This is a genomic window from Corynebacterium sp. HMSC08D02 (assembly GCF_001807505.1).
GTDB lineage: Bacteria > Actinomycetota > Actinomycetes > Mycobacteriales > Mycobacteriaceae > Corynebacterium > Corynebacterium pseudogenitalium.
Genome location: NZ_KV789259.1, coordinates 55,370 through 157,633, shown reverse-complemented (window position 1 = coordinate 157,633; position 102,264 = coordinate 55,370). Strand labels below are relative to the sequence as shown.

Below are 102,264 nucleotides of genomic sequence, written 5' to 3'. Positions count from 1 at the left end.
AAGTTTATGCACCGCAACTATACATGGCCAATCCGCCCACAACGCCCCAACCAAACAGGCAAAAACACGCCTACAAAACCCGGATTGTTCAACACATCTAGCCCTACAACCTGCACACATAGCTTAAAAAACACTCAGAAACCATCGCAGCAAACCCAACATGTTCAACAAACCCACCGACACCTGTCGATGGGTGTTCAACAATCAACCCACCCGTATATTATGCGCATATATGCAAGGGTTGGTAAGAGATTGCTAAGCAAATCGGGATTACCAGGCACGACATGTGTCATTCGACACGTGTCGCCGATACTATTAATACACAACCTTTTTATACCAAAAACCTTTCGTGGTCGGGTGTAGCCAAACTTAGGCCCTATGGATGCGTTAGGCAGACCTTTTCGTGATCGTTGAACAGTTGCCACCCCCGTGTTTTACCCCCGTTGGGTTGGGTCGAAAGTATGAAAGGCCCGAACCAGCATGATGCTTGTACTGGTTCGGGCCCGGCAAACAACGCCAACACATCGACGTTAACTCGCCCACTATCGCGTGAGATCTACATGTTCCCCGCCGCTCGCGCCTTCGCAACTACATCAGCGATGTTCTGGACAAAGTAGTCGACGTCCTCACGTGTGTTCGTTCGCCCCAGCGAAATTCGTAGCGCGCCCAAGCCGAGCACTTCCTCCACGCCCATCGCCTCAAGCACATGACTCATTCGGGTCACACCACTGGCGCACGTAGACCCGGTTGATACAGCGATGCCCAACGAGTCGAGCAGCATCAGCATCGCGTCCCCGTGGGCACCGCGGAACATGAAGTGGGCATGCCCCTCCACAGCTGGCTCCTGGGTTGTTACCACTACGTCCGGGACCTCACGCTGTACACCTGCCACGAGTGCATCGCGAAGTTCCTTCACACGTTCGCGTTCACGTTCCATCTCGGAGCATGCTTCCGCCAGTGCTGCAGCTGTTGCAGCGGCAGAGGCCACGTCTACCGTGCCTGGACGCAGTCCACGTTCCTGGCCGCCACCGTGAATCGATGCGGTCGGCGCCGGCGAGCGTTTCGCTAGCAGCAGGCCGGTTCCGCGTGGCCCACCAAACTTATGTGCGCTCGCTGCCAATGTGGTGGCACCGAGGTCGTGGAAGTGAACGGGGACCTTGCCAACGGCCTGCACAGCATCCACATGAACAGGAGTGTTCTGAAGCGCAGCTCTGCGAACAACCTCCTTCACTGGTTGGAGTGCGCCAGTCTCATTGTTTGCCCACATCACTGCGGCCACAGCTGCCGGAGTGTCAAGCGCATCGAGGTCCGACAGGTGGCCGTCGTCACCTACCGGGAGCCAATCCACGTGCTGTGCTCCTAGTGCTTTGGCAGTCTCGAGCACTGCCGAGTGCTCAACCGGTGAACACACCACCCGCTCCCCTTGCTTGCCACGCATGGCTTCGTAGAGACCGCGGACCGCGATGTTGTCTGCCTCGGTGCCCGAGCCTGTGAAAATCACTTCAACCGGGTCCGCGCCAAGCAACTCCGCGACTTGTTCTCTTGCATCGGCAAGCACCGCGTTGGCTTGGCGTCCCGCTGCGTGTTGCGCACCGGGATTCAACGCACCTGCGTGTTCAACCCAGGCATCGATTGCTACCTGACGCATCGGAGTAGTTGCAGCGTGATCGAGATACTTCATGCGCACTACCCTACGCGCTGATGCTCCCTTGCCTCGCAAATGTATGCAGTCGGGCTGTTGCCTGTTCGCGCAATAAGTACCGCCATCTGTCGGTGCCCTTTCAGCTTCATCTTCTTCCGAAGCTGGTCCGGGTTGACGTCTACCCCGCGTACGAGGATCTCAAGCGCCCCCGGTTGGTAGTTGGCCAGTGCTGCCTTAAGTCGCTTGAACGGCACAGCCTCCAAGAAACGGAAGCCACTCGTTGCTGCGGGAAGCTCATCACCCGTAAGAAATGCGATGTGCGGATCCACCATCCACAGCTTGTGCCGGTGCGCCCAGTGGCGAACTAGCCCGGCGCGGATGATCGCTCCGTCGGGCTCGATCATCCAAGTACCTGGTTCGGCGACAGTGGTGTCGTCAGGCTCGTCCGACCTCACTATCTCTCGCGAACCGTCCGCGCGCAGCACCACCGCTTCGCGAATGCCAGATCTGAAACCTTCTGTGTACAGGCAGGTTTCTTTGACGCCGCCATCGAGAGAGACGACGCTGACGAGCCCGCTCCACTCGCTGTAGTCGATTCCGGGTGCACACTTTACTGCGAGTTCTCTGCCACGATGTGCTTCCACGAGGTCTGGCAGGGGTGGTAGGAGTTTTGCTGGGTCGGTGATTCGTCGGCCGTTGGCGCGTCGTGCTGGGTCAGCCACGATGACATCGGCGCTGCTAATGGGTTGCAGTGCATCGGCTTGGCAGAGGAGCACGTTGGCGTCGGCAAGGTTTGCTTGAGCCATCGCAAGCCGTACGCGATCAAGATCGGAGCCTATCCAAGAGAGCTGTTGTTTTCTTATCGACGCCCCTTCGCTTCCCACTGAACAGGTCACGTCGTGGACCGTGGCTGCCCCGAAATCCTTGATCAGCTGCGCTCTGTATTCGGCAACGAGCTGTGGCGTTGCTTGTTGCGCGGCGTCGCTATCGGTAAGCCAATGTTCGGGCATCTTCCCACGGGCGCTGCGCTGCGCAGCGAGTAACTCCGAAACGACACGGGCATGATCGCCGAATTCCTTTTCCAGTACGGCTCTGTCGCGAATTAGCGTACTTGGAATGAGTTCGAGGTCCGGTCCAAGCGCCAGAATCTTTTGCAGGTTGTCCCGTAGGAACCCAACCTCGTCCAAAGTAAAACTCATTTGGGCGTCCCGATCCTATCTGTCGGGTGCTGGTGGAAAAACTCGTGGTAGCGCGGATCATCGGCGGGGTCTCCGATGATCGGGCGCATGTCGGCGTTGCGTGCAAGTTTGACCGCATCCTCGAAGGTGTCGCAGGAGCACAGCTGTTGGAGTTGCCCCCATGTTGATGGCACGAAGCGAACGAGCCCGGCGCGCCATCCTTCCATGAGTAGCTTCGGGGAGAACCAGTTTGCGTCGTCTGCCTCGCCGGTTTCCGCGTCTGGTTCTTGTCCGATGGGTGCTTTTGCGAGGAAGCTGAAGGTGTCGAACCAGTTACCTCGGTGCGAGCAACCTACCCAGCGTGCAAACGGGATGAGGAGGTCGCTGCAGACGTTGAGTTCATTGGCCTGCAGCATGTCCGTAAGTGAGATCTCGTGCGAGACGAGTTTGAGCCGTTGGTCGTGGAAAGGACGTGCGTCGCCGAGTAGGGTTCCTTCGTCGTCAACGGCGAGCAGTGTTCCGGTTTCTTCGAACAATTCGCGAACAGCGGCAAACAGCAGGGCATGTGCCTTGTATTTGGTGACGCCGAGCCTTCGTGCAACAGAGACTGCCGACTTGCCAATCCACAGGTCTCCGTCATTCCAGGCGCGGGGTGGGAAGTCGCGACTATCGACGCCACCTCCGGGAAAAACTGTCATGCCTGGGTAGTTTTTCATGCTCATGACTCGTTCTTGCATCCACACCTTGATTCCGTCGGGAGTGTCGCGGATGAGGATGACGGTGGCAGACAGGCGTGACCCGTTGAACCCACTGGTTTCTGTTGCGTCGACGGCGTCTGTTGCGTCGACAGAAAATGCGCCGGTTTTGCGGTACACGGTGCTCCACCTCCTCGCGTGGTGTTATGCGCGGTGCGCACCACTTCGTGCGCTTCGTGCGCGGCGTGCATAGAACCGGCCGTCGTCGTGCTGCACTTCGATTGGCTGGTGATACGCCTTAGAGACGTTTTCACTGGTCAATACGTCTTCGATAAGACCTTGGGCGATCACTGTTCCTTCGTCGAGCAGCAAGGCATGTGTAAAACCATATGGGATTTCTTCCAGATGGTGGGTGATCATCACCATAGCTGGCGCATCGGGGTCGAGTGCGAGGTCGCCGAGGTATGCGATGAGGTCCTCGCGTCCGCCGAGATCCATACCTGCCGCCGGTTCGTCCATGATGAGCAGTTCTGGGTCGATCATGACCGCGCGGGCGATGAGGACGCGCTTCTTTTCTCCATCCGAGAGCGTTCCCCACGTGCGGTCGATAAGGTGCATAGCCCCGACCTGTTCCAGGACTTCGAGTGCTTGCTCGTAGTCGACGTCCTCGTACTGTTCGCGCCAACGCCCGACGACCGCGTAGCCTGCGGAGACGACGACGTCACCTACTTTTTCACTTGGCGGAATCATCGAAGCAATCGCTGAGGACGTCAATCCGATTGCCGCGCGAAGGTCACGCATATCTGTTTTACCGATGCGCTCTCCGAGTACGAATGCGACGCCGCGCGATGGGAACTCTTGGGCAGCCGCCATTCGGATCAGTGTGGTCTTGCCGGCGCCATTTGGGCCGACGATGACCCAACGTTCGTCGAGCTCCACCTGCCAGTCGATAGGGCCAACAAGCGTGTTGCCTCCGCGAATAAACTCGACTCCTCGGAAGTCGATAAGCAGATCTGGATCAGTGGTTGGTTCGTTCACGGCTACCATTCTGGCTTCTTTCTACTTCGGCGTCTTGGTGGATAGAAAAACAAGCGACTGAGTTCTCAGTGTAACCATATCGTTGTATGAGAATCGCCACGGATGAAAGCGAACCCTTATGTCGATATTTAACGCGAGAGTTAGCTAGTCTGAGAGAAGAAAGAGCACACCTATAGGTGTGTCCGACTTCCATCGGCCACATGTGAGGACAAAAACGACATGGTTGCACGCTTTGGTATCGACGACGTACGCCCTCAAGTTTCCGGGCGAACTCTTCCGGCAAAGGCGGTGGTAGGTGAGGTTGTGCCAGTCTCTGCCCTGGTGTGGAGAGAAGGCCACGACGCTATCGCTGCAAGCTTGGTTATTACGGATCCGAATGGAGAACAGTACTCCATTCACATGCAGCAAGAACCGTACCGCCCGGACTACACCCATGCGGTGTTTGTCCCCGATGCTCAGGGGCTGTGGCGCTACCGCGTTGATGCGTGGAGTGACGTCATGGCGACGTGGCGCAACGCCGTCACAAAGAAGCTGGAGGCCGGGCAGACTACCGAAGAAATGGCGAACGACATCGCCCACGGCATCCACCTTTTTGAAGCCGCAATTGCGCAGACTCCGGCCCCAGACCGCGAGGTGCTCGAACGGGCCGCTGCGGCGCTTGATAATCCCGCGCTGCCACTGGCTGAACGAATTCTCGCCGGCATTTCTGACGAAGCACTCGAAGTACTCAATGCTTTTCCGCTTCGGGAGCTCGTCACCCATGGGCCTATTTGCGATATCTACGTAGAACGACGCGATGCGCTGGTGAACTCGTGGTACGAGCTCTTCCCGCGTTCCACCGGCGGTTGGGACGATGAAGGCAACCCGGTTCACGGTACCTGGGCCACCACTGCGAAGGCGCTCGATCGCGTTGCTGCAATGGGCTTTGACACGGTCTACTTCCCTCCTATCCACCCAATCGGTGAGATCAACCGGAAGGGCAAAGACAACACACTTGTCGCCGAGGAGGGTGATGTCGGCTCCCCGTGGGCGATCGGTTCACGAGACGGTGGGCACGATGCCTTCCACCCGCAGCTCGGTGGTGAGAAAGAGTTTTGCGCGATGCTTGACCATGCGCACGAACTCGGATTGGAGGTAGCGCTGGATTTGGCCTTGCAGGCTGCGCCGGATCACCCTTGGGCGAGCGAGCACCCCGACTTCTTCACCATCTTGGAAGACGGCACGATTGCTTACGCCGAGAACCCGCCGAAGAAGTACCAGGATATCTACCCGATCAACTTCGATAACAACCCGGAGAAGGTCTACGAGGAGATTTACCGGGTTGTCATGTACTGGGTAGACCTGGGCATCCGAACGTTCCGTGTGGACAATCCGCACACGAAGCCGGTGAACTTCTGGCACTGGTTGATCACCCGCGTCCACGAGACGCACCCCGACGTCATCTTCTTGGCCGAAGCGTTTACCCGCCCACCAGTGATGTACGGGCTGTCGAAGGCAGGGTTCTCCCAGTCCTACACTCACTTCACCTGGAAAGTATCTAAGGGTGACCTCATCGACTTCGCTGAGCACATGGTCGACGTCGCGGATGTCTCGCGCCCGAACCTCTTCGTGAACACGCCTGACATCTTGCACGCCTCGCTGCAGTACGGAGGTCCAGCCGCGTTCGCAATTCGCGCCACGCTTGCCGCCACAATGAGCCCATTGTGGGGCGTATATTCCGGCTTTGAGCTCTTCGAAGGCGAAGCCGTCGCAGAAGGTAGCGAAGAGTACAACCACTCCGAGAAGTATGAACTGCGCCCACGCGACTTCCAGACAGCCCTCGATAACGGGCAGTCTCTAGAGCCTTACATCACTTCGCTGAACCGCTTCCGCAAGGCGCAGCCTGCGCTGCAGCAGCTACGTCAGATTCGCTTCCATCACGTGGACAACGACCAGATCCTCGCGTACTCGAAGGTCGATGCGATCTCTGGCAACGCGGTCCTCGTCGTCGTTAATCTTGACCCATGGAACGCGCAGGAAGGCACGCTGTACCTCGACGCGCCGGCAGTTGGTCTCGAATATGGTGCGCAGTTTGCCGTCCATGACTTGGTAACTGACGCGTACTACGACTGGGGATCAGAAAACTACGTGCGCCTCGCACCGGAAGTCAACGTCGCTCACATTCTGAAGCTGCCTGATGTTGCGCCACAGAAGCGAGAAGCGCTCGCTTTCCGACAAATTTCAGATCACGACTACCGCCCATAACAACCGCGACCAAACAGACGCTAGAAAGATCATTATGTCTGCAAATTCAGTCAACCCAGCACTGCTGATCCCAGCACACGACCGGCACCGCCTCCTCGAATGCAAGCACCACGCACCGCACGACTTCTACGGATGGCACGCAGCACCCGAGGGCTCCCTCATTCGCACCCGATTCCTCGGCGCAACGAACGTCGAGTTACTCATCCACGATGAGATCCGGCAAATGCAGTCCCTTGGCGACGATATTTGGGCGATCGGCTTGACCGACACCACTGCGCCCGACTATCGCTTCAAGGTTCACTACCCCGAGGGCGACCCGGTGACCGTCGCCGACGCATATCACTTTCTGCCTACACTCGGCACGCTCGACCTGCACCTGATTAGCGAAGGCCGCCACGAGCGTCTCTGGGAGGTGCTCGGCGCCAACGTCCGTACCTACGAGACGACGCTCGGCACCGTCACTGGTACCTCGTTCGCTGTGTGGGCACCGAATGCACAGGGCGTGGCCGTCGTCGGTGACTTCTGTGCATGGAACCCAAACCAGTACCCGATGCGCGTCCTCGGTTCGACTGGAGTGTGGGAGATCTTCATCCCGGGCATTGAGGCAGGCACCACGTACAAATTTGCAGTACAGACGTCCGACGGCCGTCGCATCGACAAGGCCGACCCTCTGGCGAAGCAAACGCTGACACCTCCAGAGACCGTCTCCGTGGTTGCCGCCCCTTCCGAGTTCGAGTGGACAGATGAGGATTGGGCGCAAAAGCGCTGCGAAGCAGACCCGACCAACTCCCCAATGAGCGTCTACGAGTGCCACGTCGGCTCATGGAAGAAGGGCGCAACCTTCCAGACGATGCGCGACGAGCTCGTACCGTACCTCATGGAAAACGGCTTCACCCATGTCGAGTTCCTCCCGGTAGCCGAGCATCCATTCGGTGGCTCTTGGGGCTACCAGGTCACGGGGTACTACGCTCCAACCGCCCGTTGGGGAACTCCAGATGATTTCCGCGCACTCGTCAACGACCTACACGCAGCAGGCATCGGGGTCATCGTCGACTGGGTGCCAGCCCACTTCCCGAAGGATGACTGGGCACTCGCCCGCTTCGACGGCACCGCCCTCTACGAGCACCCCGACTGGCGCCGTGGCGAGCAAAAAGACTGGGGCACCTACGTGTTCGACTTCGGGCGCAACGAAGTTCGCAACTTCCTGGTCGCTAACGCCCTGTACTGGTGCGAAGAGTTCCACATCGATGGCCTCCGCGTCGACGCCGTCGCGTCAATGCTCTACCTTGACTACTCCCGCCAACCCGGCGAATGGCTTCCAAATCAGTTCGGTGGGCGCGAGAACTGGGACGCTGTCCAGTTCCTGCAAGAGATGAACGCAACGGTTCACCGCAACCACCCAGGCATCGTGACCATCGCGGAGGAGTCTACTGCTTGGCCAGGCGTGACCGCTATGACGGAAAACGACGGCCTCGGTTTCTCCCTGAAGTGGAACATGGGCTGGATGAATGACACACTCGAGTACTTCTCCCTCGACCCGATTCACCGCTCATACCACCACAACGAAATCACGTTCTCCCTCGTGTACGCGTTTTCCGAGCAATATGTCCTGCCGTTTAGCCACGACGAAGTAGTCCACGGCAAGGGCTCGCTTTGGCAGCGCATGCCAGGCGACGACTGGAACAAGGCCGCCGGCCTTCGCACGCTCTTCGGCTATATGTTCTCCCACCCAGGCAAGCAGCTCCTCTTCATGGGCTGTGACTGGGGCCAGACCACCGAGTGGGACGAAGCGAACTCAATCAACTGGGACAATATTTCTGACGGCTGGGGCCACGAGTACCACCGCGGTATCCAGCAACTAGTTCGCGACCTCAACCGAGTGTACGTCGACACCCCTGCGTTGTACGCGCAGGACAACGTGCCTGCCGGATTCCAGTGGGTCAAGGGCGACGACTCACAGCACAACATCCTCGCCTACCTCCGGTGGGATACCGAGGGCAACCCTGTGCTGGCCGTCATCAACATGTCCGGAACTTCCCAGCCAAATTACCGGATCGGCCTGCCGGTCGCCGGTGAGTGGGAGCTACTCATCAACACGGACGCAGGCGTCTACGGCGGTGCCAACAACGACCTGCCACACACTGTGCACAGCGACGATGTTCAGTGGGATCACTTCCCTCACTCGATCGAGCTGCACGTACCAGCAATGAGCGCACAGCTGTACAAGCTGAGCCGCTAGAACGCTAGAGCCCGGGCCTCAGGAGTTCCTGCAGGTCCGGGCTTTTGCATGTCACGCTAGAACAGCGCACTCGCAAGCTTCGTACGAGCGGCGAGCACACGCGGGTCGCCGGCGTCGAAAAGCCCGAAGAGCTCGAGCAGTCGCTCCTTCGCCTCTGGAGACTGCTTGACCAAGCCCAACAGACGGTCGAATGCTTTCTCAGGCGCACCGGACACGAGCTCAGCATCAGCAGCCACCATCTGTTTCGCGACATCGTCAGGGTGCTCCGCAGCATCAGCAATAGGATCAACCGACAAGTTCGCAGGGTCAAGCCGCTTGACGACGGCCACCGTCGCCTTCGCCTGCGCAACCTCCTTGTTACCAGGCTCCTCGCTCAGCATCGCATCGTAGATAGCCGTAGCCTGATCGAAATCACCTGCCTGCATCGCACGAGCTGCCTCTTCCAAACGCGGGTCCTCTGCTGGGGCAGCATCCTCAACGGGCTCCTCGTCTAGGCCCTGCAACTGCCTGCCAACGTTGCTCACCAATGCCTCGAGCCAAGGCTTCAATTCTTCCTCCGACTGATCCCCCTCGAAGCTCGTCAGTGGGCGCCCAGCAGCGAGCGCGAGCGTGGTCGGAACAATCCGTACACCAAGCGCCTGCGCGATCTGCGGAGTGGCATCAGCATCAACGTATGCGTACGCGAATCCTCGCTGACCGGTAGCCAACTTGGTCAACGTCGCCCGTAGCGACTCGGAATCAGCTGAACGCGCACTACCGACATGAACGACAACCGGAATCTGCATTGAGCGCTGCAGTACTTTGGCTTCGAGATCCGCCTCGGAGACGGTAAACACAGGCACAAACCCCTCGCGCTGCATTTCTTCGCGCGCTTCCGCCTGCTTTGCTACCTGAGCTAAATCAACAGCTCCTGCCGTAAATTGTGGTCCTGTCACGTCTTAGTTCTCCTCGAGATGCTTGTTCAGGGACTCCATCTTCTGGTGGAGCATATCTGTAAACCCACGACGGATATCCGCTTTAATCACCAACGAAACGCGCGGAGAAACCTCCTCCACAGCCTGCGTCGCACGCTTAATGGTGTCCATCACCTCGTCCCACTCACCCTCGATGGTGGTGAACATGGCGGTCGTTTCGTTCGGCAGCCCCGATTCGCGAACCACCTTCACGGCGCGGGCCACAGCCTGCGACATTTCAGCGTTCGGTGTATCAGTGACGGCTGGTGCTACTGAAAATGCTGCAATCATGCCTCCTACCCTACCGCCTGGACCAACAATGTTTATGCCAGTGTCTCCGGTCATCCGCGCCGCGCCCCACTTCCTTTGGCCACGCAACTACGTGAGCTACGCCGGGCGGGATGTTCTGGTTACAGCCGGGGCACACATAGAACTTTCGGGCTGCGGCAGAGCCAATCTGGCGTACCTTGTAAATCTCGCCCTGTGTCCACCCGGGCCCCTCCATTTCTTGGGTCCCAATGAAAGTAGAACCATCTCGTGGCAGCACGTAGCTCGGCTGGATATTTCGACGCCGATTTCTCCGCGGCACTGCTACATCGCTCCTCTAAAACAGGCGCAGCTCGTCTGATTCGATTCCACGCAGGTCGTCATAGTCCAGCACAATACAGCGAAAACCACGATCTTCCGCGAGCGTGCGGGCCTGAGGCTTAATCTCCTGCGCAGCGAACACACCCTGTACTGGACGAAGTACGCTATCGCGGTTAAGCAGTTCAACATACCTGCTGAGCTGCTCGACGCCGTCGATCCCTCCCCGGCGTTTCACCTCAACGGCAACTGTCTTGCCGTCTGCGTCCTTGGCGAGCAGATCGACTGGGCCAATCGCCGTCGGATACTCACGGCGGACGAGCGTAAACCCATCGCCGAGCGTAGAAATATGCTCAGCCAACAGCTCCTGTAGGTGCGCTTCCACCCCGTCCTTCACAAGACCTGGATCTTCACCGAGCTCCACGTTGGTATCAGACACGATCTCCTCGACCGTTATGCGAAGCTGTTCGCCTTTTGGGTTCTCCACGATCCACAACTCGTCCCCCGTGTCTTCCCCATCAATATCCACGACGGCTTGTTCACGTATCGTGCACGGCGGTGTCATCCAATTCAGTGGTTTATAAGCACGGTCGTCTGCGTGGATCGACACAGACCCGTCAGCTTTCATCAAAATAAGGCGAAGCGCAGACGGCAAATGCGCATCGAGACGACCAACATAATCTACTGAACAGCGAGCAATGACAAGACGCATGGATACTAGGCTACCGGTCGTGTCATTCTGTACGGAATTATCCCGCTAGTTGCGCTGATCGCGGCCGCGGTCACGCAGCGCACGCCGACGCAGCGCCTCGTAATCAACCTTTTCCTGCCGCTCATCAGGTGCAGACTCAATCCATGAAATCAACGCCATCTGCGCGCGCTTCTGGCCCGCGAATTCAATATCGCCATCGGCACCGTGCAGCAGTACGGCTTCCTTAATCCCTGGCATGAACGACTGCTCTTCTTGACTCAGCGCTCGCATTCCCTCGAAGCTGGTCTGGGTGCGCTCAATGCACATGTCGTACTGGAATGACAAGGACCGCAGTTTATAAAAACGGAGCTCCTCCGCGTGATAGATCAGCACACCGTGGCGCCAACCGTGGACCCCGGTGGCCGGGAGTTGTCGGAACAGGCCTATCGCGCCGGAGTTGCGGAACATTAAAAAGCGCCACACGCACACAGTAATAACAAAGAACACAAAGAACAATGCCACGTACAGTAAAACGATCACATTGCACCTCTGCTTCGTTCAAACCGACCTTGATGAAAGTATGCGCTTCATTTTAGCGACCTTCGCTGCCAGTGCAAGCAACGAAGAAACGGAAAGCCCCGCTGCTAAAACAGCGGGGCTTTACAAGGTTGAGCGTGGCGCTCTACCTTCCTCCTACGCGGTGACCGCGTTAGCGAGATTCACTGCGACGGACGGCAGCAAGCTCGGCCTCTGCACGAGACTTCGCGAGTGCGTCATCAATGTTCTGAAGCTCTGCCTGAGCTTCATCACGATTCACTTCGTGGGCGAAGATGGCGTAATCCGCAAGAATGGTCACTTTGTCACCTTGCACGGAAAGGAACCCACCCTGGACGGCGGCGACGATGCGCTCGCCGTCGATTGGGCGGATGGTCACGACACCATTGTCCTTGAGCTGACCAAGGATGGGTTCGTGGCCAGGCAGAATGCCGATCTCACCTTCGGTAGTCTGAGCAGTCACGATGCTTGCTGGACCCTTCCAGAGCAAACGGTCTACCGAGACTAATTGAGCGGTAAGTTCAGCCATTATTGCCTCCTAGCCCTGCAGCTTCTTGTAGGCAGCCTCAACGTCATCCAAGCCACCCAGGCCGTTGAATGCCTGCTCTGGGTATGCATCGAATTCACCGTTGCACAGCTTCTCGAAGGCGTCGATAGTCTCCTCGAGAGGTACGTAGGAGCCCTCGTCGCCGGTGAACTTCTTAGCGACGAAGAAGTTCTGGCCCAGGAAGCGCTCGATCTTACGAGCACGCATAACCGTGACCTTATCCTCTTCGGAAAGCTCGTCCATACCGAGAATTGCGATGATGTCCTGCAGTTCCTTGTTCTTCTGCAGAATACCGATAACTCGCTGTGCAACCTCGTAGTGACGCTCGCCAACGATACCTGGCTCAAGGATGCGCGAGGTCGAGGTCAGCGGATCCACTGCTGGGTAGATACCCTTGGAAGCAATGGAACGCGAAAGCTCGGTCGTCGCGTCCAGGTGAGCGAAGGTCGTGGCCGGAGCCGGGTCGGTGTAGTCGTCAGCCGGAACATAAACTGCCTGCAGCGACGTAATCGAACGGCCCTTGGTCGAGGTAATGCGTTCCTGGAGAACACCCATCTCGTCTGCCAGCGTTGGCTGGTAGCCCACGGCCGATGGCATACGACCCAGCAGGGTCGAAACCTCAGAACCAGCCTGGGTGAAACGGAAGATGTTATCGATGAACAGGAGCACGTCCTGGTTCTGAACATCGCGGAAGTACTCCGCCATGGTCAGGCCGGACAGCGCGACACGCATACGAACCCCTGGCGGCTCATCCATCTGGCCGAAAACAAGGGCCGTATCTGGAAGAACGCCCATGTCCTCCATCTCGAGGAAGAGGTCCGTACCCTCACGGGTACGTTCGCCGACGCCGGCGAACACGGAGGTACCGGAGAACTCGCGTGCAATACGCGTAATCATCTCCTGGATGAGAACTGTCTTACCGACACCAGCACCACCGAAGAGGCCAATCTTGCCACCCTTCACGTAAGGGGTAAGCAGGTCGATGACCTTAATGCCGGTCTCAAGGATCTCGGTCTTACCTTCCAAGTCCTTGAACGCTGGTGGCTCGCGGTGGATGCCCCATCGCTCACCACCGACGCCGACCGATGGGTCGTCCAAGCACTGACCAAGCGCGTTAAACACGTGGCCCTTGACCTGGTCGCCAACCGGAACGGAGATCGGATTGCCGGAGTCGCGTACCTGTGCGCCACGAACCAGACCGTCGGTTGGTGCCATGGCGATCGTGCGGACGAGGCTGTCACCCAAGAACTGGGCCACCTCAAGCACGATGGTGCGGGACATTTCGCCGAGGTCGATGTCAACCTCAAGCGCGTTGTACAAAGCGGGCAGCTCGCCACGCGGGAACTCCACGTCGACGACTGCGCCGATGACGCGCACGACGCGGCCATTCTCAGACCCTGCCGGGTTCTGAGCGAAATCGGACTCATTCTGAGCCTGACCCGTTGGCTCCTCGCCGAGCTCGTCGTAAGAGTGAGCAGTAGTCATGATTTAGTCACTTTCTCCACTACCAGACAGCGCGCCAGCGCCGCCGATAATCTCGGTGATTTCCTGGGTAATTTTTGCCTGACGGGCTTGGTTAGCCTCACGGGACAAGTTGTTCGCCAATTCGGTCGCATTGTCCGTAGCGTTCTTCATCGCCGTACGACGTGAAGCGGACTCCGCTGCAGATGCCTCCAAGAAAATCGAGTACAGCGAGCGAGAAACATACGCCGGAAGCAGTTCGTCCATCAGCGTATCCGCATCAGGTTCGAAATCCATGTCCGGTTGCACATCCCCGCTTGTGGTGAGCATGTCTTCCTGCTCGTACTCGTAATCCTCAAGCACCGGCTCAATTGGGAGCAACTGGTGCACCCTGGCTTCTTGTGTCAACATCGACACAAATTCTGTGTACACCACGTGTACCTGGTCGAAGCCACGAACCTCCTGACCCTCAGGGCCGTGCAGGCCCTCGCGCCACTTAGCGGTCCCTTCAGAGCTCGCCATGAAGCCGTCGATCAGGTGGCGACGAACGTCGTGGGTCGCTTCCCACGAAGGCTTCTGGGACCAACCGGTCCAAGAGCCTTCGACCTCCATATCGCGGAAACGGTAGTGGGTTACACCCTTACCGCCCGTGATGTAGCGGACGACTTCGTAGCCAGCTTCCTCAAGCATGCGCTCGAGCTCTGCTGCCTTCTTCAACACGTTGTGGTTATACCCGCCGGCCATACCGCGGTCTGATGTGACCACGAGGACTGCTGCGACTCGACCATTCTCACGCTCACGGAGCATGGGGTGATCGAGGGAGCTCGCAGCTGCGAGGCGTTCCATGACGTCTTTCAACTCGTCGGCATACGGCTTTGCCGCTTCGACGCGCTGCTGTGCCTTGGTGATCTGCGAAGTCGCGATCAGCTCCTGGGCTTTAGTGATTTTCTTCGTGGAGTTTACGGACCTAATACGGTCACGTAGTTCGCGAAGTGTTGCCATGGTTTACTCTCCTCCCTTCCTATATGTAGACGTTTACGTCTTGTTCCAAGAATTACTTCTTGGGACGGCCGACGTTAAGGGTATTTTTCTTGACCTCACGCTTGTCCAGCGGATCCGCCTCTGGCTCGCGCACGATGTGCTCACCGGTGGAGGACTGGAACGAGCGAGCGAAGTCATCATTGACGCGCAGCAGCGTCTGCTTGCTCGTATCGTCGAGCGCAGCGCCACCGGAGATCTGTTCGTAGACTTCCGGAGCGACGGAGCGAATGTGCTCCTGCAGCTCGAACTCGTAGCGACGCACGTCTTCGACGGGAACGACGTCAAAGGCGCCTTCGTTTGCAAGCCAGATAGATACGATCTGGAACTCAACAGGCTGCGGAGCGTTCTCCGACTGCTTGAGGAGCTCTACGAGACGCTGACCGCGCTCGAGCTGGCGCTTCGAAGCTGCATCGAGGTCGGACGCGAACGCAGCGAACGCTTCCAGGTCACGGTATGCAGCAAGGTCGAGACGCAGGTTACCTGCAACCTTCTTCATACCCTTAGTCTGCGCAGCGCCACCGACACGGGACACGGAGATACCCACGTCAATAGCCGGGCGAACACCCTGGTTGAAGAGGTCGGACTGGAGGAAGACCTGGCCGTCTGTAATCGAGATGACGTTGGTAGGAATGAACGCACCCACGTCGTTAGCCTTCGTCTCGATGATCGGCAGTGCGGTCAACGAGCCTGCACCCAGCTCATCGTTGAGCTTCGCAGCACGCTCCAGCAGACGAGAGTGCAGGTAGAACACGTCACCTGGGTATGCCTCGCGGCCTGGTGGACGACGCAGCAGCAACGAGATGGCACGGTATGCCTCTGCCTGCTTGGTCAGGTCATCGTAAATCACCAGCACGTGCTTGCCCTGGTACATCCAGTGCTGGCCCAGCGCTGCACCAGAGAATGGTGCGAGCCACTTGAAGCCTGCGGAGTCGGATGCAGGTGCAGCCACAATCGTGGTGTACTCAAGCGCGCCGTGCTGCTCGAGGGTTGCACGAACGCCAGCGATCGTGGAGCCCTTCTGGCCCACCGCGACGTAGATGCAACGAACCTGCTTCGACGGATCTCCGGTCTCCCAGAAGTGCTTCTGGTTCAGGATCGTGTCGATGCAGACTGCAGTCTTACCAGTCTTACGGTCACCAATGACGAGCTGACGCTGACCACGACCGATTGGGGTCATGGCGTCAATAGCCTTGATACCGGTCTGCATTGGTTCCTCAACCGGCTGGCGGTCGAGAACGCCTGCAGCCTGCAGCTCAAGCGCGCGCTCTTCGTTGGATTCAATTGGACCAAGGCCGTCAATTGGCTGGCCCAGTGGGTTAATAACGCGGCCGAGGAATTCCTCCCCAACCGGGATGGACAGAACTTCGCCTGTCCGCTTTACTTGGTCGCCCTCGGTGAGGGTCTCGAAATTACCCAGAACCACGACACCGATCGAATCGGTCTCAAGGTTCTGTGCGACGCCAATGACGCCGTTCGGAAACTCGAGCAGCTCATTCGTCATGCATCCTGGCAGCCCGGAAACCTGGGCAATACCATCTGCAGCCGAAGTCACCACGCCGACCTCCTCACGGGAGGCCTCCGCGGAGTAGCTCGAGGTGTAGTTCGCTATCGCGCTACGGATCTCATCGGAGGAGATCGTCAGCTCCGCCATGTTCTTCCTGCTCTCGGTAGTTTGTTCCAGCATTATCTCTTACTAAAGGGTCGCGTTGGCGAGAAGGTCGGTGCGCATGCGGTTCAACTTACCGCGCGTCGACCCGTCAATCAGTTCATCGCCGACTCGGATGGTCAGTCCACCGAGGAGGCTGGGGTCAACCTCAGAATGGATCGCCATCTCACGACCGTAAATGTTCTCAAGTTTCTGTGCCAGTGCATCGCGCTGCGCATCAGAGAGCGCCTGTGCGGTGACCACACGTGCCACGGCCTTCCCACGCAACGCGGCGACGTCAGCTGCCAGAGCAGCGAGATCGTCTACCGGGTGGTGTTCTGGACGGCCAATGACCTGCAAAGCTAGCGCTTCAGTAACCGTGGTGACCTTGCCGTAAATGACATTCGCAAGCAGACCGCGCTTCTGTGCGGCTGTAGCGGTTCGGTCGGAGAGAAGCTGAGTAAGCTTCCGCTCCTTCTCAAGCAAGGTGGAGAGTTGGTACAGCTCGTTTTCGACCTGCTCCAACTGCCCTTGAGCCTCCGCGCCCTTCATCAGCGCGCGTCGACCTAGGTTGATCAGGCCTGCGCGGAACTCGCGCGGGTTTGACCACTCCTCGGAAGCTGCTGCAGCAAGGATCTGTGCCGTAGGCTCTGCCACCTTGGCACCGAAAACATCGTTGATGATCCCGCGACGCTGCGCGGCATCAAGCGAGTTATCAGCGACAGCGATGCGCAGTGCACGCTCGGCGTCCAGCTGATCCACGGTCAGGAACAGTTCCGTACCAAGCTGCAATGCAACAGCAACGGTGTCCCCTGCCCCTTGAATCAGCTGATCAAGCTGCTCAGAAACTTTTGTTTGTGCTTCGCGACTAGCTGCCTTCATTTCGCCTACTTCCTCGTAGAAACGTTGTCGAGTTCGGCGAGGAAAGCATCAATCGTGTTCGAGCGGCGGGTATCATCCGAAAGCTCGGTACCCAGCAGACGCTCTGCCAGACTGATGGAGTTCTGACCCATCTCGTTGCGCAGTTCAGCGACGACCTGCTCGCGGGAAGCCAGAAGCTGCTTTTCGCCTGCTTCAACAATTCGACGAGACTCTTCCTCAGCGCGCTCACGAAGTTCTGCCTGAATCTCCTTGCCCTTTGCCCGGGCAGCTTCACGGATCTCAGCAGCTTCGGCACGTGCCTCAGCGAGTTCAGCGTTGTTCTTTTCTAGAGCAGCCTTAGCCTCGGCCTGGGCAACCTGAGCACGCTCAATGCCGCCCTTGATTCGGTCTTCGCGCTCCGCCAGTACTTCCTGGAACTTCGGAAGGACAAACTTCCAGAAGAGCAAGAACACGATGACGAAGACAACGGTCGACCAAACCACGTCGTACATGGCAGGCAGGAGAATGGACGGCTCCGTCTCAAGCGGAAGCTTCTCTCCCTCTGCCAACACGAAAATATCGTTGACGTTAGTCATTGGTTGCTCCTGATCTAAAAAGTGTACGTGGAATTCGTGAGTTCTTTTTAGAACAGGAAGCCTGCAACGAGGCCAATCAGGGCAAGTGCCTCAACGAAGGCGATACCCAGGAACATGGTGGTACGCAGCTGGCCGGCCATCTCTGGCTGACGTGCCATACCCTCAACGGTCTTACCGACCAGCATGCCGATGCCGATACCAGGGCCGATGGTAGCGAGGCCGTAGCCGATGGTGCCGAGACCGGTGTATTCGGTAGCGGCTGCTGCCTGAGCAAGAATGATGTCGTTCATGTGAAAGTCGTTCCCTTTCTTGGTGTTTGCTTGCAACGCTTCCTGCAAACAAACGAGTGACAATTTGTATGGGGTTTATTCAGTTTGACCAGTAGGTTGCGCTTTGTTAGTGCGCGTCTGCATGCAGCGACAGTTCGATGTACACCGCAGTCAACAGAGCGAAGATGTACGCCTGCAGGAAGATAATGATTAACTCATACAGGGTGAACAGCAACGCCGCGATCAGGGTCAGCCCTGACACACTCGTCCAGGCCGAGATCTGCCAGAAGAAGAAGTTCGTAGCAGAGTACAGCAGAACGAGAATGATGTGGCCAGCCAGGAAGTTCGCCATAAGACGAAGTGCCAGCGTGACCGGACGCAGAATGAACGTCGAGAAGAACTCGATCGGCACAACAAGGAAGTGCAGAGCGAACGGCAACCCAGGAATCACGGTCGAGTGCTTGAAGAAGGCAACGCCGTAGCGCTGCACGCCCGCGTAGATCATCGCGATGTAGGCGACAACGGCCAACACAATCGGCATACCGATACGTGCGTTTGGCGAGATGTTGAGGCCAGGGATGATCGTGGCGACATTCATGAACAGGATCGTGAAGAAGATTGTCGCGATTACCGGCAAGAAGCGCCGGCCCTCTTTCTTCCCCAGCGTGTCTTCGGCGATGTGGATGCGGACGAAATCCACGCCCAACTCACCGATATTCTGCAGACCCTTAGGAACCAGTTTTGGCTTCCTAAAAGCAATAACAAAGAGGACCACCAGTACTGCCGCCATGAACAGGCGAACCAGCATGATACGGTCCAGCGCGAACCAGCCATTGGCGAAATCTTCACCAATAAACTGGTCGAACGTGTGCCCCGGGAAAAATTCTGGACCCAATTGGGGTGCGTGGAATGTACCCTTCATGGCCAAAGTTGTAACGCTCAGCGTTCTCTCCCGTTCTCGGGCCGCACTTAATGTGCGGTGCGATGGACGTCTCCAACAAGCTGTCTCCGTGGCGGACTCCGTCGCACATCTTCTACCACGGGACAGGGGATGTATTTTCGTGCTTCTTCCAGCGAAAAATAAGGAAGCAGCAAACCTTAACTAACCCGCCCGATACTTTAACAGGTCACAGCGTATTTTCACGCTTTAGGGGGTCTTCCAAAGCTTCTTCTGAGCATTTTTCGGTACCACGCCATTAAATATGGCTGGTACTGGCGTTTTCACCTAAAATGTTACTTCCCCCACACCCGTTCCAAAAAGGGGTAGACACCCACAAATTCGGTAGTAATTCCCCTACATTCCGACATAGAAAAGCGTTGCCACCCCAAGGCGAGGGGGTAGCAACGCAAATGTCTGTACGCCTTAAGGCTTCTGAATATATGCCGTTCGTACGCTCAGTACCCCCATGGCTTCGGCGCCTAACGCAACAACAAGTGCCGCGATCGTAGTTACGCCGAATGCTGTCGAGTCGTAAAACGTCGCGTTCCGAAGCCCAAGCAAGATAAGCACGATGACGACCATCTTGATGAGCCAACCGCCGAGTACGACAGCCATCGTGGTTGTAGGGGTGGAATTTGACGTCACAAGAACACTGATAGCGGTCAACAGCACAAAGCCACCACCAATACCGACCCCCATCAATACAGCCCAAAGACCTGGCGCGCCGCTGACGGCTCCCCATGCCATCAGCGAGATGATAAGCAGCGCCAGCAATGCCAACGTTCCAAAGCGCAGTGCACGCAGCAGCGGCCGCCGTTGGTTCTCATACTGCTCAGTGTCTGACACTTCCAGGTTCGGCGTCACAGGGTTCTTTGGAGTATCCACGATTGGACATCCTACACAGATACAGGGCCAATCTTGCCTTTCAGCCATGGAATGAGCGTCGCAACAAAGGCCACCACCAACGAAAGGACGGTAAAAGCTACAGCAAATCGGGTGGGGACGATCGAAAAGCTCACCGCACCGAGGGCTACTGCAGAAATCCACATGTAGAGCACCAATACCGTGCGTCGGTGCGTATGACCGAGGCGAAGCAGTCGGTGGTGAATATGTCCGGCGTCTGCCTCCCACGGTCGCTGTCCACGAATCACCCGTCGAATAACCGCCCAAATCAGGTCAAGCAACGGCAAGGCAATTGCAGCAAGCACAACGATGATTGGGCTCACTAATGCCACCATGTCCGCAGCCCCATAGAGTGACATGTTGATCTTGCCCGACGCTGACGTCGACGCGGCTGCCAGCAGCAATCCAATAAGCATCGCGCCTGAGTCCCCCATGAAAATTCGGGCAGGCTCGAAATTATGCGGCAAGAACCCGGCACAAATTCCGACGAGAATCGAGCAAATGATCGCCGGCGGGTAGGCCGAAACAGCACCACCCTGGTCGTGGAGCACAGTGAGGGAGAAGAGAAGGATAGCTCCCCCGGCGATCATCCCCAGGCCAGCAGCGAGTCCGTCAATGCCATCAACAAAGTTCACAGCGTTGATAATCAACACAGTGAAGAACGCGGACAACAACATACCCTGCACTTGATCGAGGATTAGCGTGGTCCCCTCCCCAAACGGGACGTAAAAGACGGTAAAGACCAGTCCAAGAAAGCTCATGAGGCCAGCTACCAAGAGTTGTCCGCACAGCTTTACGACGGCCCCAAGCTCGTAGAGGTCGTCGATAATTCCAAGAATCACGATGCCGCTCGCACCAGCGAAGACTGCCGTCATCTCAGGCGTCACCGGTGCGAACCCACGTGTGAGCGCCGGGAGCTGCTGCGCAAGAAAAAGGGCGCACACGAGCCCTGTAAACATGGCAAGGCCACCGACAGAAGGCGTCGGCTGGGTATGCACATCGCGTTTGCGGATCTCTGCCACCCTGCCCGTCCGAACGAGCGCTGTGCGCACCACGCCTGTGAGCAGGTAGGTGATCGCTGCGGCAACAAGCAGAACCAAGCCCAATTCACGCAGCGGGACTCCGGCGCCGCCCATCTACTTCCTCCGCAACTGCTCTGGGTCAAGTTTTAGGACTTGAGCAATGCGTTCCGTGCTGATAGCTCCCTCTCGCAGGATGACTGGGCTAGGGCCAGAAATATCGATAATCGTTGACGGGGTGCCAACTTCGGCGGGCCCACCCTCGAGATACACGCCGACTGCCTCCCCGAACTGCTGGCGTGCAGCAGCCGCGTTGAGCGCTGGTGGATTGCCCGTCAGGTTCGCCGACGAGACCGCCATCGGGCCAGTTCGCTGCAGAAGTTCAAGCGCCAGGGGTTGATTCGGCATCCGCAACAACACGGTGCCACGAGTGTCGCCGAGATTCCAGGGAAGGCTCGGGGCTTCCGGAACGACGATCGAAAGCCCTCCCGGCCAAAATGCTTCAACAAGAGTTTTAGCGGTGTCCGTGAACTCCCGCACGAGCCCCTGGATAGTAGTCCAAGACCCTACCAACACTGGTACTGGCATATCGGGGCCCCGCCGCTTCGTTGCCAGCAGTGTCGCCACCGCCTGGTTATTAAATGCGTCGGCGCCGATGCCGTAGACGGTGTCAGTAGGAAGGACGATGCAGCGCCCCTCTTTCACTGCGGCTTCTGCTGCCTGCAGTCCTTGTTCGCGTTCTTCTGGTTCGAGGCACTGGAAAACCCTACTCGCCATAATGCTCCTCGTCTCCTTTGTTCAGTACCGGACTAGCTTACTCGCTCCGCTTCCGGGCACAGACAAAGCGTTGCTTTCCGGTGAGGTCCGCTAACCGCTCCACTCGTTCGAACGTGCCGGATGCTGTAACGGCGTCGACAGTCAGGTCAGAAGTTGCGTCATCATGTTCAACTGCAAATACTCCGCCCGGTTTCAGCAGCGCCGCAGCCACCGGCACCAGGCCACGTATCGCATCCATACCGTCGTCTCCGGAAAAGACTGCCTCTGGTGGGTCTACGTAGACCTCTGGGTCCAGACCGTCGGTATTGGGAACGTACGGCGGGTTGCTTACCACCATGTCTACGGTGCCATGCAGCGTAGACAACAAGTTGTGATCAGTCATGTCCCCTTCGACGATCCGGACGTTCAAGCCGAGTTCATCGCGATTTCGTTGGGCATACTCGCGAGCAGCTTCGGACCGCTCCACCGCGATCACCTCGGCGCACGGTGCCGCATGCGCGATGTAGAGCGCGAGCGCACCCGAACCAGTGCCCAGATCCACGACAGTGGGCGCCTGCGAAGTGGCGGACTGCTGCAATGTCTTCACTGCCCAATCGGCTAGGACCTCGGTCTCCGGCCGCGGGATAAACACACCCGGTCCGACACGCAGCGTCAAAGGCCCAAACGGCGCGGCTCCAACGATGTGCTGGAGTGGTTCGCGCGATGCCCGGCGTTGAATCGCTGCTTCAAACGCTGTTTCAAACTCCTGGTCAACGTCGAGGAACAGTACGTTCATCGGGGTGTCGTCGAGAAGCCAGGCAGCGATCAACCTCGCGTCGACTGCTGGCGTGGCAACGCCCGCGGCCGCAAGCATCTGCGCGCCACGGGCGATGACCTGTTGAGCGGGTTGTTTACTCGGCTTCAAGTCGTTCCTGCCGCTCGTGTGTCTGCAACGCCGTAATCAGATCGTCCATGTTGCCATCGAGCACCGTGTCAAGGTTGTTCGCCTTGTAGTTGATGCGGTGATCCGAGATACGATTCTCGGGCCAGTTATAGGTCCGAATGCGCTCGGAGCGGTCCATAGTCCGCACCTGGGAAGCGCGTCCCTCGGCGGCTTCGGCCTCGGCCTTCTCGCGCTCGAGCTGGTCAAGGCGAGCTTGCAACACCTGCATTGCGCGGGCGCGGTTCTGAATCTGCGAGCGCTCGTTCTGACAGGTCACCACGATATTCGTCGGCAGGTGGGTAATACGCACGGCGGAGTCAGTGGTGTTCACACCCTGGCCGCCCTTGCCGGAGGATCGGTAGACATCAACGCGAATGTCTTTCTCATCAATATTTACCGACGCCACTTCGTCCGGCTCCGGGAACACATATACACCCGCGGCCGACGTCTGAATGCGGCCCTGCGACTCGGTGACTGGCACGCGCTGCACACGGTGTACGCCACCCTCAAATTTCAGCTTGGACCATGCACCGTCACGTGACGGCGTCTTCGCCTTCACCGCGACGGTCATATCCTTTACGCCGCCAAGGTCCGACTCAGACAAGTCGAGTACTTCCCAGGTCAAGCCATGCTTCTCGCAGTACTTTTGATACATGCGGGCGAGATCACCAGCGAAGAGGGCCGCCTCTTCACCGCCAGCACCGGCCTTGAGCTCCATGATGATGTCATCACCATCGTGCTCGTCGCGAGGTGCGAGCAGGTCTGCGAGCTCCTCCTCAAGCGCGACGATCTCTTTCGCAAGACGTTCAGCTTCTTCGGCGAACTCTTTGTCTTCGTACGCCATCTCAGCCGCAGCTTCGTGGTCTTCCCTCGCCTGGTTCAGCGCGTCGTTGACCTTGATGATCGGCTGCAGTTCGGCGTAGCGCTTTGAAAGCTTCCGGAATTTATCCTGGTCGCCCGCAATTTCTGGGTCGCCCATTTGGGCCTGAATGCCCTCATATTCGGCGACGTAGTCGTCGACAAGCGAAACTTCGCCAGCCATTAGATGTACTCCTCTGCGTCTTGATCAGCCACCATTGGTGCCGAGTTGGCGACGCCCATCAGGAACTCGCCGTTGCTCTTCGTCTTCTTCAACTGCTTGATCAGCATGTCGATGGACTGCTGCGGGTCAAGTGCCGACAGGATTCGACGCAACTTGTGCATCACGCGCGCTTCATCCGGCCCCATAAGCAGGTCATCCTTGCGGGTACCAGACGGGTTGACGTCGACAGCTGGGAAGACCCGGCGTTCCGCGATCTTACGATCAAGCTTCAGCTCGGCGTTACCGGTGCCCTTGAACTCCTCAAAGATGACGGTGTCACCAGCGGAGCCAGTCTCCACCATCGCCGTAGCGATGATCGTAAGCGAGCCACCCTCCTCGATGTTGCGCGCAGCACCCAGGAAACGCTTCGGCGGGTACAGTGCGTTGGAATCAACACCACCGGACAGGATACGGCCCGATGCCGGCGAAGAATTGTTGTACGCGCGACCCAGACGCGTGATCGAGTCGAGGAGGACAACAACGTCTTGCCCCATCTCAACGAGGCGCTTGGCGCGTTCAATCGCGAGCTCCGCGACAGCGGTGTGCTCTGACGGCGGGCGGTCGAAGGTGGAGGCGATAACCTCACCCTTCACACTGCGCTGCATGTCCGTGACTTCCTCAGGACGCTCGTCAACGAGAACGACCATCAGGTAGCACTCTGGGTTGTTCTTCGCGATTGCGTTCGCGATGTTCTGCAGAATTGTCGTCTTACCAGCCTTTGGAGGGGAGACGATCAGTGCACGCTGACCCTTACCAATCGGCATGACCAGGTCGATCACTCGCGTGGTCAGGATGTTTGGCTCTGTCTCCAGGCGCAGACGCTTATTCGGATACAGCGGGGTCAGCTTGTGGAATTGCTTGCGCTGCTTAGCGTCCTCTGGCGTCATGCCGTTCACGGAATCGACACGGACCAACTGGTTGTAGCGCTGGCGGTTGCGGCCAGAGCCATGCTGGTGACCCTGCCCGTTCGCGCGCACCTGACCGATGACCGCATCGCCGGAGCGCAACCCATTCGCCCGAACGAGGCGGTTGTTCACGTACACATCTGCGCTGCTCTGACGGTAACCAGTGGTGCGGATAAATGCAGCATTGTTGTCAATGACGTCGACGATGCCGGCTACTTCCTGCAGCTCTTCTGGTGGGATGTTCTGGTTATCCTGCTGGTCACGGTTGTTGTCACGGCCGCGGCGTCCACGACGGCCACGGCGTCCACGACGGCCTCCCCCGTCTTCGTCATGGTCGCGGTTGTTACGACCGCCGCGGTCATTGCGTTGGTTGCGGCCGCGGCCGCCGTTGCCGTCGTTGTTGTTTTCAGACTTCTCGTCGGCCGAGCCGTTATCGTGCTTTTCGGGCTTATCGTTCTTCTCGTCGTTCGAGTGCTTCTGTTCTGCGTCGGCATCGTGGGACTCATGATTGTGTCGCGCACGGTTTCGGCGAGCACGGCGTGCCGCAGATCGGGACTCATAGCGCCCCTCGTGCTGCCCGGACTGCTGCTCTTTGCCCTTTTCCTCTTTGCCCGTCTTGTCGCCTTGTTCCTCACTATTTTCAGCGGGATCTGCGGCCTTGCGGGTGGCGCGGCGACGGTTGTCGCTGTGAGTTTCCTCTTCTACTGCCTTCGCAGGAGCCTTTCCAGGCACGGTGCCAGTAGTAATTGCTTGGATAAGCTCGCCCTTCCGCAGACCGGAGACACCTTTGAGGCCTTTTTCTGCAGCAAGTTTGCGCAGTTCAGGAATCTTCAGCGCTTGAAGGTCAGTTCCTGCTGCGTTTCCCGTATCTGTCACGGATGTCCTTTCGTCACTTCGCCAGCAAAGAGAGTGAACACTGATTCGAAGCTTTCGTGTGCATTGTGTCGTTTCGTTCACTGTGCGCTGCAACTTCGTTAGCAGTAACTGAATTGCCTGCGCGCTCCCCCATGGTCAGTGAAAACCATGTAATAAAACTACGCCACTGCACGTAGATTGCAAAAAGGGGAAGCGGATCGATGAGGTTGGCTGCGCAGCAAAGTTCGTGCGATGCGCATGATCCGCCTCGTATTGTATCGCATGATTGAATTGCGCGTGCTTCATTCGCGCTAAAGTGGTGCCCATGCTTTCAACGATGCAGGAAGTGCCGTTTTCCGTCGGTCGCATTTTGGAGTATGGGCGCACCGCTCACGCCTCGACGAAGTGTACGACGTGGGGGCCCACGGGCGCCGAAGAGTGCACGTTTGCGGACATTGGCGCGCGGGCCAGCGCTTTTGCCAACGCTGCGGAAAACTTGCTGGGCATTGACGGGGACCAGCGCGTGGCTACGTTCATGTTTAACTGCTCCGAGCATATTGAGGTGATGTTTGGTACCGCCGCGAAAGGCGCCGTCTTCACCCCACTGAATATTCAGTTGATGCCGGATCAGATTGCCTATGTGGTGAACCATTCAGAGGCGAAGGTCATTGTGGCTGATCCGCGGCTAGCTGAAAAGCTTGGCCGAGTGATGGAGATGTGCCCGCTGGTTGAGCACATTGTCTTTATTGGCGCTCTGCTCAGCGACGACGTCCTTGGGTTGTCGTTCGGAGCTGCCAAGGTGCATAGCTACGAGCAGCTTCTCGACGGCCAAGCAACACGGTACTCGTGGCCGGAACTGCCAGAAAACACTGCAGCCGCACTGGTGTATTCGACAGCAACGACTGGCGCGCCAAAAGGCGTGGCGTATTCGCACCGCTCTCTTTGGCTCGAGGCGATGACGCTTCGCTCAACGGATTCACTAGCGATTACGCACGGCGAGTCTTTCCTGTGCTGCATCCCCATCTATCACGTGTTGAGCTGGGGCGTACCGTTCGCAGCGTACGTCACCGGCGCACCGATGGTACTACCAGGTGCCGACGTTTCCGCACCGACGCTTGCAACGATTATTGCCTCGACGCACCCACGCGTAGCGCACGGCGTACCGACGCTGTGGATCCAGCTAATGGTGCACTATCTGCATACGCCGCCTGAGCGCATGAGTTTGCAGGAGATCTTCGTCGGAGGCTCTCCTGCCCCGCCTGCACTGATCAAGGTGTGGGAGGAACGCTACGGTGTCGACGTCGTCCACGTGTGGGGCATGACGGAAACGTCTACTGTCGGCACGGTGGCACGCCCGCCATCAGGCGCTTCAGGCGAAGCTCGCCAGGCGTATCGTGTGTCCCAGGGACGGTTTGTGCCATGGCTGGAATACCGCGTGGTCAACGATGGAGAGGTGATGGCATCAACTGACCTTTCACAAGGCGAGATGCAGGTGCGAGGAAATTTGGTTGCCAACGGCTACTACCACTCGCCAACCCAAGAAAAGGGCGAGTTGGCCTCGACGTTCCGGGGCAAAGAGATTAATGACGCCCGCCACCACTTCACTGAAGACGGCTGGCTGCGCACTGGTGATGTCGGAACAGTCACCGCCGATGGCTACATGACGTTGTACGACCGTGCACGCGACGTTATCCGATCTGGTGGCGAATGGATCTATTCCGCGCAGGTGGAAAACCTCATCATGGAAGCCGAAGATGTCATCGAGTGCGCTGTGATTGGCTTCCCCGACCGCCAGTGGGGCGAGCGCCCACTGGCTATTACCGTGCTTTTGGACGATATCCCGCGCACCGCGGAAACAGCGGAGCGGCTGCGAAAGAACCTCGCCGATGTGTTACCAACATGGATGGCACCTGAGTATTGGACGTTCGTCGATGTGATCGACAAGACTTCGGTGGGCAAGTTTGACAAGAAGGACCTAAGGAAACACCTCGCCAAGGGCGACTATGAGATTATCGCGCTGCCTGGCCCGGGTAACCGCGGAAGGAAGGCACAAACACCCGAGCAATAAATACGGGTTTTTCACTGCTAATTCTTGACCTGGCGTATTTCGTACTTATTATTGACAGCACTATGCCCATTCACCTTCCTCTTGCATCGCCGTTAGCGTCCCGCGCAGCTTCCGACGGTCCACTCGCACCAAACGCCAGCTTGGACCCAGGTGAGCAGCCCGCCCCGCGCACGCTCGACGATCGTTTTGGGCGTACGGCACGAGACCTCCGGGTCAGCCTTACCGACCGCTGCAACCTGCGCTGCACGTACTGCATGCCTGCAGAGGGCCTTGAATGGATGCCAACTGAAGAGGCACTCACCGACGAGGAGACTATCCGGCTGATCCGCCTGGCTGTGGAGCACCTCGGCATCCGCCAGGTGCGTTTCACAGGGGGCGAGCCACTCCTGCGGCGCTCGTTGGAACGCATCATCAGTGAGACGAAGACCATGCGCACCGACGAGGGCGTCGCACCCTCAACTGCGGTCACCACGAATGCCCTGGGCCTTGCGCGCCGGGCGCAGGGGCTTGCCGACGCCGGCCTCGACAGAGTGAATGTGTCGCTCGATACCACGGATCGGGAGCTCTACGCACAGCTCACCCGCAGAGACCGCATTGACGACGTGTTTGCGGGCATCGACGCCGCAGTGGAAGCAGGCCTTCAGCCGGTGAAGGTCAACGCGGTAGTGATGCCGGACATCAACGAAGACGGTGTCACAGACCTCGTGCGCTTTGCGCTAGAACGCGGGCTGCAGCTGCGCTTTATCGAACAAATGCCGCTGGGCCCACGCGAGCAGTGGAAGCGCACCGACATGGTGACGGCGCATGACTTGGTTGAGCGCCTCCGCCACGATTTCACGCTTACACCTGCCGTCGAGCCACGGGGTTCTGCACCCGCTGCCCTATGGGATGTCACAGACGGTACTCGCAGCGGCAAGCTTGGGATTATCGCGTCTGTGACACACCCTTTCTGTGGCGCCTGCGACCGAACCCGCCTCACGACTGACGGCTCCATCCGGTCCTGCCTGTTCTCGAAAGCGGCCGACGAGGTCTCGCTTCGCGACGTCATGCGTGGGGGTGCCTCCGACGCGGAGCTCGCGGACCTCTGGTCGAAAGCCATGTGGCTGAAGAAGCCCGGACACGGCATTGATGACGAGGGCTTCCTGCAGCCGGAGCGCCTCATGAGCGAAATCGGTGGTTAAGAACTAATGAACACTCTCCCTTCGGTCAACGAACATTTGGCCCGTGTCCTGGCTGCGGCGCGGCCCCGTATTAAGCGCGACGTCCCATTAGGTGACTGCGTAGGCCAGGTACTCGCAGCCGACGTCGTGGCACGGTTCCCAGTGCCACCTTTTTCAAACTCGGCGGTCGACGGCTTCATAGCCCACGAGTTGGATCTATTCGGTGACGGGCCGTGGGTACTGCCTGTAGCTGGTGAGATCCCGGCCGGACATGACGCAATCGATTGTCCAGCTGGCCACGCAGTCCGAATCATGACTGGCGCACCGATGCCGCAACAGGACGGTCTTCATGTCGTCCCCGTCGAGCAGACGAATATCCCTCGAGGCCCTTATCCTCTCCCTGACGAGGTCCAGATTACTTCTGTTGACCTTGGCCGTTCCCACATCCGACATGCTGGTGAGAATGTCGGCGTCGGTGAAGTCGTTGCGCGAGAGGGAACACGGATTGATGCTGGCACACTCGCCGCACTTGTCGCCACTGGTGTCCGCGCTGTGGACGTTTTCGAACGCCCGACCGTCGCAGTCGTCTCTACTGGCGACGAGCTCGTTGCCTGGCCCGGCGACATTCGCGGCGCGCAAATTCCCGATTCAAACCTGCCAATGGTGGCGACGCTTCTGCGCGAAAGCGGCTACGCCAAGGTATTCACGATGCACGCTGATGACGATACGCAATCGACCGAGGTTTTACTCCAGCAGGCCGCGCAGCAGGCAGACATCGTGGTCACCACCGGCGGAGTCAGCGCTGGAGCGTACGACGTGGTCCGCACTGTCACAGCCTCCTCACCAGATATGTGGTTCGGCCATGTCGCCCAGCGCCCGGGAAGTCCGCAGGGCGTTGGACGTTGGTCTGAAGCTGCATTTATTTGCCTGCCCGGAAATCCAGTTGCGGCGTTCGTCTCGTGCGCGCTGTACGCGATCCCGTTACTGCGTGCGAGTGCAGGAAACCACACGCGTTGCAGCATGGACGAGCGAACAATGGTGGAAGCGGACGTCGATACGCACTTCCCCGCCCCGCGTGCTGATCGTCATGTATTCGTACCTGTGCGCCTGCACACCGAACACGGTGCTGTCCGCGCTGAAGCCTTTGCCGGCGGACATGGCGGCTCCGGATTCGTTGCTTCCCTACCTGCAGTGGACGGAATCGCGGTCCTTGCCCCTGGAACCGACGCCCCCACTCGCATCCCAGTGATGCTGTTTTAGAAATAGAAAGACGTAACATGAAATTCACTCATCTCGATGCTGCTGGCCAGGCCTACATGGTCGATGTCACGGAGAAGCAACCAACGGTCCGGAATGCGACTGCGCAAGGCGAGGTCGCTTGCTCCCCTGAGGTGATGCAGGCGTTGCGCGAAGGCACTGTGCCGAAGGGCGACGTGTTGGCGGTTGCTCGTGTCGCAGGCATTTCGGCTGCGAAGCGCGTGCCAGATCTCCTCCCACTTGCGCACACGATTGGAGTGCACGGCTGCGTTGTCGACGTCGAACTTCGCGATGACCACGTGTTTATCGAGGCCACGGTGCGCACCGCCGACCGGACTGGCGTCGAAATGGAAGCACTCACCGCGGTCAGCGTTGCGGCGCTTGCCATCGTCGACATGGTCAAAGGCGTTGACCGGTCCGCATTTGTACGCCGCATGGGAATCGTCGCGAAGTCCGGCGGCCGCTCCGGCGACTGGTCACGGGAACTCCCCGAGGCGTAGCGTGCGAGACGAGTGGGAGGATGTCGGCGTCGTTGTACTCGCCGGGGGGCGATCCACACGGATGGGCGCTGATAAAGCACAGGTGAAAGTCAACGGCACTCGCCTCGTTGACGCGGTGTGCTCTCTCATCCCGGATGGGGTGCCGCGCATCGTGGTGAGCCCACGGCCGCTCGGAGTGCCCACGGTGAGTGAGGATCCACCGTTCGGGGGTCCCGTCGCGGGGATTGCTGCGGGGCTCTCGCGTATCGACGCCCCCTTCGTCGCCGTCGTCTCCGTCGACGCACCGCGCTCCCCTGAGCTGATCCCTCTCCTTGCACAGCGCGTCCGCGACGGCGCCGACGTTGCGGTCATTGAAGCGGTTGACGGCTACCTGCAACCGCTGTGCGCGGTGTGGAACCGCACCTCTTTGGTAGCGGCGCTCGATGCTGCTGGAACGCGCGACATTCCCGCAAAGCGACTCCTCGACGCAGTGAAATCCGTGGCGCGCGTCCAGGGCACAGGTGCTGAGCGCGACTACGATACACGCGAGGAACTCCATACGCTCGGGAACGTGGAGTTCCCTTCTACCGAATAGCTCCTGCTTAGCGAACCCATTCTGTCAGGCTCGGCCAAAGCACGAGGATCACACCAAGGGTGTCGCTCACACCACCCCGTGAACTCGGGGTATTGACGATGAGGCTCGCGCCGGGTTCACGCGACGTAAGTCCAATCACGCCCCGACACAGCCCAGCACGTGGGGAGTGTTCCAGCCCCGCGATGAGTACTTGCGTTTCGATGCCGTGGAGCCGTGTACTGATGAACTCCTCGGTGACTTCGGGGGTGAGATTGCGTGGTCCGAGTCCCGTACCGCCACAGGTGAGAATGAGTGAATTTCCACCTTCCACCGCTTGTGCCATTGCATTCCGGAGCGCTTCATCACCTTCTGGAATGATGACGGGTTGTGCGACCTGAAATCCAGCTTCAGTGAGCAACCGGGTGGCTGCGGGGGATGCTTTGTCTTTTCGCTCACCCCCGAAAACCCGGTCCGAAACGACGATAACGACCGCTGTGGGGGCCGTAGTTGATTCCATGAAGTGTTCCTTCCCTGCACAAACACCAGCATCTGTACAAATCACCGAATTACGACACACATATGTTGCGTAATAATACACGGCTTTTCTCGTGGATAAGTTGATAGTAGCAGTTCACTGCCACTATCCTTAATAGTAGTTTCGGGTATTTCTAACATTTTTATCCACCCGGACCACATAGACCTTTATCGTATTTTTGAAGAGGATTTCACCCCATGTCCAAGCTCGACACCTCCCAACGGGTACTCACCGGTTGGGACACTGAAGATCCAGAAAAGTGGGACGCCGGAATCGCATGGCGCACACTTTGGATCACCACAATTTCGATGTTCTTCGGGTTCGTCACCTGGTACATCGTTGCGGCGGTCGCGCCGCGCCTCAATGAGATCGGGTTCGACCTCACTGCTGCACAGCTTTACTGGCTGACTGCAGTCCCAGGACTGGCGGCTGGTATCTTCCGCCTGATTTGGATGTTCTTGCCACCAGTTCTTGGTACCCGAAAGCTCATTACGCTTTCGACAGCACTCTTCCTCATCCCACTGGTCGGCTGGTATTTTGCGGTCCAGAGTCCTGAGACTTCATTCGCGACGCTCATGATCCTGTCCTTTATGACAGGTATCGGCAGCGGTATCTTCTCAGGCTTTATGCCGTCGACGGGGTACTTCTTCCCGAAGGCAAAGTCCGGTACGGCGCTCGGCCTCCAGGCAGGCCTGGGCAACCTCGGCATGTCGTTCGTACTGTTGCTGGCGCCTTGGCTCATCGGCATCACGATGATCGGCACGATCGAGGCTTCGGATGGTTCAGGTACCGCGATCAACGTGCATAACGTTCCGGCCTTCTTCGTCCCTTGGGTCATCATCATGGTCATCGTGTCCTGGCTGATGCTGAAGGACGTTCCGGTGAAGGCAAACTTCCGCCAGCAGATCGATATTTTCGGAAACAAGAATACTTGGATCCTCACCATCATTTACGTGATGACGTTCGGCGCCGTCTCCGGATTCGGCGCTCAGCTCGCGCTCTTGATGAAGAACTCCTTCGGCGACAACGCGACGAAGCTGCTCGGTTGGGCATTCATGTACGCCCTGCTCGGGGCCCTGGTTCGCGCACTGTGGGGCCCACTGTGCGACAAGTACGGCGGCGCAATCTGGACGTTCGTCGCTGGTGTTGGCATGACGGTCACCACTGCAATTGCCGCAATTTTCCTTGCCCGTGGTGGTGACGCCGCGGCACCGTTCTTTTACACCATGCTGGCCATGTCTGTCTTCGCTGGCATCGGCAACGCTGGCACATTCAAGCAGATGCCAATGATTCTGCCGAAGCGCCAGGCAGGCGGTGTTATCGGGTTCAGCGGCGCGATCGGAGCATTCGGACCGTTCATCGTTGGTGTGCTGCTCACGCTGATGAGCGCACCAACGTTCTTCTGGGGCTGCGTAGTCTACTTCACCTTCGCTACGGCACTCGCATGGATCTACTACGCCCGCCCGAACGCACCGTTCCCTGGCTAACAGCCATTTCATTCACGACCCCGTTTTCTCACTTTCATTCAAGGAGATTGTGAACCATGACTGATGCGACACAGTCCAACCCGCTGTTTAAACTTGGTGGGTTCGTTCGCAAAGGCGACGTCACGCCTTCCGGCCAGCAGATTTTCCTCGAAGGTGGCCGCCAAGCCGACGTGTTCTACCGCAACCGTTGGTCCTTCGACAAGATGGTGCGCTCCACACACGGTGTGAACTGCACCGGTTCCTGTTCCTGGAAGGTCTACGTCAAAGATGGCGTCATCACCTGGGAATCCCAGGCCGTTGACTACCCCACCACTGGCCCTGACTTCCCAGAGTACGAACCTCGAGGGTGCCCACGTGGCGCATCCTTTTCCTGGTACACCTACTCGCCTACGCGCATCCGCTACCCGTACGTGCGCAGCGCATTGCTGGAGATGTACCGCCACGAAAAGAAGCAGCACGACGGCGACCCGGTACTCGCCTGGCGTGCGATCCAGGAAGACCCAGTCAAGCGTCGCGCCTACGTCGGTGCCCGCGGCAAGGGTGGCCTGGTGCGCGTTGCTTACGAAGAAGCCGTCGAGATCGCCGCTGCAGCACACGTTTACACCATCAAGCAGTGGGGCCCGGACCGCATTGCAGGTTTCACGGTGATTCCTGCGATGAGCCAGGTCTCGTACTCTGCTGGTACCCGTTTCTTGGGGCTGATCGGTGGCGCGATGCTGTCCTTCTACGACTGGTATGCGGACCTTCCCCCTGCCTCCCCGCAGACATTCGGCGATCAGACTGACGTGCCAGAGTCCGGTGACTGGTTCAACTCTTCTTACCTGATGATGTGGGGCTCGAACATCCCGGTGACCCGCACCCCGGACTCCCACTTCATGACCGAGGTGCGCTACAAGGGCACCAAGATCGTCGTGGTCTCCCCGGACTACAACGATGCCGCGAAGTTCGCCGACGAGTGGATGCGCATGTCGCCCGGTACCGACGGCGCACTCGCCTTCGCAATGGGCCACGTCATTTTGAGCAAGTTCCACGTAGCGCAGCAGCCGCAGTACTTCATGGACTACATGCTCAAGTACACGGATGCACCGTTCCTGGTGGAGCTCGATCAGCTCGAGGACGGCACGTTCGCTCCCGGAAAGTTCCTTACTGCAGACAAGCTTGAGGACGCCACCCTGGCCAATAGCGATAACGCCCAGTACCGCCTGCTCAACATTGAAGCCGACGGCACCGTTGTCGACCCTGGCGGTACCATCGCAGACCACTACAAGACCGATCCCGGTAAGTGGAATCTCCGCCATGACAACGCCAACCCTGTGATGTCGATGGCGGACACCGACTCCTACGGCACCGCCGAAGTGTGCTTCCCACGCTTCGATATGGACGCTTCTCGCGAGGCTTTGGACTCGGACGGCCCGATCGGCGCTGGTGTCTACCGCCGCGGTGTCCCAGTCCGCGAGGTCGGAGGCCGCACCGTTACCACCGTGTACGACATCATGCTGGCACACTACGGCGTGAACCGTCCGTCGCTGCAGCTGCCAGGCTCCTGGCCGGCCGACTTTAACGACGCCTCCGAGGTCGGCACGCCCGCATGGGCAGAAGAGCTGTCCAATGTTCCTGTTGCGCAGATCGAACGAATCGCCACCGAGTTTGCACAAAACGCGTTGGACTCGAAGGGCCGTTCCCAAATCATCATGGGCGCGGGCGTGAACCACTACGTCCACGCGGACTCTATCTACCGCACTTTCCTTGCGCTGACTTCCATGTGTGGCACCCAGGGTGTCAACGGCGGCGGTTGGGCGCACTACGTGGGCCAGGAGAAGCTGCGTCCTCAGTCGGGTTGGAGCCAGTACGCGTTCGCGAATGACTGGAACCGTCCACCACGGCACATGATCACCACCGGTTTCTACTACCTGACTACGTCCCAGTGGCGTTACGACAACTCGAAGGCCTCAAGGATGGCCTCGCCGCTGGCACGTAAGGGCGCGTCGGAAGATAAGTACCTGTCGGAGACGCTGGTCGAGGCCATGAAGCGTGGTTGGATGCCGTCGTATCCACAGTTCAACCGCAACCCGCTGCTGCTTGCTGAGCAGGCGAAGGAAGCGGGTATGGATGTGAAGGACTACATCGTTGACCAGCTCGAGTCGGGCCAGATGGAGTTCGCTGCCGAGGATCCGGATGCCCCGGAGAACTGGCCTCGCATCTTGCTGAACTGGCGCACGAACCTGATGGGCTCGTCGGCGAAGGGCACCGAGTACTTCCTGCGTCACATGCTGGGCGTCGATTCAGATGTCTCCGCGGAGGAGCTGGCGGAAGGCGAGCGCCCGAAGTCGATTCGCTGGCGCGAAGAGGCACCGATGGGCAAGCTCGATCTGATGATGACTACGGACTTCCGTAATACCTCAACCACCCTGGTGTCAGACATCGTCTTCCCTGCGGCTACCTGGTACGAGAAGAACGACTTGTCCACGACGGACATGCACCCGTTCATCCACACCTTTAACGCTGCGATCAACCCGCCGTGGGAGGCTCGAAGCGACTGGGAGATCTTCCGCGATATGTCCGACGCCGTCTCCCGCATGGCCGGCAAGTGGCTGGGTGTGCAGACGGACGTCGTTACTGCCCCGATCTCCCACGACGCTCCGGATGAGATCAACCCGAACATGGCGAACGGCGTTGTACCGGATGTCAAGGAAGTCGGCATGGTGCCAGGCCAGACGATGCCGAAGCTGGTTCCGGTTGAGCGCGATTACACCAAGGTGTTCGAGAAGTGGATGTCCTTTGGCCCGCTGACAGAGAAGGCCGGCACGAACGTGCACGGCACGCCGTTTAACGTCGAAAAGCAGGTTGGTGAGCTCTTCGGTATGAACGGTGTCGCTGAGACTGCTTCAGCAGGCGACCGCCCAGCGTTGAACTCTGCGGTGAAGGCCGCGCAGGCGATCCTGCACCTGTCCGGTGTATCCAACGGCGAAGTCGCACGCAACGGCTTCGAAAACCTGGGCAAGATGCTCGGCTCGGACACGAGCGAGTTCTGGGAAGGCACCGAGGACGCCCAGATCGTGTGGGACAAGGTCAAGGAACGCCCGCAAGAGGTCATCACCTCGCCGGAGTGGTCCGGTGACAAGCGCGATGGACGTCGCTACACCGCATTCTCCTTGAACTTGGCAATGGACAAGCCATGGAACACGCTTTCCGGTCGTATGCACTACTTCATTGACCACGACTGGTTCATCGACTACGGCGAGCAACTCCCGGTGTTCAAGCCACCGCTGGACCGCATGCGTCTCAACGGCGAGACCGGCCCGGGCGAGATTCTCAAGGGCGAGGACGGCAATCCAGAGATCACGGTGCGCTACCTCACCCCGCACAATAAGTGGTCGATTCACTCGCAATACTTCGACAACCTGCATGTCCTGTCCATCTCCCGCGGTGGCCAGGTCGTCTGGATGTCGGACACGGACGCGCAGAAGATCGGCGTCAAGGACAACGAGTGGGTGGAGCTCTACAACCGCAACGGTGTTGTCTCAGCCCGTGCTGTGGTCACGCACCGTATTCCTGAAGGAACGGTCATTATGAACCACGCGCAGGAACGCACCGTGGGCACACCACTGAACGAGCGTTCCGGCCGACGTGGCGGCACGCACAACTCGCTGACACGCATCACCATTAAGCCACTGCATGTGGCTGGTGGCTACGGTCACTTGACCTACGGATTCAACTACATTGGCCCAACCGGCAACAACCGCGACGAGGTTACCCGCATCCGTCGTCGCTCCCAGGAGGTGCAGTACTAATGCGAGTTATGGCGCAAATTGCCATGGTCATGAACTTGGACAAGTGCATCGGATGCCATACGTGTTCGGTGACCTGTAAGCAGGCATGGACCAACCGTGAAGGCACGGAGTACATCTGGTTCAACAACGTTGAAACCCGTCCCGGCGTGGGCTACCCACGCTCGTGGGAGGACCAGGACAAGTGGAAGGGCGGCTGGAAGCTTGACGGCAGCGGCAAGCTCAAGCCACGTCAGGGTGGGCGCATCAAGCGCCTGGCTACCATCTTCCACAACCCGAACATGCCGACGATCGAGGACTACTACGAGCCGTGGACCTATGAGTACGAGAAGCTCATTAGCGCCCCGGCTGGGCAGAAGACGCAGCCGACTGCGCGTCCGAAGTCGCAGATCACCGGCAAGCCAATCGACACAATCTCCTGGTCTTCGAACTGGGATGACAACCTTGGTGGCTCGACTGCGACCATGGACGAGGACCGCGTCCTGGAGAAGATGAACCTGGAGGTCAAGAAGGAAATTGAAGAGTCCTTCATGTTCTACCTTCCGCGCATCTGCGAGCACTGCCTGAACCCAACGTGTGTGTCTTCCTGCCCGTCGGGCGCGATGTACAAGCGCACGGAGGACGGCATCGTCCTGGTCGACCAGGACAGCTGCCGTGGCTGGCGCATGTGCGTCTCGGGCTGCCCTTACAAGAAGGTGTACTTCAACCACAAGACAGGCAAGGCCGAAAAGTGTACGTTGTGCTACCCGCGTATTGAGGTTGGCCAGCCGACGGTGTGCTCGGAAACCTGCGTGGGCCGCCTGCGCTACCTTGGTGTGCTGCTCTACGACGCGGACCGTGTTGCCGAAGCGGCGTCGACACCCGATGAGAAGGATCTGTTTGAGGCGCAGAAGTCGCTCTTCCTCGACCCCCGCGACCCTGAGGTCGTCCGGGCTGCGACCGAAGAGGGCATCCCTCACTCTTGGATCGAGGCTGCGCAGAACTCCCCGATCTACGATCTGATCTTCACGTACGGTGTGGCGCTGCCGCTACACCCAGAGTTCCGCACACTGCCGATGGTGTGGTACATCCCGTCGCTGTCGCCGATCGTCGATCAGGTGACCAAGACTGGCGCTGACGGCGAAGACCACAAGGTACTGCTCAGCGCGATCTCCAACATGCGTATCCCACTCGAGTACCAGGCTGGCCTGTTCACTGCAGGTGACACCGTCCCAGTCGAGCTTTCGCTGCGTAGGCTCGCCGCGATGCGTTCCTACATGCGCGACATCAACCTAGGCCAGCCGACGAACGAGGCGATTGCGAGCGCAGTCGGTATGACTGGCAAAGACCTGGAAGCGATGTATCGCCTGCTGGCGATCGCCAAGTACGACGACCGCTATGTCATCCCGACCACCTCGCCGGAGACCCCGCGTGGTGTTTCCTCGCTGGATCCGTTTGGTGGCGTCGATCCTGCCAGTGGCGACCTGATGGCCAACCTGGGCATGGGTGCGCCGAGCGCCTGCCACGAAGAGGCCGACAACGCGCAGCCTGGCAAGGTGTCCCTCATGTCGTGGACCGGCGACCGTCCTGACGCGATGTTCCCTACCGCGTTGAAGACTCGCGAGCCGAAGACTGCAAGCGAGAACTACCGCCCTGCTGCTCCGGAAGCATCGACTCCAACGCCGAACCCGGTCGAGGAAGGACCGAGTGCTGACGGCAACGTCGCGCGACGCGAGGGTGAGCAGTAATGAGCACCCGAACCCAAATCGGGGTTGTACCCGAGGAACTAGTGGCACCAGTGGCGTGTGATACGCAGCAGCGTCAGATCGCAGCGATGGCGCTCAGCCTCACGTTGCGGTACCCAGAAGAGGAGTTCTTCTCCACGTTGGAGACCGTCGAGGAACAGCTCGGGCTGCTTCCAGGCCCTATTGCTGCGGAAATCGCGGAGTTCATCGGCAGGGCACGTAGCCTCGGACTTCTGCCACTCCAGGAGCACTACGTCGAGACCTTCGACCAGCGGCGTCGCTGCGCGCTGCACCTCTCCTACTACTCGGTTGGTGATACCCGCCAGCGCGGTGCCGCGATCTTGGCGTTTCGTCAACAGTTGGAAGGTCTAGGGATGGAAGAGATCTCGGAGGAGCTGCCGGACCACCTTTGCGTCGTCCTGGAAGCGCTTGCGTTCGCTGACTCCGACTCCCAACAGCACGCGTTAGAGATGATTGCCGCGCACCGAGACGGCCTCGAGGTGCTGCGTCACGCTCTGGTCGGACTGGGTAGCCCGTACGCTCACTTGCTCACGGCTGTGTGCATGTTGCTGCCCAGCATCGACGAGGAAACTATCGCTCGCTACATCAACCTGATTCGCCAGGGCCCTCCTGCGGAGATGGTCGGTATTGAAACTACTCCCCTGCCGTTTCCAACGGCATCTCCCAACCACAGTTAAAGGACTGAACTCACTATGACTGGTATTGAAGAATTCCTGTGGGTGGCCTTTCCCTGGTTGGCCATCGCTGCGTTTGTCATCGGCATTATCTGGCGCTGGCGCTATGACCAGATGGGCTGGACTACCCACTCGTCACAGATTTACGAATCGAAGTTGCTGCGGCTCTCCTCGCCACTGTTCCACTGGGGCATGGTCTTCGTGGTCATTGGCCACCTCATGGGTCTAGCGATTCCGAAGACTTGGACCCGAGGCATGGGTATCAGCGACCATGCCTACCACCTCATCGCAACGATTCCTGGCACGATTGCGGGTATCGCCGTGGTGTTGGGGTTGCTTGGCTTGCTCTACCGTCGTGTGGTCAACCGTTCGGTGTTCTTATCGACGGCCACCTCCGACAAGTTCATGTATGTGTTCCTGACAATCGCAATCTGCTCCGGCTTTATCGCGACCGTCTCGACGCAGGTCTTCGGTGTGCCCGGCGGCTACGATTACCGCGAAACGATTTCACCGTGGCTGCGCCAGCTGCTGATTTTCAACCCAATGCCGGACCTGATGGTGCAGGCTCCGTGGCAGTTTAAGGTCCACGTGCTTGCTGGCTTCACCTTGATCGCCTGCTGGCCGTTTACCCGACTTGTCCACGCGTTCTCGGCTCCGGTCGGCTACTCCACTAGGCCGTACGTGGTCTACCGCTCGCGCGGTGAAGAGGTCCAGGGCCGCCGCTCTGAGGCCCAGTGGGAGCCGATCCGCTCGAACGGACGTCAATTGAAGCGCTAGTGCTTCAACCCGCTCGCCAGTGCTGCCCCCGGAGCTCTTCTTCCGGGGGCATTCTTCGTGTCTACCCCTTTTTTAAGATAATTTATATTCATATTCAAACCACTACTCGAAGGAGTTCTCATGCGCTCTACTCGCCTTGCCACATTGTTCGTGGCTGCCCTGGCCGCGACCGGTCTGACCGCCTGCGCCGGTGGCACCGATTCCGAAAGCGCCGCCTCAAAAGCACCGACCGCTGAGGCACCCAGCGACCTCATCGTGATGGGCGCGGCTTCCACGCGCGTACTCAACGAGGACCTTTCGGAAATGTCGGAGAACAACCTCGAGTTCGTCAACGCCGGCTCCTCTGACCTGGTGCAGCAACTGAAGGAGGGCGCACCTGGTGACGTGTTGATCACAGCTGACCAGAAGAACATGGACAAGGCTGTCGAAGCGGGCGTCGCAAAAGACCCGAAGGTAGTGGCGACGAACTCGATGGTGCTCGTGGTGCCGAAGGGCAACCCAGCGGACATCAAGAGTGTCGAAGACGTACAGAAGGACGGCGTGAACTTGGTCGTCTGTGACGCCCAGGTTCCTTGCGGCTCCGTGACCAACGAGCTCGTGACGGCGAACAACCTCACCATCAATCCGGTGTCCCTGGAACACAGCGTGTCTGACACCTTGGGCAAGGTTGTCTCGGGCGAGGCTGACGCAGGCTTTGTGTACCGCACCGATGCTGCTGCCGCTGGCGATGCTGTGGAGGTCCTCGATATCCCTCACGCTGACGAGAAGCCGAACTCCCTCGTCGCCGCTGTAACCACCAACACCACCGACGAGGCTGCCGCGCAGAATCTCTTCGAACTGCTTGCAAGCCCAGAAATGGCCGTGGTGTGGGAGAAGTACGGCTTCACCCCTGCTGCGCAACAGTAACCACCGGGTAGAGTCCGTATTCATGCAGCAATCAACGCTTCGCCAGGCCCCACGCCAGACACCAATGTTGGTGTGGGGCCTGGCGCTTCTTGCACTCGCCGCCATTGTGCTGCCGATCCTGGCGCTTGGTGCACGTGTGCCATGGGACCAGCTCGGTGAGATCCTTGCCTCCGCATCGACACAGCAGTTGCTCCGCGTCACGCTGCGCTCCGCTGTCCTGGCGTGCGTCATCACACTCCTGCTGGGCACACCGCTTGCGCTATGGATGCAACACTTGCGACGAGGTGCAGGCCTTGCGCGAGTACTCGTGCTACTTCCGCTAGCGATGCCGCCGGTCGTCGGTGGTTTAGCGCTCAGCGCGTTTCTCGGACGCCGAGGCTTGGCTGCGCCGCTGTTGGACGCGCTGCATATTCAGTTCGCGTTCGCGTTTCCGGGTGTCGTCGCTGCACATGTGTTCATTGCGCTGCCGTTCGTTGTCATCACACTTGACGCGGCGCTGCGGCAACTCGATCCGGAGATTACATACTCGGCCGCGGGCGTGGGGCTGAGCCCCTCGACGATTACTCGCAAGATAATCCTGCCTGCAATCGCGCCCTCACTCGTCTCTGCGGGCGGGCTGGCGTTTGCGCGCTCGCTCGGCGAGTTCGGCACCACGTTGACCTTCGCCGGCTCTATGCCTGGCACAACGCGCACCATGCCGTTGGGCATCTATATTGCCCGCGAAGTAGATCAGGACGTCGCGTATGGGCTATCAGCCATCCTCATCGCACTGGCGGTGCTCACACTTGCCGCATCGACGCTACCGACGGTCTTCCTCTCGCGTACGCGCTCCCGTGAAGTCGCTCGCGCCACCCACGAGGTGGACACGGAACGGCTGCGCCTACTGACAAGCCCCGAGGACGGGGGCGTACCCGTCGTCATCGGTGAAACAACGTTCCCTGCGAACGCCACGACGGCGCTCATTGGCTTGAACGGCTCGGGGAAGACCACTCTGGTCGGCAGGATTGCAGGGCGCCTCGGCGGTTTGCGCACCTTGATCGGCGACCGCGTGGTTGATGCGGGCACGTCGTCGAGCAAGCTTGTCCCGGCGCACAAACGCGGAGTTGTGTTGCTTACCCAGAACCCCGGTCTGCCACCTACGTCGACCCCACTGAAGGCTGTCGCGATGGTCACTGGCAGCAAACAGCGCGCACTTGAGCTGCTGACCTCAGCGGGGCTGCGCGACCTTGTCGACGTCCCCGTCCGCGCCCTCTCTGGCGGTCAAGCATCGCAGGTGTCGCTAGTACGAGCGCTCGCCCCGCGCCCCCGCGTGCTAATTCTTGACGAGCCACTCGCTGCGATCGACGTGAACTCTGCGCATCACTGGCGCCAGGTACTGCGGGCTACGGCGCACGACCGCACCACGATCGTGATTACGCACAACCCATTGGACGTGGCCAACCTTGCGGAATACGTTGCGGTAATGGACCGAGGCAACGTCATCAGCCTGCGGCCGACGGCCGAGGAGCTCAAAGTTCCGGCGACGCAGTTTTCTGCACGGCTCGCTGGCGTGAACTGGTTGCCCGCTAGCGTGAACTGGATTCCAGCGCACATGGTGGGTGCCGCGCACCAAGGTTCCGTTGCGTGCGTGGCAACCACAGTCGGTGAGCTCACCGGTGTCGCCTCAGAGCAGTGCGAACAGCATGAGCATGCCGTCGTAGTCTTCGCACCGCAGGACGTCTCGCTACACGTCCCAGCCGGAGCAGCGCCGGGAGATTACAACTCACTGGAGGCCACCGTGGCCACAGTCGATGTCAGTACCTCGGGTGGCCTCACTGTGGAGCTCGACGTCCACGGTGCGGTTGTGGCGCTCCCGGTCCAGCGTCAGGAGGCACTCGATGCGGGCATTGAGCCCGGCGCATCTGTAACGTGCTACGTCAAAACGGATGACATCGCCATCTACCCAAAGCCGACGGATTAGCCCCCGGCGAACGGTGGCAACACATCAACGCGCTCAGCGGACTCGAGCGAGTCAGTCTGCTGGGCACGTTTTCCGTCGATCAGGAAGGTGCAGCGCGCCAGGATGTCTGCGAGCGTTTGGCCTGCGTCGGTGGTGCCGTTGTGGCGCGAAGCGGCGTCGGTAAGCAGTTCCTGCAGTGTGGCAAAGTTCCCAACTTCTTCCTGTGCGACGCCTGTGGCCGCGCGTGCGGCGGCAAAGTAGTGAATTTGCATGTCGTCCATGGTAGCGAACTGGTGGTGGCGCGTAGAGTAGGCGCCATGACACGAACTACTGAGGAGCACCTGAGTGCGGTGCGCGAGGCCGTCGGCCCTCGGCTTTCGGAGCGCATCAGCGTCGTTGAAGCTGGCAAGCAGCAGCGTGTGCTCGCGGCCGATGTTGTTGCCGTGCGCGAGCAACCGACCTTCGATAACTCGCAAATGGACGGGTACGCGTTGACGCAGGTGAAAGCGCACACGGCGACGATCGGCCCGACGATTGCCGCAGGCGCTGACCCCGACGAACTGTATCCAGAAGGCCTGCAGGGCGTTGTGGCGCCGATCATGACCGGCGCGAAGCTTCCTCGTGGCACGGTAGCAGTCGTCCCAGTTGAGCGTTGCACCCCGCCGACGTTCGGGGCAACTGGTGAACCTGTCAAGATCCCTGAGGTCAAGCGTGGTCAGTTCATGCGCCTTGCGGGCAGCGATATCCAGCCCGGGGCTTGCATTGCGCATCGCGGTGATGGAGTGACACCGGCGCTTGTTGGCGCCGCGATCAGCCAGGGAATCGAGACCGTTGAGGTCGAGCGCACTGCGCGCATCTTAGTGATCACGGGTGGCGCTGAGGTCTCCCCGAGCGACCAGGCCACAGGCCCCGCGACAATTCCGGACTCGAACGGTCCGATGCTTGAGGCGCTAGCCGCGCGCCATGGCATCGAGGTTGTAGCGCGCCTACTGACCAACGACGATCCTGAGGCACTCGAGCGAGAGGTCGCAGCAGCAATCGAGGAGCACCAACCCGATGCGATTGTGACTTCGGGTGGGATTAGCCACGGCAAGTTCGAGGTCATCCGTCAGGTGTTTACGGATGGCTGGTACGGACATGTCGCTCAACAGCCCGGCGGGCCACAAGGCATCTCTGCGTTTCACGGTGTGCCTGTACTGAGCCTGCCAGGCAACCCGATCTCCACCATCGTGTCATTCGTCCTCTACGTCGCACCAGTGTTGGGTCGCGCGCCAGCTCCTGTACGCGTAGCTATAGATACAGATGTCGTTGGAATCGCCGACAAGGATCAGTTCCTGCGTGGTGAAATTCGAGAGGGCCTTGCGCATCCGTACCACGGTATAAGCTCGCACCTGCTTACCCAGGGTGCCACCGCGACCTGCCTGATCCGCATTCCCGCCGCGGCTACGGTTCCCGCGGGTACACCAGTCATGGTCTATCCGCTGTAGATTGTGCCTATGAATACCAATCAACGCACGGCACGGGTTATCGTGGCTTCTACGCGAGCAGCCGCTGGTGTCTACGAGGACAAGTCAGGTCCGATCGCGGTCAGGTTCCTGCGGGAAGCGGGGTTCGACACCCCAGACGCCACCATCGTGGCCGATGCCGACCTTTCGGATGCGGTCCAGGAGGCACTCGGCGCTTCCCCGTCGGTACTGCTGACCTCGGGCGGAACCGGCATTACACCGGATGACCAAACGGTTGATATTGTGGAGCCTCTGTTGGACCGGCAGCTGCCAGGTATCGTGCACGCGTTCTGGGCCTATGGTCAGCAGCAAGTCGCGACGGCAGTGCTGTCGCGTGCTGTCGCCGGAGTGGCGGGCCGCACGTTTGTCATGACACTGCCAGGTTCACGCGGCGGGGTGAAGGACGGGTGTGCCGTACTCGCTCCCCTGCTCGACCACATCACTGCACTCATAGAAGGATCACATGAGCACTAGTTCACAACCAGCCTCTACTTCGGACCCACAGTTCGTCGCCGAGCAGGTCAATACCGTCATCGACGCACGCATTACCGAAACGCCGCTTGAGCAGTTCGCTGCGGATGCGGCCACGGCTACAATGACGCGCTCCATGGGTGCGCTCGTCCGCTTTGAGGGCGTTGTCCGCGACCATGACGGCGGGCAGGCAGTGCGTTCGCTGACGTACGAATCGCACCCCAGCGCCCAAGACGAGCTCCGCGCGATTGTCGAAGACATCGCCCAACAACACCCGGTGCGAATCTGGGCCGCCCACCGAGTCGGCTCCGTGCCGATCGGCGAGATGGCGTTCCTGGTCCTCGTGGCCAGTGCGCACCGCGCCGAGGCATTCGCCGCCTGTGAAGAGGTCACCAACAGAGTGAAATCACAGGTCCCAATATGGAAAGAGCAGTCCATGGCGGACGGCGCAACGCAGTGGGTTGGTATCGATGACGCTCGATGAGCGCTACCTACGGCAAACCACACTCATCGGTGAGAGGAAGCAGCAACAACTTTTCGACGCCCACGTCGTTGTTCTTGGCGCCGGAGGCTTGGGGGCTCCGACCTTGCTGTACTTAGCCGGTGCTGGCGTCGGCACGATCACTGTCATCGACGACGACCGGGTGGATCTGTCCAACCTGCACCGGCAGGTCATCCATACCACCGCTGCCATCGGTACCGCAAAGACGGCGTCGGCAAAGGCACAGATGTTGGCGTTGAACCCGGATATCAACGTCCGCACTGTATCCGACCGCCTCACGTGGGATAACGCACTGCAGCTGCTCAGTGACGCTGACATCATCGTCGACGGCACTGACAACTTCCAGACTCGCCACATCGCATCGCACGCGGCCGCGCGCTTGGGCGTGCCGCACGTGTGGGGGTCAATCCTCGGGTTTGAAGCACAGCTCACGGTGTTTTGGGCAGGCCACGGGCCAATCTACGAGGACCTCTTCCCCGCTCCACCAGCACCAGGCAGCGTGCCCTCTTGTTCCCAGGCAGGCGTGGTCGGTCCACTTGTAGGCGTTGTCGGGTCCGCGATGGCAATGGAAACCATCAAGCTCATCACCGGACTCGGTTCGCCACTAATTGGCCAGATTGGCTACTTCGACTCACTCACAGGTATGTGGGAGTACATGCCGCTTGCCGCAGACCCAGAGGTCACTGAGCGCGTGCGTACGAGCGCACCTCCACAAGGACCGGCGGAAGTCACCACCATTCCGGAAGGCGCCACGATTCTCGACGTCCGCGAGCCCGAAGAGTTCGCTGACTTCCACCTTGACGGCGCCATCAACGTGCCGCTCGGCACCATTATCGATGGCTACACACCGCCAGAAGCGCAGCCCGGCACCATTGTGGTGTGCGCCCGAGGGGCGCGCTCAGCGCAAGCTGTTGCAGCGCTCGATGCGCGCGGCGTGACCGGCACAGCGAGCCTGCGCGGGGGCGTCGAACAGTTCCGCCCCCTTTCAGGCCTGTAACAGCCAGGACGGATTAAGCGCGGGTCAGCTCGCCGCGTACCGGACCCGCTACCTCGAGCTCGATGACGCGTAGTCCGGCCTCGCGGGCGTCGTCAAGCAACTCCTCGTCAACGTCCGTCGTGGTCAGAACCAGGGCGGTCGGGCCCGCGCCAGAGACGAAGGCTGCGTAGCCACGGTTACGCAAGCGGTTGACCCACTCAGCGGTGACCGGCAGCACGTCAGCACGGTACGGCTGGTGCAGGCGGTCGCGGGTGCCCTCCCAGAGCAGCTCGGGGTGGGACTGGATGGCAACCGTCATCACCGCGGTACGCGACACGTTGAAACGCGCATCCGTGTGCGTGACGTGGCTCGGCAACACCTGCCGCACCGCGTTGGTCGAGGCGTGGAAGTTCGGCACCAGCGCCACCGCACGAATCGAGGGATCCACGGGGACCCCGACAGCCCGGTAGACCGGATGCGATACACCATCGACAGGAATCTCGGTCCAGGAGACAACCGCCCCGCCGAGCACAGATGCGGCAGCATTATCAGGATGCCCCTCGAACGCCGAGGAAAGCTGCACAACTTCCTCTGTGGAAAGCGGGTTACCAGCCAGTGTGTTTGCCGCCACAACGCCTGCGACAGCCGCAGAGGCCGACGAACCAAGCCCACGAGACTGCGGGATGTTGTTCGTGCACACCACGCGAAGGCCTGGTACAGAAACATCAGCAGCCTTGAGGCCAGAACGAATCGCTTTGACTACGAGGTGAGAGCCGTCGCGCGGCAGGTCCTCGGCGCCTTCGCCGAAGATTTCCACCTCAAGCCCGGACTCGATGACCTCAACCTCGACAGTGTCGTAAATGGAGAGAGCGAGCCCCAACGTATCGAAGCCCGGTCCTAAGTTCGCCGACGAACCCGGCACCGTCACAGTCGCCTTTAGGCCTACTTCAATGTCTGTCGCCATGATGTGCTCCTTGTCTGTAGGTATCTCAGCTTAGGCGTCTAGGCGGATCACCGAGTTGATTTGCTGCACATCCGGGTGCTGCGAGAGGCGCTCCACGATGTCACGTAGGTCCTTCTCCAGCGCCTTGTGCGTCACCACGATCAGGTGTGCCTCATCGCCGGACTCCTCCTGGCGCACTGCGGAGAGCGACACGTTTGCCTCCGCAAACTTTCGGGTCAGCTCCGCCAGCACACCAACGCGGTCGTTGACGGTCATGTTCACGTGGTAGCGAGTCGCCACCTCGTCGAAGCCGACCACTGGGTAGTTCGCGTACGGGTTCTCCGCTGGTGCACGACCGCCGTGCACCTTGTTGCGGGCTGCACCGACCAGGTCGCCCAGCACTGCAGACGCGGTAGGAGCGCCACCAGCACCGTTGCCGTAGAACATCAGGCGGCCAGCAGCCTCAGCTTCGACGAAGATGGCGTTGTACGACTTATCAACGCTCGCCAGCGGGTGCTCGTTCGGGATGAGCGTCGGGTGAACGCGAGCATTAACAGCAGTGGTCTTACCGTTTTCGTCGTAGAGGCGCTCACAGATCGCCAGCAGCTTAATCGTCTGGTTCGACTGCTTCGCCGCAGCAATATCCTCAGCAGTAATCTTCGTGATGCCCTCGCAGGACACATCGTCGAACGTGACTCGTGTGTGGAAGCCCATCGAGGCAAGGATCGCTGCCTTGGAAGCCGCGTCGTGCCCCTCAACGTCGGCGGTCGGATCAGCCTCTGCGTACCCCAAACGGGTCGCCTCAGCGAGTGCTTCCTCGTAGGTCGCTCCAGTCGAAGCCATCGCGTCCAAGATGAAGTTAGTCGTACCGTTCACAATGCCGGAAATGCGCTGAACCTGGTCACCGGCCAACGAACGACGCAACATACCAACAACTGGAATCGCCGCAGCAACCGCTGCCTCATAATAGAGATCGACGCCTACTTCATTCGCGGCGTCGGCAAGCTCGGAACCGTGCGCTGCAACCAGCGCCTTGTTTGCCGTAACAACGGACTTACCTGCCTTCAGAGCAGACAACACCAGTTCACGCGGGTAGTCGATGCCGCCGATGACCTCGACTACAACATCAACGTCATCGCGAGTGATCAGCGAGCGAGCGTCATCAGTCAGCTCAATGCCTTGCACCTCAGGCGCATCCTTGTGCTTTTCCACGTTGGAGACCGCAACACCGCGCACCTCAAGTGGGCCACCGATACGCTGCTCAAGATTGTCAGAAAACTCCCGAATGAGGCGAAGCACCTCACTGCCCACAGTGCCTTTCCCCAAAATAGCGACACCGACCGGCTGACCAATTCCCTTACCTGGGTAATTACCGTTACGGCTCTCTGCAGATTCGACCGACATCTCTAGATTCTCTCCTACTTCGATACTGGTACGTTCAGCTACGGCGCAGTGTACCGCTTTGTCTATTTCGCACAGAATACATTCTTATTTATATTCACGCGAGAGAATGTCTTCAACAGTTTCTCGCCGCACCATCGGCTTGATCTTTCCAGCCCGGACCGCGACCACGGCAGGGCGCCCAAATGAGTTGTAATTCGAGCTCATCGGGTAGCAATACGCTCCTGTCGCAGGCATCGCGATCAGGTCGCCGCTGACAATGTCGTCCGGCCACTGAGCATCCTCGATGAGAATATCGCCGGACTCACAGTGGGAACCCACCACACGAGTTGCCACCGGCTGGCCGCCTGTAAACCTGTTGACCACCCGGCCCTCGTAGACGGCGTCGTAAAGCGCTGGACGAATGTTGTCGCTCATGCCACCGTCAACGGAAATGTAGCGACGCGTCTTGGTGTACGAAATCTCGACGTCTTTGACCACGCCCGCGCTGTATAGCGTAATGGCAGATGGCCCGGCGATCGCACGGCCAGGCTCGACAACCACGGTCGGCGACGAGATGCCGAGTTCACCGGCAACCTCGTCGACGGCAGCCAACAGATCTTTCGCAACCGCAGCAACGTCCAATGGCGCTTCTTCCTCAAGCTGCGCGATGCCATATCCGCCGCCAAGGTCCAAGTACTCAAGCGCAACGCCGCGCTCGGTCCAAATCTGCGCATACAGCGCAAGCACACGTTCCGCGGCGAGCTTGAACCCCTCTGCATCAAAGACCTGGGAGCCTACGTGGCAGTGCAGGCCGGTCAGGCGAAGATGCTCCGCATCGATCGCGGCACACGCCGCCTGATAGGCAGAGCCAGACGCCAAGGAAATACCAAACTTTTGGTCCTCGTGGCTCGTCGCGATGAATTCGTGTGTGTGCGCGTCTACGCCTGGCTTCACGCGGATAAAGACCTCTTGGGTGGTCCCCATTTCCCCGGCAAGCTCATTGAGCTCTCGAAGCTCCTGGTGAGAATCAAGGACGACGTGCGCTACCCCGGAATCGATGCACAGCTGCAGAAAGCTGCGTGACTTGTTATTCCCGTGCACCGTAATCCGCTCTGGCGGAAAGTTTGCAGCAAGCGCAATGCGAAGCTCATTTTCGCTCGCAACATCAAGCGCGAGGCCTTCCTCGTCAACCCAGCGGGCAATGTGCGTGGTCAAGAACGCCTTCGACGCGTAGTGCACATGTGCTGGGTCACCGAACGCCTTTGCCATATCGCGACACCGCGAGCGGAAGTCGTCCTCATCCACCACCATGACGGGCGTACCGTACTCTTCGGCAATCTCTGGAAGGGGCACGCCAGCGATAGTCACGACCCCGTCTTCTTCTCGTCTGGTGTTGCGTGGCCATACGTGCGCGGGAAGCGCATCAAACGCTGCGGTCATGTACTTCCTCCTACATCCGTTCCGGCGCGCTCACGCCGATCATGCCGAGTGCGTTTGCAAGTACCTGGCGCGCTGCCATCGCCAGTGCAAAGCGCGCGGTATGCAACGGCTCAACTTCTTCGCCAGGCTTCGGCAGGATCTGGCAGGCGTCGTAAAACTTGTGGAAGGAGCTAGCTAGTTCCTCCGCGTAGCGCGCGATTCGGTGCGGTTCGCGCAGCTGCGCGGCGGTGCTCACTACCTCTGGGAACTCACCCAGGGTACGAATGAGGTCGCCCTCCTTTTCATGCTCGAGCAACGCAACGTCCGCGCCGTCGGTAGTGACGCCAGCTTCCTTCGCCTTGCGAGCGATGGAGCACAGACGCGCGTGACCGTACTGCACGTAGTACACGGGATTGTCGGAGGACTGCTTAGTCCACAGGTCAAGGTCAATGTCCAACGTGGAATCCACAGAGGAGCGCACGAGCGAGTAGCGAGCCCCGTCAACGCCGATAGCGTCCACGAGATCGTTGAGAGTAATGATCGTCCCGGCGCGCTTCGACATCTTGACTGGCTGGCCATCACGCACAAGGTTGACCATCTGACCAATGAGCACCTCGACAGCCTCAGGGTCATAGCCAAGAGCCTGCGCTGCGGCGCGGAGGCGCGCAATGTAGCCGTGGTGGTCCGCGCCAAGCATGTAGATCGCCAGTGTGTGACCGCGGTCAAACTTGTCTGCCACGTACGCGATGTCGCCTGCGATGTAGGCGGCGTCGCCATCGGACTTCAGCACGACACGGTCCTTGTCGTCGCCAAAATGGGAAGAGCGCAACCACCAGGCGCCCTCGTTTTCGTACAGGTTGCCGTTGTCTTTGAGCGTTGCAATCGCCTTATCGACGGCCCCACTCTCAAACAGCGAATTTTCGTGGAAGAACACGTCGAAGTCCACGCCGAACTCGTGTAAGGACTCCTTGATCTGAGCGAACATCATTTCCACGCCTGCGGCACGGAACGTTTCCTGCACGTCTTCGGGGCTGCCATCAAGCGCATTCGGTTGCTTCGCCACAATGTCGGCGGCAATGTCATTGATGTAGGAGCCGCCGTAGCCGTCCTCTGGAGTCGGCTCTCCCTTTGCCGCTGCTACTAGTGAACGTGCGAAGCGGTCAATTTGGCCACCGTGATCGTTGAAGTAGTACTCGCGGGTCACCTCGGCACCGCTCGCCTCTAGCACGCGGCCAAGCGAGTCGCCCACAGCTGCCCAGCGGGTCCCGCCAAGGTGGATCGGGCCGGTTGGGTTCGCCGAGACGAATTCGAGGTTGATGCGCTGGCCGTCAAGAAGAGATGAATTGCCGAAGGTCTCGCCTGCCGCCAAGATGTCCGCAACCAGCTGTCCCTGCGCGTCCGTGGCGAGGCGCAGGTTCAAGAACCCTGGGCCTGCGACGTCAGCTTCTGCGATTGCGGGGTTTTCCAGGAGGGCGTCGGCAAGCCACTGTGCAAGCTCGCGCGGGTTCGTACCGGCTTTCTTCGCCACCTGCAGTGCGATATTCGTAGCGTAATCGCCGTGCTCAGGGTTGCGCGGGCGCTCGACGGTCACTGCATCGGGCACGACGGATGCGTCGAGATTGTGGTCGGAAAGCACCTTGACGGTCGCTTCATGAACTGTTGTAGCGAGATCAGCTGGAGTCATGGGCAAACAGTCTAATTCACGTGCCGGACATTCTCCCTATTCCCCCATAAATGCCGCGCGACCCCCATTTGACTACCCCCACCATAGGTACTGAAAACGCTACTAGCTTGAACTTCTACAGACCTCATCCATTTGTGTGACCTAGCATACTTTTTGGTTTTCTCATTGCAGATGTCACCACAGTACTTTGGGGAGGTATTTTGTGTAGCCCTCTGACTCCAAGGAGTGTCTCAGTGGACAAGTTTCAAATTATTACCGACGCAGTAGGGGGAAGCCTCGGGCTTTCTGCGCTCGTTTCCACGATTCCCCTTCTGACGTTTTTCTTCATGCTGCTCGCGGTCAAAGCTCGTGCGCACACGTCCGGCGCAGTAGCGCTGGTCGCAGCTATCGCAGTCGCGATACTCGGGTTCAACATGCCAACCGAGATGGCACTTGCGACTGCACTACGCGGCGGATTATTCGGACTCTTCCCAATCGTGTGGGTGATCTTGACCGCGATTTGGTTTTACCAAATTACGGTTGCATCGCGTCGCTTTGAGGATCTTCGCCTGGTCTTTGACAAGATGGGCAGCGGCGACGTCCGCATCCAAGCAATGCTCATTGCATTCTGCTTCGGTGGCCTACTCGAGGCCCTCGCTGGATTCGGCGCACCCGTCGCGATTACCGCGACGATGATCCTGGCGCTCGGCATCCCACCTTTGAAAGCCGCAACGGTAGTCCTGATTGCAAATACAGCGCCTGTGGCATTCGGCGCCGTCGCCATCCCCATTACCACCGCGGGCGAGGTCGGTGGCCGCACCCTCGAGCAAACGCAGAACATCGCCGCGATCGTTGGCCACCAGACCCCTCTGCTCGCATTCTTTGTTCCTTTCATCATCGCAGCAATTATCGACGGCTGGCGAGGCATCAAAGAAACCGCGCCTATCGCGGTGGCGATCGGACTGAGCTTCGGCATTGCCCAGTGGTGGACATCGAACCACTTCGCCTACCAGCTCACGGATGTCGTAGCCTGCATCGTTGCCCTTGGGGCTGCCTTCGTGGCGCTTCACTTCTGGAAGCCTTCGACTACCGCCGCTCTCCGCGAACGCCTCGGCTTGCCTGAGTACGAGGACAATACTGAACTGCCTGGCACCCGCGTGTGGATGGCGCTGATGCCGTACGCAGTCGTGGTTGTCGTCTTCGGTCTAGCGAACCTGGGCACAACCATCCCGCAGTGGCTGAGCTCGTTCAAGATCAGCCTGACATGGCCTGTTATCGAGCGCGGACTGCTCTTCAACCAGCTGGGTGAGCCAATCAACACCGACTACACCTTCGCCTACATCAACAACCCCGGCACGCTCCTGGTCATTTCTGGCCTCATCGTCGCTATCGCCTACATGATCTTTGACGGCAACGGTCTCTACCAGCTCAACTGGGCACAGGTGGGACGTGAGTTCGTCGATACTTTCTGGCGCATGCGTTGGTCATCCACCACTATCATGTTGGTGCTCGCGTTGGCCTACGTCATGAACTACTCGGGCCAGACCGTTTCTATCGGCGAATTTTTCGCCAACATGGGCGGCGTATTCGCATTCGCTGCCCCAGTGCTTGGTTGGGTCGGCGTGGCAGTAACAGGCTCCGACACCTCCGCCAACGCGCTGTTCGCTAACCTCCAAGTCACCGCTGCAAATAAGTTGGGCCTCAACCCGGACCTGATGTTGGCGGCAAATACGACCGGCGGTGTCGTCGGAAAGATGATTTCGCCGCAATCCCTCGCTATTGCCGCGACAGCTGTGAATTTGGAGGGCAAAGAGTCCGAACTCTTTAAGAAAGTTGCAGGCTTTTCCGTGGTCTTCTTGGTTGCGGTGTGCCTGATTGTCTTCCTACAAACCAACCTACTGAGTTTTCTAGCTCCAACTGTTGTACCGTAGACGTATTACCATTATCTGTATCGTTCACGACCATCAAAGGAGTCCACATTGCGAGTAGCACTGTTTTCTACTTGTATCGGTGACGCCCTGTTTCCTGACGCCCACAAGGCCTCAGCACTTGTCCTATCTCGTCTGGGCTACGACGTAGTCTTCCCTGAGGGACAAACCTGCTGCGGCCAGATGCACGTCAACACGGGCTACCAGGAACAAGCTGTGCCAATCATTCAGACATATGCCGATGCGTTTGCCGACCCTTCCATCGACTATGTTGTGGCCCCTTCCGGCTCGTGCGCTGGTGCAGTTCGCGAACAGCACGTGCGCCTCGCCGAACGATACGGCAACAAAGCACTTGTCGACGGCGCTACGCAAGCAGCGAATAAAACCTACGAGCTCACCGAGTTCATCGTGGACGTCGCTGGCGTGACCAACCTCGGCGCGTTCTTCCCACACAGGGTGACTTACCACGAGTCTTGTCACTCTCGCCGCTTCCTGAAGGTCGGCGACCGCCCTTACAAGTTGCTTGAAGCCGTCGAAGGCATCGAGCTCGTGGACCTGCCGAACGTCGAAGAGTGCTGCGGATTCGGCGGCACCTTCTCGGTGAAACTGCCCGAGGTTTCCGCGGCGATGGTTTCCGACAAGGTGCGCCACATCAAGGAGTCAAAGGCGGAGTTTGTCACTGCCGGTGACTCCTCGTGCTTGATGAACATCGCTGGCGCGATGAGCCGCCAGCACAACGGCATCCGCGCGCTGCATATTGCAGAGATTCTCGCATCCACGAAGGAACACCCGTGGACGCCTACGACCGCTGCGTATTCGAAGGAGAAAATGCTGTGAAAGTTGCACTCGGCAAGCCAACGATGCCCCCAGTGGCGCAAGGACCGAACCACCTGCGTGGCTCGGAGCGCTTCGGACAGGCTGCGCACCACGAACTCGATAACGTTACGAAGCGTCGTAACCTCAACTACGCAACCACTGCTATTCGTGTAAAGCGTCAAAACGTTGTCGACGAGCTCGACGACTGGCAGGAGCTTCGCACCGCTGGCTCCACCATCAAGCAGGATGTTGCGGCTCGCATGCCTGAGCTGCTCGAGGAGTTCGAGCGCAACGTCACCGCGCGTGGCGGCCACGTCCACTGGGCGCGCGACGCCAAGGAAGCCAACGACATCATCGCTTCGCTCATTGAGGAGACAGGCGAGACTGAGGTTGTCAAGATCAAGTCGATGGCAACGCAGGAGATCGCGCTCAACGAAGAGCTGGAGAAGCGCGGCATCCACGCACAGGAAACTGACCTTGCGGAGCTCATCGTGCAGCTTGGTGAGGACTTCCCGTCGCACATTCTCGTGCCCGCAATCCACCGCAACCGCGAAGAAATCCGAAACATCTTCGTGGATAAGATGCCAAACACCGACGACTCACTGACGAACAACCCGGCAGAGCTCGCCGAAGCCTCCCGAACCTTCCTACGCGAACAGTTCATGAAGGCGAAGGTCGCGATCTCGGGTGCCAACTTCGGCATCGCGGAAACCGGTACCGTATCCATCGTCGAGTCCGAGGGCAATGGCCGCATGTGCTTGACCTTGCCGGAAACACTGATCTCAGTGATGGGCATCGAAAAGCTCCTGCCATCGTTCGAGGACCTCGGTGTCTTCCTGCAGTTGCTGCCACGCTCCTCCACCGGTGAGCGCATGAACCCGTACACCTCGCTGTGGTCCGGTGTTACTGAGGGCGACGGCCCGCAGAACTTCCACATCGTGCTCCTGGACAACGGTCGTACCCACGCGATGTCGAATGAGATCGGCCGCGAGGCGCTGAAGTGCATTCGCTGCTCCGCATGTCTCAACGTGTGCCCGGTCTACGAGCGCGCTGGTGGCCACTCCTACGGCTCGACGTACCCTGGCCCAATCGGCGCGATTATCACGCCGCAGCTGACCGGCATGGAGTCCGCCGAGGACCCGAACGCGTCGCTACCGTTCGCATCTTCCCTGTGTGGGCGCTGCAACGAAGTGTGCCCAGTGAAGATCCCGATCACAGACATCCTGCTTGAGCTTCGCCACCAAAAGGTAAAGGAGCACAAGCCTTTCCTGGAATCCACGGCCTTCGGCGCTATTTCCCTGCTGTGGGGCAAGCCTGCACTGTGGAACGCCGCAATGCACGTTGTAGCGCTGGGTCGCGTACTTGGCGGTTTCAAGGGCGAGATTTCCTCGATGCCCGGTTTCGTTGCTGGCTGGACCGACTACCGCGACGTAGCAGTTCCGCCGAAGAAGTCGTTCCGCCAGTGGTGGAATACGGACGAGGCGAAGGACCTCCTCGCTGAGGCCCGTCGCGAAGGCATCCCAGCTAATGTCAGGAAGGATGGCTAACAATGTCAAGCACCCGAAATGAAAGCGCGAAGCGCGAGATTCTTGACCGCATCCGCACTGCACAGAAGCTCTCCCATACCCCAGAGCACGTCGAACCTGTGCGCGAGTACCGCACCACCAGCGACCACACTCCCGAGCAGCTGCGCGAGATTCTCATCGATCGTCTCCTGGACTACAAGGCCACAGTTGTAGAGACAACGGAGGAGACCCTTGCCGCAGACATCGCCGATATTCTGGCGAAGCGCGAGGCAACCGAGATTGTTTACGCCCCGGGTCTCGACACCGCGCTGTTCGAAGAGTTTGCTGGCAGCGCCCGCCCAGACGACCCATCGAGCGATCCGCGTGAGCTCGGCACTATCGGTGCCGCAGTAACGGATTCCCACGTCACTTCAGCACAGACCGGTTCGATCGTGCTCGAAGCTGGCGAGCTGTGCGGCCGCCGTGCACTGTCACTGGTCCCCGATCGCCATGTGGTCATCGTCCGTCCAGAGTCAGTGGTCTACGGCGTGCCGGAAATGATCGCTCGCATCGATCCGGAAAAACCCGCTACCATGATTTCTGGTGGTTCAGCGACCTCAGATATCGAGCTTGTTCGTGTCGAGGGCGTCCACGGGCCCCGCGACCTGATCGTGATGGTTGTGAAGTAGAAACACACCGTCGACATTCCCTACCGATCAGCGCATCGGTAGGGATTTGTCTTTTCGCACCCCAACGGAAGGAATGCAATGCGCACCACAGCTTCAGTAATTGCGGCGCTCGGACTGCTTGGCATGGCCGTCGTAACGCCTGCTACTGCGCAGCCAGCACCGGCTGTGCAGTGGACCAAATGCCCGAAAGAAGTCAAAGATTCAACAGCGCAGTGCGGACACATCGACGTCCCCATGCGCTACAACCAGCCGAACGGCAAAAAGATTCAAATTGGATTCGTACGAGTCCCAGCGAAAACCCAAGCGCGCCGAGGCGCACTGTTTACCAACCCCGGTGGCCCAGGTGGCGACGCCTACGCTTACGCAGCCGGCAACATTCTTGATTTCCCGAAAGAACTCAACAACGAGTGGGACATCATCGGTGTGCAACCCCGTGGCCTGCCCGGCTCGACTGCACTTGAGTGCGCAATTCCCGATGTGAACGATCCTGGCCAGATAGCCAAGCTCACTGCTGACAGTCTCTTCAACGCAGGAGGTTTCAACCGTTCGGCCTGCCAAGGCGACAAGCCTGGCTACCCCGAAACCATCACCACGGAGAACACCGCGCGCGATTGGGAGGAAGTTCGACGCGCGCTGGGCTACCAGCAGATTTCCATCCTCGGTGTCTCCTACGGCACGTACCTTGGTTCCGTATACGCGACGCTATTCCCCCAGCACACCGACAAGGTTGTGCTTGACTCCGCAATGGATCCAACCCGTTCCTGGAACGGCATTGCCGCCGACCAACAAGCAGCGTACGAGAAGGCGCTCAACGAATACTTCGCGTGGGTAGCACTCAACGACGCCAAGTATCACATGGGCAACACTCCCCTGAAGGCGTACCAGTACTGGTCGCGCAAGGTAAGCGCGCAAGCGGGAACTAATCCCACCGTCACTCCCCCGCCTGCACGCGTTGGCGATCTGCCAGCGGGCCTGGAGTTCGCCGGACAGGCTGGCGCGGACGCCATGACAGCAGTCGGGAAAACCCGTGTCGAAGGTGAAGGCGTCATCAGCCGCATGCTGAACCCTGGTGCTGTACAAGCTAAGTCGCCGCTCCTGCAGGAGACCCGCGCTATGCTTCCAACCCCAAAGATGTGGGACTACCTGGCACGGTCCACAAACGGCACCCTGACCGCTGAAGAATCGAAGCAGCCGTCCAAGGAAGAGATTCAGCAGGCGGTGGATCAGATGATGGCGGTCGAGCAGCTGCAGGCTGCCCAGTGGTGCAATGAGAACGTTGTCCCCGGCGACCCAACGCTGCTCCCCTCATTTGCATGGTCACAGCTCACGGGAGACCCGTTTACGTTCTTCAACGCTTCACGCGGCTCAGGGTGGTACTGCAACGGCGCCGGCGCAGTCACCGGAATCGCGCCACTCAACGGGGCGGCATTAAAGACTCGCCCATTGCAGCTGTCCGCGACCCGTGACCCCCAGACGCCGTACTCAGGCCACGGACAACTCGCCCGCAGAATGGGAACCCAGGTAGTCACGATTCACGGCCCGGGCCACGCGCACTTCGGCACCGGCAATAAAGTTGTCGACGCCACCGTCATCAACTACCTGCGCACCGGCAAGGCCGATCGCACTGATGCACCAGGCTACTGGGAGGCCCAATAGCAGCTACTTTCCGCAGTCTTAGGCCAGTTATGTGCCCAGCATATCTGGTGCTAAGATTGCGTCATTGCTTGTGAATAAGCAGTGAGTCTCCGTAGCTCAGCGGATGAGAGCATCGGTTTCCGGTACCGAAGGTCGCAGGTTCGAATCCTGTCGGGGACACAATTTTTCAACCCCCGCTACCTGGTGAAATTCCTGGTAGCGGGGGTTTGTTGGTTTTGACTGATTTTACCTGAAATCGTCTCCCCTACGCTTTCAGAACGCAATTTCGTGCTAAAACTCCGGGGGAATCACAATCCAGGCCACTATATACAGGATGAACAAAGGCACAAACGCCGTGCAGAGCCCAATCAACACCGTGCCGATTCGTACAATCGCAGGGTCGAGTCCAAAGTACTCCGCGATGCCGCCACAGACCCCGCCGATGTATTTGTCCACCATGGAACGCTGTAGCCGCTTCGGTGCCGGGTTCGGTTGGTAGTGAGGTTGGTTCGTCGGATAAGACATGGCGCCTCGCTTTCCTAGAGTCGTTACTTGTTATGCCCAGGGCCGGTTTGCGCACCGAGTACACCCTGAAAAAATCTGGTCAAAGCTGGGATGTCGGCGTCATCAAGGTGGTCGAACACCAGGCGTCGCACGCTTTCAACGTGGCCCGGGGCTGCAGCCTCGAGTCGCTGTAGACCGTCCTCGGTGAGCGCTACCAAGACGCCACGGGCGTCTCCCGGGCTCTTCTGCTTTGATACCAAACCGCGCTTCTCCATGCGGGTGACCTGGTGCGATGTTCGGGATCGGTCCCACTCCAGTGCACCGCATAAGTCACGCAAGCGCATCGTGTACCCATCCACTTCTGAAAGGCTGACCAGCACAGAGAACTCCGAAGTCGACAAGTTTGAGTCTGCCTGGAGTGTGTCGTCGAGCGCGCGCGAAATTTTGCGCGCAGTGGCAAGCATGAGCCGCCACAGGTCTTGCTCGGCATCGCTGAGCCAGTGGGGTGCGTCAGACATGCACCCCACTGTAGTAGATCAACCAAACAGTTTCATAGCATTAATTAATTGGTTTTTAGCTGCTCAATCTCGTATCGGTTGCTACTGGCAACGCCGTCGTACCGGTTGGGGTAACACGTCAGCACAATCACTTGAGCATGCTTGCCCACCCTGTTAAACAGCGCGTTCATCAGTTGCAGCCGGTGGGGGTCCGTCGCGCCGAGTGCATCGTCTATCACCACAGGTACCGGTGCTGTTCCATCACGGGCGACAAGCTCCGCAATGGCAAAACGGGTCAGCAAGGCGAGCTGCTCCTGTGCGCCACCAGAAAGCTCCTCGATCGGCAGAGACACACCAGCAACGTTGCGGCGGGTGATTTGCAGTTGGTCGTCGAGCTCGAATTCCACATCTCTGCCAAACAGCGCCCCCGCGTAGCCCTCCAGCGCAGCAGCGAACGGCGCCGCGTAGCGCGCATTCGCCTCTTCACGGTAGCGCTGTAGCGTGTCATACAAGAGCTTGGTTGCCTCAGCACGGCGGGTGGTTCGGCGGTACTCAGACTCAGCTGCGTCCAACATCGCTTCGGCTCGGTCGACCTTTTCCGCGATACCAGTCGCCATTTCAAAAAAGCTTTTCAGCTCGGCAACGCGCCTATCGGCGGCATTGTAGCGGTCTTGCAAGTTCACGACGCGGGTTTGCGCGCTTTCGAGCAGCGCCTGTGCCATGTCCACGTTGGCCTCGTTTGCCGCCGTGGTGACCTCTTCAAGTTTTGTGCGCGCAGCGCTCAGTCCAGCCTCAGCAGTTGCTTGTGCCTCGCCCAAGTCTTCCGACGTTGTATGTTCCTGCTCTGTTCGCAACTCTTCATCGGCGTTACGTACTGCTTCCTCGTGCGTTGCGAGTTTGGTCTCCAGTACAAGCAGTGCTTGGCGGGCCTTTCGCTCCCGGTGCGGCTCCAGCGCAGCCACCGCCACTTCCGCGTCATGCTGGGCATTCTGTAAAGCAGCCTCTGCAGCAGCGGCCTCGTGCTCAGCAGCATCGAGTTCCTTTAAAGCTACGCCCTCCCCCAAGGCCTCAGCGTGCTCTGCGTGTAGTTTCTGCAGCTTTAGGTGGCGTTCCTGTAGCGCAGATAGGTCTCTGCCTGCGAGGATGTCTTCCCTGCGTCGCTTGGCTTCCTCCACGCGTTGAGCAAACGTCCGATGCTCATCGCGCTTCGCTCGCGCCTCCGCAACGTCAGCACAACCAAGGCCCGCGAGTAACTCCTCAAGCGCGCGCTCCGCATCTTCCACCACGCTGTACTGGTTCGCGCCGCTGGCGCCAGCGCTGTAGGTCAGATGGAACTCACCGAATTCAAAGGTGGTGGCGTCGAAAAGCTCGATAGTGCGCTCGCCTTTGACGTGTGTGGGGGCATCGTCGTGCACGAAGGTGGCGTCATCGGCATGCACGGTCAGTTTCGCGGTCGAGGCTGCACGGATGGTGCGCTGTACCTTTACTTCACTCGCAGCTTCTTCCACTCGAGTCACATCGGCGTCGGTGACGGGACGACTAGGGGCCTCAGCAACGAGTTTTTGATACTCGGCTTGCGCACCGTCAACCTGGTCAAGCACTGCCTGCAGATCTGAGAGTTCCTGTTGGCACAGCGAGTACTCACGCAGAGCGCTGGCACGGCGTGCCTCCTCGCGTGCATTCGTCAGTGCAGCTTGACGCCGCTCCACGGTTTCGGTGAGTGTCGCAATGGTAGCTTCCTCTTCATCACTGGCTTGCTGGGCGGCGCCCTTCTCCTGCTCGAGCGCTGCCTGCTGCTCACCCAACAGTGCGACGCGCTGCTCCAACTTCTTCCTGTTTTCCACATCCTGCGCTGCGCGCTGTGCCGTGAGCTCTGCGTATTTCACAGCTGCTTGCGCAGCCTGAAGTTTTGCGGCAACCTCTTCGGCGCGCTTCGCCTCGGCTTGACTGGACTCAAGATCTCGCTGTGCTTCCGGCAGCTCATCCTGGATCTGCTGCATTTGCTGCTGCAAGCGCTCAACTTCTACGACTTCATTGTCAAACTTCCGCTTTTCCTGCAACAGCGATTCGTACTGTTGCTGCGCTTCTTCTGCTGCTTTCCGGAGCTTGTCGTATTCGCCACGCGGGCGACCTGTGGGTGTGAAGTACGCTGTGTATTCGTCGCTGATGCGCTGCATGAGCGCAGTGTCATCGTAGGCGGCTTCCTCTGCGCTGCGTCCAGCGTCCCCATCAAGGGTCCGCACAACACTTGGGATGCCCGCTGCGCTGATCCCTGCTGCGAACTGTCCCTGGCGCAGGAAGAGCGTCGAAGCGAGCTCCTGGTCAAGGTTTTCCGCGAGGATCCGTGCAAGCTCATCGTCAGCCTCACGCCCGGTGTATTGGCGCAGCTGCGGTCTGGTGATGTTGAGCTCCGAGTACTTCCCTTTCCCCCACTGTTTGGCAATGGTGAAGCTGTAATCGCCAACCGTCGCCTCAAGCCGCACTGCAGGCGAAACGTCCCTCCCGATCGGAGTGAGCACGCCAATCTTCTTGCCTCCGGCAGTGTGGCGTTCGTTGAGCACTGTCGTCAGCGCGTCAAGGATGGTGGATTTGCCTGCTTCGTTATTGCCATGGATCACGATCACACCGGTATCTGGCAGGTCACGGAGCTCTAACCGCTGAATACCACGGAAGTTTTCAATGGTGATCGAATGGATGCGCATTTAGTTCACTTCCTTGGAGAATCGGAACAGAAGGTTCACAGCGTCACGTGCTGTCGCAGAGCCTTTAGCATCGTCATGCGCGGATGCCTGGGAAATCAGGTCCCGCATCGCCTCGGCCGCGTACCCGCTCAGCGGAAGGTTTTCGAGCTCGTCATCGCTGGGCGCCAGGTGCAGGCTCATGAGCCGTTCACGCTCATACAACGCAGCGAACACCGGCTCAAGCCGCCCGATCGCCTGCTCAAAGGTCGCCATCGCCGCAAGGCCAAGCGTGCCGCGGACGGAATACTTCACCACAGTGCGGTCCTTGTGCTCGTAGCGTTCAAGCTGCTCCACTATCCTTTCGACGTCACCTTCGTCACTGACCTCCCAGTCCAATGCCTCAAATGTCCACGCTCCCGTCTCAACCGGCTCGACGTTTACAACGCAATCTTCCGTGGAGGACTTCGTAATCTCGACGACGAGCGTGTTACCGGAATCAACCTCGCCGCCGCCACCAGGGCCACCGATAGCAAAGTCGTGGAAATCAGTGGTTTCCGGGCTGCCCGAGAACCACACGCGCCCACTCGTGCCGAGTGACTGCGTAGAGTGCGTATCCCCCAACGCGACGTAATCGATCACCCCCGAGGCCAGCTTCTCCTCCAGCAAATCCAGATCGATGAGCGCTTCGGTCTGTTCTTTGCCGTAGCCATCCACTTGGCCGTGGCCGACAAGCACTCGAATTCTATCCGTTGGTTCCAAATCGCGCGCGGCGCGAGCGCATAAGTCCTCAGAGGCGTATCGGGCTTTGAGAGGCGCGCCGACAAGCTCAACGCCCGGGACGACCTCTACGGGATCGAAGGAATCGAGCACGTGCACATTCTCAAGGTCATCGGTGGCGTAGAAAATGGAGTCCGCCACCAGCGGGTCATGATTACCCGGGAGCAAGTACACCGGCACTGGCAGGCGCTTCAGCACCTCGAGCGCTCGTCCAAGCGTCTCCCGCTCGAGCGCGTTGTGCTCAAACACATCGCCGGCGATCACAATACAGTCTGCATCATGCTCCGTGGCTACTTGGCCGAGGCGTTCAACGGCGCGCAAGCGGGCGTCGTCAAACCTCGATTGGGCTTCGGAGCGCAGAAACTTCCGAGTCATGCCAAGCTGCAGGTCAGAGGAGTGGATAAATCGAAACGTGTTCACATACTCACTACTACCAAACGGCTCGGACATTAGTCTTCAGTTTCAGTCAGAGCATAGAACAGATCTTCGATATCGGAGACCGCTCGTAGCTGGTCGATGTTGGTAAAGGAAATTGTCTGCATCGCCTTGTGCAACATCGTGATGTCAGAATCTTCGATCATCGGAGCGACTTTCGGGGTAGGCAAATCAGGTAACGCGCCGCCTTCCCAAAAGTCCGGCTGCGGGCGCGGTGTAGACGCCGTGACTTCGCCCGGCGCGTCAGGCTGCGCTGCCTCGTGCTGCACAGTCGGTGGCGCCATGCCGGTCAGTCGCACAATCGAGCTATCCCGAAGTTGGAGAATGAATTCGTGGTGTTCGCTCATGCGCTGTGCTGCCTGATACCCCACTGCGACAATGTGTTTGCAGGCTACGACGGGATCGGGGCAGCTACAGTGCAGCCGAAACTCCTCAGGACCGTTGGCGATCAAGGTGTCCAACGCCTCATCGGTATAGACGCCATTGCGCGCTTTCATCAATGCCGCGGAGTCGTGCGCAATGTCGGATAGCAGCCCGCCGATGTCAGCAGCGGTGCGCCGTGGTAGCTCAATGACGGTGTGAAATGGTTCGATTTGTGAGCCGGTCACAACCGCATCGATCCCACTAAGCCGCGGGTAGAGCTCGGCGACGTGACCGCCGTTGGCGTACGCAATGCCCCGCTTGATGCGACCAGCATCGCTGTATCGCACGACTGCTTCCCAGATCCTGCGGCCTGCGGCATTCCACGTCGCAGGAACGTCTTTGTACCGCGATCGAGTCTCAGAAGCTTGCTTCGCCTGCTTCTGTTCCGGGGAGCGCCGACGTGCGCCGAAGTTTGCATAAATAACGTTGTCTTCGCGTGGTCGCTGGGTGCTCATAGGTTGCGCTCGCCTCCGTTTCCTCGGTAGCTCATCAGCTGTGCCAGATCGTCAGCGTCGAGTTCCGTAATCCAGCCTTCGCCCTCGCCAATCACCGCACCTGCCAGGTGCATCTTGCCATCCAAGATGTCTTGGATCGATTCCTCCATGGTTCCGCGCGTAATCATCTTGTACACCGTGACGTCTTTCTTCTGGCCAATGCGGAACGCGCGGTCCGTCGCCTGGTTTTCCACGGCGGGATTCCACCAACGGTCAAGGTGGATCACCATCGATGCAGCAGTCAGGTTGAGTCCGGTACCACCTGCTTTAAGACTCAGCAGCATCGCGCGCGGCCCGTCCGGCTCCTGGAAGTGCGCAACCATAGCATCGCGCGCGCTCTTTCCTACCCCACCGTGGAGAAACGGGATGAGCTCACCGAGGTAGTCGCTCAGGTAGGGCCGCAGGATGTCACCAAACGCTTTGTACTGGGTAAAGATCAACACTCGTTGGTCGGTTCGCACTGCCTCATTGAGCAGCTCCACAAGGCGGGCGACCTTACCGGACCTGTGGTGGCCGTCGGCAAGTACTGGTGATCCATCGCCCAGGAAGTGAGCCGGGTGGTTGCAGATCTGCTTGATGCGAGTGATCGTGGCAAGCACGAGACCTTTACGCGCCATACCCTTGCGTTCCTGCAGTTCGCGCTGCATGCGGTCAACGAGTGCCGTGTAGAGCGCCGCTTGCTCCGCAGTCATGTCCACTGTCAGTACATGCTCAGCCTTGTCCGGCAGGTCATCGATGATCGCGGTGTCCGTCTTCAGCCTGCGCAGGATAAACGGCGCGGTGAGGCGCTGCAGGCGCTCCCCCATCTCGTCGGCGAGGCCCTCGTCCCGGCGCGACTCAATTGCCCGTGCGAAGTGGTTGCGGAAGAAGGACTGCGAGCCGAGGATGCCGGGGTTCACAAAGTCGAGGAGACTGCGCAGCTCGGAGAGCTTGTTTTCAATCGGGGTGCCTGTCAGCGCGATACGGTGGCGAGCTGGCAGCGCTCGCACGCTTTTCGACGCCCTCGTCCCCGCATTCTTAATCGCCTGAGCTTCGTCGAGCACCACATGGTCCCATTCGATCAAAGACAAGTCGATCACATCGCGCGATGCGATCCCATAGGAGGTGATGGTGACGTCATGCTTCTTGAGAGCCTCACGCAGTTCCTCTCCCTTGTACCGGGCACTGCCGTGGTGGACATATATAGAAAGGTGCGGCACGAACTTCGCGGCTTCGCGTGCCCAGTTGCCCACCACGGAGGTCGGCGCAACAACGAGGGTTGGTCCGGTGCGCTGCCCGCGTTCTGCTTCGACGGCAAGCAGGGTGAGCAGCTGGAGCGTCTTGCCGAGCCCCATGTCATCGGCAAGCACGGCACCTAGGTGGTTGCGGGACATGTAGTAGAGCCAATCCACGCCACGACGCTGGTACTCGCGGAGCTCAGCATGCACAGTTCTTGGGATGTCGACGCGCTCCGGCGCCGGGCGGTCCATTCCGCCGACCAGAGACGTAAACCAACGGGACCCAGTGAACTCAAGCGGCGAGTCTGGTCCACTCTCCAGCGCGAGCTGACGCAGCTCCTCCGCGGTTACCGCACCGTGTTCCTCTGACGCTTCGAGTTTCTGGTACTCCTCCTCGAGCTGGTCGGCGCGGGCAGCGAGCGCTTCGGCGTCATCTGCTCCCGCATCAGCTGCAAGCTGCGCGGTCGTCCGGGCTTCTTCTGCTTCACGCTTAGCCCGCGCCAGCGCCGTCCCGTGGAGTTTCTCCATGTACCGCTTCGTGCGCTCGAGGTGTCGTGTATCGGCGAGCACCCACTCGCCGCGCAGCTTGATCAGCCCAGACTTCGACTCGACGAGCCGCTGCATTTCGTCATCCGTCAGTTCAGTGCCGCCGATGCTGACGCGCCAGTCGTAATTGACCAGCTGGCCGAAGCCAAGCCGGGTCACCGCTGTTGCGTCGTACGGGTTCTTCGCTTCCGAAAGGTGCAGCTTCGATGTTGTCTCTGCAGTTGTCCAGGCGCGTGGCAGCATCACCGCGTAGTTCGCAAGCCGAAGCTTGCTCACCTCAGTCTCCACGAATTGCACAATCTCTTCCGCGGACAGGTACACGTCCCAGTCGCCATCGAGCGCAGAGCCCGGCGTTGTCGCGGCACGCCGGTGCGTCGATGGATCAATCAGGTCGGAGACCCTGATGGCGTCGCGAAGCACGGAGTGGAGCTGCTGCACCGTATAGGCGTCATACTCCGACAGCCGGATGGGCCGCGGCGATTCATCGCCGGAGCGCACGTTCACCCGGATCGGCCACTGCGTGAACGCTTCATCGCCCCCATCTTCTGCGTCTGCGGGCTGCTCCACGATGAAGACCAGTTGGAAATTCGTCGCAGTGATTGAGCCGTTCCACTGGCTCATCTGTCGCGAAAACGCGCTAGAGCCTCGCCGTAGCGGCGTCCCGTGAAGCAACGACTGTACAAAATCGTGCCACGGAAACGGGCGCTCACCGCGCAGCATAGGGGAGTTACGCAGCTGGGCAGACGCGATCCAGTGCACAAATGTGCGCGAGCAGTCTTCGTCGAGCCGTCGGTTGTTCTCCGTAAGTACGCCTGGCGCAGCCGCAATCATGTCCGCGAGCCAACCGCGTTCCTCCACCCCGGTGCCGAGCTGCCACTGCGCGAACCACTGAAAGTCCTGAGACGGCACGTGAATCGATACCCTGCCAGCCTGTACAAACCGCTCAAGCCCGAGAAACATCTGGATGAGCCACAAAAGATCCGGGGCTACCGACGCCCGCTGTTGCTCCGTGAGCCCTTCCGGTGCCGGAACGTCTGGGTCCAGGAGGAAGGACATTGCTCGTAGAAACTGTACTGCCTCATCGGGGGCGAATGCTGCCGTCGGCACCCGGAGCCGCAATAGTTTGCCTTTCGGCGTGCGCAACATGACCTTGCCGCGGTGGCGGAACTTGACCCCTTCGAGCAGTGTGTGGACTGGTTCGGGGAAGGTCCCCTTCGGCACTTCGTCGAGTGTGATGATTTTATGGCCAGCCACCTGCTCGACCCAGACCTGCAAGCCAGAATCTGGCAGCCACAGCCCGTGAAGAAGGAATTTTGGCAAGCCCACCCTTATACCATCCTTGATTTCGCTACATCGACTACGGTTCTAACGGTAATCTTTAAAACTCTACTCGCTTATTTTTTCTATTGCTTTAGGGAGGCAAACATGGCCGATAGCTTCTGGCTTGTCCTTGCCATTGTGTTGTATTTCGGTGTCATGGTTGCCATCGGGTTTTATTCGTGGATCCAGACGAGCAAGTATGACGACTACGTTCTTGGCGACCGTGGACTGCACCCATTCGTAGCAGGCCTATCCGCGGGCGCATCAGATATGTCGGGCTGGCTGCTGATGGGGCTGCCGGGCGCATTGTTCGTTTCCGGCATGAGCGAGCTGTGGATCGTTATTGGACTTTTGGTCGGGTCGTGGGCGAACTGGAAGTTCGTCGCACCACGCCTCCGCGCTTATACGGAAGTGTCAAATAACTCGATTACCTTGCCGTCCTTCTTTGAGAACCGCACCCGAGACTCCTCACACGTCCTGCGGTTTGTCGCGGCCGTGATCATTATTTTCTTCTTCACGTTCTACGTTTCGTCAGGCATGGTCTCGGGTGGCCGTTACTTCGAATCCACTTTCCATGGTGACTACCTCACAGGCGTGCTCATCGTCGGTTCGATTACTGTGCTGTACACGTTCATCGGCGGCTTCCTCGCTGTGAGCTATACCGACGTTGTCCAAGGGGTCTTGATGTTCTTGGCGCTGGTCACGGTGCCACTGATGGCACTGCTCTCGCTCGATACCCCCTCTGATATCTTCTCGTTCGCTTCCCACAACGCCTACGGCCCGTGGGAGGCCGGCAATCCGGACTACTTCAACATGATCGCCGGTGTCTCGTTGGCAACCATCATCGGCAACTTGGCGTGGGGCTTCGGCTACCTGGGACAGCCACATATTGTTACCCGCTTCATGGCGCTGCGCTCCCCGGCTGAGGCAGCCAGCGCACGCCGGACCGGAATCAGCTGGGTCACTATCTGCTTTGCGGGTGCGGTGTTCACCGCGCTCGTATCGACGGTCTTCTTCGCCGAAACACCGCACAGTGTCACTGACCAAAGCGGCTTCGAAACCATCTTCTTGGACCTGGCCCGCATCCTCTTCCACCCACTCATTGCAGGTATCGTCCTTACAGCGGTGCTCGCGGCGATTATGTCCACAATGTCCTCCCAACTATTGATCACCTCCTCCGCGCTTATTGAGGACATCTATCGGGCCGTGGCGAAGCAGCGTCCGAGCCAGACGGCGCTGCTGGTGCTCTCGCGCACGATGGTGGTCTTGGTTGCAGCGGTCGCGATGGTGCTGGCGATCAACCCATCGGACACGATCCTGGGCCTGGTCGCGTTCGCGTGGGCAGGCTTCGGCGCAAGCTTCGGTCCCGTTGTAATTGCATCGTTGTACTGGCGTCGTCTCACTGCCCCGGGCGCCATCGCTGGCATGATCGTCGGTGCAATCACGGTCTTCGTGTGGGGCTCCTCCGACACGCTGTCCGGCATCATCTACGAAATCGTTCCGGGTATCGCATTCGCGACGATCGCGCTTGTCGCTGTCTCCTTGCTGACCAAGCCGAAGCAGGGCGTCGAAGACGAGTTTGACCATGCTCTTGCAGTGACGAACTTTGCGCTGACCACTCCGGACGCAACGTTTGCTGACGCGCTCAAGGCGACTGCGGGAACCGAAGGGGACTCCCACGCGTCTAACTAGACGTGCGTGTTTACCTCACTCTGCTACTTATCCTGACCATCGCGTACGCCCCGTTTCCAACGGGGTTTTCGCGTATCGACGCCCCCACAACCCGCCAACGCGTTACTATCATCGGCTACGAGCGGGACAACTTCGGACCAGGCTGGCAGCGCCATGCCACCGGATGTACGACTCGCGAGCATGCCATGGCGTACACGTTTGAGCAGCCTAATTGCAACGTTCCCCACCGGCAGTGGGAGCCGGTTGACGTTATCGATCCGTACACCCGCGAACGCATCAGACCTAAGGATGTGGAGCTCGACCACCTCTTCCCCCTCTCCGCAGCATGGGACATGGGTGCTTTCGCCTGGAGCGATGAGCAGCGACTCCGGTTCGCGAATGACCCCCACAACCTCATCGTGACCTCGAGCAAGGCGAACCAACAAAAGTCAGACATGCTACCGAGCGAGTGGATGCCTCCATCGATCCCGCAGCAATGCGCATACGCACGGCAGCTAGCACGCGTTGCAAACATGTACGACCTGCGCGTAACCACCAATGACCTTCGCACAATGCGCCGTGCATGCAAGGGATGGCGAGGCGTCGCCGCCCACCTTATTGGAATTGGTATGTTCCCTACCACCAATTCGCCTAGGTGATGGTGGACGTATCAAGTACAGTGGTTGCCTATGACTACTCTGTTAACTTTCCTTCACGTCGCAGCCGCCATCTTGCTGCTGGGCCCGATCGTCGTATCCACCTCGATGTTCCCGCGCCAGGCCGCCGAAGCACAGGCGGGCGATGCGGCCGCTGCCGGTCGCGCGTCGATCCTGTACCGCATCTCGCGCACTTACGGCATCGCGTCATCACTCGTTCCGCTGCTCGGTGTCGCCATCCTCTTCGGCGACTGGGCTGCGTACAAGACGAACTACTTCCTGCACACCTCTATCGTGTTGGCAGTCATCGCCTGGGCACTGCTGCTTTTCGTGGTCATCCCGACCCAGCGCAAGATGGTCGGTACACTCGGTGAGCTGGAGCCAGCCGAGGCCGACCCAGCCGATGTCACCGCGAACTTTGAAAAGTCGAAAGCTAAGGCTTCCGCGTTCGCTGGTGTCTTTAACCTTTTGTGGTTCATCGTGTTGGTGCTGATGTTCTTGCCAGCACCAACTGTGTAGTTACTAGAACTTTATCGACGACGCCAGGCTAAGCAACGCCAACACGATCGGAACAACGATCGCGGCAATCTCACCCGGTGTCATATCGCTGGAGCTTTCGGACTTCGACGAGGAGTCCCGCTCCGAGCTCTTATCAGAGGACAGCAGCCGGTCATAGAGACCGGCTTCATTTATGCCAGCAGCTCCAAAAACCAGGTCCGACGCCTCGGACTGGCTGACTGCCTTTCCTTGAGCGATTGGTGCTCCCCAGAGCCAGTCTTTCCCGTCAATCTTTATGCCATTGATCCGAGTGTAGGTGGAGTTTTCGAACGCAGGACCTATAGAAATGACACCAGCGAATTTCTTTGCCCCGTCCTGTTCTTCGATCCAGATCGGTCCACCGGAATCGCCTGACTTTGGTGACCGTATCGTGGCAGAAAACCCGCCTCCACCACGCGCAGCGCGGTGGAACTTCCCGCACGTGACATCGTTTGTCCCCGTATGGGATGTTTCCCCGTGGTAGCACGTCTTCGCACCCCGCTTGATGGAAGTGGCATCCGCTTTGATGTCACCTGAGTAGATGTTCTCGCCCATCGTGACGCCCCGGTCCCACTCGATCCAGGCGAAGTCGTTCGAGTACTGCCGGTCGTAGCCTGGTGAAATACGCAATGTCCCAATGTCTTTCGACAACGGACGGCTCGTTTTTCGGTCGACCAACAAGATCCTGTCGCCATCGCGTCCACAGTGCGCTGCGGTGTAGCTGACTCCGGCTTCGTGGTCGTTAAAGCCTAGCGTGCATGAACTATATCCAGTGCTAATAGCATCACCCTGGGTCGGCTGGATTGGTGCCGCTGTAGCGCTTGGCACGAGGACTGCAGTCGAGCATGCTGCGACGGCCAGCGAAGATATGAATTTCCTTGTCAACATACTTCTATACTGGCACAGTTCTGCAGGAATGCTAGTGAGCTAGCTGTAATTCACTACACCTGGTAGGAACCCTGCGAGTGCGCTGAACCCGTCCGTCACAGCGCCACGAACCGCATCAGCAGCCGGGCCAACGGCCGAGCCCGAAGCCGGCATCATGAGGTTCTGCGCATACAGGCCCAACAAGCGTGACTCAGCGACGCGAGGCCCATCAGTAGCGTGCACGCCAACGACCAGGTCGCGCGAGCCCAGCAGCGGTACCTTTTGTGCAACCCACTGCGAAGAAACAACGCCAACAAATCCGCGGCCCGGAATCCACAGCGGGCCACCGGAGTCGCCGGGACGGGTCATCGGCGCTTCGACGAAGAACGTATTTCCTTCTGCTCCGCCGAAGCGACCGCACGTGGGGGCGCCCGTCGGCCGGTTCGAGGTTTGCCCGAAGTAGCACACGCGCTCACCGACGGCGATTGTGTTTGGGTTTACCCACGCGTCACCGGAGAACCGGTTGCCGCCGATCTGCACCGGCGCGTCCCACTGGATAGCGGCCCAGTCATTGCCAAGGCGGCCGTCGTACGCCTTCGAGCGATACAGGGTGCCGAGCTGTGGCGAAGCAACCCTCGCGTTGTGGTCCACGATGCGCACACGCGCACCGTCCGGTCCGCAGTGCGCCGCAACCAGGCTTCGCCTGCGAGACGGTTCATTAAATCCGACGGTGCAGTAACCGCCGCCTTCAACCATCACGGCTCCGCCCTGCTCTACTCGCTGCAGGTTCTGTGCCTGCGCAGTTGGCAAGTTCGTTACGACGCCCACTCCGAGCGCAAGCGCCCACCCCAGCGTGAGCAAACGGCGATTCAACTTCATGCCAGTGCAGTCTACTGCACAACCAAGCAATGAAAAACGCACCCGCCGAGTAGTCATTACTCAGCAGGTGCGCTCAGGATCAAGGGCGCTTAGTCCCAGCTGCGGTCATGCCCGCGGCCACCGCGGCGATCGTCACGGTCGTAACCGCCACGTCCCCGCCCGCGTCCACCGCGGCGATCATCGCGGTCGTAACCGCCACGCCCGCGCCCGCGTCCACCGCGGCGATCATCGCGGTCGTATCCACCGCGCCCGCGCCCGCCGCGTCCGCGCGGAGGTGCACCGTGATCACGCTGGATATTGATCAGCTGACCGGAAATACGGGTATCCGTCAAACGATCAAGGACCGCGCTGTCCAGGTTCTTCGGCAGCTCAACCAGGGTGAAGTCCCCACCGATAGTGATGCGACCAAAGTCCTTGGAGCTCAAGCCCCCCTCGTTGGCGAGCGCACCAACGATTGCACCCGGGCGAACATGCTGGCGCTTGCCAACATCCAGGCGGTAGGTGTCGAAGTTCTCCGAATCGTGGTCGAAGCGGCTGCGGCCTCCACGACGGTCATCACGGTCACGCCCGCGGCCACGGCGGTCGTCGCGATCCCACCGATCACGGTCCCGTCGATCGCGACGGTCCTTCGGAGGCTCCTTCATCAGGAACTCGTCACCCGCCAAAGCCTGCGTTGCCAAAGCAGCGGCGATGTCGTCCATCGGCACGTTGTTGGCAGCGGAGTATTCGCGGACCATGGACCTAAACACCTGCACCTCGCTCGCCTCGAGCGACTCGGTGATGGAGTCCATAAACTTCGTCTTGCGGCTCTCGTTGACCTCGTCGACCGTCGGCAGATCCATCTCTTCGATGGTCGCGTTGGTTACGCGCTCAATGGAGCGCAGCATGCGACGCTCACGTGGAGTGACAAAGAGGATCGCCTCACCTGTACGGCCTGCACGCCCGGTGCGGCCAATGCGGTGCACGTATGACTCGGTGTCATTCGGGATGTCGTAGTTCAGCACGTGGCTGATGCGCTCAACGTCCAGGCCACGAGCAGCGACATCGGTAGCGACCAGGATGTCAAGGCGGCCGTCGCGAAGCTGATCAACGGTACGCTCACGCTGCTGCTGAGCGATGTCACCGTTGATCGCAGCTGCGGAGAACCCGCGGGCACGCAACTTCTCAGCCAGCTCCTCAGTCTCCTGCTTCGTACGCACGAAGACAATCATTGCCTCAAACTCAGTGACTTCAAGGATTCGGGTGATCGCATCGAGCTTGTTGCGGTGCGCCGTGAACAGGTAACGCTGGGTGATGTTCGTATTGGTGCGCGTCTTCGACTTCACCGTGACTTCAGTCGGGTTGTCGAGGTACTGCTTCGAGATACGGCGAATAGCGTTCGGCATCGTCGCAGAGAACAGCGCAACCTGCTTCTCTTCCGGTGTGTCCTCCAAGATGCGTTCCACGTCTTCCTGGAAGCCCATGTTCAGCATCTCGTCTGCCTCATCGAGGACAAGGAAGCGCAGGTTGGAAATGTCCAACGAACCCTTCTCCAAGTGATCGATGACGCGGCCCGGAGTACCCACGATGATCTGGGCACCGCGGCGCAGACCGGACAACTGGATACCGTATGCCTGGCCACCGTAAATCGGAAGCACGGAGATCCCGCCAAGGTGGTCTGCAAACGACTGGAAGGAGTCTGATACCTGCAGCGCAAGCTCACGTGTAGGCGCGAGGATCAGTGCCTGCGGGTAGCGCTCCTTGCGGTTGATCCGCGAAAGGATCGGCAGCGCAAACGCGGCCGTCTTACCGGTACCCGTTTGCGCGAGGCCGACAACGTCGCGGCCTTCCATCAACAGTGGAATGGTTTCAGCCTGAATCGCGGATGGCTGCTCAAAGCCAACCTTCTTCACGGCATCCACGACTTCTTCAGGCAGATTCAGGTTCTCGAACCCGTTCACTGGCTCTTCAGCGGTCTCGTCTGCCTCTGTGGCCTCGTCCGCCTCGCTCCCAGCGAGGTCCGCCACGTCGCCACCGACGACGTCGGCAAGGCTCAAAATCTGCTCAGTCTCATTAGTTTCGGCATTGGCTGCGTCTTGCGCAGCGCCGGTTTCCTCAGAAACTCCCGCATCCCTGGTGTCCTCACGTGCAGCATCCGCTGCGACATCCTGCGGGTTTTCCTGATTTTCCGACACATTCATATCCGGCTCTTTCTCGCCGCCGGTGGCGTTTTCGGAAGTGATCATTGTTTCCCCACAGTACGCCACCCTGCAGTGATTTTCCTATTCGCCACTGGCAATGTCATCCGCGCCACGAGTCCGCCACCAACTTCAGCGCTTCGCGCCTCGAGCTCCAACTCCCCGTGGTGCGCACGCGCAATCGTATCAACCAGCGCCAGCCCTAGTCCGTGCCCCGGACGCGCACCAGCAACGCGCGCATTCGCCCTGCTAAATGGCTCTACGAGCTGGCTGACTGTGGCAGGGTCCAACACGTCCCCATCATTGACGACGCCCACTTCGACCCCATCACCGGATCCAGTCCGGCAAACACGCACCTGCACAGTCCCGTCCACGCCGTGGATACGAGCATTCTCGATGAGGTTTTGGATCGCGTGGCGCAATAGCACGACGTCGCCGAGGACGTGAATGTCTGGCTCGATGGTGGCGTCGATACCTTCGGCGCTCGAGGCGACAGTGGTAATGAGCTCTGAGATGTCAATGTCGCGCGCCTCGAGTACTTTGGCCTCGGCCTGGCTGAAGTTCAGCAGCGACGTGACCATCTCCGCAGACGACGCATTCACGGTGCGGATGTCGCGGATGGCGTCGCGTAGCTCCTCTGCAGGTGCATTCGGGTCTAGTAGCGCGACATCTGCGATGGTCTGAATGGTAGCGATCGGGGTTTTCAGCTCATGGGACGCGTTTGATGCAAAGCGTTGCCGTGCCGCGATGGAGTGCGCGAGGGACTCCAGCATCGAGTCGAGTGCGTGCGCGAGGTCAGCGACATCGTCAGCGGGGCCTTCGTAGTCGAACCGCTGATCAAGATCGCCAGCAGAGACCAGACGTGCAGTCGCCGCGATGGTACGTACGGGTTTGAGCAACACACCCGCGACGAACCAACCGATGGCGCCGGCGAGCGCCGTCAGCACGCACAGCGCGACGAGCGAGGCGCCGAGCATCACGTTGAGCACCTCGTGTGAGATGGGCACGGACCCATCAATAAATGCTCCGTCACTGCCGGGAACGCCCCCGACGCCCTCGATGACAGCTTGCACAGGTACCGGAGTCAGGCGCAGGTAGAGGTACACCACCGCAGTCAAACTCAGCCCTGCGGTAAAAACCGTTGCCACGAACAACCACGACGTACGCGCGCGAAGTGAAAGCCTCATTGGTACGGCTCCTCCGCAACGTAGTAGCCAGCGCCGGGCATTGTTTGCACAATCCAAGGCTGCCCCAGCTTGCGCCGCAAGTGCGAGATAGTGACGCGAATCGAATTGGAGAACGGGTCCGCGTTCGCGTCCCATGCCTCTTCTAAGAGCTGCTCCGCGGAAATAACGTGCCCCTGTGCTCGCATCAGCGTTTCAAGCACCGCGAACTCTTTCGGCGACAACGCAATCGACGCGCCGCTTCGGTGGACTTGGTGAGTGCCTCTGTCGAGGATGACGTCGCCGCACGTGAGCGTCGAGGTTGTTTCAGGTGCGGCTCGTCGCAACAAGGCTTTGACGCGAGCCAGCAACTCGGGCAGCTCGAACGGCTTGGTCAGATAGTCGTCCGCCCCAATCTCGAAGCCTTGGAGACGATCCTCGAGCGTTGCGGACGCCGTGAGCATCAGCACCCGCGTGTTTGGGTACAGCTCACGGACGGTTGCACAGACGTCGTCGCCGTGAACCTCGGGGATATCTCGGTCGAGCACGATCACATCTATCGGTTGTGATTCCAGGCGGTCGAGCGCGGAGCGGCCGTCGTAACGCACATCAACGAGCATGTCCTCACGGCGCAGTGCTTTGCCTAACGCATCGGCGAGCAGCGTCTCGTCCTCAACGATCAAAATCTTCGGCGGTGCAGCCACAACAGCCCCTTCCACGTTGGAGTTCTTGTATTCTGCTGTGATTCTAATTGGGGCTTCTTACGGGGTCGCAATGTTAACGCTCTCGCAACATCGCCCTGCATAGCGTGAGGAGCATGTCAAAGACTTCCACACCGGATCTGCGAGTTCACGGTATTGATTACGCGCGAGCCGTAGCACTCGCAGCCATGATCTTCGCGCACCTCACCCATCCTGCTGGCGTCACGGGTCAGTTGCTCTACGGCTTCCCCGCGGCAACGTTCGCGTTCCTGGCTGGCATCTCGATGGAGCTGATGGCCCGGCGCGCCCAAGCGGTAGGCGGCGAGGCTGTCGCGCGCTGTCGCCATGGCTTTTATGTTCGTGGGACGCTACTGATTGTGCTGCATGTGCTCCTCGTGCCGTTCGCTGGCGACATCGAGGTTGTGCTCCTTGTCTTTGGCATCTGCTACCTCTGCTTAGCGACGCTTCCCCACTGGCCAACTGCGCGTTTGGGCTTACTGCTTGCGGGGTTGCTCTTTGCTTCGGCTGCAACGACGGCGCTCGGGACAGTTGTTGCACTACCGGCCGCAGTCTTCGGTGCCCCCTACCCTGTCTTTTCGTGGGCGGCACTCATGGTTGCGGGCATGGTGTCGTGGCGTGTCATCCTCCACCACCCATGGCGTCGTTGGGTCACAGTCATTATCGCGGCGGCGGTGCTGCCTGCGGTGATTGCAGCTCGGCTGCACCTCAACACGGCAGGTGCTGGCCTATTCATCGCCGCGATCGATCCGAATGGGCACACCGGGGGACTCATTTCAGTGATCAGCGAGTGCGCCGTCGCGACTGGTATCACTGCGCTGTGTCTCATCCTCGCACAGTTTGTTCCGTTTGGTTGTGACATGGGCCGGATGCCTCTGACGGTGTACTGCGCACACGTTGTCACGGCCAACGGCCACAGCGGGGTGGTATACGCAGTACTCACGCTGGCAGTTGCTTTCGCCTTCGCTGTGCTGTGGCGCAGCTTCTACGCCCGTGGACCACTCGAGGCCGCGATGCGCATGATCGTGGCTCGCGCAACCCGGACCGATCTTCCTCCGCTCCAACACTAAAGAAAAGGAAAACTCATGAAACTGCACACTTCCACTCGTATTCTTAGCTCCTGCGTCGCTGCCGCGCTCGTAGCACTCCCGGCAGCACCTGCATTGGCAATGCAGTCCGATACGTTCGCTGAGCCTTCGGCAGAGTCCAACGCAGTAGTCTCCGTCCGCACCGCGGACGATGACCCAGACACCGGCGTGTGCACAGGTACCGCCATTGCGTCCCACTGGGTTATTACTGCGCGCCATTGTATGGACCACCTGCCACAAGCTGGTGGGTCCGTGCGTACTGGCCAGGGTGATAACCAGAAGTTTTATGACGTCGATAAGTGGATGACCACCCCGAAAGGCGATATCGCGCTGCTACACACCTCTGAGGACCTCGGACTCGATGCTTATCCTGAGCTTGCTAGCGATATCCCAGCTGCAGGCAGCGACGCTACTTTCTACGGCTGGTCCTCTGATGGCTCTGGTGCCGGACGCACCCTTCCGTACGCAGACGCTACCGTCGACGGCCCAACCCCGATGATTCTGTTTGACGGCACCGACGGCGTCGAAGCCACCATGAAAGGTGGGGCAGCAACCCAGCCCGGTGATTCCGGCGGCGCGCTCTTCAGTGAGGGCAAGGTCGCAGCCATCGCGTCCGCATCACTGTTTATGGATCCAGACAACCCGGACTCCGCTGAGGAAGGAGTGAGCCCGAAGGTTGCGTTTGCGCCAGTTGCTTCGCAGGCGGACTGGATCCGTGAGCAAATCTCCGCCAAGGAAGACTCGGCCGAAACGACCCCCACAGAAAATGACGGCGGTACGCCGACGTGGATGCTCATCACTGCCGGTGCCGCCGTCGTTATCGCACTGGTAGTTGCCGCAGTTGCACGCTCACGGAAGCGTGATGCTGATACTGCACAGTAGCGCTGCCTGAAAACGCGACCGAACTCACAGAATTACCTGTGAATAATTTACAGAGCAGCGTAATTAAACGTTATGATGTCTGCCATGACTTCCCGCTCGTCGAAGCCCAAGGGGCTTACACACCGCCATATCCACTTCATCGCCCTCGGCTCGGCGATCGGCACCGGGCTCTTCTACGGCTCCGCCGGCGCGATTCAGGCCGCCGGCCCCTCGGTGCTCCTCGTATACTTACTCGGAGGGGCCGTCGTCTACTTTATGTTGCGCGCCCTGGGCGAGATGAGTGTGCAGCACCCGGTTCGTGGGTCGTTCGCGGTGTACACCAGGGAGCACCTTGGTGGCCTGGGCGGGTACATTACCGGGTGGATGTTCGCATTCGAGATGATGATCGTCTGCCTTGCGGACTTGACTGCCATCGGCATTTATATGAAGTTCTGGTTCCCGGACACCCCAGCATGGGTATGGATTACCACTACCCTGCTGGTCATTGGTGCGGCGAACCTCGCATCCGTGCGCTGGTTCGGCGAGCTGGAGTTCGCATTCACGCTCATTAAGGTCGTCGCCGTAATGGCGATGATCGTCGGCGGTGCTGCCATCCTCGCATTTGGTTTGGGTACCGACCCAGAGACGACCGGAATCTCTAACCTCTGGAACGACGGTGGCTTCTTCCCGAACGGCATCGAAGGCATGATCGCAGCGTTCATCCTCGTACTCTTCGCCTTCGGCGGAACTGAGATCATCGGCGTCGCCGGCACCGAAGCAGACGATCCGGACCGCTCGATCCCGAAGGCCGTCAACACCGTACCGCTGCGCATCCTTCTGTTCTATGTCCTCGCCATCCTGGTTATCTTGATGCTCAACCCGTGGCGTGCAATGACTGGTGAAGAAAGCCCCTTCGTTCAGATCTTTGACACACTTGGCGTGAACTGGGCCGCTGCACTGCTCAACTTGGTGGTCATCACTGCTGCCCTTTCTGCAATTAATGCAGACCTGTTCGGCACTGGGCGCGTTCTTACTGGCCTGGCGAAGGAAGGCCTAGCCCCGAAGATCATGAAGCGCACCATCCGCGACATCCCAGTAATGACGACCATTACCCTGTTGCTCGTACTCATCATCGGCGTGGTGCTCAACGCGCTCTATCCGAACATCTTCGAGACCATCGCAGCGCTGGCCACCTTCGCAACCGTGTTTGTGTGGCTGATGATCCTGCTGGCACACGTCGCATCTCGCCGCAACATGTCCGCGGCAGAGCGCGAGACCTTGAGCTTCCCTGTACCGTTCTGGCCCTACGGGCAGTGGTTCGCGATCATTTTCATCTTGTTCACATTCGGCATCATGGTGTGGCTGCCGCAGTATCACATGGCGCTCGCCGTAGGCGTTGCGTTCGTGGTAATCATGACTGTGCTCTACTTTGTCACCGGGCGCCCAAAGGCAGTTGCGGCAGCGCACGTCACTTACGAGATGAAGTAGCACATAATTTCGAATAAAAGTATCCATTGTCTGCTGTGCACGCTATCCTATGCCTACATATTCCAAGTTTTAGCCAGAAGGAGACGCGATGCGCCTGTCTACGGTTACTTCCGAGCCCACGTTGACCTCTATCGAGATCTGCGCTGGCGCTGGAGGCCAAGCACTTGGGCTCGAGCAAGCAGGTTTCCAGCATCTAGCCGTGGTGGAAATCGACAACTGGGCAGCAGAGACACTGCGAGCCAATCGCGGCTGTGACCATCCACATCCGTGGCCAGTACACGAAATGGATGTACATGACTTCGACGGCACCGTATGGCGCGATCAGGTCGATCTCTTTGCAGGTGGCGTTCCGTGTCCGCCCTTTTCCATCGCGGGAAAACAGCTCGGCGCAGACGACGAGCGTGATCTGTTCCCGCAAGCCCTACGACTGGTAGGAGAAATCAATCCAAAAGCCGTCATGCTGGAGAACGTCCGAGGCCTTGGCCAAAAGCGGTTTGATTCCTACCGCAATGAAATTGTCAGTGAGCTCAATCGGATGGGTTACACCACCTACTGGTCACTGTTTCAATCGGCAGACTTCGGTGTCCCCCAACTGCGCCCACGGTTTATTTTGGTAGCCCTGAAACACGAGTTTGCCGAGCACTTCGAATGGCCAACCCCGAATATGCATCACACATCCGTTGGTAGCGCACTTCGCCACCTAATGGGAGAAAATGGCTGGCCGGGAGCGGACGCATGGGCAGATCAAGCCGATACGGTAGCACCGACGCTCGTTGGCGGATCAAAGAAGCACGGTGGACCAGACGTTGGCCCGACTCGAGCAAAGGCAGCATGGAAGAAGCTCGGCATCCGAGGAACTTCGATCGCAGACAGCGCACCAGGCCCCGACTTCCCTGTCGATGACCCGGACAACCTTCCCCGCCTTACTGTGCGGATGGGCGGCGTTATCCAAGGGTTCCCTGAAGATTGGGATTGGCAAGGTGGCAAGACCGCCCAATGGCGCCAAGTCGGCAATGCATTTCCGCCACCGGTTGCGGCTGCAATCGGCACCGCAATCAAGGACGCACTACTTTCCTGCAATGCCGTAACGAAAGCCCCCGAGGTGGCCCCACAACTGGCGCTTCAAACGCACGCATAGGATCTGCCCATGACACACAACCTTGATGGCGATTTTTCCCATGAACTCGCCGAGCTCTTCCGTAACGAGTTTCCCGACGGCGAAGCAATGGGAAGAATATTTCGACAAACTTTCGACCAGGCCTATGACGGCCAGCACACGGGCCGGTTCGACCCAGCGCAGCTGAGCAAGACAGAACTTGCCCACATTGGATCGTTGGTTGAAATTAACATTCGCCGAGGGTTTGACGGCACTATCACGGACGGCGACAAGATGGATTTCAAGATCCTCGGCCATGAAGTTGACTGTAAATACTCCAAGAACCCCTACGGCTGGATGATCCCGATGGAAGCAGTTGGCCACCACGCCATGCTCTGCCACGCAAATGAGGTTACTTCCACTTTCCGAGTAGGCTTCGTCAAAATCACCGACGACATCCTCACCGCAGGTGGAAACCGTGACCGCAAGCGAACCATCATGGCAGCAGCACGCAACAAAATTGCGTGGGCCTGGTTCGATCACCCGTACCCGAATAACGTGCTCCTCCATGCGGATGAGGAAACTGTCGCCAAAATTATGGAATTGCCTTCTGGGCAACAGCGCCTCGACATGTTGTTTCGCTCAATCCAGCAGGTGCTCATTCCGCGCGGCATCATTTACACTGTCGCTCAGCAGAAAGACCCAATGAAGCGCATTCGATACAACGGCGGATCAAGGTCACGCCTCCAGGAGGAAGGCATCTTGATCCTTGGGGACTACCGGCGCCACCAAGCTATCGCAGAGGCCCTCTGCCTTCCGATTTGCAAGAATGGCGATAGCCTCGCCGTACGAGTAACTCCAGCTGAACCGCATTTTGTTGGTCCTGCAGTAGATATCGAAGGTCAAACTTGGCGAATCGCCACGGGCGCCGACTCACTCCATCGTGCGCCACGCCTCCCCTTTTAATACCCCAAAGCCATCAATGCCCGGTTATGCCCGCCTATTTCCGTTATCTTGGTTACATATTTCGATTGGTATTCCCATTGTGGCGGAAAATCTGCAATGATGGGTAGCGGAACATAGTTTTACTGGATTCAGGAGAGATCATATGACTATCACCAATCCGTCCACCCCGTCGAACAACATCACGCCAGGCAACAAGATTGTCTTGATTGGTGCTGGTGATGTCGGCGTCGCGTTCGCATACGCAATCCTCAACCAGGGTATTTGCGACCACCTCGCAATTATCGACCTGAACGAGAAGAAGACGTGGGGTGAGGTCGAGGACCTCAACCACGCAATGCCGTACTCAGGCCACAACACCAAGATCACGGTCGGCACCTACGAGGACTGCCGCGACGCAGCGCTCATCGTCAACTGTGCAGGTGTTGCACAGCGCGACGGCGAAACCCGCCTTGAGCTCGTGGGCCGCAATGTGAAGATCTTCGAGTCCATCAACAAGGAAGTGATGGCCAACGGCTTCAACGGCATCTACCTGGTTGCAACCAACCCTGTCGATGTCCTGACCTACGCCACCTGGAAGCAGACCGGTCTTTCCTCCGCACAGGTCGTGGGTTCCGGCACCATCCTGGACACCGCACGCTGGCGCTGCAACCTCGGCAAGTACTTCGGTGTTTCCGCAAGCTCTGTCCACTCCTACATCATCGGTGAGCACGGCGACACCGAGCTGCCTGTCGTGGCATCCGGCTCCGTCGCTGGCGTTTCGCTACGTCGTCGTCTGGAGAAGGAAGCAGAAACCGATCCGAAGATCTACGAGCGCATCGACGAGATGTTCGTCGCAACCCGCGATGCCGCCTACAAGATCATCGAAGCCAAGGGCTCCACGTCCTTCGGTATCGGTGCTGGCCTTGCCCGCATCACCCGCGCAATCCTGATGAACGAGGACGTCGTACTGCCAGTCTCTGCTCTCCTTGAAGGCCAGTACGGTCAGGAAGACATCTACATCGGCACCCCGGCTGTTATCAACCGCAACGGTGTCCGCGAGGTTGTCGAGCTGCACCTTGAAGATAGCGAGAAGGAAAAGTTCGATCACTCCGCCAACACCCTTCGTGGCGTGATGGTCGAAGCTGGCCTCACCGAGGCATAAGCCTTTCCCATACCCTTCGATTGCGCCCGCCGGACACACCCCGGCGGGCGTTTTGTCTGCGTTAGTCCTCCGCCCGGAGGTGCCTCGTTACGTCCAGAGCATCATCGCCGCGTGCAAGAGCGTCAAACGTGGCGCAGCAGGCGTCGAAAAGCTTGACGACGTCCTCTTCGTCTACATCCGCGGTGTCGAGCACCAGCGCGTTCGGGTCATCATCTTCCTCGGCAGGCGCGAGCGTCACACACTGCCCACCAGTCTGGATATCACCTAGCGCGACCTGGGCCGCGAGAAGCGAAACGCCAGTAACCGCGGTGGCCCCGACTTCTGCCAGCGGTGCGCACCGTTGCACATCTACCTGCCCCAACGTTTCCGGTGCTGCACAGACGGTGATCGCCACCGGGGTGTCCTGCAACACCACATCGGAGGCTTCTCGGTCGAGTAGAAGGCTGGATTCAGACACAACGATGTGCTCAAGTGCGTCGAAGTACTCGGGGTAGCGCCGTGAAAACTCGGCGAGGTTTGTCAACGGGCCCGTGCAAATCAAGCACAGGTCCCGTGTACCTCGCGCGCACGCGTCGGCCCACAACAGGTCCCAGTCATTCGCAACGTACCGCTCTGGGACTTGGGCGTCGCCCAGACCAGCATCGCGCGTCGGTTGATGTTTTGGCGCGTCACAACCTGCTGCGACCGCAACAGCGGGCAGGCCACAGCGTGCCAACACCCACGCAGCATGCTGGGCACATTGCGCAGCTGAGGCGCTACCGCTTGAGGTTGTCACGCACTCCAATTCAGCCTGCCCACGATGGTGCGCAGCAACGACATATGCCAACGCAAGCGTGTCCTCGACCCCTGGGACGCAGTCAACAATTATTCGCACCGTGCTCCTTTACGCAGTGGACCTGTGCAGAGATTCCTTACTGTACATTGCCCAGAGCAATAGAGCGACCAGAGCAACTACGCCGCAGGCACCAAACGCGATAGCAAAGCCGAACACCTCCGCCAGAAAGCCGATCACAATCGGCGCCGCAATCTGGCCGGAGTCCTGCACCATCTGATAGGTAGAAATTACCTTGCCACCCGAGCGGTCATTGCCGATGATGTCAGCTAACGTCGCCTGCGAGGCAGGACTCATCAGTCCACCGCCAACACCCGCGCACACCGAGACCAGCAGCAGCACCCACACTGTCGTGGCGAGTCCGAGTGTGCCCGTGAATATTGCGGAGACCGCAAGACCTGCGAGAATGCAAGGGCGACGTCCGATTCGGTCAGCCAGCCGACCAGAAAACTGCAGCGTGACGCCCGTGCCCAGCGCGAACGCAGTCAACGCAAGTCCGGATGCCGCGCCACCATTTGCAAATATCGCCGCAGCGAACAGCGGAAGGACCGAAACGCGCGCACCGAAGTTCACAAAACCATTTGTAAAGGCGACGGCGAGCAACGCACGGTACGTGGGTTGCTTCCAGGCTCGGCGCAGTGGCATTGGCGGCCGCTGTATTTTCGGCGCCTCTGGCTTGTGTTGCCGAGACGTAGCAACCCACACGATAGTTGCCGCAAGAGCGACACCAACACCGTAGACTGCGAACGGAATTCGGTATCCAAGGAAACTGAGGCCAGCGCCGATGATTGGCCCGAAGATGTTGCCAAGCAAGAATGACGATGCATAAAGTGCATTCGCTCGCCCACGAATGCCGGGAGGAATCACGCGAACGATGAAGGCCTGTGCGGAGAGCGTAAACATCGTGGATCCGAAGCCGGCGATAAAGCGCAACGCCAAAATATGCCAGTACGCCTGAGCAAACGCCACGGCAAAGGTTGCAGTCGCAACAATGCTTAGCCCGGTGAGGTACACCGGCCGTGATCCGAGCTTATCCACCAGCGCGCCAGCGCCTGGCGCGCCCAGCAAGCGAGCTGCTGCGAACGCGGAGATCACCGCTGCAGCGGCCGCCATGGACACGTTGAAGCTGGCGGCGAACTGTGGCAACACCGGGGCGATGAACCCGTAGCCGAGCGCAATGATAAACGCTGCGGTGCACAGCACCCATATCACTGATGGCAGCTTTGGTGACGCGCCGCCCTTATATGTTTGTTCCGTCATACCAGCGACAACACTAGTCTTTCTTCGCGTTCGCGTCCCATTACGCAATAACATTAGCACGGTTGTTCGAATACATGGCCAATTTCGCTACTCCATGTCTAGCTGCTCTCGTACGCTTCGAAGCATGTTCTACGAATCAACGATTGCTCAAGAAATTATTCATCGCTTTGACGACACCGTCCAAGCCCTCAGCGCCACAGTCAAGCACCCTCGCTCTCTTGCACGACCAACTGGCTCGTGGCGCCCGCCGGTCATCGCATTGCCGCGAGTCATAGACAAGCAACACATCAACCTTGCGCTTACGCGGCGGAGAGTCGGCCCGCGGGCTCAGGCGATGGTGCAAGGTTACGGAGCGTCTGCACGTCCCGCGTACATCATCGAAGCACGATTCACCGCCCAGTCGGGTGCGCCGGTCAACCCCGCGGTAGCTGAGGGTTGGATGCGCGCGCTCTACCCCGACGCGACGGAGGACATGCTTCATCTACTGCCACATCCATACGCGGCAACGTATGTCTGGCTAGTCGACGGCCACTTCGACCCCGTCCGCTCTCCTTCATCCCTGTTCGCCGGACTGAACGTAGCGTAACCGGCTGGCTACTGCCCTGGTTCGTCGTCAAGCGGAAGCATCTGACCCTCCCAGTCTTCAGCCTGGTCAGCAACCAGATTCAAGACATCAAAAAGCCTGTCGATGTCGGTGAAGCTTCCCAAGTCAAGTTCTTCGGAATCTGCTTCCTCATCGTCTCCAGGAACCACAAACTGCACGTGGGCAGTGGCTGTGGCGTCGATAACTTCGACCTCCACGTGGACTTCAGCCTCTGTACCAACTTCTGCGAAGACGAGTTGATGGTTTTCGGCGTCCGGAAAGAATTCAAGCCCGGCGATACGTTCATCTGCAGCCTCGAGCAGGCTGCGGAACACGGTAACCACCTCGTCAGTGGCTATGTGCTCAGCGACAGCAGACACAGCATCTTCGGCAGAAAAAATGACTGCGACTAATGCTGCTTCAAAGTCCTCATCGTCTTCATCAACGTCAGCAGCCGCGATATACACGTTCGCCGCTGGCAGTTGCTCGTCGATAACAACGAACTGGATCTCAATCTCGGGGGTGATAGGAACAAACATCGTGTCATCGTGCACACGAGACTCAATACCTTCACGGTCTAGAGCCGCGGCAATGTCTTCTAAAAAGCTCACGAAGAATCCTCTACTCTTCCTCATCGTGGTTGTCACCGGCGGACGATGCCAAGCCTACTGTTCTGGCCCCATGATGCGCATCCACGCTTCGCGGCCCTGCCAGCTACGCATATCAAAAGCCTCCCATGCCCGGCGTTTGTGACGTTTTGGGTCGTACACGATTGACGGATGTTCGTTGATGATCGCGGTCGCGCGCCCGGGGTGGTCGTCGCCACGAAAATCGTAGCGGGGCCAGTTCGGCCCTGGTTCGCCGGTATGAAAGAACGACCCCCAGTTGCGCTGCATCACTTCAACTACTGCTTCAAACGCAACGGTGGAGCCAAACCGGTCGATCTTCGATGAGCGTGTACCTTCCCTATCGCCAAACACCGCCATCAGGTCGGCTGTGTGCATTGCTCCCAACCCGAGCCGCCGCATTGTCGCCGATGCGTATTCAAAGCGGTACATCCAAGTCGGAGCCACCTTACGGTGCTCCCCTGCAGCGATCACCGACGGTCCCCAAAACACGGCGTCAGCGAGAAACTCGGCGAAGTCCGTTCGCTGGCTCACGTCGCTATACGCCTGGATGACCGCTGTCGCGTTCTTCGCGTCATACGCCTCGAGCAAGCGGCGTGCTGCACGCTGACGGGCTTTCGTCCGCTGATACAGCGCCTTTGCAAAGCTGGCCTCATCCGCATTGGTCCCGATGATCAACGGCACCGGCGCCTGTTGCCCGGCGCGGAACATGTCCAGCGGGTGAGCTGGCAGCGTGGTGCCATCGACCGTCGGCATGAAGCTCAAATTCAGTTCGCGCAGCTCGCGGCCAGTAAACAGCATGGACTGCCCCACTCTAACCAGTTCCTCGGCAGGTACCTCCCGGAGGTGCTCGAGGGTAGATAGTCGCGATAGCCCCATGCCGTCAAGAAGTGTCGACGTCCACATCGCGGCTTGTGCCTTCGTATGCACGGAAGAAAGCGGAGTGGACTGGGCGATTGCCCGGTGGAACAACCCCCGAGCCGCCGGGGCGCACATCATATGGATTACTGAAGCTGCCCCGGCTGACTCGCCCATGATGGTTACGTTGTTCGGATCCCCTCCGAAGGCCGCGATGTTTTCGTGTACCCACTGCAGCGCGAGGATCTGGTCCAAAATGGCGGGGTTGGCAGCGCAGTCCTCGCCGATACTGCGCAGATCCAAGTACCCAAGCACCCCGAGGCGAAAGTTTAAGGAGACATAGACGATATCGGTGGCATTAGCCAGAAAGTGCCCCTGGAGTACTTTCTCATGACTCGATCCGCTTACGAACGATCCACCGTGAAAATAGATGACGACGGGGAGTACGTCGTCCGTATCAGGCCGAACGATGTCTGCGTGTAGGCAGTCCTCGGTGCCGATTACTGTGTCTTTCCACCCGAAATTCGTCTGCATCGCAGGTGGCCGATAGTTGGTTGTGGTGCGCACACCTGACCACGAAGGCGCAGGCTGTGGGGCCCGAAATCGGTTCTCACCGCCCATATCTGCACCGTAGGGTACCCCGCGCCAAGTGCGAACCCCGGTTTGTGGATCAATAGTGCCAGCAACGATTCCCGAGGTGGTCTGCACCTGGAGGTGCTCCTGCGGATTGTTGCTGTTGAGATGCATGCCTTTTAGCCTAGCCCGGAATTCTGTCTATTCTCGTGGAGTTTCTAAGGCGGGTACGATGAACGCTCGTACCAATAATTAATAAGGAGAAAAACACACAGCATGTTAGAAAAGTTCCGCAAAGACAAGCACGAAGACGACGAACCTGTAGTCGAAATTATTGAAGACGCCCGTGCTGAAGACTTAAGCTCCCTCGAGGAGGAAGCAGGCCCAGCAGGCCGAGCGTTTATCGCAGCAGTAGATAAGGCTGTCCATCTTCAGTCCGGTGCCATTCGGGCTTACGTGAACTGGCTTCGCCGTCAACACCCGGAGCAAAGTCCTGCGGAAATCCAGCACACGATGGACAAGCATTTTAAAAACGTAGTCTCCGCAACAGGTGCAGGCGTGGGCGCAGCAGCCGCGGTTCCTGGCGTAGGGCTCGTCACCGGCGCAGCAGCCGTTGCTGGCGAATCGGTAGTCTTCTTAGACCTTGCCGCGTTTTACACCCTCTCCTCCATGTACTTGCGCGACGTCAATATCGAAGACAAAGAGCGCCGACGCGCAGGCGTGCTCACGGTCATGATGGGCGCCCAGGGCGTTGCGATTGTTGACACGTTGCTCGGCGCGGACCGAGCTCGGCCGAGGGAGTTGGCGTCGAAAAATGTCCTGACGCGCTTTGCTGGCCCGGGCCTCGCCGAAGTCAATGGCATCCTGTCTCGTGTGGCCATGAAGTCGTTTACGAAGCGGTTCCGCCGAGCATGGATTGGCAAGATGCTGCCTCTGGGGCTCGGCGCGATCGCGGGCACCGCCGCCAACCGCAAGCTTGCCGACCACCTGATGGATAACATCGCCGTCGCCCTCGGCACTCCTCCCTCCCAATTCTTGAGCCCTCTTCCGGAAAAGCCTGACCAGGAGGAGGCTGGCCTCAGTGCGAATCCAAAGAACCTTCTGCGCTGGGTACTCCGACTCTTTGGTGACGACGACAAAGTACGCGACACCAATCAGCAAGAAATTACCAAATAGCTTCGGCTCCGAAGTTCATTCCCGACTCCCCCAAAACTGAGGCGGGAATCACGCACTTCCATCTTTCGCCTACCCCCGGTAGCACCTCTGCTTTAGTTGGAGATCCACACCCTGCACCGCCGCCGAAACACAGCGCCCCCTCAAATACGCGAGCCTGCTTTGGCCCCACCTTCTTGGTCCCCCCGAGACTGCACACGAGCGCTTCTCGACAGCTGCCACCGTGAATACTGCTCGACGCCCACTCTGCACTTCCCCACGCACCAGGCCAAAGTCGACGTGCCCGCCCCACCTCTTCAAGAGTTCGAAATCAATCAATCACGAGCAAGCAACCGTTCAAATACTTGTTGTCGAATGAGGACGTATCATTGATAACGGTTCTCATGAGACCCTTCTCACTCAAAACGGAAGATATGCCCATTTGTGGTGTATCAACCGCTAAAGGGGGTAGATCTCACAAGTACGAGGGCTTTTCGGGAATGTAAGGTAGCACTACCTAATCCCAGACAATTAAAGTCGTTGAAAAGTTACATACAACCCAAGAAGAGAGGCGAGCACCTGCCGTGAGCAGCGAAGATACGTTCGGCCAGAACGACTGGCTGGTTGAGGAGATGTTCCAGCAGTACAAACAGGATCCCAACTCCGTTGACGCGGAGTGGCGCGATCTTTTCGAGAAGAAGGGCACCCCGCCGACGGTGACAAACACCCCGGCGCCAAAAGGTTCCTCGAAGACTGCGACGAGCGTCACCAGCTCCACGAGCGCTCCTACCCAGGACGGCCGTCAAACCCAGGTAGACCGCGCAGCCGCCGAAGCAGCTCCAAAGCGCACCAAGAAGCCGACCGCTTCCCCGTTGGACAAGCTCGATAGTGTCAAGGTCACTCCAGGCGAGGAACAGCTCAAGGGTGCGTTCCGCGCTATCGCGAAGAACATGAACGAATCGCTCGAGGTGCCAACCGCCACCACCGTGCGCGATATGCCGGTCAAGCTCATGTTTGAAAACCGCACGTTGATCAATGAGCACCTCAAGCGCACTCGCGGCGGCAAGGTTTCGTTCACGCATATCCTTGGCTACGCAATCATTCAGTCCACCAAGCTCCACCCGGACATGAATAAGAACTACAAGGAGGACGGCAAGAAGTCCTTCGCAGTTCAGCCTGAGCACATCAACCTGGGTCTAGCAATCGACCTGCCGCAGAAGGACGGGTCCCGCTCCCTGGTCGTCGCTGCGATTAAGGAGTGCGAGAACAAGTCGTTTGCGGAGTTCGTCGAAAGCTACGAAGACATTGTGCGTCGCGCGCGCGACGGCAAGCTCACGATGGACGACTTCTCTGGCGTAACCATTCAGCTGACCAACCCGGGTGGCATCGGTACCCGCCACTCGATTCCGCGTCTGACAAAGGGCCAGGGCACCATCGTTGGTGTCGGCGCAATGGACTATCCTGCAGAGTTTGCAGGTGCCAGCGAGGACCGTTTGGCGGAGCTGGGCGTCGGCAAGCTTGTGACACTGACCTCCACCTATGACCACCGCGTCATCCAGGGTGCAGAGTCTGGCGAGTTCCTGCGCGATATTTCGCAGCTCCTCGTCGACGATAAGTTCTGGGATTCCATCTTCGAGTCCCTCGAGATCCCGTTCCTCCCGATACGCTGGGCGAAGGACCTGCCGAATTCCGGCGTGAACAAGGACACCCGTGTCATGCAGCTCATCGAGGCGTACCGCTCCCGCGGCCACCTCATTGCTGACACGAACCCGCTTCGTTGGCGCCAGCCGGGCCTGCAGCAACCGGACTCCCGTGACCTGCTGATGGAAACCCACGGCCTGACGCTGTGGGACCTCGACCGCACGTTCCACGTAGGTGGTTTCGGGGGCAAGGAAACAATGACGTTGCGCGAGGTGCTTAGTCGCCTACGTGCTGCCTACACCCTGCACGTCGGTGCTGAATACACCCATATTCTCGACCGCGATGAGCGTGAGTGGCTGCTCGAGCGCATCGAGGCTGGCATGCCGAAGCCGACGAATGCTGAGCAAAAGTACATCCTGCAGAAGCTCAATGCTGCTGAAGCATTTGAGAACTTCCTCCAGACGAAGTACCTCGGCCAGAAGCGCTTCTCCCTCGAGGGTGCGGAAACACTCATCCCATTGATGGACGCGGTGATTGATACCGCCGCTGGCCAAGGCCTCGACGAAGCTGTCATCGGCATGCCACACCGTGGTCGCCTGAACGTGCTGTTTAACATCGTGGGCAAGCCTGTCGCTACGATCTTCAACGAGTTCGAGGGCAACATGCAGTCCGCACAGCAGGGTGGCTCTGGCGACGTGAAGTACCACCTCGGCTTCGAGGGCAAGCACATCCAGATGTTCGGCGACGGCGAGATCAAGGTCTCGCTGGCCGCGAACCCGTCACACCTCGAGGCTGTTGACCCAGTGCTCGTCGGTATTGCCCGCGCAAAGGCGGACACGCTGCGTGAAAACGGTGTTCGCGACGACAATCCAGTAGTTCCGATTATGCTGCACGGCGACGCCGCATTCGCTGGCCTCGGCATCGTACAGGAGACGCTGAACCTGTCTCGCCTCCCTGGCTACTCCGTTGGTGGCACCGTCCACATCGTTGTGAACAACCAGATTGGTTTCACCACTACCCCTGACTCTGGCCGCTCCTCCTACTACGCTACCGACCTGGCCAAGGGCTTCAACTGCCCAGTGTTCCACGTCAACGGCGACGACCCGGAGGCAGCCGCCTGGGTTGCTCACCTGGCAACCGAATACCGCCGCGCCTTCGGCAAGGACGTCTTCATCGACCTCATCTGCTACCGTCTGCGCGGCCACAACGAGGCAGACGACCCGACCGTGACGCAGCCAGTGATGTACGACCGCATCCACTCCCACGACTCGGTGCGTACCCGCTACACCAAGGACCTCATCGGCCGTGGCGACCTCACGCAGGAAGAAGCCAAGATCGCGGCACAGGACTTCCACGATCAGCTTGACGCAGTCTTCTCTGACGTCAAGTCCGCTGAGGGCAAGCCAAGCGAGCAGACCGGCATCACGGACTCGCAGAAGCTCACTCGTGGCCTGGACACCTCGATCAGCGAGGATACGTTCAAGCGCCTTGCGGATTCGTACGGCAAGCTGCCTGAGGAATTCGAGCCGAACAAGCGCCTGAACAACGTGCTCAAGAAGCGCGGTGGTTCCTTCGAAAACGGCGACATCGACTGGGGCTGGGGCGAGCTGCTCGCTTTCGGTTCCCTTGCAGAGCAGGGCAAGTTTGTCCGCCTTGCAGGTGAGGACTCACAGCGCGGTACGTTCACGCAGCGCCACGCGGTGCTCTACGACCCGAATAACGGCACTCCGTACAACCCACTCGACGCAAACGCGGAAGAACAAGACAACGGCGGACGCTTCGAGGTGTTCAACTCTGCACTGACCGAATATGCAGGTATGGGCTTCGAGTACGGCTACACCCTTGGCAACAAGGACGCTGTCGTCGCATGGGAGGCACAGTTCGGCGACTTCGCCAATGGCGCACAGACCATCATCGACGAGTACTTGTCCTCCAGCGAGACCAAGTGGGGCGAGCTTTCCAGCATGATTGCCCTCCTGCCGCACGGCTACGAAGGCCAGGGCCCGGACCACTCCTCCGCCCGTATCGAGCGCTTCCTCCAGCTGGTCGCCGAGGGCTCGATGACGATTGCCCAGCCGTCTACCCCGGCAAACCATTTCCACCTGCTGCGTCGTCAGGCGCTCGGTGAGATGAAGCGCCCGCTCGTCGTCTTCACCCCGAAGTCGATGCTGCGTAACAAGGCGGCGGTCTCGCAGCCTGCAGACTTCATCGAGGTGGACAAGTTCCAGTCAGTTATCGACGACCCCGAGTTCGTACAGCGTGGCAACGTCAAGGTTGACGGCGCAGATCACGACAAGGTCACCACGATCTTGCTGTGTTCCGGCAAGATCTACTACGAACTGGAGAAGCGTCGTAAGAAGGATAAGCGCGACGATGTCGCCATCATCCGTATCGAGATGCTGCACCCGATTCCATTCAACCGCATCCGGGATGCGTTCGAGAACTACCCGAACGCGAAGGAAATTCGCTGGGTTCAGGATGAGCCCGCTAACCAAGGCGCATGGCCGTTCTACAACGAGCACCTGCGCACACTGATTCCGGATATGCCTGAAATGGTCCGCGTCTCTCGCCGTGCGCAGTCGACCACTGCAACCGGCGTGGCGAAGGTCCACCAGGAAGAGGAGAAGACTCTGCTGGATGAGGCGTTTGCGAAGTAAGTAGCGCTTACACGCAATGGCGCCCCAACCGCTTACTGCGGTTGGGGCGCTTCCCTGTTGAGGATTCACTCATTTGGCTTGCGCCTAGGGAGTAGCTGTCGCCTCGGCTTCCCCGCCGTTGGCATCTGGGTTTTCAACGTTGATGCTGGCGTATTCACGGAGCCAATCCGCAGTAACAACGCGCGGTTCTTTGCCCTGCGCGACTTCCTCGCTCATCTCTTCCAACTGCGCTGTGCTGAGCACGCGCGTCATCGCGTTGATGCGCCTGACTTCCTTGCGAGCAAACTTTGATTTGTAGAACAGCGGGATGACGCTGTTAGGAAGGTGCTCGAGCTCCACGTGCGACGCACAGCCCTGCGCAGGGGAAGGGTCAACCGATTGGATGTTGCCGGGCAGCGCACCCGCAAGAAGAGCGAACGTCGCTTCTGACGGATCCGCACCGTCGAGACGATCGTGCGCTATATCGTTGTCGAGCTCCTTCGCTCCGTGTGCGTCTAGCGCTTGCAACAGAACACCAGAGCACGCAACGACCATATCGACGTCTTCTTCTTGCAGCAGTTCGGCTGCATTTCGGGAGTACACGTCATTGAACGGGACTACCCCGGCAGGATGTCCCATCGCTGTAATGATCTCGTAGTAGATCTCCCCCAGCACTACCTGTTCAGGTTCTGAGGTATCAATTCCGATTTTGACGATGTTGCCGCGGGATTCGCCGTTGACAAACTTCACCGGTGAAAGCGAGTCATCTGTGCAGCCAGTCAACCCGCCGACAAGGCTCGTTGCCAGTGCCGCAGCAATCAGTGTACGGAGAGGACGCAGGGACACCATAAATACCTTCTTCGTAGTGTGCTCAGACGAGCCTGGAAAACAGAGTTAGTCTAGCGCGCTGCGTTGTCTTCGGAGGCGTCGCTATCGGTGGCCGACGGCTCAGTTGGCCGTCCAGTGACGCGCTGTGGGTGCATTGCGGCGATCATGTCGCGGGCTCGACGCGCAGCGTCAGGTGCGCAAAGCACATCGTATCGGCGTGCGACGATGCTTGTCGCTGAGGCGAAGTCACGCTTTCCACCTGTAAACGCGTAAGCGATAGCTGCGAAAACTGCTCCGAACACGCCACCCATCGCGACGCACGAGGCGAAGATGCCCCACCCACCTTCTTCCGCGAACAGCGAGAAAATGATGCCGATGAACATGCCCATCCACAGGCCCGATAGTGCGCCGCCACCAAGTACCTTGCCCCACGTGAGGCGGCCCGTAATACTCTCAACCTGCATCAAGTCCACACCGACAATTGTGAGCTTCTCTACCGGAAATTCCTTGTCCGACAGCGTGTCAACTGCTTCTTGTGCCTCCTGGTAGGTATTAAAACTGCCTACCGGCCACCCTGTTGGCACTTCGCGCGCTACCAGGCGGTTGTTGTTGAGTTGGGCCATTCGTTGTCACTCCTCTGCTCGTATGAACATCCAGCTTCTCTGACTATACTGAAGCCCGTTATGGCAAACGCAGAACTCATTTCAGAATTCCAGGTCCGCGAAGCGCTTGCTCGCGTTGACGATCCCGAAATTGGAAAACCCATTACCGAACTCGGGATGGTGGAGTCCGTACGTATCGACGGCCCCAACGTCACCGTCGGCATTTACCTCACCATCGCGGGCTGCCCGATGCGTGACACCATCGAGGGCAACGTCCGCGCAGTCGTAGAGGAAATCGACGGCGTGGAGAACGTGACAGTCACGCTTCACACTATGAGCGCGGAGCAGCGTCGCGAAATGGCCTCGAAGCTGCGTGCACAGCAGCCCGGGCCCGACATCCCTTTCGCTGACCCGTCGTCGCGCACCCGGGTGTTCGCGGTAGCTTCAGGCAAAGGTGGCGTCGGCAAGTCCTCGATGACAGTGAACTTGGCCACTGCAATGGCAGCACAGGGCCTCAGCGTCGGAATTGTCGACGCCGACATTTACGGGCACTCCGTCCCTGGTCTCCTCGGCTCTTCCGACATGGGGCCGACTGTGGTCGAAGAAATGATCATGCCACCGATCGCACACGGCGTGCGCCACATCTCTGTGGGGCAATTTGTGGAGGGCAATGCCCCTGTGGTTTGGCGTGGACCGATGCTCACCCGCGCAATCCAACAGTTCCTGTCTGATGTGTACTGGGGCGATCTTGACGTACTCTTCCTTGACCTTCCACCGGGGACCGGCGATGTGGCGATCACAGTGGCGCAGCTGATTCCAAATGCCGAACTGCTCATTGTTACCACTCCGCAAGCAGCCGCAGCTGAGGTCGCTGAGCGTGCCGGCACAATTTCTCAGCAGACTGAGCAGCGAATTGCTGGCGTCATCGAGAACATGGCCGGGATGGTCATGCCTGACGGCTCCGTCATGAATATCTTTGGTGAAGGTGGTGGCCAGCAGGTTGCGGAGCGCCTGACCGCGCTCACAGATAGTGACGTGCCGCTGCTAGGTTCCATCCCGTTGGATCCGAAGCTACGAGAAAACGGTGACACCGGAACCCCTGTCGTCACAGCAGAACCAGACTCCCCTGCCGCTGCGGCGATCCAGGAGATCGTCACCAAGCTGAAGATTCGCCGTAACTCACTTGCTGGCAAGTCCCTCAACCTTGGTGTGAAGCACACTGACGAATAGATCGGTGGGAACTAGGTAACGTCAGTCCAGGAGAATCCCCCTCCACTGGGCTGTCCCCCGTCCTCCGGCCCTTTCTTTGCCCGGGACTGTGGCTTTGATGGTTGGCGAGCCAGAGGCGCATCGTCTTCCATCATTTTGCGCGGATCAAAACTTTCGAGAAATTCCTCGTCATCTTCGAAGAAAAACTTCGCCATCGCGCGCTTTGGCCCCATCGACGCATACTGCGACACCGTATCCAGTGGCTTGCGTAGCTCCTCAAACTCCTCGAGCTCACCGTTGAGCTCCCGCTTCGCGTTGTTGATCGCCTTGCGCGCAGCGTAAATGGCTGCGCGGACATCCTCGATAACGCTTGGGAGCCGCTCCGGACCAATCACAATGAGGCCGATGATCAGGATGAAAAAGACTTCACCCCAGCCAATACTGGAAAACACGGATCACATCCTACTCTCGGTGCCGCAGCGCCCGAAGCGTGGCGTCAACGGCGGCCACAATCGGTGATCGTTCCTTGTGATGAGCATCTTCACCGCAAGGCTCGGCAGGTTGCATCTCGTGGCACAGGCCGCTGAGCTTCGCCACCAGCGAATCTGGGGCTCGCAGGTCGTCATCCTTGCAGGCCTTTACACGTGCGGACGCTCGCCGCTGCACAAGAACATCTTGGAAGCACTCTGGGCACTCCAACATATGTTTCATAGCGCGACGGCTTGCAGAGCGCGAAAGTTCACCGTCTGCGAAAGCTGCAATTGCTTCAGGGTTCAAATGCTCAGTGGAACAAAACGCTCGCATCGGTAACGCTCCTTTCGCATCCGTAGTCAACCACTATCTCGCGCCCTAGCGTAGTCGAATTAACTCTTCGGTGGCGACGTCATGCCGCGCCTGCTCCTCGAGCGATTCACGCAGCTGAGTTCTACCGCGATGGATGCGTGAACGGACGGTACCCATCTTGACTCCAAGCGTCTCAGCGATTTCTTCGTACGTCATACCGACGACATCGCAAAGCACCACGGCAACGCGGAAGTCCGGACTCAATTCATCGAGTGCGTGCTGCAGGGCAGGATCGAGGTGCGCGACGTTATACGCCTGCTCCGGAGTCATATCAGTGCCGGGAACGCGCTCATAGTCTTCCGGGAGTGCTTCCATCCGGATCTTCGCCCGGTGGCGCACCATATCAAGGAACAGATTCGTTGTAATCCGATGAAGCCAGCCACCGAACGCACCCGGTTGGTAACTCTTTAAGTTACGGAACACGCGGATGAAGGTTTCTTGCGTAAGATCTTCCGCGTCGTGCTGGTTACCTGAAAGACGGTACGCAAGGCGATACACACTGTCGGCGTGCTCTGCGACGAGCTCAGCCCACGAAGGCATCGCCCCCACCCCAGCATCAAATGCAGCCGTACCGCGCAAATCTTCGGGCGCGACGGAATCATGTTGGGCGGCAGCATCATCAGGTTGCATGCTTCATATTGTGGCAGATTGAAATCGCATTCACCAAAGGAAAATTCGTAAAGGTTACTGCATGCGCGTAGCACACACGCTGTGAGGACAGTTCTGGTTATGATGTTGGCTGTGAGTGCGACCGCTTTTGATCAGTTGACAAATTACATCCATCAGTCTTTCACTGATGCCGAGCAACAGCCGTTCCCTGCTGCTTTCCGCGAAGCGTTGAAGTACGCCAGCGTAGAAGCGCAGGAGAACGGAGTCCGTGCGCCGTCGGTCATCGTCGGCACGTTACTTTCGACGCTCGCTGCAGCCTGCCCAAGTGGTCAGTCGCAAGGCGCAGTCGCCATCACTCCGGCTGCGGGCGTCGTCGGGCTCCACCTGCTGCGTGGTCTTCCAGAGCGCGCATCGCTTACCTGCATCGAACCCGAGGTCACGCTACAAACCGGCGCAAAGGAGGCATTCCGTGCCGCCGAGTACCCAACCTCCCGCACACGTTTCCTCACCGCGCGCCCGCTTGAGGTTATGGGCAGGCTTGCGAACGACGCCTACCACCTCGTTTACGCGGATGTCTCGCCGATCGAGTTCACCGCGGTTATTGATGCCGCCTGGCCGCTCCTCAGCGAGGGCGGCACGCTGATTCTCGCCGACTCTCTGCTGGACGGTACCGTCAGCGATTCGACACGCAGGGACCGCGAAACCGAGGCAGCACGAGAGGCAGATAGGTACGTGAGCAGCCTCGCCGCCGACCACGGAGCGCTCGTAGCTCGCCTGCCTCTCGACGGTGGCCTGACCATCATTACGAAGCGCTAGCTCTACGTACGCACGAACAAGGCCCGCTCGAACTTCGCTGAGCTTCGAGCGGGCCTTGCCTATGAGTGTCAGTTATTCCTGAACCACCTGATTTTTGCCGACGACCACTACGCCGTTGTCCGAAACAGTGTAGCGTTTGCGGTCCTTTTCAAGGTCGACGCCAATAATTTCACCGTCAGCTACATAGACGTTCTTATCGAGGATGCAGTGGCGGACCACCGCCCCTTTACCGATGCGCACACCTGGCATCAGCACAGAACCTTCAACGGTCGCGCCTTCCTCAACACGCACATCCGTGGAAAGCACTGAATTGCGTACGGTAGCGCCCGAGATAATTGATCCCGACGCCACCATCGACTCCTGTGCGATACCTCCCACGACAAACTTCGCTGGTGGAAGGTTGCCGTCCTCTGTGGAGTGAATCGGCCACGTCGAGTTGTACAAGTTGAACACTGGGTACGAAGAGATGAGGTCCATGTGCGCCTCGTAGAAAGAATCAATCGTACCGACATCTCGCCAGTATCCCTTGTCGCGCTTTGTCGCGCCGGGCACTTCGTTCTGCGAGAAGTCGTACACATTTGCTTCGCCCTTGCGCACGAAGTACGGGATGATGTCGCCACCCATATCGTGATCAGAGTCCTCGTTCTGCTCGTCCTCGAGCAGCGCTTGAATCAGTGGTTCCGTAGAGAATACGTAGTTACCCATCGAAGCGAACGTCATATCCGGATCGTCCGGGGTTCCTGGTGGATCCGCGGGCTTCTCCAAAAACTCGGTGATGGTGCCGTCCTCTTCGGACTGGATGCAGCCGAACGCCGTAGCTTCTGATCGAGGCACGCGGATACCGGCCACCGTTGCAGCCTTGCCTGACTTGATGTGGTTCTCCACCATCTGCGAAGGATCCATCCGGTAGACGTGGTCTGCGCCAAAGACCAGCACGTAATCCGGCTTATCGTCGTAAATGAGGTTGAGCGACTGCACAATCGCGTCTGCAGAGCCGTTGTACCAGCGCTTGCCACGACGTTGCTGCGCCGGCACCGATGCGATGTACTGCGGAGTCGGGCCAGATACGTTCCAAGCCGTCGCCACGTGCCGGTCCAGCGAGTGCGACTTGTACTGTGTCAACACTGCGATTCGCATGTACCCAGCGTTGACCAAGTTCGACAGAACAAAATCAATTAATCGATAGTTGCCTCCAAAAGGAACGGCCGGTTTAGCTCGGTCCGCGGTCAACGGAAACAGGCGCTTCCCTTCGCCACCGGCAAGGACAATTGCAAGTACTCTAGGCTGACTTCTCACGCTTCCGAGCCTATTGAAAACTTCGTGACCTTGCAGCCTTTTGCCTCCTAAAGTGGGCAGCGCTACATTTCAGTTTTTGCTTTCCTGCACCGACGTGAATTCGTCACTATGCTCGGGCGGTATGAGAGTCGGAATGATGACCAAAGAGTATCCTCCCGAGATTTACGGGGGAGCCGGAGTCCACGTCACAGAGCTCACTCGCTTTATGCGGGAGATCGTTGACGTCGATGTTCACTGCATGGGCACTCCCCGCGACATGAAGGACGTTTACGTCCACGGGGTTGACCCTGCCCTTGAAAACGCGAACGGTGCCATCAAGACCTTATCGACGGGCCTTCGGATCGCCCACGCCGCCAACAATGTTGACGTGGCTCACTCCCATACGTGGTACGCCGGGCTCGGTGGCCACCTCACAGGCCTTCTCTACGACATTCCGCACGTTGTCACTGCGCACTCTCTCGAGCCTGACCGCCCTTGGAAGCGCGAGCAGCTCGGCGGTGGCTACAACGTTTCCTCGTGGAGCGAGAAGAACGCTTTCGAGAATGCGGACGCAGTCATTGCCGTTTCCGCGGGTATGAAAGAAGCCATCCTTCGTGCCTACCCGAGCATCCCGGCGGACAAGATTCACGTCGTACTCAACGGCATCGATCCGGCAAAGTGGTACCCCACCGAGGGAACCGTCCTGACAGACCTCGGTGTAGACCCGGCGAAGCCGATCGTCGCGTTCGTCGGTCGAATCACGCGCCAAAAGGGCGTCGCGCACCTCCTCAAGGCGGCGTCGCACTTTGAGGAAGACGTCCAGCTCGTGCTGTGCGCAGGTGCGCCTGATACACCGGAGATCGCCGCAGAGACGAAGGGGCTCGTCGAAAAGCTACAATCTGAGCGCGATGGTGTGTTCTGGGTACAGGACATGTTGCCGGCAGAAAAGATCCGCGAGGTCTACTCCGCAGCCGACGTCTTTGTGTGCCCGTCAATCTACGAGCCGCTTGGCATCGTGAACTTGGAGGCCATGGCATGCGAAACCGCTGTTGTGGCATCTCGCGTGGGTGGCATCCCGGAGGTCGTCGTGGATGGTGAGACGGGTGTGCTCGTTGACTACGACAAAACGCAGCCGGAAGCCTTCGAGCGGAATCTCGCCGAGGCAGTCAACCGGGTGGCTGGTGACAAGGATCTCTCCCGAAGGCTGGGCCAAGCTGGCCTGACGCGCGCCCGCAATGACTTCTCGTGGAAGACAATTGCGCAAGACACCGTCAAGATCTACGAACAACTCACGAAATAACGCAGGGGTGAACACCACTTAACGATGAGTACTTTCCGACCAGAACTTCACGTCACCGCAGACAGTGGCATCCTCGAGGGGCCAGCTGGTGTCATTTTCGACGGGCGCGAAGGAGAAAACAATTGGCATATTTTCTACCAATACCGCCCCACACCCGAAGCCCCGAGCCGCTGGGGCCACAACGTCAGCGACGGCGACCCGTTTAGCTGGGTCGAATGCAACGATGCCATCGTCCCCGCCGGTGGCGAATCCGCGGTTCGAGCAGGTGCCGTAATTGGTGCGCCGGAAGGCATCTACCTGTACTTCACTTCAGCAACTGCTGCTGGCAACACCATCCAGCTCGCCCACGCGCCTGAGCTGGAAGGGCTGTGCGATGAACTCCTCGAAGATACAAACGCCACACCTGGCGTGCAGCGACTTGGCGATATCGTCGAGGACACGCCTGAGTACAACAACTTCCGCTCGCCCTGCGTCGTTCCTGACTGGAAAGATGACGAGCGCGAGGAGCACGATGGCTGGCTCATGCTGGCGATCACGGGCAGCGTCGATACGCCGAAGCCAGTCGTGCTTCGCTCTATCGATGGCGTTGAGTGGCGCTTCGAAGGACCTCTCACTTTTGATGGCGACCCCGGAATCGACCTCGATGAGACGCTGGTAGCGCCACGTATTTGCAGGCTCCGCGATGAAGTTGATTCCAAGATCTACGACGTCTTCTTCTTCACGCTTGAGCGCGGTGGCAAAGACCGTTCGGCCTACATCATCGGCAAGCTGGAGAACAACACGTTCCGGGTAACCACACCTGCACAGGCGCTCGATTTCGGGCACGATTTCACTCGCCCCCGCAACACCAACTACCTCCCGGTTGCGATGGACCCGGCGCAGCGCTACCAAGGCACCTATCTCTTTGGCTTTATGACGCCCTCTGGCCGCCAAGGGTCCCCGACGAAAGAGCCGAACTGGGAAACCGAAGGCTGGGCAAATACGCTCACACTGCCACGCTATGTCACGCTCCAGGATGGTCACCTGTACCAGGTACCTGCGCCAGGGCTCCCCGAGGCGGTGAGCACGACGCGCGGCGCCCATTTGTGGACTGCGCTATGCGAGATCTCCGCAGGTGGCAGTGTCGTCGCTGAGATTGTCGACGGTAATGGTGAGGTCGCAGCTCGGGTCACCCATGCTGGCGACAAGCTCACCGTCGATCGATTCGATGGCCAAGTTGCGGAAGCCGAAATCGGCGAGGACGAGGAAGATACCATCACGGTTATCGTGGACGGTTCGACGCTCGAGGTCTATGCCGACGGCGGTGCAGTAGTGATGTCCTCGCGCATCTGGCCGGAGAACGGATGCATCGGCATCCGCTCCCGCGCAAAGGGCGACGCCAGCATCTTGAACGAGTGGCGTCGTAGTCGCTAGGTGCTTCCTGAGCGGAACGGCTTACGCCTTGCGCAGGCGCACGAGCTGTGCATGCGCGGTTACGGTCATGTGATCCGGCAGGGCGTCAAGACGACGCGCCAACTCGCCCCGCTCAATGTGGCGGGCGGATGGGCTCATTCCGACCTGGGCCGCGATAGATTCGCGGTCCAAACGCATCGGGAAGACAAGTTCCTTTGGGTCTTCGGCCAGCTCCAGGTGGCCCTCTGACTGCTCGACGAGGCGGTCCAGCTTGCCGGGCTCGACGCCTAAGATACCGAGGGGTTCACGCAGCTCATCGAGGTGGCCTTGATCCGCAATGAGCGCTACAACCTGGCCGTCATCCGCAAGCACGCGAGCGAATTCTGCTGGGTTACGCGGGGCAAACACCACGGTAATCGCGTGGATGCTCCCGGTCGCAATTGGAAGCTGTTGCCACACATCGGCCACAATCGAGCCGATTCGCGGATGTGCCTTTGCAAGATACTTCGCAGCTGGAACCGAGATATCAAGTCCGACGCCGCGCGCGCCAACCACGGAGT

The 102,264-nt window shown here is 59.2% G+C and carries 89 protein-coding genes, 1 tRNA gene and 1 pseudogene (1 of these 91 running past the window's edge); 40 read left to right on the top strand and 51 right to left on the bottom strand.

The window, feature by feature from the left end; all coding sequences use genetic code 11:
• Positions 1–556 precede the first annotated feature (556 nt).
• The 4 genes from HMPREF3170_RS10480 to HMPREF3170_RS10465 are packed head-to-tail and all read right to left on the bottom strand — an operon-like array spanning position 557 to position 4,562.
• Positions 557–1,681, bottom strand: a complete 1,125-nt coding sequence (locus HMPREF3170_RS10480; RefSeq protein ID WP_070479554.1) for a cysteine desulfurase family protein — start codon at positions 1,679–1,681, stop codon at positions 557–559.
• A 5-nt stretch (positions 1,682–1,686) separates the two neighbouring features.
• A complete protein-coding gene (locus HMPREF3170_RS10475; protein WP_070479538.1) occupies positions 1,687–2,841 on the bottom strand; it encodes a THUMP-like domain-containing protein in 1,155 nt (384 codons plus the stop codon).
• Positions 2,838–3,695 carry an NUDIX hydrolase gene (locus HMPREF3170_RS10470; RefSeq protein ID WP_070362603.1) on the bottom strand — a complete coding sequence of 286 codons (858 nt, stop codon included), beginning with the start codon at positions 3,693–3,695 and terminating at the stop codon, positions 2,838–2,840. The genes HMPREF3170_RS10475 and HMPREF3170_RS10470 overlap by 4 nt, the downstream gene beginning before the upstream one ends.
• Positions 3,696–3,719: 24 nt before the next feature.
• Positions 3,720–4,562, bottom strand: a complete 843-nt coding sequence (locus HMPREF3170_RS10465) for an ABC transporter ATP-binding protein (RefSeq protein WP_070362604.1) — start codon at positions 4,560–4,562, stop codon at positions 3,720–3,722.
• A 210-nt stretch (positions 4,563–4,772) separates the two neighbouring features.
• On the opposite strand from HMPREF3170_RS10465, the gene HMPREF3170_RS10460 reads away from it, so the two are divergent.
• Positions 4,773–6,797 (top strand): maltotransferase domain-containing protein, encoded by a 2,025-nt coding sequence (locus HMPREF3170_RS10460; protein WP_070479537.1) that lies wholly within the window; start codon positions 4,773–4,775, stop codon positions 6,795–6,797.
• Between the two features lie 34 nt (positions 6,798–6,831).
• Positions 6,832–9,036 (top strand): 1,4-alpha-glucan branching protein GlgB, encoded by a 2,205-nt coding sequence (gene glgB / locus HMPREF3170_RS10455; protein WP_210385515.1) that lies wholly within the window; start codon positions 6,832–6,834, stop codon positions 9,034–9,036.
• Positions 9,037–9,092: 56 nt separating this feature from the next.
• Here glgB and HMPREF3170_RS10450 read toward each other — a convergent pair whose 3' ends face one another.
• The 19 genes from HMPREF3170_RS10450 to rho all read right to left on the bottom strand — a co-directional run bounded on the left by HMPREF3170_RS10450 (position 9,093) and on the right by rho (position 25,663).
• A complete protein-coding gene (locus HMPREF3170_RS10450; protein WP_070479535.1) occupies positions 9,093–9,971 on the bottom strand; it encodes a tetratricopeptide repeat protein in 879 nt (292 codons plus the stop codon).
• A gap of 3 nt (positions 9,972–9,974) precedes the next feature.
• Complete coding sequence (locus tag HMPREF3170_RS10445) at positions 9,975–10,280, bottom strand: MTH1187 family thiamine-binding protein (protein WP_070479533.1); 306 nt, start codon at positions 10,278–10,280, stop codon at positions 9,975–9,977.
• 10 nt (positions 10,281–10,290) lie between these two features.
• Positions 10,291–10,578: a hypothetical protein gene (locus HMPREF3170_RS11995; RefSeq protein WP_083290983.1), complete on the bottom strand. Its 288-nt coding sequence runs from the start codon at positions 10,576–10,578 to the stop codon at positions 10,291–10,293.
• 15 nt (positions 10,579–10,593) lie between these two features.
• Positions 10,594–11,286: an endonuclease NucS gene (nucS, locus tag HMPREF3170_RS10440; protein ID WP_070479532.1), complete on the bottom strand. Its 693-nt coding sequence runs from the start codon at positions 11,284–11,286 to the stop codon at positions 10,594–10,596.
• A 45-nt stretch (positions 11,287–11,331) separates the two neighbouring features.
• Positions 11,332–11,805, bottom strand: coding sequence for a DUF2550 domain-containing protein (locus tag HMPREF3170_RS10435; protein ID WP_070479530.1), 474 nt, complete (start codon positions 11,803–11,805; stop codon positions 11,332–11,334).
• A 169-nt stretch (positions 11,806–11,974) separates the two neighbouring features.
• Positions 11,975–12,349 (bottom strand): F0F1 ATP synthase subunit epsilon, encoded by a 375-nt coding sequence (locus HMPREF3170_RS10430; protein ID WP_070362610.1) that lies wholly within the window; start codon positions 12,347–12,349, stop codon positions 11,975–11,977.
• Between the two features lie 9 nt (positions 12,350–12,358).
• Entirely contained in the window at positions 12,359–13,852 is a 1,494-nt protein-coding gene (gene atpD / locus HMPREF3170_RS10425) for a F0F1 ATP synthase subunit beta (protein ID WP_070362611.1), read from the bottom strand.
• 3 nt (positions 13,853–13,855) lie between these two features.
• Entirely contained in the window at positions 13,856–14,830 is a 975-nt protein-coding gene (locus HMPREF3170_RS10420; protein ID WP_070362612.1) for a F0F1 ATP synthase subunit gamma, read from the bottom strand.
• 52 nt (positions 14,831–14,882) lie between these two features.
• Positions 14,883–16,553: a F0F1 ATP synthase subunit alpha gene (atpA, locus tag HMPREF3170_RS10415; protein ID WP_070362613.1), complete on the bottom strand. Its 1,671-nt coding sequence runs from the start codon at positions 16,551–16,553 to the stop codon at positions 14,883–14,885.
• Between the two features lie 9 nt (positions 16,554–16,562).
• Entirely contained in the window at positions 16,563–17,396 is an 834-nt protein-coding gene (locus HMPREF3170_RS10410; protein WP_070362614.1) for a F0F1 ATP synthase subunit delta, read from the bottom strand.
• Between the two features lie 5 nt (positions 17,397–17,401).
• Complete coding sequence (locus HMPREF3170_RS10405; protein WP_070362615.1) at positions 17,402–17,971, bottom strand: F0F1 ATP synthase subunit B; 570 nt, start codon at positions 17,969–17,971, stop codon at positions 17,402–17,404.
• A 47-nt stretch (positions 17,972–18,018) separates the two neighbouring features.
• Positions 18,019–18,261: an ATP synthase F0 subunit C gene (locus HMPREF3170_RS10400; RefSeq protein WP_070362616.1), complete on the bottom strand. Its 243-nt coding sequence runs from the start codon at positions 18,259–18,261 to the stop codon at positions 18,019–18,021.
• 106 nt (positions 18,262–18,367) lie between these two features.
• The gene (gene atpB / locus HMPREF3170_RS10395; protein ID WP_070362617.1) at positions 18,368–19,162 is read right to left on the bottom strand and encodes a F0F1 ATP synthase subunit A; all 795 of its coding nucleotides are present in this window, start codon (positions 19,160–19,162) and stop codon (positions 18,368–18,370) included.
• A 441-nt stretch (positions 19,163–19,603) separates the two neighbouring features.
• Positions 19,604–20,065, bottom strand: a complete 462-nt coding sequence (locus HMPREF3170_RS10390; protein WP_246814968.1) for a Cg1360 family ATP-synthase-associated protein — start codon at positions 20,063–20,065, stop codon at positions 19,604–19,606.
• Between the two features lie 11 nt (positions 20,066–20,076).
• The gene (locus tag HMPREF3170_RS10385; protein WP_070362618.1) at positions 20,077–21,219 is read right to left on the bottom strand and encodes an MraY family glycosyltransferase; all 1,143 of its coding nucleotides are present in this window, start codon (positions 21,217–21,219) and stop codon (positions 20,077–20,079) included.
• Positions 21,220–21,879, bottom strand: coding sequence for an L-threonylcarbamoyladenylate synthase (locus HMPREF3170_RS10380; RefSeq protein ID WP_070362619.1), 660 nt, complete (start codon positions 21,877–21,879; stop codon positions 21,220–21,222).
• A 37-nt stretch (positions 21,880–21,916) separates the two neighbouring features.
• On the bottom strand, positions 21,917–22,783 hold the full coding sequence (gene prmC, locus HMPREF3170_RS10375) for a peptide chain release factor N(5)-glutamine methyltransferase (protein WP_168161645.1): 867 nt from the start codon (positions 22,781–22,783) through the stop codon (positions 21,917–21,919).
• On the bottom strand, positions 22,770–23,843 hold the full coding sequence (gene prfA, locus HMPREF3170_RS10370) for a peptide chain release factor 1 (protein WP_070479526.1): 1,074 nt from the start codon (positions 23,841–23,843) through the stop codon (positions 22,770–22,772). Before prfA ends, prmC begins: the two co-directional genes overlap by 14 nt.
• A complete protein-coding gene (rho, locus tag HMPREF3170_RS10365) occupies positions 23,843–25,663 on the bottom strand; it encodes a transcription termination factor Rho (protein ID WP_070479525.1) in 1,821 nt (606 codons plus the stop codon). Before rho ends, prfA begins: the two co-directional genes overlap by 1 nt.
• Positions 25,664–25,967: 304 nt before the next feature.
• Here rho and HMPREF3170_RS10360 point away from each other — a divergent pair, with 304 nt between their 5' ends.
• From HMPREF3170_RS10360 to HMPREF3170_RS10340, 5 genes are all read left to right on the top strand, one after another.
• On the top strand, positions 25,968–27,710 hold the full coding sequence (locus HMPREF3170_RS10360) for a long-chain fatty-acid--CoA ligase (protein WP_070479523.1): 1,743 nt from the start codon (positions 25,968–25,970) through the stop codon (positions 27,708–27,710).
• Between the two features lie 62 nt (positions 27,711–27,772).
• Positions 27,773–28,891, top strand: coding sequence for a GTP 3',8-cyclase MoaA (gene moaA / locus HMPREF3170_RS10355; RefSeq protein ID WP_083290982.1), 1,119 nt, complete (start codon positions 27,773–27,775; stop codon positions 28,889–28,891).
• A 6-nt stretch (positions 28,892–28,897) separates the two neighbouring features.
• A complete protein-coding gene (locus HMPREF3170_RS10350) occupies positions 28,898–30,130 on the top strand; it encodes a molybdopterin molybdotransferase MoeA (RefSeq protein ID WP_070479521.1) in 1,233 nt (410 codons plus the stop codon).
• A 17-nt stretch (positions 30,131–30,147) separates the two neighbouring features.
• On the top strand, positions 30,148–30,627 hold the full coding sequence (gene moaC / locus HMPREF3170_RS10345) for a cyclic pyranopterin monophosphate synthase MoaC (RefSeq protein ID WP_070479519.1): 480 nt from the start codon (positions 30,148–30,150) through the stop codon (positions 30,625–30,627).
• Position 30,628: 1 nt separating this feature from the next.
• Positions 30,629–31,201: a molybdenum cofactor guanylyltransferase gene (locus tag HMPREF3170_RS10340; RefSeq protein WP_246814967.1), complete on the top strand. Its 573-nt coding sequence runs from the start codon at positions 30,629–30,631 to the stop codon at positions 31,199–31,201.
• Between the two features lie 7 nt (positions 31,202–31,208).
• Here the strand turns inward: HMPREF3170_RS10340 and HMPREF3170_RS10335 are convergent, their stop codons facing one another.
• Positions 31,209–31,697 (bottom strand): molybdopterin-binding protein, encoded by a 489-nt coding sequence (locus HMPREF3170_RS10335; RefSeq protein WP_070479517.1) that lies wholly within the window; start codon positions 31,695–31,697, stop codon positions 31,209–31,211.
• 215 nt (positions 31,698–31,912) lie between these two features.
• On the opposite strand from HMPREF3170_RS10335, the gene HMPREF3170_RS10330 reads away from it, so the two are divergent.
• The 7 genes and pseudogenes from HMPREF3170_RS10330 (at position 31,913) to HMPREF3170_RS10300 (ending at position 43,052) form a co-directional block, all read left to right on the top strand.
• On the top strand, positions 31,913–33,202 hold the full coding sequence (locus tag HMPREF3170_RS10330; protein ID WP_070479515.1) for an MFS transporter: 1,290 nt from the start codon (positions 31,913–31,915) through the stop codon (positions 33,200–33,202).
• Between the two features lie 56 nt (positions 33,203–33,258).
• Positions 33,259–36,993, top strand: a complete 3,735-nt coding sequence (locus HMPREF3170_RS10325) for a nitrate reductase subunit alpha (protein ID WP_070479514.1) — start codon at positions 33,259–33,261, stop codon at positions 36,991–36,993.
• Positions 36,993–38,573 (top strand): annotated as a pseudogene (gene narH, locus HMPREF3170_RS10320) (nitrate reductase subunit beta); the annotation flags it as partial. The gene HMPREF3170_RS10325 and the pseudogene narH, both read left to right, overlap by 1 nt.
• A gap of 143 nt (positions 38,574–38,716) precedes the next feature.
• The gene (gene narJ, locus HMPREF3170_RS10315) at positions 38,717–39,412 is read left to right on the top strand and encodes a nitrate reductase molybdenum cofactor assembly chaperone (protein WP_070479512.1); all 696 of its coding nucleotides are present in this window, start codon (positions 38,717–38,719) and stop codon (positions 39,410–39,412) included.
• Positions 39,413–39,427: 15 nt separating this feature from the next.
• Complete coding sequence (gene narI / locus HMPREF3170_RS10310) at positions 39,428–40,186, top strand: respiratory nitrate reductase subunit gamma (protein WP_070362631.1); 759 nt, start codon at positions 39,428–39,430, stop codon at positions 40,184–40,186.
• Positions 40,187–40,306: 120 nt separating this feature from the next.
• Positions 40,307–41,092, top strand: a complete 786-nt coding sequence (gene modA, locus HMPREF3170_RS10305; RefSeq protein WP_070362632.1) for a molybdate ABC transporter substrate-binding protein — start codon at positions 40,307–40,309, stop codon at positions 41,090–41,092.
• A gap of 22 nt (positions 41,093–41,114) precedes the next feature.
• Positions 41,115–43,052, top strand: coding sequence for an ATP-binding cassette domain-containing protein (locus tag HMPREF3170_RS10300; protein WP_070479511.1), 1,938 nt, complete (start codon positions 41,115–41,117; stop codon positions 43,050–43,052).
• Here HMPREF3170_RS10300 and HMPREF3170_RS10295 read toward each other — a convergent pair.
• Complete coding sequence (locus HMPREF3170_RS10295; protein ID WP_070479545.1) at positions 43,049–43,303, bottom strand: MoaD/ThiS family protein; 255 nt, start codon at positions 43,301–43,303, stop codon at positions 43,049–43,051. The genes HMPREF3170_RS10300 and HMPREF3170_RS10295 overlap by 4 nt on opposite strands.
• Before the next feature lie 45 nt (positions 43,304–43,348).
• Between HMPREF3170_RS10295 and HMPREF3170_RS10290 the strand changes: the two genes are divergently transcribed.
• The 4 genes from HMPREF3170_RS10290 to HMPREF3170_RS10275 are packed head-to-tail and all read left to right on the top strand — an operon-like array spanning position 43,349 to position 46,506.
• Positions 43,349–44,518, top strand: coding sequence for a molybdopterin molybdotransferase MoeA (locus HMPREF3170_RS10290; RefSeq protein ID WP_070479509.1), 1,170 nt, complete (start codon positions 43,349–43,351; stop codon positions 44,516–44,518).
• A 9-nt stretch (positions 44,519–44,527) separates the two neighbouring features.
• Complete coding sequence (locus HMPREF3170_RS10285) at positions 44,528–45,010, top strand: MogA/MoaB family molybdenum cofactor biosynthesis protein (protein WP_070479507.1); 483 nt, start codon at positions 44,528–44,530, stop codon at positions 45,008–45,010.
• Positions 45,000–45,491, top strand: coding sequence for a molybdenum cofactor biosynthesis protein MoaE (locus tag HMPREF3170_RS10280; RefSeq protein WP_070479506.1), 492 nt, complete (start codon positions 45,000–45,002; stop codon positions 45,489–45,491). The genes HMPREF3170_RS10285 and HMPREF3170_RS10280 overlap by 11 nt, the downstream gene beginning before the upstream one ends.
• On the top strand, positions 45,478–46,506 hold the full coding sequence (locus HMPREF3170_RS10275; protein ID WP_070479504.1) for a ThiF family adenylyltransferase: 1,029 nt from the start codon (positions 45,478–45,480) through the stop codon (positions 46,504–46,506). Before HMPREF3170_RS10280 ends, HMPREF3170_RS10275 begins: the two co-directional genes overlap by 14 nt.
• 13 nt (positions 46,507–46,519) lie before the next feature.
• Here HMPREF3170_RS10275 and thrB read toward each other — a convergent pair whose 3' ends face one another.
• The 4 genes from thrB to argS all read right to left on the bottom strand — a co-directional run bounded on the left by thrB (position 46,520) and on the right by argS (position 51,914).
• Positions 46,520–47,449: a homoserine kinase gene (gene thrB, locus HMPREF3170_RS10270; RefSeq protein ID WP_070362638.1), complete on the bottom strand. Its 930-nt coding sequence runs from the start codon at positions 47,447–47,449 to the stop codon at positions 46,520–46,522.
• A 30-nt stretch (positions 47,450–47,479) separates the two neighbouring features.
• Positions 47,480–48,832 carry a homoserine dehydrogenase gene (locus tag HMPREF3170_RS10265; RefSeq protein WP_070362639.1) on the bottom strand — a complete coding sequence of 451 codons (1,353 nt, stop codon included), beginning with the start codon at positions 48,830–48,832 and terminating at the stop codon, positions 47,480–47,482.
• An 84-nt stretch (positions 48,833–48,916) separates the two neighbouring features.
• The gene (lysA, locus tag HMPREF3170_RS10260; protein ID WP_070479502.1) at positions 48,917–50,251 is read right to left on the bottom strand and encodes a diaminopimelate decarboxylase; all 1,335 of its coding nucleotides are present in this window, start codon (positions 50,249–50,251) and stop codon (positions 48,917–48,919) included.
• A 10-nt stretch (positions 50,252–50,261) separates the two neighbouring features.
• A complete protein-coding gene (gene argS / locus HMPREF3170_RS10255; protein WP_070479500.1) occupies positions 50,262–51,914 on the bottom strand; it encodes an arginine--tRNA ligase in 1,653 nt (550 codons plus the stop codon).
• A gap of 233 nt (positions 51,915–52,147) precedes the next feature.
• On the opposite strand from argS, the gene HMPREF3170_RS10250 reads away from it, so the two are divergent.
• From HMPREF3170_RS10250 to HMPREF3170_RS10225, 6 genes are all read left to right on the top strand, one after another.
• Positions 52,148–53,824 (top strand): L-lactate permease, encoded by a 1,677-nt coding sequence (locus HMPREF3170_RS10250; protein WP_070479499.1) that lies wholly within the window; start codon positions 52,148–52,150, stop codon positions 53,822–53,824.
• Positions 53,825–53,872: 48 nt separating this feature from the next.
• Positions 53,873–54,658 carry a (Fe-S)-binding protein gene (locus tag HMPREF3170_RS10245; protein WP_070479497.1) on the top strand — a complete coding sequence of 262 codons (786 nt, stop codon included), beginning with the start codon at positions 53,873–53,875 and terminating at the stop codon, positions 54,656–54,658.
• The gene (locus HMPREF3170_RS10240; protein ID WP_070479495.1) at positions 54,655–56,184 is read left to right on the top strand and encodes a LutB/LldF family L-lactate oxidation iron-sulfur protein; all 1,530 of its coding nucleotides are present in this window, start codon (positions 54,655–54,657) and stop codon (positions 56,182–56,184) included. Before HMPREF3170_RS10245 ends, HMPREF3170_RS10240 begins: the two co-directional genes overlap by 4 nt.
• Positions 56,185–56,186: 2 nt before the next feature.
• On the top strand, positions 56,187–56,831 hold the full coding sequence (locus tag HMPREF3170_RS10235) for a LutC/YkgG family protein (RefSeq protein WP_070479493.1): 645 nt from the start codon (positions 56,187–56,189) through the stop codon (positions 56,829–56,831).
• A gap of 78 nt (positions 56,832–56,909) precedes the next feature.
• Complete coding sequence (locus tag HMPREF3170_RS10230) at positions 56,910–58,487, top strand: alpha/beta fold hydrolase (protein ID WP_070479492.1); 1,578 nt, start codon at positions 56,910–56,912, stop codon at positions 58,485–58,487.
• A gap of 85 nt (positions 58,488–58,572) precedes the next feature.
• A tRNA-Arg gene (locus HMPREF3170_RS10225) sits at positions 58,573–58,646 on the top strand.
• A 111-nt stretch (positions 58,647–58,757) separates the two neighbouring features.
• Here HMPREF3170_RS10225 and HMPREF3170_RS10220 read toward each other — a convergent pair.
• From HMPREF3170_RS10220 to HMPREF3170_RS10195, 6 genes are read right to left on the bottom strand one after another with little or no spacing between them, the layout of a single operon-like run.
• Positions 58,758–58,991, bottom strand: a complete 234-nt coding sequence (locus tag HMPREF3170_RS10220) for a PspC domain-containing protein (protein ID WP_070362646.1) — start codon at positions 58,989–58,991, stop codon at positions 58,758–58,760.
• A 23-nt stretch (positions 58,992–59,014) separates the two neighbouring features.
• Positions 59,015–59,488, bottom strand: a complete 474-nt coding sequence (locus HMPREF3170_RS10215) for a MarR family winged helix-turn-helix transcriptional regulator (protein ID WP_070362647.1) — start codon at positions 59,486–59,488, stop codon at positions 59,015–59,017.
• A 44-nt stretch (positions 59,489–59,532) separates the two neighbouring features.
• Positions 59,533–62,169, bottom strand: coding sequence for an AAA family ATPase (locus HMPREF3170_RS10210; RefSeq protein WP_070479490.1), 2,637 nt, complete (start codon positions 62,167–62,169; stop codon positions 59,533–59,535).
• Positions 62,170–63,375, bottom strand: coding sequence for a metallophosphoesterase family protein (locus tag HMPREF3170_RS10205; protein ID WP_070479488.1), 1,206 nt, complete (start codon positions 63,373–63,375; stop codon positions 62,170–62,172).
• Positions 63,375–64,238 (bottom strand): hypothetical protein, encoded by an 864-nt coding sequence (locus tag HMPREF3170_RS10200; protein WP_070479486.1) that lies wholly within the window; start codon positions 64,236–64,238, stop codon positions 63,375–63,377. The genes HMPREF3170_RS10205 and HMPREF3170_RS10200 overlap by 1 nt, the downstream gene beginning before the upstream one ends.
• Positions 64,235–67,360 carry a DEAD/DEAH box helicase gene (locus tag HMPREF3170_RS10195; RefSeq protein ID WP_070479543.1) on the bottom strand — a complete coding sequence of 1,042 codons (3,126 nt, stop codon included), beginning with the start codon at positions 67,358–67,360 and terminating at the stop codon, positions 64,235–64,237. Before HMPREF3170_RS10195 ends, HMPREF3170_RS10200 begins: the two co-directional genes overlap by 4 nt.
• A 105-nt stretch (positions 67,361–67,465) precedes the next feature.
• On the opposite strand from HMPREF3170_RS10195, the gene putP reads away from it, so the two are divergent.
• From putP to HMPREF3170_RS10180, 3 genes are read left to right on the top strand one after another with little or no spacing between them, the layout of a single operon-like run.
• Positions 67,466–69,052 carry a sodium/proline symporter PutP gene (gene putP, locus HMPREF3170_RS10190; protein WP_070479484.1) on the top strand — a complete coding sequence of 529 codons (1,587 nt, stop codon included), beginning with the start codon at positions 67,466–67,468 and terminating at the stop codon, positions 69,050–69,052.
• A gap of 2 nt (positions 69,053–69,054) precedes the next feature.
• Entirely contained in the window at positions 69,055–69,690 is a 636-nt protein-coding gene (locus HMPREF3170_RS10185; protein ID WP_070479482.1) for an HNH endonuclease family protein, read from the top strand.
• Positions 69,691–69,720: 30 nt separating this feature from the next.
• The gene (locus tag HMPREF3170_RS10180) at positions 69,721–70,206 is read left to right on the top strand and encodes a DUF2269 family protein (RefSeq protein ID WP_070479480.1); all 486 of its coding nucleotides are present in this window, start codon (positions 69,721–69,723) and stop codon (positions 70,204–70,206) included.
• A gap of 3 nt (positions 70,207–70,209) precedes the next feature.
• On the opposite strand, the gene HMPREF3170_RS10175 is transcribed toward HMPREF3170_RS10180, so the two are convergent.
• From HMPREF3170_RS10175 to HMPREF3170_RS10155, 5 genes are all read right to left on the bottom strand, one after another.
• Positions 70,210–71,112, bottom strand: coding sequence for a trypsin-like serine protease (locus HMPREF3170_RS10175; RefSeq protein ID WP_083290979.1), 903 nt, complete (start codon positions 71,110–71,112; stop codon positions 70,210–70,212).
• A gap of 39 nt (positions 71,113–71,151) precedes the next feature.
• Positions 71,152–71,970, bottom strand: a complete 819-nt coding sequence (locus tag HMPREF3170_RS10170) for a trypsin-like serine protease (RefSeq protein WP_070362655.1) — start codon at positions 71,968–71,970, stop codon at positions 71,152–71,154.
• Between the two features lie 89 nt (positions 71,971–72,059).
• Positions 72,060–74,195 carry a DEAD/DEAH box helicase gene (locus tag HMPREF3170_RS10165; RefSeq protein ID WP_070479477.1) on the bottom strand — a complete coding sequence of 712 codons (2,136 nt, stop codon included), beginning with the start codon at positions 74,193–74,195 and terminating at the stop codon, positions 72,060–72,062.
• Positions 74,192–75,334, bottom strand: a complete 1,143-nt coding sequence (locus HMPREF3170_RS10160; RefSeq protein WP_070479476.1) for a HAMP domain-containing sensor histidine kinase — start codon at positions 75,332–75,334, stop codon at positions 74,192–74,194. Before HMPREF3170_RS10160 ends, HMPREF3170_RS10165 begins: the two co-directional genes overlap by 4 nt.
• Positions 75,331–76,014, bottom strand: a complete 684-nt coding sequence (locus HMPREF3170_RS10155) for a response regulator transcription factor (RefSeq protein WP_070362658.1) — start codon at positions 76,012–76,014, stop codon at positions 75,331–75,333. The genes HMPREF3170_RS10160 and HMPREF3170_RS10155 overlap by 4 nt, the downstream gene beginning before the upstream one ends.
• A 113-nt stretch (positions 76,015–76,127) precedes the next feature.
• Here HMPREF3170_RS10155 and HMPREF3170_RS10150 point away from each other — a divergent pair, with 113 nt between their 5' ends.
• The 6 genes from HMPREF3170_RS10150 (at position 76,128) to HMPREF3170_RS10125 (ending at position 82,669) form a co-directional block, all read left to right on the top strand.
• A complete protein-coding gene (locus HMPREF3170_RS10150; RefSeq protein ID WP_070479474.1) occupies positions 76,128–77,099 on the top strand; it encodes a DUF418 domain-containing protein in 972 nt (323 codons plus the stop codon).
• Positions 77,100–77,114: 15 nt separating this feature from the next.
• Positions 77,115–77,999, top strand: a complete 885-nt coding sequence (locus HMPREF3170_RS10145; protein ID WP_070479472.1) for a trypsin-like serine protease — start codon at positions 77,115–77,117, stop codon at positions 77,997–77,999.
• Between the two features lie 84 nt (positions 78,000–78,083).
• Positions 78,084–79,466, top strand: coding sequence for an amino acid permease (locus HMPREF3170_RS10140; RefSeq protein ID WP_176754835.1), 1,383 nt, complete (start codon positions 78,084–78,086; stop codon positions 79,464–79,466).
• 88 nt (positions 79,467–79,554) lie between these two features.
• Positions 79,555–80,604, top strand: coding sequence for a DNA cytosine methyltransferase (locus HMPREF3170_RS10135; RefSeq protein WP_070479469.1), 1,050 nt, complete (start codon positions 79,555–79,557; stop codon positions 80,602–80,604).
• Between the two features lie 9 nt (positions 80,605–80,613).
• The gene (locus HMPREF3170_RS10130) at positions 80,614–81,528 is read left to right on the top strand and encodes a NaeI family type II restriction endonuclease (RefSeq protein WP_070479467.1); all 915 of its coding nucleotides are present in this window, start codon (positions 80,614–80,616) and stop codon (positions 81,526–81,528) included.
• 142 nt (positions 81,529–81,670) lie between these two features.
• Positions 81,671–82,669: an L-lactate dehydrogenase gene (locus HMPREF3170_RS10125; RefSeq protein ID WP_070362663.1), complete on the top strand. Its 999-nt coding sequence runs from the start codon at positions 81,671–81,673 to the stop codon at positions 82,667–82,669.
• Positions 82,670–82,730: 61 nt separating this feature from the next.
• Here the strand turns inward: HMPREF3170_RS10125 and HMPREF3170_RS10120 are convergent, their stop codons facing one another.
• Together HMPREF3170_RS10120 and HMPREF3170_RS10115 are read right to left on the bottom strand one after the other, a co-directional pair.
• A complete protein-coding gene (locus HMPREF3170_RS10120) occupies positions 82,731–83,543 on the bottom strand; it encodes a nucleoside hydrolase (RefSeq protein ID WP_070479465.1) in 813 nt (270 codons plus the stop codon).
• Between the two features lie 9 nt (positions 83,544–83,552).
• A complete protein-coding gene (locus HMPREF3170_RS10115; RefSeq protein ID WP_070479463.1) occupies positions 83,553–84,761 on the bottom strand; it encodes an MFS transporter in 1,209 nt (402 codons plus the stop codon).
• Between the two features lie 124 nt (positions 84,762–84,885).
• Here HMPREF3170_RS10115 and HMPREF3170_RS10110 point away from each other — a divergent pair, with 124 nt between their 5' ends.
• On the top strand, positions 84,886–85,347 hold the full coding sequence (locus HMPREF3170_RS10110) for a hypothetical protein (RefSeq protein ID WP_070362666.1): 462 nt from the start codon (positions 84,886–84,888) through the stop codon (positions 85,345–85,347).
• 8 nt (positions 85,348–85,355) lie between these two features.
• Here the strand turns inward: HMPREF3170_RS10110 and HMPREF3170_RS10105 are convergent, their stop codons facing one another.
• Complete coding sequence (locus HMPREF3170_RS10105) at positions 85,356–85,955, bottom strand: hypothetical protein (RefSeq protein WP_070479462.1); 600 nt, start codon at positions 85,953–85,955, stop codon at positions 85,356–85,358.
• Positions 85,956–86,009: 54 nt separating this feature from the next.
• On the bottom strand, positions 86,010–87,575 hold the full coding sequence (locus HMPREF3170_RS10100; RefSeq protein WP_070479460.1) for a carboxylesterase/lipase family protein: 1,566 nt from the start codon (positions 87,573–87,575) through the stop codon (positions 86,010–86,012).
• A 102-nt stretch (positions 87,576–87,677) separates the two neighbouring features.
• Here HMPREF3170_RS10100 and HMPREF3170_RS10095 point away from each other — a divergent pair, with 102 nt between their 5' ends.
• Both HMPREF3170_RS10095 and HMPREF3170_RS10090 read left to right on the top strand, forming a co-directional pair.
• A complete protein-coding gene (locus HMPREF3170_RS10095; RefSeq protein ID WP_070479458.1) occupies positions 87,678–88,577 on the top strand; it encodes a hypothetical protein in 900 nt (299 codons plus the stop codon).
• A gap of 560 nt (positions 88,578–89,137) precedes the next feature.
• A complete protein-coding gene (locus HMPREF3170_RS10090; protein ID WP_070479457.1) occupies positions 89,138–92,851 on the top strand; it encodes a multifunctional oxoglutarate decarboxylase/oxoglutarate dehydrogenase thiamine pyrophosphate-binding subunit/dihydrolipoyllysine-residue succinyltransferase subunit in 3,714 nt (1,237 codons plus the stop codon).
• Positions 92,852–92,935: 84 nt separating this feature from the next.
• Here HMPREF3170_RS10090 and HMPREF3170_RS10085 read toward each other — a convergent pair whose 3' ends face one another.
• Positions 92,936–93,676: a type 2 periplasmic-binding domain-containing protein gene (locus HMPREF3170_RS10085; protein ID WP_141742279.1), complete on the bottom strand. Its 741-nt coding sequence runs from the start codon at positions 93,674–93,676 to the stop codon at positions 92,936–92,938.
• A gap of 53 nt (positions 93,677–93,729) precedes the next feature.
• On the bottom strand, positions 93,730–94,281 hold the full coding sequence (locus HMPREF3170_RS10080) for a YflT domain-containing protein (protein ID WP_070479453.1): 552 nt from the start codon (positions 94,279–94,281) through the stop codon (positions 93,730–93,732).
• 60 nt (positions 94,282–94,341) lie between these two features.
• Here HMPREF3170_RS10080 and HMPREF3170_RS10075 point away from each other — a divergent pair, with 60 nt between their 5' ends.
• Positions 94,342–95,490, top strand: a complete 1,149-nt coding sequence (locus HMPREF3170_RS10075) for an Mrp/NBP35 family ATP-binding protein (protein WP_070479451.1) — start codon at positions 94,342–94,344, stop codon at positions 95,488–95,490.
• 11 nt (positions 95,491–95,501) lie between these two features.
• On the opposite strand, the gene tatB is transcribed toward HMPREF3170_RS10075, so the two are convergent.
• Genes tatB through sigE form a run of 3 tightly spaced genes read right to left on the bottom strand, consistent with a single transcriptional unit; the run spans position 95,502 to position 96,942 of the window.
• Positions 95,502–95,921 carry a Sec-independent protein translocase protein TatB gene (tatB, locus tag HMPREF3170_RS10070; RefSeq protein ID WP_070479449.1) on the bottom strand — a complete coding sequence of 140 codons (420 nt, stop codon included), beginning with the start codon at positions 95,919–95,921 and terminating at the stop codon, positions 95,502–95,504.
• Between the two features lie 10 nt (positions 95,922–95,931).
• Positions 95,932–96,273 carry a zf-HC2 domain-containing protein gene (locus tag HMPREF3170_RS12065; RefSeq protein ID WP_070362675.1) on the bottom strand — a complete coding sequence of 114 codons (342 nt, stop codon included), beginning with the start codon at positions 96,271–96,273 and terminating at the stop codon, positions 95,932–95,934.
• Positions 96,274–96,318: 45 nt separating this feature from the next.
• A complete protein-coding gene (sigE, locus tag HMPREF3170_RS10060) occupies positions 96,319–96,942 on the bottom strand; it encodes an RNA polymerase sigma factor SigE (RefSeq protein ID WP_070362676.1) in 624 nt (207 codons plus the stop codon).
• A gap of 102 nt (positions 96,943–97,044) precedes the next feature.
• Between sigE and HMPREF3170_RS10055 the strand changes: the two genes are divergently transcribed.
• Positions 97,045–97,737: an O-methyltransferase gene (locus HMPREF3170_RS10055; RefSeq protein WP_070363543.1), complete on the top strand. Its 693-nt coding sequence runs from the start codon at positions 97,045–97,047 to the stop codon at positions 97,735–97,737.
• Positions 97,738–97,809: 72 nt separating this feature from the next.
• Here the strand turns inward: HMPREF3170_RS10055 and glgC are convergent, their stop codons facing one another.
• Complete coding sequence (gene glgC, locus HMPREF3170_RS10050) at positions 97,810–99,033, bottom strand: glucose-1-phosphate adenylyltransferase (protein ID WP_070479448.1); 1,224 nt, start codon at positions 99,031–99,033, stop codon at positions 97,810–97,812.
• Between the two features lie 121 nt (positions 99,034–99,154).
• Between glgC and glgA the strand changes: the two genes are divergently transcribed.
• Together glgA and HMPREF3170_RS10040 are read left to right on the top strand one after the other, a co-directional pair.
• On the top strand, positions 99,155–100,312 hold the full coding sequence (gene glgA / locus HMPREF3170_RS10045) for a glycogen synthase (protein WP_070362678.1): 1,158 nt from the start codon (positions 99,155–99,157) through the stop codon (positions 100,310–100,312).
• A gap of 24 nt (positions 100,313–100,336) precedes the next feature.
• Positions 100,337–101,725 (top strand): GH32 C-terminal domain-containing protein, encoded by a 1,389-nt coding sequence (locus HMPREF3170_RS10040; protein WP_070479446.1) that lies wholly within the window; start codon positions 100,337–100,339, stop codon positions 101,723–101,725.
• Positions 101,726–101,746: 21 nt separating this feature from the next.
• Here HMPREF3170_RS10040 and HMPREF3170_RS10035 read toward each other — a convergent pair whose 3' ends face one another.
• Positions 101,747–102,264: the 3' portion of a methyltransferase domain-containing protein gene (locus tag HMPREF3170_RS10035; protein ID WP_070362680.1), read on the bottom strand. 346 nt of this gene lie beyond the right edge of the window; only the last 518 of its 864 coding nucleotides appear in the window; its start codon lies off the right edge, out of view — the gene reads right to left on this strand; it ends in the stop codon at positions 101,747–101,749.

Coding starts and splice junctions, on each gene's coding strand:
- HMPREF3170_RS10475 (WP_070479538.1), bottom strand. CDS start 2,841: ATGAGTTTTACTTTGGACGAGGTTGGGTTCCTACGGGACAACCTGCAA.
- argS (WP_070479500.1), bottom strand. CDS start 51,914: ATGACTCCAGCTGATCTCGCTACAACAGTTCATGAAGCGACCGTCAAG.
- HMPREF3170_RS10300 (WP_070479511.1), top strand. CDS start 41,115: ATGCAGCAATCAACGCTTCGCCAGGCCCCACGCCAGACACCAATGTTG.
- HMPREF3170_RS10200 (WP_070479486.1), bottom strand. CDS start 64,238: ATGAGCACCCAGCGACCACGCGAAGACAACGTTATTTATGCAAACTTC.
- HMPREF3170_RS10380 (WP_070362619.1), bottom strand. CDS start 21,879: ATGGCGAGTAGGGTTTTCCAGTGCCTCGAACCAGAAGAACGCGAACAA.
- HMPREF3170_RS10325 (WP_070479514.1), top strand. CDS start 33,259: ATGACTGATGCGACACAGTCCAACCCGCTGTTTAAACTTGGTGGGTTC.
- atpB (WP_070362617.1), bottom strand. CDS start 19,162: ATGAAGGGTACATTCCACGCACCCCAATTGGGTCCAGAATTTTTCCCG.
- HMPREF3170_RS10430 (WP_070362610.1), bottom strand. CDS start 12,349: ATGGCTGAACTTACCGCTCAATTAGTCTCGGTAGACCGTTTGCTCTGG.
- HMPREF3170_RS10075 (WP_070479451.1), top strand. CDS start 94,342: ATGGCAAACGCAGAACTCATTTCAGAATTCCAGGTCCGCGAAGCGCTT.
- HMPREF3170_RS10150 (WP_070479474.1), top strand. CDS start 76,128: ATGTCAAAGACTTCCACACCGGATCTGCGAGTTCACGGTATTGATTAC.
- HMPREF3170_RS10095 (WP_070479458.1), top strand. CDS start 87,678: ATGTTAGAAAAGTTCCGCAAAGACAAGCACGAAGACGACGAACCTGTA.
- putP (WP_070479484.1), top strand. CDS start 67,466: ATGGCCGATAGCTTCTGGCTTGTCCTTGCCATTGTGTTGTATTTCGGT.
- HMPREF3170_RS10135 (WP_070479469.1), top strand. CDS start 79,555: ATGCGCCTGTCTACGGTTACTTCCGAGCCCACGTTGACCTCTATCGAG.
- HMPREF3170_RS10445 (WP_070479533.1), bottom strand. CDS start 10,280: ATGATTGCAGCATTTTCAGTAGCACCAGCCGTCACTGATACACCGAAC.
- HMPREF3170_RS10290 (WP_070479509.1), top strand. CDS start 43,349: ATGACACGAACTACTGAGGAGCACCTGAGTGCGGTGCGCGAGGCCGTC.
- HMPREF3170_RS10230 (WP_070479492.1), top strand. CDS start 56,910: ATGCGCACCACAGCTTCAGTAATTGCGGCGCTCGGACTGCTTGGCATG.
- atpD (WP_070362611.1), bottom strand. CDS start 13,852: ATGACTACTGCTCACTCTTACGACGAGCTCGGCGAGGAGCCAACGGGT.
- HMPREF3170_RS10215 (WP_070362647.1), bottom strand. CDS start 59,488: ATGTCTGACGCACCCCACTGGCTCAGCGATGCCGAGCAAGACCTGTGG.
- HMPREF3170_RS10080 (WP_070479453.1), bottom strand. CDS start 94,281: ATGGCCCAACTCAACAACAACCGCCTGGTAGCGCGCGAAGTGCCAACA.
- HMPREF3170_RS10210 (WP_070479490.1), bottom strand. CDS start 62,169: ATGCGCATCCATTCGATCACCATTGAAAACTTCCGTGGTATTCAGCGG.
- lysA (WP_070479502.1), bottom strand. CDS start 50,251: ATGACCGCAGCGTTTGATGCGCTTCCCGCGCACGTATGGCCACGCAAC.
- HMPREF3170_RS10385 (WP_070362618.1), bottom strand. CDS start 21,219: ATGGGCGGCGCCGGAGTCCCGCTGCGTGAATTGGGCTTGGTTCTGCTT.
- HMPREF3170_RS10160 (WP_070479476.1), bottom strand. CDS start 75,334: ATGAGGCTTTCACTTCGCGCGCGTACGTCGTGGTTGTTCGTGGCAACG.
- HMPREF3170_RS10330 (WP_070479515.1), top strand. CDS start 31,913: ATGTCCAAGCTCGACACCTCCCAACGGGTACTCACCGGTTGGGACACT.
- HMPREF3170_RS10145 (WP_070479472.1), top strand. CDS start 77,115: ATGAAACTGCACACTTCCACTCGTATTCTTAGCTCCTGCGTCGCTGCC.
- HMPREF3170_RS10165 (WP_070479477.1), bottom strand. CDS start 74,195: ATGATCACTTCCGAAAACGCCACCGGCGGCGAGAAAGAGCCGGATATG.
- moaA (WP_083290982.1), top strand. CDS start 27,773: ATGCCCATTCACCTTCCTCTTGCATCGCCGTTAGCGTCCCGCGCAGCT.
- narI (WP_070362631.1), top strand. CDS start 39,428: ATGACTGGTATTGAAGAATTCCTGTGGGTGGCCTTTCCCTGGTTGGCC.
- HMPREF3170_RS10180 (WP_070479480.1), top strand. CDS start 69,721: ATGACTACTCTGTTAACTTTCCTTCACGTCGCAGCCGCCATCTTGCTG.
- HMPREF3170_RS10465 (WP_070362604.1), bottom strand. CDS start 4,562: ATGGTAGCCGTGAACGAACCAACCACTGATCCAGATCTGCTTATCGAC.
- glgA (WP_070362678.1), top strand. CDS start 99,155: ATGAGAGTCGGAATGATGACCAAAGAGTATCCTCCCGAGATTTACGGG.
- narJ (WP_070479512.1), top strand. CDS start 38,717: ATGAGCACCCGAACCCAAATCGGGGTTGTACCCGAGGAACTAGTGGCA.
- HMPREF3170_RS10405 (WP_070362615.1), bottom strand. CDS start 17,971: ATGACTAACGTCAACGATATTTTCGTGTTGGCAGAGGGAGAGAAGCTT.
- HMPREF3170_RS10100 (WP_070479460.1), bottom strand. CDS start 87,575: ATGCATCTCAACAGCAACAATCCGCAGGAGCACCTCCAGGTGCAGACC.
- atpA (WP_070362613.1), bottom strand. CDS start 16,553: ATGCTGGAACAAACTACCGAGAGCAGGAAGAACATGGCGGAGCTGACG.
- HMPREF3170_RS10295 (WP_070479545.1), bottom strand. CDS start 43,303: ATGCAAATTCACTACTTTGCCGCCGCACGCGCGGCCACAGGCGTCGCA.
- HMPREF3170_RS10360 (WP_070479523.1), top strand. CDS start 25,968: ATGCTTTCAACGATGCAGGAAGTGCCGTTTTCCGTCGGTCGCATTTTG.
- nucS (WP_070479532.1), bottom strand. CDS start 11,286: ATGCGTCTTGTCATTGCTCGCTGTTCAGTAGATTATGTTGGTCGTCTC.
- HMPREF3170_RS10205 (WP_070479488.1), bottom strand. CDS start 63,375: ATGTCCGAGCCGTTTGGTAGTAGTGAGTATGTGAACACGTTTCGATTT.
- HMPREF3170_RS10350 (WP_070479521.1), top strand. CDS start 28,898: ATGAACACTCTCCCTTCGGTCAACGAACATTTGGCCCGTGTCCTGGCT.
- HMPREF3170_RS10175 (WP_083290979.1), bottom strand. CDS start 71,112: ATGTTGACAAGGAAATTCATATCTTCGCTGGCCGTCGCAGCATGCTCG.
- modA (WP_070362632.1), top strand. CDS start 40,307: ATGCGCTCTACTCGCCTTGCCACATTGTTCGTGGCTGCCCTGGCCGCG.
- HMPREF3170_RS10140 (WP_176754835.1), top strand. CDS start 78,084: ATGACTTCCCGCTCGTCGAAGCCCAAGGGGCTTACACACCGCCATATC.
- moaC (WP_070479519.1), top strand. CDS start 30,148: ATGAAATTCACTCATCTCGATGCTGCTGGCCAGGCCTACATGGTCGAT.
- HMPREF3170_RS10220 (WP_070362646.1), bottom strand. CDS start 58,991: ATGTCTTATCCGACGAACCAACCTCACTACCAACCGAACCCGGCACCG.
- HMPREF3170_RS10115 (WP_070479463.1), bottom strand. CDS start 84,761: ATGACGGAACAAACATATAAGGGCGGCGCGTCACCAAAGCTGCCATCA.
- HMPREF3170_RS10265 (WP_070362639.1), bottom strand. CDS start 48,832: ATGTCGGTCGAATCTGCAGAGAGCCGTAACGGTAATTACCCAGGTAAG.
- HMPREF3170_RS10420 (WP_070362612.1), bottom strand. CDS start 14,830: ATGGCAACACTTCGCGAACTACGTGACCGTATTAGGTCCGTAAACTCC.
- prfA (WP_070479526.1), bottom strand. CDS start 23,843: ATGGCTGGCGAAGTTTCGCTTGTCGACGACTACGTCGCCGAATATGAG.
- HMPREF3170_RS10130 (WP_070479467.1), top strand. CDS start 80,614: ATGACACACAACCTTGATGGCGATTTTTCCCATGAACTCGCCGAGCTC.
- glgB (WP_210385515.1), top strand. CDS start 6,832: ATGTCTGCAAATTCAGTCAACCCAGCACTGCTGATCCCAGCACACGAC.
- HMPREF3170_RS10235 (WP_070479493.1), top strand. CDS start 56,187: ATGTCAAGCACCCGAAATGAAAGCGCGAAGCGCGAGATTCTTGACCGC.
- HMPREF3170_RS10055 (WP_070363543.1), top strand. CDS start 97,045: ATGTTGGCTGTGAGTGCGACCGCTTTTGATCAGTTGACAAATTACATC.
- HMPREF3170_RS10460 (WP_070479537.1), top strand. CDS start 4,773: ATGGTTGCACGCTTTGGTATCGACGACGTACGCCCTCAAGTTTCCGGG.
- HMPREF3170_RS10170 (WP_070362655.1), bottom strand. CDS start 71,970: ATGAAGTTGAATCGCCGTTTGCTCACGCTGGGGTGGGCGCTTGCGCTC.
- HMPREF3170_RS10125 (WP_070362663.1), top strand. CDS start 81,671: ATGACTATCACCAATCCGTCCACCCCGTCGAACAACATCACGCCAGGC.
- HMPREF3170_RS12065 (WP_070362675.1), bottom strand. CDS start 96,273: ATGCGAGCGTTTTGTTCCACTGAGCATTTGAACCCTGAAGCAATTGCA.
- HMPREF3170_RS10275 (WP_070479504.1), top strand. CDS start 45,478: ATGACGCTCGATGAGCGCTACCTACGGCAAACCACACTCATCGGTGAG.
- HMPREF3170_RS10335 (WP_070479517.1), bottom strand. CDS start 31,697: ATGGAATCAACTACGGCCCCCACAGCGGTCGTTATCGTCGTTTCGGAC.
- thrB (WP_070362638.1), bottom strand. CDS start 47,449: ATGGCGACAGACATTGAAGTAGGCCTAAAGGCGACTGTGACGGTGCCG.
- HMPREF3170_RS10280 (WP_070479506.1), top strand. CDS start 45,000: ATGAGCACTAGTTCACAACCAGCCTCTACTTCGGACCCACAGTTCGTC.
- HMPREF3170_RS10400 (WP_070362616.1), bottom strand. CDS start 18,261: ATGAACGACATCATTCTTGCTCAGGCAGCAGCCGCTACCGAATACACC.
- HMPREF3170_RS10480 (WP_070479554.1), bottom strand. CDS start 1,681: ATGAAGTATCTCGATCACGCTGCAACTACTCCGATGCGTCAGGTAGCA.
- sigE (WP_070362676.1), bottom strand. CDS start 96,942: ATGCAACCTGATGATGCTGCCGCCCAACATGATTCCGTCGCGCCCGAA.
- HMPREF3170_RS10040 (WP_070479446.1), top strand. CDS start 100,337: ATGAGTACTTTCCGACCAGAACTTCACGTCACCGCAGACAGTGGCATC.
- HMPREF3170_RS10285 (WP_070479507.1), top strand. CDS start 44,528: ATGAATACCAATCAACGCACGGCACGGGTTATCGTGGCTTCTACGCGA.
- HMPREF3170_RS10410 (WP_070362614.1), bottom strand. CDS start 17,396: ATGAAGGCAGCTAGTCGCGAAGCACAAACAAAAGTTTCTGAGCAGCTT.
- HMPREF3170_RS10110 (WP_070362666.1), top strand. CDS start 84,886: ATGTTCTACGAATCAACGATTGCTCAAGAAATTATTCATCGCTTTGAC.